At 44.4% G+C, this 112,351-nt stretch carries 123 protein-coding genes and 2 riboswitches (2 of these 125 cut by a window edge); of the genes, 81 read left to right on the top strand and 42 right to left on the bottom strand.

Features of this window, described 5'->3' with window-relative positions; all coding sequences use genetic code 11:
• Together AC3WJJ_RS16790 and AC3WJJ_RS16785 are read right to left on the bottom strand one after the other, a co-directional pair.
• Positions 1-853, bottom strand: partial view of a bifunctional diguanylate cyclase/phosphohydrolase gene (locus AC3WJJ_RS16790; RefSeq protein ID WP_492542445.1) — the 5' portion only. It extends 1,001 nt beyond the left edge of the window; only the first 853 of its 1,854 coding nucleotides appear in the window; its start codon is at positions 851-853; its stop codon lies off the left edge, out of view.
• Positions 854-1,113: 260 nt separating this feature from the next.
• Positions 1,114-1,716: a DUF5317 domain-containing protein gene (locus AC3WJJ_RS16785; protein ID WP_492542443.1), complete on the bottom strand. Its 603-nt coding sequence runs from the start codon at positions 1,714-1,716 to the stop codon at positions 1,114-1,116.
• A 488-nt stretch (positions 1,717-2,204) separates the two neighbouring features.
• Here AC3WJJ_RS16785 and copZ point away from each other — a divergent pair, with 488 nt between their 5' ends.
• Complete coding sequence (copZ, locus tag AC3WJJ_RS16780; RefSeq protein WP_492542441.1) at positions 2,205-2,405, top strand: copper chaperone CopZ; 201 nt, start codon at positions 2,205-2,207, stop codon at positions 2,403-2,405.
• A 159-nt stretch (positions 2,406-2,564) separates the two neighbouring features.
• Positions 2,565-3,284, top strand: a complete 720-nt coding sequence (gene nfsA, locus AC3WJJ_RS16775; RefSeq protein ID WP_492543069.1) for an oxygen-insensitive NADPH nitroreductase — start codon at positions 2,565-2,567, stop codon at positions 3,282-3,284.
• Between the two features lie 88 nt (positions 3,285-3,372).
• On the opposite strand, the gene AC3WJJ_RS16770 is transcribed toward nfsA, so the two are convergent.
• Positions 3,373-3,525: a hypothetical protein gene (locus AC3WJJ_RS16770; protein WP_492542439.1), complete on the bottom strand. Its 153-nt coding sequence runs from the start codon at positions 3,523-3,525 to the stop codon at positions 3,373-3,375.
• 237 nt (positions 3,526-3,762) lie between these two features.
• On the opposite strand from AC3WJJ_RS16770, the gene AC3WJJ_RS16765 reads away from it, so the two are divergent.
• On the top strand, positions 3,763-4,533 hold the full coding sequence (locus AC3WJJ_RS16765) for an exodeoxyribonuclease III (RefSeq protein WP_492543067.1): 771 nt from the start codon (positions 3,763-3,765) through the stop codon (positions 4,531-4,533).
• A gap of 84 nt (positions 4,534-4,617) precedes the next feature.
• Here the strand turns inward: AC3WJJ_RS16765 and AC3WJJ_RS16760 are convergent, their stop codons facing one another.
• The 6 genes from AC3WJJ_RS16760 to AC3WJJ_RS16735 form a co-directional block, all read right to left on the bottom strand.
• Entirely contained in the window at positions 4,618-5,430 is an 813-nt protein-coding gene (locus AC3WJJ_RS16760; RefSeq protein WP_492542438.1) for a TatD family hydrolase, read from the bottom strand.
• Complete coding sequence (locus AC3WJJ_RS16755; protein WP_492542437.1) at positions 5,427-6,257, bottom strand: ABC transporter ATP-binding protein; 831 nt, start codon at positions 6,255-6,257, stop codon at positions 5,427-5,429. The genes AC3WJJ_RS16760 and AC3WJJ_RS16755 overlap by 4 nt, the downstream gene beginning before the upstream one ends.
• A 31-nt stretch (positions 6,258-6,288) precedes the next feature.
• Positions 6,289-7,050, bottom strand: a complete 762-nt coding sequence (locus AC3WJJ_RS16750) for an ABC transporter permease (RefSeq protein ID WP_492542435.1) — start codon at positions 7,048-7,050, stop codon at positions 6,289-6,291.
• Positions 7,047-7,340 (bottom strand): MTH1187 family thiamine-binding protein, encoded by a 294-nt coding sequence (locus tag AC3WJJ_RS16745; RefSeq protein WP_422659549.1) that lies wholly within the window; start codon positions 7,338-7,340, stop codon positions 7,047-7,049. The genes AC3WJJ_RS16750 and AC3WJJ_RS16745 overlap by 4 nt, the downstream gene beginning before the upstream one ends.
• A gap of 63 nt (positions 7,341-7,403) precedes the next feature.
• On the bottom strand, positions 7,404-8,432 hold the full coding sequence (locus AC3WJJ_RS16740) for an ABC transporter substrate-binding protein (RefSeq protein WP_492542433.1): 1,029 nt from the start codon (positions 8,430-8,432) through the stop codon (positions 7,404-7,406).
• 367 nt (positions 8,433-8,799) lie between these two features.
• Positions 8,800-9,183 (bottom strand): VOC family protein, encoded by a 384-nt coding sequence (locus tag AC3WJJ_RS16735; protein WP_492542431.1) that lies wholly within the window; start codon positions 9,181-9,183, stop codon positions 8,800-8,802.
• Between the two features lie 217 nt (positions 9,184-9,400).
• Here AC3WJJ_RS16735 and AC3WJJ_RS16730 point away from each other — a divergent pair, with 217 nt between their 5' ends.
• From AC3WJJ_RS16730 to AC3WJJ_RS16720, 3 genes are all read left to right on the top strand, one after another.
• On the top strand, positions 9,401-9,817 hold the full coding sequence (locus AC3WJJ_RS16730; protein ID WP_492542429.1) for a pyridoxamine 5'-phosphate oxidase family protein: 417 nt from the start codon (positions 9,401-9,403) through the stop codon (positions 9,815-9,817).
• Positions 9,818-10,054: 237 nt separating this feature from the next.
• The gene (locus tag AC3WJJ_RS16725) at positions 10,055-11,569 is read left to right on the top strand and encodes a diguanylate cyclase domain-containing protein (protein ID WP_492542427.1); all 1,515 of its coding nucleotides are present in this window, start codon (positions 10,055-10,057) and stop codon (positions 11,567-11,569) included.
• Positions 11,570-11,649: 80 nt separating this feature from the next.
• Positions 11,650-12,699, top strand: coding sequence for an EAL domain-containing protein (locus tag AC3WJJ_RS16720; RefSeq protein WP_492542425.1), 1,050 nt, complete (start codon positions 11,650-11,652; stop codon positions 12,697-12,699).
• 93 nt (positions 12,700-12,792) lie between these two features.
• Here AC3WJJ_RS16720 and AC3WJJ_RS16715 read toward each other — a convergent pair whose 3' ends face one another.
• The 3 genes from AC3WJJ_RS16715 to AC3WJJ_RS16705 form a co-directional block, all read right to left on the bottom strand.
• Positions 12,793-13,578 carry an endonuclease/exonuclease/phosphatase family protein gene (locus tag AC3WJJ_RS16715; protein WP_492542423.1) on the bottom strand — a complete coding sequence of 262 codons (786 nt, stop codon included), beginning with the start codon at positions 13,576-13,578 and terminating at the stop codon, positions 12,793-12,795.
• Positions 13,579-13,871: 293 nt separating this feature from the next.
• The gene (locus AC3WJJ_RS16710; protein WP_492542422.1) at positions 13,872-15,626 is read right to left on the bottom strand and encodes an alpha-glycosidase; all 1,755 of its coding nucleotides are present in this window, start codon (positions 15,624-15,626) and stop codon (positions 13,872-13,874) included.
• 160 nt (positions 15,627-15,786) lie between these two features.
• Positions 15,787-17,433 carry a CoA-disulfide reductase gene (locus AC3WJJ_RS16705; RefSeq protein WP_492542420.1) on the bottom strand — a complete coding sequence of 549 codons (1,647 nt, stop codon included), beginning with the start codon at positions 17,431-17,433 and terminating at the stop codon, positions 15,787-15,789.
• 262 nt (positions 17,434-17,695) lie between these two features.
• Here AC3WJJ_RS16705 and AC3WJJ_RS16700 point away from each other — a divergent pair, with 262 nt between their 5' ends.
• The 10 genes from AC3WJJ_RS16700 to AC3WJJ_RS16655 all read left to right on the top strand — a co-directional run bounded on the left by AC3WJJ_RS16700 (position 17,696) and on the right by AC3WJJ_RS16655 (position 23,650).
• On the top strand, positions 17,696-17,956 hold the full coding sequence (locus AC3WJJ_RS16700) for a metal-sensitive transcriptional regulator (RefSeq protein WP_422661354.1): 261 nt from the start codon (positions 17,696-17,698) through the stop codon (positions 17,954-17,956).
• 111 nt (positions 17,957-18,067) lie between these two features.
• A complete protein-coding gene (locus tag AC3WJJ_RS16695) occupies positions 18,068-18,295 on the top strand; it encodes a sulfurtransferase TusA family protein (protein ID WP_492543064.1) in 228 nt (75 codons plus the stop codon).
• A gap of 67 nt (positions 18,296-18,362) precedes the next feature.
• The gene (locus tag AC3WJJ_RS16690) at positions 18,363-18,848 is read left to right on the top strand and encodes a DsrE/DsrF/DrsH-like family protein (RefSeq protein WP_422659558.1); all 486 of its coding nucleotides are present in this window, start codon (positions 18,363-18,365) and stop codon (positions 18,846-18,848) included.
• Between the two features lie 42 nt (positions 18,849-18,890).
• The gene (locus AC3WJJ_RS16685; protein WP_492542418.1) at positions 18,891-19,259 is read left to right on the top strand and encodes a rhodanese-like domain-containing protein; all 369 of its coding nucleotides are present in this window, start codon (positions 18,891-18,893) and stop codon (positions 19,257-19,259) included.
• A gap of 21 nt (positions 19,260-19,280) precedes the next feature.
• Entirely contained in the window at positions 19,281-19,577 is a 297-nt protein-coding gene (locus AC3WJJ_RS16680) for a rhodanese-like domain-containing protein (RefSeq protein WP_492542416.1), read from the top strand.
• 109 nt (positions 19,578-19,686) lie between these two features.
• Positions 19,687-20,259, top strand: a complete 573-nt coding sequence (locus AC3WJJ_RS16675) for a sulfurtransferase TusA family protein (RefSeq protein WP_492542414.1) — start codon at positions 19,687-19,689, stop codon at positions 20,257-20,259.
• A gap of 76 nt (positions 20,260-20,335) precedes the next feature.
• Complete coding sequence (locus AC3WJJ_RS16670; RefSeq protein WP_492542412.1) at positions 20,336-21,463, top strand: MBL fold metallo-hydrolase; 1,128 nt, start codon at positions 20,336-20,338, stop codon at positions 21,461-21,463.
• 34 nt (positions 21,464-21,497) lie between these two features.
• Positions 21,498-21,725 carry a sulfurtransferase TusA family protein gene (locus AC3WJJ_RS16665; protein WP_492542410.1) on the top strand — a complete coding sequence of 76 codons (228 nt, stop codon included), beginning with the start codon at positions 21,498-21,500 and terminating at the stop codon, positions 21,723-21,725.
• Between the two features lie 81 nt (positions 21,726-21,806).
• The gene (locus tag AC3WJJ_RS16660) at positions 21,807-22,583 is read left to right on the top strand and encodes a sulfite exporter TauE/SafE family protein (protein WP_492543062.1); all 777 of its coding nucleotides are present in this window, start codon (positions 21,807-21,809) and stop codon (positions 22,581-22,583) included.
• 50 nt (positions 22,584-22,633) lie between these two features.
• Entirely contained in the window at positions 22,634-23,650 is a 1,017-nt protein-coding gene (locus AC3WJJ_RS16655) for an NADP-dependent oxidoreductase (RefSeq protein ID WP_492542409.1), read from the top strand.
• A gap of 97 nt (positions 23,651-23,747) precedes the next feature.
• On the opposite strand, the gene AC3WJJ_RS16650 is transcribed toward AC3WJJ_RS16655, so the two are convergent.
• Together AC3WJJ_RS16650 and AC3WJJ_RS16645 are read right to left on the bottom strand one after the other, a co-directional pair.
• On the bottom strand, positions 23,748-24,245 hold the full coding sequence (locus AC3WJJ_RS16650) for a CcdC family protein (RefSeq protein WP_422659565.1): 498 nt from the start codon (positions 24,243-24,245) through the stop codon (positions 23,748-23,750).
• 144 nt (positions 24,246-24,389) lie between these two features.
• Positions 24,390-25,100 (bottom strand): MBL fold metallo-hydrolase, encoded by a 711-nt coding sequence (locus AC3WJJ_RS16645; protein ID WP_492542406.1) that lies wholly within the window; start codon positions 25,098-25,100, stop codon positions 24,390-24,392.
• A 607-nt stretch (positions 25,101-25,707) separates the two neighbouring features.
• On the opposite strand from AC3WJJ_RS16645, the gene AC3WJJ_RS16640 reads away from it, so the two are divergent.
• Complete coding sequence (locus AC3WJJ_RS16640) at positions 25,708-26,238, top strand: sigma-70 family RNA polymerase sigma factor (RefSeq protein WP_492542404.1); 531 nt, start codon at positions 25,708-25,710, stop codon at positions 26,236-26,238.
• On the top strand, positions 26,231-27,955 hold the full coding sequence (locus AC3WJJ_RS16635) for a DUF4179 domain-containing protein (RefSeq protein ID WP_492542402.1): 1,725 nt from the start codon (positions 26,231-26,233) through the stop codon (positions 27,953-27,955). The genes AC3WJJ_RS16640 and AC3WJJ_RS16635 overlap by 8 nt, the downstream gene beginning before the upstream one ends.
• Positions 27,956-28,027: 72 nt before the next feature.
• Here the strand turns inward: AC3WJJ_RS16635 and AC3WJJ_RS16630 are convergent, their stop codons facing one another.
• From AC3WJJ_RS16630 to AC3WJJ_RS16620, 3 genes are all read right to left on the bottom strand, one after another.
• Positions 28,028-28,432 carry a hypothetical protein gene (locus tag AC3WJJ_RS16630; RefSeq protein ID WP_492543061.1) on the bottom strand — a complete coding sequence of 135 codons (405 nt, stop codon included), beginning with the start codon at positions 28,430-28,432 and terminating at the stop codon, positions 28,028-28,030.
• An 85-nt stretch (positions 28,433-28,517) separates the two neighbouring features.
• Positions 28,518-29,144, bottom strand: coding sequence for a helix-turn-helix transcriptional regulator (locus AC3WJJ_RS16625; RefSeq protein WP_492542400.1), 627 nt, complete (start codon positions 29,142-29,144; stop codon positions 28,518-28,520).
• Between the two features lie 230 nt (positions 29,145-29,374).
• Positions 29,375-30,541, bottom strand: a complete 1,167-nt coding sequence (locus AC3WJJ_RS16620; protein WP_492542398.1) for a copper amine oxidase N-terminal domain-containing protein — start codon at positions 30,539-30,541, stop codon at positions 29,375-29,377.
• Between the two features lie 255 nt (positions 30,542-30,796).
• Between AC3WJJ_RS16620 and AC3WJJ_RS16615 the strand changes: the two genes are divergently transcribed.
• Positions 30,797-31,840: a lactonase family protein gene (locus tag AC3WJJ_RS16615; protein WP_492543059.1), complete on the top strand. Its 1,044-nt coding sequence runs from the start codon at positions 30,797-30,799 to the stop codon at positions 31,838-31,840.
• A 99-nt stretch (positions 31,841-31,939) separates the two neighbouring features.
• Here AC3WJJ_RS16615 and AC3WJJ_RS16610 read toward each other — a convergent pair whose 3' ends face one another.
• Positions 31,940-32,602 (bottom strand): cell wall hydrolase, encoded by a 663-nt coding sequence (locus tag AC3WJJ_RS16610; protein WP_492542396.1) that lies wholly within the window; start codon positions 32,600-32,602, stop codon positions 31,940-31,942.
• Between the two features lie 171 nt (positions 32,603-32,773).
• Between AC3WJJ_RS16610 and AC3WJJ_RS16605 the strand changes: the two genes are divergently transcribed.
• The 8 genes from AC3WJJ_RS16605 to AC3WJJ_RS16570 all read left to right on the top strand — a co-directional run bounded on the left by AC3WJJ_RS16605 (position 32,774) and on the right by AC3WJJ_RS16570 (position 39,578).
• Entirely contained in the window at positions 32,774-33,472 is a 699-nt protein-coding gene (locus AC3WJJ_RS16605) for a response regulator transcription factor (protein WP_492542394.1), read from the top strand.
• A 1-nt stretch (position 33,473) separates the two neighbouring features.
• Positions 33,474-34,412, top strand: coding sequence for a sensor histidine kinase (locus tag AC3WJJ_RS16600; RefSeq protein ID WP_492542392.1), 939 nt, complete (start codon positions 33,474-33,476; stop codon positions 34,410-34,412).
• 103 nt (positions 34,413-34,515) lie between these two features.
• On the top strand, positions 34,516-35,439 hold the full coding sequence (locus tag AC3WJJ_RS16595) for an ABC transporter ATP-binding protein (protein WP_492542390.1): 924 nt from the start codon (positions 34,516-34,518) through the stop codon (positions 35,437-35,439).
• A complete protein-coding gene (locus tag AC3WJJ_RS16590; RefSeq protein ID WP_492542388.1) occupies positions 35,432-36,121 on the top strand; it encodes an ABC transporter permease in 690 nt (229 codons plus the stop codon). The genes AC3WJJ_RS16595 and AC3WJJ_RS16590 overlap by 8 nt, the downstream gene beginning before the upstream one ends.
• A gap of 224 nt (positions 36,122-36,345) precedes the next feature.
• Positions 36,346-37,422 (top strand): sulfate ABC transporter substrate-binding protein, encoded by a 1,077-nt coding sequence (locus AC3WJJ_RS16585; protein WP_492542386.1) that lies wholly within the window; start codon positions 36,346-36,348, stop codon positions 37,420-37,422.
• Positions 37,423-37,461: 39 nt separating this feature from the next.
• Positions 37,462-38,304 carry a sulfate ABC transporter permease subunit CysT gene (cysT, locus tag AC3WJJ_RS16580; protein ID WP_492542384.1) on the top strand — a complete coding sequence of 281 codons (843 nt, stop codon included), beginning with the start codon at positions 37,462-37,464 and terminating at the stop codon, positions 38,302-38,304.
• A gap of 49 nt (positions 38,305-38,353) precedes the next feature.
• Complete coding sequence (cysW, locus tag AC3WJJ_RS16575; protein WP_492543057.1) at positions 38,354-39,196, top strand: sulfate ABC transporter permease subunit CysW; 843 nt, start codon at positions 38,354-38,356, stop codon at positions 39,194-39,196.
• A gap of 148 nt (positions 39,197-39,344) precedes the next feature.
• Complete coding sequence (locus tag AC3WJJ_RS16570; RefSeq protein ID WP_422659578.1) at positions 39,345-39,578, top strand: YezD family protein; 234 nt, start codon at positions 39,345-39,347, stop codon at positions 39,576-39,578.
• Between the two features lie 69 nt (positions 39,579-39,647).
• Here the strand turns inward: AC3WJJ_RS16570 and AC3WJJ_RS16565 are convergent, their stop codons facing one another.
• From AC3WJJ_RS16565 to AC3WJJ_RS16550, 4 genes are all read right to left on the bottom strand, one after another.
• Positions 39,648-40,166, bottom strand: a complete 519-nt coding sequence (locus tag AC3WJJ_RS16565) for a DUF4188 domain-containing protein (protein WP_492542382.1) — start codon at positions 40,164-40,166, stop codon at positions 39,648-39,650.
• A 15-nt stretch (positions 40,167-40,181) separates the two neighbouring features.
• Positions 40,182-40,814 (bottom strand): TetR/AcrR family transcriptional regulator, encoded by a 633-nt coding sequence (locus AC3WJJ_RS16560; RefSeq protein ID WP_492542380.1) that lies wholly within the window; start codon positions 40,812-40,814, stop codon positions 40,182-40,184.
• Positions 40,815-40,997: 183 nt separating this feature from the next.
• On the bottom strand, positions 40,998-41,936 hold the full coding sequence (locus tag AC3WJJ_RS16555) for a hypothetical protein (RefSeq protein WP_492542378.1): 939 nt from the start codon (positions 41,934-41,936) through the stop codon (positions 40,998-41,000).
• Between the two features lie 464 nt (positions 41,937-42,400).
• Entirely contained in the window at positions 42,401-43,300 is a 900-nt protein-coding gene (locus AC3WJJ_RS16550; RefSeq protein WP_492542376.1) for a hypothetical protein, read from the bottom strand.
• Positions 43,301-43,651: 351 nt separating this feature from the next.
• Between AC3WJJ_RS16550 and AC3WJJ_RS16545 the strand changes: the two genes are divergently transcribed.
• Positions 43,652-44,284, top strand: coding sequence for an NAD(P)-dependent oxidoreductase (locus AC3WJJ_RS16545; RefSeq protein WP_492542374.1), 633 nt, complete (start codon positions 43,652-43,654; stop codon positions 44,282-44,284).
• A gap of 116 nt (positions 44,285-44,400) precedes the next feature.
• On the opposite strand, the gene AC3WJJ_RS16540 is transcribed toward AC3WJJ_RS16545, so the two are convergent.
• Positions 44,401-44,859 carry a hypothetical protein gene (locus AC3WJJ_RS16540; protein WP_492542373.1) on the bottom strand — a complete coding sequence of 153 codons (459 nt, stop codon included), beginning with the start codon at positions 44,857-44,859 and terminating at the stop codon, positions 44,401-44,403.
• A gap of 319 nt (positions 44,860-45,178) precedes the next feature.
• Between AC3WJJ_RS16540 and AC3WJJ_RS16535 the strand changes: the two genes are divergently transcribed.
• The 11 genes from AC3WJJ_RS16535 to AC3WJJ_RS16485 all read left to right on the top strand — a co-directional run bounded on the left by AC3WJJ_RS16535 (position 45,179) and on the right by AC3WJJ_RS16485 (position 53,399).
• Positions 45,179-45,379, top strand: coding sequence for a hypothetical protein (locus AC3WJJ_RS16535; protein ID WP_492542371.1), 201 nt, complete (start codon positions 45,179-45,181; stop codon positions 45,377-45,379).
• 8 nt (positions 45,380-45,387) lie between these two features.
• Positions 45,388-45,666, top strand: a complete 279-nt coding sequence (locus AC3WJJ_RS16530; RefSeq protein ID WP_492542369.1) for a hypothetical protein — start codon at positions 45,388-45,390, stop codon at positions 45,664-45,666.
• Between the two features lie 110 nt (positions 45,667-45,776).
• Positions 45,777-46,604, top strand: coding sequence for a VanW family protein (locus AC3WJJ_RS16525; protein ID WP_492542368.1), 828 nt, complete (start codon positions 45,777-45,779; stop codon positions 46,602-46,604).
• Positions 46,605-46,622: 18 nt separating this feature from the next.
• The gene (locus AC3WJJ_RS16520) at positions 46,623-47,099 is read left to right on the top strand and encodes a hypothetical protein (protein ID WP_492542366.1); all 477 of its coding nucleotides are present in this window, start codon (positions 46,623-46,625) and stop codon (positions 47,097-47,099) included.
• Positions 47,100-47,323: 224 nt separating this feature from the next.
• Positions 47,324-47,878, top strand: a complete 555-nt coding sequence (gene ssuE, locus AC3WJJ_RS16515; RefSeq protein WP_422659589.1) for an NADPH-dependent FMN reductase — start codon at positions 47,324-47,326, stop codon at positions 47,876-47,878.
• Positions 47,879-47,918: 40 nt separating this feature from the next.
• Positions 47,919-48,512 carry a P-loop nucleotide/nucleoside kinase family protein gene (locus tag AC3WJJ_RS16510; RefSeq protein ID WP_492542365.1) on the top strand — a complete coding sequence of 198 codons (594 nt, stop codon included), beginning with the start codon at positions 47,919-47,921 and terminating at the stop codon, positions 48,510-48,512.
• Positions 48,513-48,675: 163 nt separating this feature from the next.
• Positions 48,676-49,413: an AAA family ATPase gene (locus AC3WJJ_RS16505; protein ID WP_492542363.1), complete on the top strand. Its 738-nt coding sequence runs from the start codon at positions 48,676-48,678 to the stop codon at positions 49,411-49,413.
• 207 nt (positions 49,414-49,620) lie between these two features.
• The gene (locus tag AC3WJJ_RS16500; protein ID WP_492542361.1) at positions 49,621-50,076 is read left to right on the top strand and encodes a MarR family winged helix-turn-helix transcriptional regulator; all 456 of its coding nucleotides are present in this window, start codon (positions 49,621-49,623) and stop codon (positions 50,074-50,076) included.
• A 116-nt stretch (positions 50,077-50,192) separates the two neighbouring features.
• Positions 50,193-51,608 (top strand): MDR family MFS transporter, encoded by a 1,416-nt coding sequence (locus AC3WJJ_RS16495; protein WP_492542359.1) that lies wholly within the window; start codon positions 50,193-50,195, stop codon positions 51,606-51,608.
• A gap of 235 nt (positions 51,609-51,843) precedes the next feature.
• Positions 51,844-52,470, top strand: a complete 627-nt coding sequence (locus AC3WJJ_RS16490; RefSeq protein WP_492542357.1) for a hypothetical protein — start codon at positions 51,844-51,846, stop codon at positions 52,468-52,470.
• Between the two features lie 128 nt (positions 52,471-52,598).
• The gene (locus tag AC3WJJ_RS16485; protein ID WP_492542355.1) at positions 52,599-53,399 is read left to right on the top strand and encodes a DUF817 domain-containing protein; all 801 of its coding nucleotides are present in this window, start codon (positions 52,599-52,601) and stop codon (positions 53,397-53,399) included.
• A 71-nt stretch (positions 53,400-53,470) separates the two neighbouring features.
• Here AC3WJJ_RS16485 and AC3WJJ_RS16480 read toward each other — a convergent pair whose 3' ends face one another.
• Together AC3WJJ_RS16480 and AC3WJJ_RS16475 are read right to left on the bottom strand one after the other, a co-directional pair.
• Positions 53,471-54,502, bottom strand: a complete 1,032-nt coding sequence (locus AC3WJJ_RS16480; protein WP_492542354.1) for a ribonucleotide-diphosphate reductase subunit beta — start codon at positions 54,500-54,502, stop codon at positions 53,471-53,473.
• 1,006 nt (positions 54,503-55,508) lie between these two features.
• Positions 55,509-57,842, bottom strand: a complete 2,334-nt coding sequence (locus AC3WJJ_RS16475) for a ribonucleoside-diphosphate reductase subunit alpha (protein ID WP_492542353.1) — start codon at positions 57,840-57,842, stop codon at positions 55,509-55,511.
• Between the two features lie 194 nt (positions 57,843-58,036).
• Positions 58,037-58,265, bottom strand: a riboswitch (cobalamin riboswitch).
• Between the two features lie 299 nt (positions 58,266-58,564).
• On the opposite strand from AC3WJJ_RS16475, the gene AC3WJJ_RS16470 reads away from it, so the two are divergent.
• A complete protein-coding gene (locus AC3WJJ_RS16470) occupies positions 58,565-58,870 on the top strand; it encodes an MTH1187 family thiamine-binding protein (RefSeq protein ID WP_492542351.1) in 306 nt (101 codons plus the stop codon).
• Positions 58,871-59,402: 532 nt separating this feature from the next.
• On the opposite strand, the gene AC3WJJ_RS16465 is transcribed toward AC3WJJ_RS16470, so the two are convergent.
• Positions 59,403-59,654 (bottom strand): YuzF family protein, encoded by a 252-nt coding sequence (locus AC3WJJ_RS16465; protein WP_492542349.1) that lies wholly within the window; start codon positions 59,652-59,654, stop codon positions 59,403-59,405.
• A gap of 208 nt (positions 59,655-59,862) precedes the next feature.
• Between AC3WJJ_RS16465 and AC3WJJ_RS16460 the strand changes: the two genes are divergently transcribed.
• The 3 genes from AC3WJJ_RS16460 to AC3WJJ_RS16450 all read left to right on the top strand — a co-directional run bounded on the left by AC3WJJ_RS16460 (position 59,863) and on the right by AC3WJJ_RS16450 (position 61,021).
• The gene (locus AC3WJJ_RS16460) at positions 59,863-60,126 is read left to right on the top strand and encodes a phage holin family protein (RefSeq protein WP_492543055.1); all 264 of its coding nucleotides are present in this window, start codon (positions 59,863-59,865) and stop codon (positions 60,124-60,126) included.
• Between the two features lie 81 nt (positions 60,127-60,207).
• On the top strand, positions 60,208-60,759 hold the full coding sequence (locus tag AC3WJJ_RS16455; RefSeq protein WP_492542347.1) for a glutathione peroxidase: 552 nt from the start codon (positions 60,208-60,210) through the stop codon (positions 60,757-60,759).
• Positions 60,760-60,910: 151 nt separating this feature from the next.
• Positions 60,911-61,021, top strand: coding sequence for a YjcZ family sporulation protein (locus tag AC3WJJ_RS16450; protein ID WP_422659600.1), 111 nt, complete (start codon positions 60,911-60,913; stop codon positions 61,019-61,021).
• A 53-nt stretch (positions 61,022-61,074) separates the two neighbouring features.
• On the opposite strand, the gene AC3WJJ_RS16445 is transcribed toward AC3WJJ_RS16450, so the two are convergent.
• Positions 61,075-61,452, bottom strand: coding sequence for a winged helix-turn-helix transcriptional regulator (locus AC3WJJ_RS16445; RefSeq protein WP_492542345.1), 378 nt, complete (start codon positions 61,450-61,452; stop codon positions 61,075-61,077).
• Between the two features lie 143 nt (positions 61,453-61,595).
• On the opposite strand from AC3WJJ_RS16445, the gene AC3WJJ_RS16440 reads away from it, so the two are divergent.
• Positions 61,596-62,810: an MFS transporter gene (locus tag AC3WJJ_RS16440; RefSeq protein WP_492542343.1), complete on the top strand. Its 1,215-nt coding sequence runs from the start codon at positions 61,596-61,598 to the stop codon at positions 62,808-62,810.
• A gap of 32 nt (positions 62,811-62,842) precedes the next feature.
• Positions 62,843-63,685, top strand: coding sequence for an aldo/keto reductase (locus tag AC3WJJ_RS16435; RefSeq protein WP_492542341.1), 843 nt, complete (start codon positions 62,843-62,845; stop codon positions 63,683-63,685).
• Positions 63,686-63,766: 81 nt separating this feature from the next.
• Here AC3WJJ_RS16435 and AC3WJJ_RS16430 read toward each other — a convergent pair whose 3' ends face one another.
• Positions 63,767-64,231, bottom strand: a complete 465-nt coding sequence (locus AC3WJJ_RS16430) for a GreA/GreB family elongation factor (RefSeq protein ID WP_492542340.1) — start codon at positions 64,229-64,231, stop codon at positions 63,767-63,769.
• 114 nt (positions 64,232-64,345) lie between these two features.
• Positions 64,346-64,492: a hypothetical protein gene (locus AC3WJJ_RS16425; RefSeq protein ID WP_422659605.1), complete on the bottom strand. Its 147-nt coding sequence runs from the start codon at positions 64,490-64,492 to the stop codon at positions 64,346-64,348.
• Between the two features lie 842 nt (positions 64,493-65,334).
• Between AC3WJJ_RS16425 and AC3WJJ_RS16420 the strand changes: the two genes are divergently transcribed.
• Positions 65,335-66,831 carry an HD domain-containing phosphohydrolase gene (locus tag AC3WJJ_RS16420; protein ID WP_492542337.1) on the top strand — a complete coding sequence of 499 codons (1,497 nt, stop codon included), beginning with the start codon at positions 65,335-65,337 and terminating at the stop codon, positions 66,829-66,831.
• Between the two features lie 121 nt (positions 66,832-66,952).
• On the opposite strand, the gene AC3WJJ_RS16415 is transcribed toward AC3WJJ_RS16420, so the two are convergent.
• Entirely contained in the window at positions 66,953-68,038 is a 1,086-nt protein-coding gene (locus tag AC3WJJ_RS16415) for an FAD:protein FMN transferase (RefSeq protein WP_492542335.1), read from the bottom strand.
• Between the two features lie 239 nt (positions 68,039-68,277).
• On the opposite strand from AC3WJJ_RS16415, the gene AC3WJJ_RS16410 reads away from it, so the two are divergent.
• Genes AC3WJJ_RS16410 through AC3WJJ_RS16390 form a run of 5 tightly spaced genes read left to right on the top strand, consistent with a single transcriptional unit; the run spans position 68,278 to position 71,789 of the window.
• Entirely contained in the window at positions 68,278-68,676 is a 399-nt protein-coding gene (locus AC3WJJ_RS16410) for a NusG domain II-containing protein (RefSeq protein WP_492542333.1), read from the top strand.
• Positions 68,651-69,205, top strand: coding sequence for a Gx transporter family protein (locus AC3WJJ_RS16405; RefSeq protein WP_422659609.1), 555 nt, complete (start codon positions 68,651-68,653; stop codon positions 69,203-69,205). Before AC3WJJ_RS16410 ends, AC3WJJ_RS16405 begins: the two co-directional genes overlap by 26 nt.
• Before the next feature lie 34 nt (positions 69,206-69,239).
• The gene (locus AC3WJJ_RS16400; RefSeq protein WP_492542331.1) at positions 69,240-70,133 is read left to right on the top strand and encodes an ATP-binding cassette domain-containing protein; all 894 of its coding nucleotides are present in this window, start codon (positions 69,240-69,242) and stop codon (positions 70,131-70,133) included.
• The gene (locus tag AC3WJJ_RS16395) at positions 70,118-71,005 is read left to right on the top strand and encodes an energy-coupling factor transporter ATPase (protein WP_492542329.1); all 888 of its coding nucleotides are present in this window, start codon (positions 70,118-70,120) and stop codon (positions 71,003-71,005) included. The genes AC3WJJ_RS16400 and AC3WJJ_RS16395 overlap by 16 nt, the downstream gene beginning before the upstream one ends.
• Positions 70,998-71,789 carry an energy-coupling factor transporter transmembrane component T family protein gene (locus AC3WJJ_RS16390; RefSeq protein ID WP_492542327.1) on the top strand — a complete coding sequence of 264 codons (792 nt, stop codon included), beginning with the start codon at positions 70,998-71,000 and terminating at the stop codon, positions 71,787-71,789. Before AC3WJJ_RS16395 ends, AC3WJJ_RS16390 begins: the two co-directional genes overlap by 8 nt.
• 133 nt (positions 71,790-71,922) lie before the next feature.
• Here AC3WJJ_RS16390 and AC3WJJ_RS16385 read toward each other — a convergent pair whose 3' ends face one another.
• From AC3WJJ_RS16385 to AC3WJJ_RS16370, 4 genes are all read right to left on the bottom strand, one after another.
• Positions 71,923-72,897: a polyprenyl synthetase family protein gene (locus AC3WJJ_RS16385; protein WP_492542325.1), complete on the bottom strand. Its 975-nt coding sequence runs from the start codon at positions 72,895-72,897 to the stop codon at positions 71,923-71,925.
• A 16-nt stretch (positions 72,898-72,913) separates the two neighbouring features.
• Positions 72,914-73,360 (bottom strand): hypothetical protein, encoded by a 447-nt coding sequence (locus AC3WJJ_RS16380; RefSeq protein ID WP_422659614.1) that lies wholly within the window; start codon positions 73,358-73,360, stop codon positions 72,914-72,916.
• A 122-nt stretch (positions 73,361-73,482) separates the two neighbouring features.
• Positions 73,483-75,360 (bottom strand): FAD-dependent oxidoreductase, encoded by a 1,878-nt coding sequence (locus AC3WJJ_RS16375; protein WP_492542323.1) that lies wholly within the window; start codon positions 75,358-75,360, stop codon positions 73,483-73,485.
• Positions 75,361-75,451: 91 nt separating this feature from the next.
• Entirely contained in the window at positions 75,452-76,336 is an 885-nt protein-coding gene (locus tag AC3WJJ_RS16370; protein ID WP_492542321.1) for an FMN-binding protein, read from the bottom strand.
• 398 nt (positions 76,337-76,734) lie between these two features.
• On the opposite strand from AC3WJJ_RS16370, the gene AC3WJJ_RS16365 reads away from it, so the two are divergent.
• The 5 genes from AC3WJJ_RS16365 to AC3WJJ_RS16345 all read left to right on the top strand — a co-directional run bounded on the left by AC3WJJ_RS16365 (position 76,735) and on the right by AC3WJJ_RS16345 (position 79,843).
• Positions 76,735-76,938, top strand: coding sequence for a CsbD family protein (locus tag AC3WJJ_RS16365; protein WP_422659617.1), 204 nt, complete (start codon positions 76,735-76,737; stop codon positions 76,936-76,938).
• A 51-nt stretch (positions 76,939-76,989) separates the two neighbouring features.
• A complete protein-coding gene (locus AC3WJJ_RS16360; RefSeq protein WP_492542319.1) occupies positions 76,990-77,262 on the top strand; it encodes a hypothetical protein in 273 nt (90 codons plus the stop codon).
• Positions 77,263-77,463: 201 nt separating this feature from the next.
• Positions 77,464-78,705, top strand: coding sequence for an MFS transporter (locus AC3WJJ_RS16355; protein WP_492542317.1), 1,242 nt, complete (start codon positions 77,464-77,466; stop codon positions 78,703-78,705).
• 39 nt (positions 78,706-78,744) lie between these two features.
• On the top strand, positions 78,745-79,407 hold the full coding sequence (locus AC3WJJ_RS16350; RefSeq protein WP_492542315.1) for an oxidoreductase: 663 nt from the start codon (positions 78,745-78,747) through the stop codon (positions 79,405-79,407).
• A gap of 55 nt (positions 79,408-79,462) precedes the next feature.
• Entirely contained in the window at positions 79,463-79,843 is a 381-nt protein-coding gene (locus tag AC3WJJ_RS16345) for a RidA family protein (RefSeq protein ID WP_422659621.1), read from the top strand.
• Positions 79,844-79,921: 78 nt separating this feature from the next.
• On the opposite strand, the gene AC3WJJ_RS16340 is transcribed toward AC3WJJ_RS16345, so the two are convergent.
• The 3 genes from AC3WJJ_RS16340 to AC3WJJ_RS16330 form a co-directional block, all read right to left on the bottom strand.
• Complete coding sequence (locus tag AC3WJJ_RS16340; RefSeq protein ID WP_492542313.1) at positions 79,922-80,680, bottom strand: TspO-related membrane protein; 759 nt, start codon at positions 80,678-80,680, stop codon at positions 79,922-79,924.
• 124 nt (positions 80,681-80,804) lie between these two features.
• Positions 80,805-82,421, bottom strand: coding sequence for a response regulator transcription factor (locus tag AC3WJJ_RS16335; RefSeq protein ID WP_492542311.1), 1,617 nt, complete (start codon positions 82,419-82,421; stop codon positions 80,805-80,807).
• A 6-nt stretch (positions 82,422-82,427) separates the two neighbouring features.
• Positions 82,428-84,200 carry a cache domain-containing sensor histidine kinase gene (locus tag AC3WJJ_RS16330; protein WP_492542309.1) on the bottom strand — a complete coding sequence of 591 codons (1,773 nt, stop codon included), beginning with the start codon at positions 84,198-84,200 and terminating at the stop codon, positions 82,428-82,430.
• Between the two features lie 148 nt (positions 84,201-84,348).
• Here AC3WJJ_RS16330 and AC3WJJ_RS16325 point away from each other — a divergent pair, with 148 nt between their 5' ends.
• The 3 genes from AC3WJJ_RS16325 (at position 84,349) to AC3WJJ_RS16315 (ending at position 87,494) form a co-directional block, all read left to right on the top strand.
• Positions 84,349-85,230, top strand: coding sequence for a carbohydrate ABC transporter permease (locus tag AC3WJJ_RS16325; protein WP_492542308.1), 882 nt, complete (start codon positions 84,349-84,351; stop codon positions 85,228-85,230).
• A complete protein-coding gene (locus AC3WJJ_RS16320) occupies positions 85,230-86,066 on the top strand; it encodes a carbohydrate ABC transporter permease (protein WP_492542306.1) in 837 nt (278 codons plus the stop codon). The genes AC3WJJ_RS16325 and AC3WJJ_RS16320 overlap by 1 nt, the downstream gene beginning before the upstream one ends.
• Before the next feature lie 144 nt (positions 86,067-86,210).
• On the top strand, positions 86,211-87,494 hold the full coding sequence (locus AC3WJJ_RS16315) for an ABC transporter substrate-binding protein (protein ID WP_492542304.1): 1,284 nt from the start codon (positions 86,211-86,213) through the stop codon (positions 87,492-87,494).
• A gap of 118 nt (positions 87,495-87,612) precedes the next feature.
• On the opposite strand, the gene AC3WJJ_RS16310 is transcribed toward AC3WJJ_RS16315, so the two are convergent.
• Positions 87,613-87,819: a PLDc N-terminal domain-containing protein gene (locus tag AC3WJJ_RS16310; RefSeq protein ID WP_422659628.1), complete on the bottom strand. Its 207-nt coding sequence runs from the start codon at positions 87,817-87,819 to the stop codon at positions 87,613-87,615.
• Positions 87,820-88,011: 192 nt separating this feature from the next.
• On the opposite strand from AC3WJJ_RS16310, the gene AC3WJJ_RS16305 reads away from it, so the two are divergent.
• The 3 genes from AC3WJJ_RS16305 (at position 88,012) to AC3WJJ_RS16295 (ending at position 93,014) form a co-directional block, all read left to right on the top strand.
• Positions 88,012-91,191 (top strand): DEAD/DEAH box helicase, encoded by a 3,180-nt coding sequence (locus AC3WJJ_RS16305; protein ID WP_492542302.1) that lies wholly within the window; start codon positions 88,012-88,014, stop codon positions 91,189-91,191.
• A gap of 70 nt (positions 91,192-91,261) precedes the next feature.
• Positions 91,262-91,981: a hypothetical protein gene (locus AC3WJJ_RS16300; RefSeq protein ID WP_492542300.1), complete on the top strand. Its 720-nt coding sequence runs from the start codon at positions 91,262-91,264 to the stop codon at positions 91,979-91,981.
• Between the two features lie 181 nt (positions 91,982-92,162).
• Positions 92,163-93,014 (top strand): M15 family metallopeptidase, encoded by an 852-nt coding sequence (locus tag AC3WJJ_RS16295; protein WP_492542298.1) that lies wholly within the window; start codon positions 92,163-92,165, stop codon positions 93,012-93,014.
• A gap of 85 nt (positions 93,015-93,099) precedes the next feature.
• On the opposite strand, the gene AC3WJJ_RS16290 is transcribed toward AC3WJJ_RS16295, so the two are convergent.
• Positions 93,100-93,465, bottom strand: coding sequence for a hypothetical protein (locus tag AC3WJJ_RS16290; protein WP_422659632.1), 366 nt, complete (start codon positions 93,463-93,465; stop codon positions 93,100-93,102).
• Positions 93,466-93,846: 381 nt separating this feature from the next.
• On the opposite strand from AC3WJJ_RS16290, the gene AC3WJJ_RS16285 reads away from it, so the two are divergent.
• The 6 genes from AC3WJJ_RS16285 (at position 93,847) to AC3WJJ_RS16260 (ending at position 99,630) form a co-directional block, all read left to right on the top strand.
• On the top strand, positions 93,847-94,659 hold the full coding sequence (locus AC3WJJ_RS16285) for a zinc ribbon domain-containing protein (protein ID WP_492542296.1): 813 nt from the start codon (positions 93,847-93,849) through the stop codon (positions 94,657-94,659).
• Between the two features lie 87 nt (positions 94,660-94,746).
• Positions 94,747-95,577, top strand: a complete 831-nt coding sequence (locus AC3WJJ_RS16280; protein ID WP_492542294.1) for a TrmB family transcriptional regulator — start codon at positions 94,747-94,749, stop codon at positions 95,575-95,577.
• Between the two features lie 235 nt (positions 95,578-95,812).
• Positions 95,813-96,115 (top strand): hypothetical protein, encoded by a 303-nt coding sequence (locus tag AC3WJJ_RS16275; protein ID WP_492542293.1) that lies wholly within the window; start codon positions 95,813-95,815, stop codon positions 96,113-96,115.
• A 67-nt stretch (positions 96,116-96,182) separates the two neighbouring features.
• Positions 96,183-97,283: a metallophosphoesterase gene (locus AC3WJJ_RS16270; protein ID WP_492542292.1), complete on the top strand. Its 1,101-nt coding sequence runs from the start codon at positions 96,183-96,185 to the stop codon at positions 97,281-97,283.
• 102 nt (positions 97,284-97,385) lie between these two features.
• A riboswitch (purine riboswitch) is annotated at positions 97,386-97,485 on the top strand.
• Between the two features lie 177 nt (positions 97,486-97,662).
• The gene (locus tag AC3WJJ_RS16265) at positions 97,663-98,232 is read left to right on the top strand and encodes a xanthine phosphoribosyltransferase (protein WP_379248496.1); all 570 of its coding nucleotides are present in this window, start codon (positions 97,663-97,665) and stop codon (positions 98,230-98,232) included.
• A gap of 36 nt (positions 98,233-98,268) precedes the next feature.
• Positions 98,269-99,630 (top strand): nucleobase:cation symporter-2 family protein, encoded by a 1,362-nt coding sequence (locus AC3WJJ_RS16260; protein WP_492542290.1) that lies wholly within the window; start codon positions 98,269-98,271, stop codon positions 99,628-99,630.
• Positions 99,631-99,651: 21 nt separating this feature from the next.
• Here the strand turns inward: AC3WJJ_RS16260 and AC3WJJ_RS16255 are convergent, their stop codons facing one another.
• The 3 genes from AC3WJJ_RS16255 to AC3WJJ_RS16245 all read right to left on the bottom strand — a co-directional run bounded on the left by AC3WJJ_RS16255 (position 99,652) and on the right by AC3WJJ_RS16245 (position 101,578).
• Positions 99,652-99,990, bottom strand: coding sequence for a DUF4870 domain-containing protein (locus tag AC3WJJ_RS16255; protein WP_422659638.1), 339 nt, complete (start codon positions 99,988-99,990; stop codon positions 99,652-99,654).
• A gap of 208 nt (positions 99,991-100,198) precedes the next feature.
• A complete protein-coding gene (locus AC3WJJ_RS16250) occupies positions 100,199-100,477 on the bottom strand; it encodes a transposase (RefSeq protein WP_492542288.1) in 279 nt (92 codons plus the stop codon).
• Between the two features lie 81 nt (positions 100,478-100,558).
• Complete coding sequence (locus AC3WJJ_RS16245) at positions 100,559-101,578, bottom strand: serine hydrolase domain-containing protein (RefSeq protein ID WP_492542286.1); 1,020 nt, start codon at positions 101,576-101,578, stop codon at positions 100,559-100,561.
• A 327-nt stretch (positions 101,579-101,905) separates the two neighbouring features.
• Here AC3WJJ_RS16245 and AC3WJJ_RS16240 point away from each other — a divergent pair, with 327 nt between their 5' ends.
• From AC3WJJ_RS16240 to AC3WJJ_RS16180, 13 genes are all read left to right on the top strand, one after another.
• Entirely contained in the window at positions 101,906-102,094 is a 189-nt protein-coding gene (locus AC3WJJ_RS16240; protein WP_379248501.1) for a hypothetical protein, read from the top strand.
• A 199-nt stretch (positions 102,095-102,293) separates the two neighbouring features.
• On the top strand, positions 102,294-103,043 hold the full coding sequence (map, locus tag AC3WJJ_RS16235) for a type I methionyl aminopeptidase (protein WP_492542284.1): 750 nt from the start codon (positions 102,294-102,296) through the stop codon (positions 103,041-103,043).
• Positions 103,044-103,407: 364 nt separating this feature from the next.
• On the top strand, positions 103,408-104,460 hold the full coding sequence (gene coxB / locus AC3WJJ_RS16230; RefSeq protein ID WP_492542283.1) for a cytochrome c oxidase subunit II: 1,053 nt from the start codon (positions 103,408-103,410) through the stop codon (positions 104,458-104,460).
• A gap of 83 nt (positions 104,461-104,543) precedes the next feature.
• Positions 104,544-106,391 carry a cytochrome c oxidase subunit I gene (ctaD, locus tag AC3WJJ_RS16225; RefSeq protein ID WP_422661363.1) on the top strand — a complete coding sequence of 616 codons (1,848 nt, stop codon included), beginning with the start codon at positions 104,544-104,546 and terminating at the stop codon, positions 106,389-106,391.
• Positions 106,388-107,014 (top strand): cytochrome (ubi)quinol oxidase subunit III, encoded by a 627-nt coding sequence (locus AC3WJJ_RS16220; RefSeq protein WP_422659643.1) that lies wholly within the window; start codon positions 106,388-106,390, stop codon positions 107,012-107,014. Before ctaD ends, AC3WJJ_RS16220 begins: the two co-directional genes overlap by 4 nt.
• A 3-nt stretch (positions 107,015-107,017) precedes the next feature.
• Positions 107,018-107,341 (top strand): cytochrome C oxidase subunit IV family protein, encoded by a 324-nt coding sequence (locus AC3WJJ_RS16215; protein WP_492542280.1) that lies wholly within the window; start codon positions 107,018-107,020, stop codon positions 107,339-107,341.
• A gap of 196 nt (positions 107,342-107,537) precedes the next feature.
• The gene (gene ctaG, locus AC3WJJ_RS16210) at positions 107,538-108,446 is read left to right on the top strand and encodes a cytochrome c oxidase assembly factor CtaG (protein ID WP_492542278.1); all 909 of its coding nucleotides are present in this window, start codon (positions 107,538-107,540) and stop codon (positions 108,444-108,446) included.
• An 18-nt stretch (positions 108,447-108,464) separates the two neighbouring features.
• Positions 108,465-108,929 (top strand): DUF420 domain-containing protein, encoded by a 465-nt coding sequence (locus AC3WJJ_RS16205; RefSeq protein WP_422659646.1) that lies wholly within the window; start codon positions 108,465-108,467, stop codon positions 108,927-108,929.
• Between the two features lie 201 nt (positions 108,930-109,130).
• Entirely contained in the window at positions 109,131-109,856 is a 726-nt protein-coding gene (locus AC3WJJ_RS16200; RefSeq protein ID WP_492542275.1) for a hypothetical protein, read from the top strand.
• A 61-nt stretch (positions 109,857-109,917) separates the two neighbouring features.
• Complete coding sequence (locus AC3WJJ_RS16195) at positions 109,918-110,325, top strand: GntR family transcriptional regulator (RefSeq protein ID WP_492542273.1); 408 nt, start codon at positions 109,918-109,920, stop codon at positions 110,323-110,325.
• A complete protein-coding gene (locus AC3WJJ_RS16190) occupies positions 110,325-111,227 on the top strand; it encodes an ABC transporter ATP-binding protein (protein ID WP_492542271.1) in 903 nt (300 codons plus the stop codon). Before AC3WJJ_RS16195 ends, AC3WJJ_RS16190 begins: the two co-directional genes overlap by 1 nt.
• Before the next feature lie 18 nt (positions 111,228-111,245).
• Entirely contained in the window at positions 111,246-112,148 is a 903-nt protein-coding gene (locus tag AC3WJJ_RS16185; RefSeq protein WP_422659650.1) for an ABC transporter ATP-binding protein, read from the top strand.
• A protein-coding gene (locus tag AC3WJJ_RS16180) for an ABC transporter permease (RefSeq protein WP_492542268.1) crosses the window boundary here: on the top strand, positions 112,141-112,351 show its 5' portion. The gene runs 1,082 nt beyond the window's last position; the window shows 211 of its 1,293 coding nt (coding positions 1-211); its start codon is at positions 112,141-112,143; the stop codon falls past the right edge of the window. Before AC3WJJ_RS16185 ends, AC3WJJ_RS16180 begins: the two co-directional genes overlap by 8 nt.

Genomic DNA, 112,351 nt, shown 5'->3' with positions numbered 1-112,351 from the left:
AGTCGTCGATATCGATCATAGCTAGTGAGAGAGCAGTTCCCGAAGTTTTTGATTTCTTCATTTCGGCATCGAGTAAGTTCTCGAAATAGCTGTGATTGAATAAGCCGGTTCGCTGATCTTTAATCGCTTTCTCCTGAATTTCGTTGTACATGGTAAACAGTTGCTTAAATGAGTAGGAGAGCATGGTGCTGAGACCTATAAATAAAGCTAGTCCAAAAATTCCGTTATACATGATTAAAATAGATAGAACCAAAGAAAGAATGAGCGTGCTGAGATAAACGAGTAAAGTATCTTTAAGAAAGCCATTAAGTATCTCGATGAGAGATCCTTTATATAATAAGTAGTAATAGAAACCAACTAGTCCTACATTGATCGCAAAATATACGGTTAGTGTAATGATGTAAGCTAAGATATTCTCATTTTCAATAGGTCCTTCATGGCCACCTAGAGTTTCAAAAATGAAAGCAGAGCCTGTGATCATCATGGAATAAATGGAGAAGTTTACAAGATGTTTCCACCAGGAAACTCGTCTTTCATATACTGCTGAGATAATAGAGCTGAGCAGTAGAATAGATAAAGTGAAAGAGGTACCATAGACAAACAGAGAAGCTAAATATACGGATGAATCCATAGATTGCTTATTGCCTTCAGGAGGTAGCTGAAACGTATAATATTCAAGTAATAAGCAAGCTCCGAGCATAGCATAAATCCATATCCAATCCATCATTGAATAATTAACAAAATCCCAATGATGGTTATACAAAAACACAGAGACGCCCACTAAGGTGATAAAAATAGCGAGTAGATGGCTCGATTTAAGCTTGCTAATATGAGAGAAACTGAGTTTTGACATAGACACTACTTCTCCTTGGCATACATTGATGATGTCTCCATATTTTATGATATAAACCTTGGCAATACAATGTGATAAATAAAAAAACAGGCTGATATCAGCCTGTCTTTTGCATTATTATCCAATCTTGTAACCGGAAGTCAAAGCAACTACGACCGAAGCTACGATAATAGCGTTAATAACAATACGGGAATACTTGATTTTATCTGTTTTTTTCATGTTTAATCCCCTCCTTTCGAGAAATCGTGAACTCGAATATATTATGAATTTTGAGGTTCACCAAGATTAGAGCGTTTAGCATCAGATGGATTTTTGCTAGGTGTCATTAAATGAACGATGTACAAGAAGATGCCAAAATTCATCACAATATCTCCAATGCTAATCGCTTGCGTTCTGGGATATGGAGGAGATAACGGAATGATATCACCTAGAAAAGGCAGTTTGGTTGAAGCATCCATCAAGAAGTGTTTTGAGATTACGGCACTGCTCTTGAGCATGTCCACATAATAGGGATCAAGCACAGATGCAGCTTGAAGTGAAACTGGCATTCGACCTCCATTTGCAGCCATGACTAAGAAGTTAAGGAATACTCCGAGTAGAACGAGGGTAAACCCTTTTTGATTACGGTTCATCCACAGAAAGATCATTCCGATAATATAGATGAGTATAAATGCATAATTACTTGCAGATGCAAGTGCCTGATTGTTATCTTGGAAACGGAAAATAGCGAATTGGATGATTAGTAGTAGTGGGAAGATAAGGCCGCCTTTTAGTTTAATCTGGCTGAACTTCAATAGCCCGTTACGGATACCACCTCGAAGAAATCCAACAATCAATCCTATGATAATACCGTCAAAAACCATTGAGTTTCCTTCTTTCGTGTAACTATGTTTGGTGTAATGGATCATATGTATAATTCTCACAAATTTAATTCATCGACTAAAAAGTAATCATTTGTGAAATAAGGAATTTTATTGGTCTATCTCGACATTTATAGATTATTATACCAGCGAAAAAAGCGAGATAACATCTTTTTTTATAAGATAAGAGATAAATATTTTTAAATATGTCTTAACATATCAAAAAATGGTTTGGGCACACTATATATAGTAGAAAAAAAACATATTGCGCCTAACAATGCAGCGAAGTGTGTTTATTAATCACTTTACATAGCCATGGGGGGTATAGTATAATGAGTGCAGTGATTAATGAAAGTAGCTACAGGGTACTAACCGTAGAAGAAGGAATTTCCCTTCATTTACGTAATGGATCACATCACTAAGGTTAAACTTAGTGAGTGGATGTAGATAACCCGGTGAAACATCGGTAAATGAGCTAAGGAGGAATTACGATGAAAGAAATTACACTGAACGTTGAAGGCATGTCATGCAACCATTGTGTTAACTCGGTAGAAGGCGCGCTGAAAGAAGCGGGTATGAGCGGCAAAGTAAATCTGGCGGCAAACACCGTGACGGTGGAATATGACGAAACTAAGGTAACTGTGGATCAGATTAAGGAAACAATCGAAGAACAAGGATACGATGTCGTATAATTGAATCATTCATATCGACACCCGTCAGGCTTATAAGAGTCTTACGGGTTTCTTGTTGTATAATGGATAAATGAAGGTGTAAGGGGAATAAGTATATAAACGAAACTAGGAGTGATGATCCAAGTGAATGAAAATAAGAATGAAACGATATCTTTACTTATGAATCATCGGTCGATTCGTAAATATACCAATCAGCAGGTTACAGAAGAACAACTAAATACGATTATTGAGGCAGGACAGATGGCTTCCACCTCAAGTAACGTTCAGGCATATAGTGTTATCGCCGTCAGTGACCCGAATCAGAAGCGGGCATTATCGGCTCTTGCGGGCAATCAGGCATATATTGAAGAATGCTCGGTGTTTCTCGTATGGTGCGCAGATTTATATCGTCTAACACAAGTAAGTAAGGTGCATATGGAAGAACAGCCATCTTATGTGGATTCGACTGAGAATTTCATCGTGGCAACCGTTGATGCCGCGCTGGCTGCGCAAAATGCAGCCATAGCTGCCGAATCGATGGGACTAGGAATTGTCTATATCGGAGGCGTACGTAATCAAATTGCTGAATTTGCAGAACAGCTGAAATTGCCGGATCTCGTGTATCCACTGTTCGGTATGTGTGTCGGATATCCTGATCAGGAGCCAGGTATTCGCCCACGTTTGCCACGAAGCGGCGTCCTACACAAGGGAACCTACAACGTAGAGCAGACGCTAGAGGCGGCTGCTAACTACGACAAGGTATATACTGAATACATGCGTGCACGAAGCGGCGATAAGCCAGCTGCAGCTTGGTCGCAATTTATGTCTAAACGTTTAGCAGAACCAGTTCGACTTCATATGAAGGATTTCTTGCAGGGCAAGGGATTTATGAAGCGTTAGAAGCATAGTTGAATGAGTAGGGATTGTTTCCTCATAACAACAGCACATCCAAATGGATGTGCTGTTATTCGTTACACGCTCTTCCGGGTTATTCCTCGTCTCTGCAATGCTCTTCAGCATTCTCGACGGCAGAAGTGAATTCCTCTTCGTTATGGGAGGCCAGCTTGTCTCCGTATTGATCAAGCCGATCTGGGCTGCTGGATGGTCCGTCGTTCTTCGGTTTGTTGTTTCTTCCTGTCATGTGTGGAACCTCCTTGGAATGCAAAATTATGTCCAGGCTTATCGTTTTAGCAGCAGTATTCCTGCCAACGGTTAGGTTGTTCCGGTGCTTGGCTTAATATTCATATACAGGAATGACCGATGCATGAGCGATTGTTTGCCTTGGGAAACGCGTGTTAATATAGTAGACTTGTAGGATCATAGAAGTAGGATCATAGAACATCGATTCATGGATATAGATTGGAATGGGGGGAAGACATTGAAGCTGGTATCTTGGAATGTTAACGGCTTACGAGCTTGTGTCACAAAAGGATTCATGGATTATTTTAAACAGGCAGATGCTGATATATTTTGTGTTCAAGAAACAAAGCTCCAAGAAGGGCAGATTGAACTGGATCTAGGCTCCGAATACCATCAGTATTGGAACTATGCGATCAAGAAGGGCTATTCCGGTACAGCTGTATTCACTAGAATCGCTCCACTGTCAGTTTGGTACGGGATTGAGGAGAACAGCGAGCCCGAGGGCCGGACAATCACCCTGGAATTTGAAGATTTTTATCTAGTGAATGTGTATACGCCGAATGCGAAGCGCGATCTTAGCCGACTGGATTATAGACTGGAGTGGGAGGAGCGGTTTCGCAATTATTTGCAAAAGCTGGACAAACTTAAACCTGTAGTGGTCACTGGGGACCTTAATGTCGCTCATGCTGAGATCGATTTGAAGAATCCAAAATCCAACATGGGCAACTCCGGTTTTACACTCGAAGAGCGTGGTAAGATGACAGACTTGCTGGCAGCCGGATTTATAGATACCTTCCGTCACTTGTATCCGGACCGCACAGACGTCTACAGTTGGTGGTCGTATATGGCAAAGGTGAGAGAGCGAAACATCGGGTGGCGTATCGATTATTTCCTCATGTCATCACGTCTGGAAGAGAAGCTCGTTGATGCGGCAATCGATTGCCATGTGATGGGTAGTGATCATTGCCCGATTTCGCTGACATTAAGAGATATTCCTATAGTGAACTAATTAAAAATAGACGTTCAAAAGCGCCCCTCTATAATCTGTAGGAGGGACGCTTTTTTTCTGTATAATGATTGCATTTCACTATAATTAATGCGTACTCAAACCATAAAATCTCCGAGCATTATCGTACAACATCTGCCGAGCCTTTCTCAGTTCTATCCCCTGAATATCAGCCCAAGCTGCCGCAACATCTGCTGTCATGCGGGGATGTGTGACTCGACCTTCAAAAGGACCTTCGAATGGCCAGGGCCCATCGGTTTCTGTCATGACCTGAGTTATCGGATACTTTTGTGCAAGAGCACGAATCTCGGGTTCATATAGAATATCCGGGGTAAAGGAGATGAAGTATCCTGCATTCGCCATTCGGCTGGTCGTTTCAGGTGAACCCTTGAACCAATGGAAGTGTGCGGACGTTACACCGTGCTTCTCCAATAAGTCACAGGCGATATCGGCGTCTTCGTAAACAGCATGTAATATGATTGGCTTGTGATGTTTTTTGGCGAACATAATAAACTGCTCTAGCAAATCCTCGTAAGGACGATTGTTCCACACTTCACCGGCACCTAACGCCTCAAGTCTAGAGTAGTAGGGGAGTCCGACCTCACCCACGGCAATCATGTCATTCAGATGGTCCTCCATGAAAGAGAACAGAGTCTGAATTTCATCTATAGATGGAGCAGGCTGTTCGGGATGGAAGCCGAACGCAGGCTGTACAAGTTCATGATATCGGCGAGCTAGCTCTAGGTTTCGATGGGAAGACTCCAAATTCATGGATACAGATATGACCGTCTCTAAACCGCTTTTTTGCAAATCCTTGAGTATAGTAAGCTGCTGATCTTCAGGATACGTATCCAGATGGACATGGGTATCGATTAAGGAAGAAAGGTCATCGTATGTCATTTCTTTAGTTCCTCCCGCATCATCACCGAAATCGCACCTTTCATCTCAAGAAAGGCTGGATCAGATAGAATTTCTTCACGCCTTGGCCTAGGAAAAGGAATGTCGATTTTTTGCAATACCTGTGCAGGACGGCTCGACAATACATACACCGTATCGGATAGAAGCAGTGCTTCCTCAATATGATGCGTAATCATCAGGACAGAGCGGCGGTTTTCTTCCCATATATCAAGAAGCCAGTGCTGCATATCGCTGCGTGTCAGTGCATCTAGCGCACTGAACGGCTCATCCAGACACATGACTTCATGCGGGCTCATCATCGCTCGAAGGAATGCAGTTCGTTGCTGCATCCCCCCAGATAGCGTATGGGGATAAGCTTGCTCGAACTCGGAAAGACCGGCCCGCTCAATCCAGCGCCGAGCCTCTTGGATCGCGTTCTCCTTATCCATACCCGCCAGCTCCCTAGGGAGAAGAACATTGTCTAGGACAGTTCGCCATGGGAAGAGGGCAGGCTGCTGAGGCATATAGGCAATGCGACCTTTTTGCCCCGTTACATCTGCGCCATTCATCCAGATGGTGCCGGCTTCAGGGGCAGTTAGTCCGCCAATAATATGAAATAACGTACTCTTTCCGCTGCCTGACGGTCCGATGATGGAGACGAATTGTCCAGGCTGAACAGCGAGTGAAAGACCGTCCAGCACCTGAATCTCCTGCTTGCGTTCACGGAAAGTTTTATAGATACTACGCGCTTCCAGAGCTGGAGGAGCGGACGATGAATTCAATTGGCCTTGATGATTTATAGGATGTTCAGGGTTCTGTACGGTTGTCATCCAGAACACCTCCCTTGTTGTAAATAGACTGTTATTTATCCTGCTGTGGACTCCAGCGAATCAGTCGTCTCTCCAGCAAAGTAATGAGTGCAACCATAAGTAAACTTAATAGGACAATAATAAAAATAGCGACAAATACTCGGTCTGTACGATAAGCGGATTTTTGCAGGAGCATGAAATAGCCGATGCCCTTTTCAGAGCCGATCCATTCTCCAATCACGGCACCCATGACAGAATACGTTGCTGCAATCCTTACACCGGAGAAGATGGAAGGGAGGGCGTGAGGAAGCTCCAGTTTACTGAAGGTTTGCCACTTGCTAGCTCCTGCCATCTGCATATAGTTGAGCATGGTCCGATCAGTCCTTGCTAGACCATCCATGGCAGCGACGGCGACGGGAAAGAAGCAGACAAGTGTAATGACAATGACTTTGGGCAGAATTCCAAATCCGAACCAGATCATTAGAAGAGGGGCCAGCGCAATGGTGGGCACATTTTGACTGATGACCAGAAGCGGGTAGAGAGCGGTTTTTAGCCATGGGATTAAATGTAGTGTCAGCGCAATGACAAGTCCTACCGTTGTTCCAATTACGAATCCGATCATCGTCAGCTGAAGTGTGGCGACCGTATGTCCAAGTAATCCTTCGGCACTGGCGACCGCTTCTTTCGCAATGTTCGAAGGTGGTGGCAGAATCCATTCTTCGATATGAAACCAGGATACAGCCAGCTGCCAGCCTATCAAAAAGAGAAGAACCGCCACAATGGGCGGCCATAGACGACTCCACCAGCTTGTCATGGACGGTATTTCTCAGTCAGCTTGTCCATGCTGATTCCAGTGGGGTATTGCGCTATTTTCACTTGGGATATCACACCTGGGCAGCCAGCTTTAAAGAGCGCCTCATGCATGTCATTCACTATCTTGAGCAGATCGGGCAATTCTCCTTCTAGTGTGGTCTCCAGTGCATTTACCTGATATTTGACGCCCGACTCCTGAATGACCCGGATGGCTTCATCGACATAAGGAATGGTGTCCCGGCCATCAGGTGTCTTCGGAATAACTTGAATACTGAGTAGTGTGCTTGCCATGATTGGTTTCATCCTTTCATATTTCAAGTCAAATGACTTCAGATTTCATAGATATCGCTTCGCTTACGGACGCTCTGGCAAAAACTCATTCGTAAACGCACTGTTCACCTCGAGTTCTTTATCTAGCAGTTTACGTTCAAACATCCAATCAGCATAGCCTTTCCAGACGCTTTCTTTCTGTTCTCCCCAGCGTGCAGCATCATCCTGATAACGTGGGCTCAGCCATTTCTGGCTTTCTAGCACCAGCTCTTTATCCAGTTCTGGCACAGCCTTGGAGAGAAGGGCCGCAGCTTCCTCAGGTTGCTTAATAGCGTAGTCATAACCTTTGGCTGTGGCCCGCATGAATGCTTTAACGAGTTCAGGGTCCTCTTTGATCATCTTCTCATTCGTGACGAGTACAGGTGTATAGTAATCCAGTGCTTCCGAGTAATCCTTAACATAGATCATATCAAGGTCGTCGCCACGAAGCTTAGCTTCAATCCCAGTCCATGCGTAGAAGATCCATGCAAAATCGATGTCTCGTTTCACGGCTGTGAAATAATCGGCATCGCCCATATTGATTATTTTTACCTTACTAACGTCTGCGTTATCCTGCTCCATAATGGACTTCATCACGGCTTCTTCAACAGGAGAACCCCATCCTCCGTAAGCTTTACCTTCAAAGTCAGCTGCTTTCTTAATATTGCGGTCCACTGGAGCTGCAAATCCGGATGTATTGTGCTGAATCACAGCAGCGATGGATACGAGTGGCACACCTTGCGTCCGAGCAAGAGTAACACCTTCCTGATAGCTGACACCAAAATCGGCTTTACCTGAAGCAACCAGGGCATCGCTGCCCCCAGCGCCAGGCTGTACAATCTTGACATCCAGGCCTTCCTCTTCATAATATCCAAGGTCTCTGGCTGCGAACAACCCAGTATGGTTCGTATTAGCTGACCAATCGAGCATCAGCTGAACCTCACGAAGTTCTTTGGGCTTATCCGTTCCTTTAGATTCCTCGTTGTTCGGTTTCTCCTGACTTCCGCATCCGGCGGTCATAAGTAGTACAGCACAGATCATGATCAAGGCCATCCATTTCCTATTTCTCACCATTTCTCTCTCCTTCTGAACAGTAGCTTCATGAAGTATAAAGGCAGCGGCCATCCTTACGTGACAGCAATACCTCATTCACCCTAATCGTATAAAAAAAACGTCCCGAATCTTCGGGACGTATGACGAGCGCAAAAAGTTGTTAGCGTATATAATACGCTTCATCCACATTCCTACGCTGGCATTACCCAGATCAGGTATAACGGTCAGTATCTTTAAGGGATACAATCTCAGCCGGCCAATTCCAGCACCCCGGTTCTATGAAGTTGTTCGATATAATTTAACCGAGCATTTTACATCATGCAACATGCTCAACTACGTGTATTATAGTCTTGGTTTGAAAATATGTCCAGAGAAGTAAGCGTAGCGATTAGCGCTGGAAGAACTCAATATTTTCCCCTTCAGGGCCATGGATAAAAAAGTAACGGTGTCCATTTGGCAGCGTAACAATTTCTTCATCTAGATATGGAAGATCTAACGCTTTAACCCTTTCATATTCTTCCTCAATATTGTCAGTGCTTATGGCAAAATGATGCACTGTCCCTTCGGCAGGAAGGGAGTTGCTGTATCCTTGTACAAGCTCAACCTCCGTTTCATCTTGGCCGTGGAAACCTAGAAAGGCTAGCTCAATGACACCATTCGTATGTGTCAATCGTCCTTTGAGTTCCAGACCGACAACTTCCGTATAAAAGGCAAGTGTCTTCTCCATATCCCGCACTACAATCCCTACATGATCCAGTCTTCTACGTGTCATTTACCAAGCACCCCTTATATATGAAAGTTAACAAAATTAACAGCATCATAGCATGTATTACTTAGCTGTCAAGTAGGGTTGGCATAGGGTTATTCTGAAGTACCTCTCCTGAGGGATACACGATGAGCCATTTCTTTTTTGCTCTGAAAAAGGTTCAGATTTGGTGAGGCGGGTACACTATGAATACAACCTATAGAACTAGAGAGGAGCAGGAGAAATGGATAAATCACAACTGGAGCAAAAAATCACAAAAGCACTGGATGCGAACAAATTCTGCACGTTTGCTACAATTGAAGGAGACAAGCCAAAAGCAAGATATATGGCTTTGTTTCATGAGGGTCTAAGTCTTCACTTGGCTACAGACCGCAAGACGCATAAAGTTGAGGAACTTGAGAATAATCCCCATGTATTCCTGCTTGCTGGATTTGAGGCTGGCGGAACGAAAGAGGTTCTCGAAATTCAAGGAATGGCATCCATCACCAAGAATGACGAACTTCGTCAAAAAGTATGGAACGATGACTTTAAGGAATGGCTTGAAGGTCCGGACGATCCGGATTATGTGGTGCTCGATATCGAACCATATCGAATTGAATATACTGCGCCAGGTCAGCAACGAGAAGTATGGGAGAAATAGAATTGGAGTAAACTTACGAAGATCCGGAATCTAACGTATCCGGATCTTTTTTTTGTATATTATAGTCAAATAAGGGGTAAGTTCTTCCATGGATAGGCTCATTTCTTCCACTTTCCCGTTCTCATCTTTACTTCATGATGGGTAGAAAGTATCATTGGATTTGATAGGGATTATAATCCAATAGACCTAAAATTTACATCATGTTATGACAAGCCAACCTTTTCAGGGGGAACGCTTATGAAATGGATTCAAGAGATTAGAACACCGCTTCAACTGGCTGTGTTATATCTATTTATTCAATGGATATTTATCATTTGTTTACCATCTGCTGTCACGATTCACACTCTATTTGTGATTATTGCTCCATTAATCGCTTCTTGCTATCTAGCACGAGTTGCCTCGAGGCACCAAGGTCCGCTAAGGGTGTTTTGGTTGCTAATTATGCTAGCTTTAATCTGTGAAGGTTTTGCTCAGTTCACATGGGCGCTACCGTTATGGATCCGTGGTGAAGGATATGGATTTAATGTTGCTGAGTTGTTGTGGATTTCAGAAGCAGTACTCTATACCGCTGGACTCGTGTATTTATTTCGACATGAACAAGGGGTGCTTAGAGGTCTACGATTCTTGTTCGATATTATGATTATATTCATCGTATTGATGTCAATAAGTTGGGAATACATATTGAAGCCATGGCTTTTGGATGACCGCTATACAGGTGATGGCTCGATGCTATGGATGGATCTAGCCTATCCCGTGTTTGGTATGATCCTGATATTTTTTACGATAGTTCTCTATTCTAATGCCAAGCAAGTTCGGCGTGAGGTTGCGGCGTTCCTCTGTCTAGGAGGAGGAGCTTTTGTGCTGGGGAACCTGATTTATCTAGTGAACGTTGATTTAATGGGACAAGCTTCGAGCACTTATCTGAATCTGTTCTGGACTTCAGCCGTGTTCCTTATCAGCTTCGCAGGTTCTCATTCCATACCAAGACTATGGACTGCCAGGCCATTTAAGGAGAGAATATCGGCAACGAGGGCTTTTTTTGTGAAATACCTGCTTCCTTACGTGGTGCTTGTAAGCTTGCTTATCTTAACCTTTGACCGATTCGGTGGATGGGGTGGATTGTTTACAGGTCTGTCGCTTAGTATCCTGCTTATCATCGTGCGACAAGTCCTTATTCAACTGGAGAATGATCGTCTGCTGGAGCGCCTGCACGACAGTCTAAGACACAGTGAGTATTTGGCGCATCATGATGACCTTACCGGCTTGTATAATCGCCGTTATTTCAATGCTCGACTAATTGAGGGAATCGCGGATGCGGATCGTCATGGGAATAAGCTAGGGCTGCTCTATATGGATCTGAATCAATTCAAATTGATTAACGACAGTTACGGACATCGTGCTGGTGACATGCTTATTCAGATGGTGGCCGAGAGACTAGGCTCACTGAACAGTGAGCGGCTAGTTTCCTCTCGTCTGGGTGGGGATGAATTCACTGTTATTGTTTATCCTCCGGTGGATGATAAAGAACTGATGGAGTTGGCCGATCGTATAAGTGACTTGCTTAGTAGACCATACAAGCTGGATGAGTATGAAATACATACGGGATCAAGCATTGGGCTTGCCATTTATCCCGATCATGCTGCAAATGATCAAGAACTTATTGGACGAGCGGATGCTGCGATGTATACTGCAAAAGAAAATGGATTAGGATGGCAGTTTTATACGGAATCTCTACAGTCACCTCACTCATAAAATTGTTAAAAAACTACAAAGGTTTGTGGTTCAAATGCCGATAAGTAGTATAGGGAGTGAGCTTGCTGAGGAGGACAAATATGTCGTGCTATAACTGCATCGCTATAGAACCAATTGAGGACAACGGAAAGATATTTATCCGACCGACAAGTCCTGAATTAAACTTGATATTTATTGAAAACGGATACGCTGTAGAGAAGATGGAAAATAGTTGCGCTATTCAATACAGAGATCGTGAGGCTATGCTCTCCTTGCTGAAGCTGTTACAAGGACTTCCCTTATTCATTCGAGAGAAGTTGAAGTTTTGTGTAAAGGGAGAAAATGAATCCGGTTATCAGCAACACTGGACTCCTCTTGACCAATTTGAAGAACGTATGAAGCGCTATGATGTGGTCAACATTATTCTGGAGAAACAATTCACAAGTTATATGCAGCCGATTGTGGACCACACAGAAACGATTGTAGCTTATGAGTTCTTGCTGAGGTCAAGGGAGTCGGGCGTTCCATTTCAGCCTAATATACTGTTTGAAACAGCACGTTCAACCGGTCTACACTCTTTTCTAGACCGTGCAGCAAGAATATCTGCGATTGAGACAAGTGCGGTATGGTTACCCAAGGGTGTGAAGCGATTCGTGAATTTTCTTCCCTCCTCGATATATAAACCAGAGTTCTGCCTCAGTCATACCTTCGAGACGATTGAACGGTTATCACTCGAACCTAAGGACTTTGTGTTCGAGGTTGTTGAAACAGAACGGGTTGATGATGTCAGGCATCTGCAGTCGATCTTCGATGTATACCGGCGTAACGGAATATCCGTAGCCTTGGATGATGTAGGAGCAGGGTATTCGACACTTGAACAGATGATTCGATTGAAGCCTGATTACGTTAAGATTGACCGAGGCCTCATTGATCATTGTGATGAGAGTTTAGAAATGCAGCAAAAGTTGACGAAAATAACAGATATCGCTCATAGCTTTGGCGCCAAAGTGTTGGCTGAGGGTATAGAGCGGTGGGAAGAATACGAATTCTGCCGAGGGATTGGTATGGAGCTGGCTCAAGGATATTTATTCGGAAAGCCTGCAGAAAGGCCACCAGTGGACCATGAGAATGAGGGCTGTATAACGATTTAGAAATGGCGAATGGTTGAGCATCAAATAGTAGAGCGTACCAAGGATTATCCTGGTACGCTCTATTTATTTTAGATGAAGGTTGCAAGGAGTGTGTTATGAGGAGGTTGTAAGTTTCAAATTGACCGAGACGGCATAGTGATCTGAAGGATAGGCCCCTTCAAGTTGATCACGGTAAACCTGAGTTTCGATCATTTGAATATCGGATGTTGTGAAGATATAGTCAATTGGCTCACCCTCGGTATCTCCTTTGAAATCATGGAAGGTACAGCCCACCGGCTCATGGAGAAGGGAGTATGCACTGTTCAAATGCTGTTCGAGGAGCTCAATTTCCGGTTGATCTGGAGAAGCATTTAAGTCACCCATTAGAATGACCGGAATTTGTTCTTTATCGCGTAGTTGTCTCATGTGATCCAGGATCAGCTTCGCACTTTGTTGTCTTGCAACAACTCCCATGTGATCAAAATGTGTGTTCATGACATAGAAGCGCTGACCTGCATTCTCTTTACTCTGAAAGAGCCCCCATGTGCATATACGAGGAAGTGAGCTGTCCCAGCTTATGCTTCCAGGTACTTCAGGTGATTCAGATAGCCAGAATTGTCCCTGTTCTATTAGAGTTACTGTGTCATGTCTGTAAAAGATTGCACAGAACTCATCGTAATCGCTTTCAACACCTGTACGACCAGCACCAAATCTTCGGTAGGCAGGCAAGGCCTCATCCAGATTTGTCAGCATCTCAATTGTTCCTTCCTGTGTACCAACTATATCAGGTGTGGCCTCTGCAATGACAGCTGCTGCAAGATGTTTACGATGAGGCCAGGCATTGCTTCCGTCGCTCGATACATTTACGCGCAAGTTGAATGTCATCGTGGTGATACTCATGTCTACTCATCCTATTCTTTTCTGTAATGGGTTCATCATCTACCTTTCAATGATATCATCACCCAAAAGATTGTACGACTGCAAGATTGGTGTACCGAGAATTAACTTGAATCATGCTACATGATCTCATTAAACAAGGGCTATTCCACGCTGCACGCGTCGAATGGCCCTTGTTTAACGGAGTAAATTAAAATGCTTTATATATTGAATATGTAATGCTCTAAATTATTCATAGGGTCTGATTATTCATACCGTAATAGATGTACTCATTAGTTCCATCAGGCTTACGCTACTTACGATAGAGAAGCCTTGAGCACGGTGAATCCGTAAGCCGGTAGCTTCACGGTCAGCTGGCCTTTATGAGATTGAATGGATTCACCATCGTTCCAGAGATTCATCCACTTCTGGTCATGGACAGGAATGATGACAGACTGGGTGAATTTATCGTTGTTGATAATCACCAAGATGGATTCATGATTATCCTCACGCAGATAAGCGAGCTTTCCTCCCTGGTTCTCAGCTATAAGGAATTGGAACGTACCTGTGCGCAGAACGGTATGATCTTTCCGCAGTTTGATCAGCTTCTGGTAGAAAGAGAATAGGTCCTTATCCTGCTTGTTCTCATCCCATTGCATACATTTGCGGCACCCTGGGTCTGGTCCACCATCCATACCGATCTCGTCTCCGTAATAGATACATGGTGTACCGAAGTATGTGAACTGAAATAGGGCAGCAAGCTTCATCAGACGCTTATCGCCATGTGCGAGTGTAAGGAGGCGAGCTGTGTCATGACTATCCAGCAGGTTAAAGGCAACTTCACTGGCTTGATGGGGATAACCGGCTAGTTGCTTGCCTAGCATGAAGGAGAATTTCTCAGCATCAACCGTGCGTTTAACGAAGAAATCAAGGACGGCATAGGTGAATGGATAGTTCATAACGGCATCGAATTGGTCGCCTTCTAGCCAGATGGAAGACTCATGCCACACCTCACCTAGAATATAAGCATCCGGGTTGGCTTTCTTCACGACCTTACGGAATTCTCGCCAGAATTCATGTCCCACTTCGTTCGCTACATCGAGACGCCAGCCGTCGATTCCGGTTTCTTTGATCCAATACTCGGCTGATCTTAGTAAGTATTCTTTCACTTCAGGATGATGCGTGTTCAGCTTCGGCATCAGCGGCTCGAATGAGAAGGTGTCATAAGTCGGGATACCGTCCACAACTTCCAGAGGTAGGGAGCGGATATAGAACCAATCTTTGAATCGGGACTGAGCGCCATTTTTTTGTACATCGACAAAAGGAGCGAAGGTTCTTCCTGAGTGGTTGAATACCGCATCCATGAGGACGCGTATTCCGCGTTCATGGCATAGCTTGACGAGTTTTTTGAGCGTATCTTTATCACCGAATTGTGGATCGATCTGCATATAATCCTCGGTATCGTACTTATGATTGGTCGTTGCAGTGAATAAAGGGGTGAAATAGATGGCATTGATGCCGAGCTCCGTCAGATAATCCAGATGATCTATGACGCCTTGAAGATCTCCGCCGAAGAAGTTGGTGGGTGTTGGGTCGGCACTTCCCCAGGGGAGGGCGCCATCTGGGTCATTACTTGGATCACCATTGGCGAAGCGCTCAGGGAAAATCTGATAAAAGACTGCGTCCTTTACCCAATCTGGTGTTGTAAACACATCTGCTGGATTGATGAATGGAAATTCAAATAGCCGATCGGGGTTTGCAGGAGGTTTGCTCAGAAAATCATATTCTGTCATCCAGCGCTTCTCCTGACCCTGCTGCAATAGGAATCCATATTTAAGTCTGCGGTAGGGCGGCTTCACTTCACACGTAAAGTAATCAAATAGCTCATCAGAGGCCAGCTTTGACATTGGTATATATTCGATGGTTTGGTCCCATAAATATTTATCACCTGTTAAAGCGTATACCTCGGTCAGGTCATTTTTTTTCGCACGAATTCGAAGATGGATCGTCTGGTTGTCAAAAGCATAAGACCAGTTTTTCCCTGGACGATGATAGATTGCTTCTAGGAACATAAAGAAGTCCTCCTTAGAAAAATAAAAAAGATACACCCAGGACTAAGTATAGCCGAGGATGTACCTTTTAAAAGATAACATTGCCTTTAAATTGTAAATTTAATGAAAATATATCATGACTTATTGTAAGACACAAGCGATGAATCCCCTGTGATTCGTGTTAGCGTTGAACGAAAGCGTATGTCTTCCAGCCCCCATCTAGATTCTTCACTTGGAATCCGTTCTCAGCAAGGATTCGGGAAGCGAGATAACCCCGAAGTCCAACTTGACAGCTAACATAGAGGGTCTCATCTTTTGGAAGCTCATGCATACGGTCCCGTAGATCGTTCAGGGGAATATTGATGGAGCCCTGGATGAATCCAGCGTTCCTCTCAGCAGGTTCACGAACATCAATCAGTGTAGCACCAGCTTTCACCAGATCATCGATTTCATGCCATTGGACCGTGTCAACCTGCCCATCCATAATATTGGACGCTACATATCCAGCGTAATTGACCGGATCTTTGGCCGAAGAGTAAGGTGGAGCGTACGAAAGTTCAATCTCCGTTAAGTCCTGTACATCTAGATTTCCCTTTATCGCCGTCGCAATAATATCCATTCGCTTGTCCACACCATCTTTACCCACAGCTTGCGCTCCATAAATTTGTCCATTGTCCGGATTGAACAATAGTTTCAGAGCAATAGGATACGCCCCAGGGTAATATCCGGCGTGGGAAGCGGGATGAATATGAATCGCCTGATAAGGCAGACCGAGCTGCTTGAGCTTCTTCTCGTTGCTGCCGGTAGCCGCCACGGTTAAATCAAATACCTTAGCAATCGAAGTTCCGAGCGTTCCTTTGTAAGGTACGTTCTTCCCGTAAATATGGTCAGCTACCAAGCGGCCCTGGCGGTTTGCTGGTCCAGCTAGTGGAATCATCGCAGGGCTCTGGTGTATATAATCCATAGTCTGAACGGCATCTCCGATTGCATATATGCTCTCATCACTGGTCTGCATATATTCATTAACGATAATTCCTCCGCGTTCACCAATATCTAGCCCTGCGTCTACAGCAAGTCCATTCTCAGGTCGGACACCGATGGATAGGATGATCATGTCAGTAGATACCTTCTTACCACTGGATAGCTCGATTGTTTTTCCTTGGTTGGAGAGAGCTTTGACACCATCTTCAAGAATCAGAGTAACTCCTTTTTCCTTCAGATGAGTATGAACGATAGATGCCATTTCATAATCGAGAGGCGCCATTACTTGATTGGCCATTTCAATAAGGGTGACCTTAACTCCACGATCCGCCAAATTCTCGGCCATTTCGAGTCCTATAAATCCACCACCGACCACAACCGCTTCGGCAGGTTTACGCTGGTCTATATATTGCTTAATCTGATCGGTATCTGGAATATTGCGTAAAGTGAAGACGTCCTTGGCTTCATCCAGACCTGGAATATTCGGAACAATGGGCTTAGCTCCAGGAGATAAAATAAGTTGATCGTAACTCTCTGTATAGACTTCTCCAGTAGATAAGTTTTTAATCGAGACGGTTTTGTCTTCGCGATGAATAGATATCACTTCACTGAGATTACGGATATCCAGCTTAAATCGTTTGCCCATTCCTTCAACGGTCTGTACCATTAGCTTGCTGCGATCTTGAATTGTTTCTCCAATATAGTAAGGAAGACCGCAGTTGGCAAACGAAATATATTCACCACGCTCAACCAATACAATGGTTGAGGTTTCATCTAATCGACGTAATCTTGCGGCGGCCGAAGCTCCACCTGCAACTCCGCCCACAATAACAATTTTCTTACTCATGATGTATCCCTCCAACGTTTTATTTAATACCCTTGGGGGTATAATAACATATGCACGACTAAAAAAATGTGACAAATATTTGATTGCATATATACGCTTCATATTATAATAGCTGTCGTTCGAATCGAGGAAGGATTTGAACAAGCGACATAATATAGACTTGACTAAATACCCTAAGGGGTATATATTATGGACAGGTGATATATAATTGCAATAAAGGGTATGACAATATATAAGCGGAAGGATAGGAGGAACAAACATGATGGATTACAATGATCAGATGAAGAACCGTGTTAAGCGTATTGAAGGACAGCTTCGTGGTATTTTGAAGATGATGGAAGAGCAGAAGGATTGTAAGGAAGTGATCACCCAGCTATCCGCAGCACGAACTGCCATTGATCGGACGATTGGGGTTGTTGTCAGCTCAAACCTTGTAGAATGTGTACGTACTGCAGAAGAGAACGGCCATAATACGGAAGAACTTGTGCTTGAAGCGGTGAACCTGTTAGTGAAGAGCCGTTAGTCTTTGGAAGGGTTGACACCCCTTTCTGTATCCTTTAATATACCCGTATGGGTATATAGATAAAAGTGACTAACCATATTGATATTTAATTTGAGGAGGAATTATAAGATGATGAACGCCGATAAAGTACTTGATGCTAAGGGATTAGCTTGTCCTATGCCGATCGTGAAGACGAAGAAGGAAATGAAAGATATGGAGGCAGGTCAGGTATTGGAAATTCACAGCACGGATCAAGGTGCGAAGAACGATCTGGCAGCTTGGGCGAAATCAAGTGGCAACGAACTTGTCGAGCATACGGAAGACAATGGTGTGCTGAAGTTCTGGATTAAGAAGGGATAATATATTTTTTTACACTATAATATACCCCTCGGGGTAATTAGGGATATAATAAGGAGGATATAAATACGTGTCTGATACGAAAAAAACAACAATTGTGCTGTTTAGTGGTGACTACGATAAAGCTATGGCGGCTTACATTATCGCTAATGGTGCAGCGGCATACGATCATGAGGTCACTATTTTTCATACATTCTGGGGACTGAACGCCCTTCGTAAAGATGAAGATGTCATGGTTCCGGTGAAGAAGGGATTCATGGAGAAGATGTTCGGTAAGATGATGCCAAGAGGCGCTGATAAAATGGGTCTTTCGAATATGAACTTTGCTGGTATGGGGCCTAAAATGATTAAAGATGTGATGAAGAAGCATAACGCCGTTCCTCTTCCACAATTAATTGAAATGGCTCAAGAGCAAGACATAAAGCTGGTGGCATGTACGATGACGATGGATTTGCTTGGACTTCAAAAAGAGGAATTGCTGGATAGCATTGAGTATGCGGGTGTTGCAGCTTATCTAGCGGATGCCCAAGATGGCAATGTAAACTTGTTTATCTAATGAACAGAGGGCAAAGCCCTGTGTAAGGAGAGGGATTCGAACTTGGATTATCTCAATATGATTTTAATCGCGCTTATCGTATTATTTTTACTAAAACGCATCCTCCCAGCCAAAGGAATCCGTCAGATCAGTACGTCTGAGCTGCGTCATGAATTACAAGATCATCATAAGCAGTTCATTGATGTGCGTACACCGGGTGAATATGCCGGCAACCATATCCGCGGGTTCAAAAACATTCCGCTTCAGCAGCTATCCCAGAAGACGGGAGAACTGTCTAAAGACCGCGAGGTTGTTGTCATTTGTCAGAGCGGAATGCGCAGCAACAATGCAAGCAAACTGCTGAAGAAAGCAGGATTTGAGAGAGTGACGAATGTTAGAGGCGGCATGAGCGCCTGGTCATCAAAATCATAGATTAATGGAGGTACTAGGATCATGAAAGAGATCACACCGAAGGAAGTAGAACAACGGCTAAATGAAGGTAAAAGTCTGGATATCATTGATGTGCGTGAAACCGAAGAGGTAGAAGCAGGTAAGATCCCAGGTGCGATTAACATTCCACTTGGACTCGTAGAATTCCGTAAGCAGGATTTGGATAAGTCTAAGGAATATATTATGGTATGTCGTTCTGGTGGAAGAAGTGGTCGTGCTACAGAATATTTAGAGAGCCAAGGCTATAATGTCATTAACATGGCCGGTGGTATGTTGGCATGGGAAGGTAAGACTGAGTAGTAACAGATGTAGTAACAATTAGAAAAACAGCTTGATCGGTGCGTTCAGCACCATTTTTTTCGAAAAATAATATACCCCCGGTGGTATAAAAACAGGAGGTACTTATCATATGAATTCGATTCAATCGAACGTTATGTTGGACGCCAAGGGATTAGCTTGCCCGATGCCCATCGTAAGAACCAAGAAAGCAATGAAGGATATGGATGCAGGTCAGGTTCTAGAAGTACAAGCAACGGATAGAGGCTCAAAAGCAGACATGAAGGCATGGGCAGAAAGTGCAGGTCATCAATATCTTGGTACGGTTGAAGAAGGAGATGTGCTGAAACATTATTTGCGCAAGTCCTCTGATGAAGCAAAAGAGACGCATTCCTTTCCTCACGTGGCAGATAACGCACAGTTAGAGCAGAAGCTTCAGTCGGGAGAGCACGTGGTTGTGCTAGACGTCCGTGAACCTGCGGAATACGCCTTTACGCATATCCCAATTGCGATTTCGATTCCATTAGGTGAGCTGGAAAGCCGTCTCGGGGAACTGAACCAACAAGACGAAATTTATGTGGTATGCCGAACTGGAACGCGGAGTGATCTGGCTGCTCAGAAGCTGGCATCTAATGGATTTGACCGCATCTTTAACGTTGTGCCCGGCATGAGTCGTTGGAGCGGCCCCGTAGTCGATATGAATTAACGATAGAACGATGACCCTTAAGCAGTGAACCCATGAAATGAAATAATATCGAGCAAACATTAAGGAGGAATATATAATGGCAGTCATTGAAATGCAAGCGAAAGAAGTTGCGGAGAAGGCAATCTCTAAAGAGAAGATGTTCATTCTGGACGTTCGGAATACAACGGATTTTGAAGATTGGAAAATCGAAGGTACCAATTTCGAATATTTGAACATCCCCTATTTTGATCTGATTGATGGCGTGGAAGAGATTTTGGATCAGATTCCGGCGAATCAAGAGGTACTGGTTGTATGTGCTAAGGAAGGATCATCTATTATGGTGGCTGAGATGCTATCTGAGCAAGGACGTACCGTGGGGTATCTGAAGGGCGGTATGAAGGCTTGGAGTGAGCACCTTGTTCCCGTCAAGGTCGGTGATCTGAAGGATGGCGGTGAGTTGTATCAGTTCGTACGGATCGGTAAAGGATGCCTTTCCTACATGGCTGTTTCCAATGGAGAAGCGGCGGTATTTGATGCAACACGTATGACAGACACTTATATTGACTTTGCCAAAAGTGTAAATGCTGAGATCAAGCATGTGTTTGATACACATCTACATGCGGACCATATATCCGGAGGACGCTCAATTGCAGAGAAGACAAATGCAACTTACTGGCTTCCACCAAAAGATGCTGGAGAAGTGGTATTCAAGTATCAGCCGTTAGAGGATGGAGACGAAGTGATGATTGGAAGCACTAAGATCAGCATTGAGGCACTATACTCTCCGGGGCACACGATCGGCTCGACTTCATTTGTTATCGACGACCATTATCTACTGACAGGTGATATTTTGTTTATCGATTCGATCGGTAGACCCGATTTGGCTGGACTGGCTGATGACTGGGTTGGGGATTTGCGTGAAACGCTTTATTCCCGTTATAAAGATCTCTCGAATGAACTGCTTGTCCTACCAGCTCACTTTATGATCATGGAAGAGCTGAATGACGATGGTACCGTGGCGAAGAAACTGGGTGAGCTGTATGCATCCAATCATGGACTTAACATTGCCGATGAGGAAGAATTCCGTAACATGGTTACGAAGAACCTTCCGCCGCAGCCGAACGCTTATCAGGAAATTCGTCAAACGAACATGGGAAAAATCAATCCGGACGATGAGAAACAACGTGAAATGGAAATTGGACCGAACCGCTGTGCGGTTCGATAACAGACAAACATAAAATAGAGGAGGATTTATGAATATGGAATCTGCAAAAGTATTAGACGCTACAGGTCTAGCATGCCCAATGCCGATTGTTAGAACAAAAAAGGCCATGGTGGAGCTTGAGTCAGGTCAAGTGCTTGAGATTCATACAACGGATATTGGATTCAAGAACGATCTTTCTTCTTGGGCCGCAGCCGGTGGACATGATCTTGTGAAGCATGATACAGAGGGCAGCATACTGAAATTTTGGGTTAAAAAAGGCTGATATTTAAGGGAACCGAAGCGGTTCCCTTTTCTAAACTGAAAAATTGAAATTCTTATGTAGAAGGAGGTTGAAAAGATGGATATGAGCTTTGCATATATAATTACCATCTTCTTAATTGGATTTATTGGCTCTTATATTTCTGGGATGGTTGGTATCGGAGGTTCTATCATTAAATATCCGATGCTGCTCTATATCCCACCGCTATTTGGACTGGCGGCATTTTCCGCACATGAGGTGTCAGGTATAAGTGCCGTTCAGGTATTATTTGCAACGATCGGCGGCGTGTGGGCATATCGAAAAGGTGGATATCTGAATAAGACGCTTATCATCTATATGGGGGCTGCTATTTTGATCGGTAGCTTTATTGGAGGATTCGGCTCCAAGTCGATGAGTGAGGATGGTATTAATATCATCTATGGTATTCTGGCTTTGACTGCTGCCATCATGATGTTCATTCCGAAAAAAGGTGTGGACGACATTCCCATGGATCAAGTCAAATTTAATAAGTGGCTCGCAGCCGCACTAGCCTTAATCGTTGGGATCGGTGCAGGTATCGTAGGTGCAGCTGGAGCGTTTCTGCTTGTGCCAATCATGCTAGTCGTGCTAAAAATTCCGACGAGAATGACCATTGCGTCCTCACTTGCTATCACATTTATATCTTCAATCGGTTCTACGGTTGGGAAGGTTACGACGGGTCAGGTCGATTATTTCCCAGCATTGATTATGGTTATCGCCAGCCTCATTGCATCGCCGCTTGGCGCTTCCGCGGGTAAAAAGATGAATACCAAGGTACTGCAGATTATATTGGCGGTGTTGATTTTGGCGACGGCGATCAAGATATGGCTCGATATTTTGTAAGGGGCAAGAATGGTTAATAGTATAGAAGTACTTGAAGGAGGTTAACCATCATGTCCATCAATGAAAAGATTCTATTAGCTAACCGACCGCAAGGTATGCCAGATCAAAGTACTTTTTCGATGCAGGAGGAGCCTTTACCTGTACCACAAGCTGGGGAGGCCCTTGTCCGCACGTTGTATCTATCCGTTGATCCTTATATTAGAGGAAGACTAAGTGAGACGAAGAGCTATGCTGAGCCTTACCAAGTTGGCGAAGTTATCAAGAGTGGTGCCATAGGACAGGTTATGGAATCGACAGATCCGAAGTATCAACCCGGAGATATTGTGGTTGGGACCTGGGGATGGCAGCGTTATGCAGCAGTCGATACATCTACGCTTCGATCTGTTGATCCGGGGATGGCTCCAATAACAACAGCACTTGGCGTTCTTGGTATGACTGGACTAACTGCCTATTTCGGACTGCTTGATATTGGTCAGCCGAAGGAAGGTGAGACCGTTGTGGTGTCTGGTGCAGCAGGTGCTGTCGGAATGGTTGTGGGGCAGATTGCTAAACTTAAAGGGGCTAGAGTCGTAGGGATAGCGGGTTCGGATGAGAAGAACACGTATCTGAAGGAACAACTCGGATTTGATGCGACAGTTAATTATCGTACCGAACGGGATCTGAAGACAGCACTTGAGAAGGTATGCCCGAATGGGGTGGATGTGTACTTCGATAATGTGGGCGGAGAAGTATCCGATGCGGTATTATTACGGATTAACAAGAATGCCCGAATTCCAATCTGCGGTCAGATTGCGTTATATAATCTGGAGAAGCCGGATCAAAGTCCACGGATTCAGAGTCTACTGCTTACGAATACGGCTTTAATGAAGGGGTTCCTTGTTGGTGACTATTCAAAGGGATTTCCAACAGCTATGGCTGATTTGGCGCAGTGGGTATCTGAAGGCAAGATTCAATATGCCGAGAATATAGTAGAGGGCTTTGAGCATACCATCGAAGCCTTTCTAGGGTTGTTTGCTGGAGATAATCTGGGGAAACAACTTGTGCATGTGAGTGATGTAACGAAATAGAATGCGTTAATAGCATGTTTATATAAAAAGAAAGCCGCCCACGACCGTGGACGGCTTTTTTTTGCCGCGCGAATTACAAGGAAAAAACTCAGTAATCTTACGTTACACTACCCGGTGCAGGATACGTAATCTCCTTGTATTGGCGGTACATTGCCAGGCGCCAATGGGTGATCATACCGTATGCAAGGAGGAAGAACAGCGCTGCTGTCTGAGGAATGGAGATGAACTCCTCGATATATCCATGAAGAAGTAGACGCACAGCCAACAGTCCGAGCAGAATATACACAAAGCTACGAGAGCGTTTGATGAAGACTTGGTCATCTCTTTTCTCGAATTTGGTACCACGAATTAATGGATACGAGAAGATGAACCATCCAACTAGAAATGAAAGGAGTCCCCATAAGATAGGAATTCGCACATCAGGCTCGATAAACATCAGAAATCCAGTGGTCATACCGAGCGGTGGGATAATGATTTTCTTAACAGTGACAGGACGATTGCTTGCTTTCATACGAATGAAGATAACCGCTAGCGCCATGACCAACATACCGATCGTGGTGCCTATTTGAAGAATTGGGGAATTCAGATCAACCACAATTCAAGACCTCTTTCCATTATAAATGTCACATACCTATGTATAGATGATTATAGCACATAACATGAAGGGAAGAGGAGAGTGCTTATCTTCAATGCATAGACTTTTTTGGAGGCTTGACGTTGATATATGGGTGAGCTGGATCTAACCACTGAATGCAGCTTCCGCTTGCATGATGGCTTTATTCATCGCCTGGGAAGGATTCTTTATCATGGAGCCGTGTCCACACCCAAGTAGGGAGGGCTTAAGCGCGGCAAGTTTTTTTGCACTCTGCAGGGCACTCTCCTTATGCCATGTGGCCATAGCAGGGAAGGGGAATAGCAGCCGGATCACACCGGATACAGCGAGTCCTGCACGGGTCTGCCAAGCATCCCCAGCGATAAGAACACCGCTTCGCGTATCGAGGTAAGACATATGGCCTGGTGTGTGGCCCGGTGTAAAGATAGCCTGAAGGGAACCAATCATATCTCCATCTTCAAGTAAACGGCCGGGACGAGTTGAAATACCTTTCGGTATGCTACCACGGATGGGCGTCTTTGGTTCACCAGCTTCAAGTGTATTATTGCCAGTGAGCAAAATGGAGTCTCGACGCGAGATGATCACTTCAGCTTCGGGAATCGATTGTTTTAGGCTGTCGAGGGAGCCGACATGATCTTCGTGAGCATGTGTAAGCAATATCCGTTTGATAGGCTTACCCGCAGAGGCGGCCGCTTCCAAAATCCCTTTTTTACAAAATGACATACCGGTATCAATTAAAGTAAACCCGTCGTTCTCTTCTACAAGATAGACATTGATCGGAAATAACCGCGGTAGAAATGCTAACTGTGTTACTTTATCTTCAATCGTAATTTTCATTCAAATCCCCACTCCCAGAACTAAGATTATTAAAAATATAACTAATGTCATTAGTTTTAACAAGAGTCGTTTTTAGTTTTTTTGTTTTGAAATTAGAATAAAAAATGTTTAAAAAGCAGAAATATTAATATATTTACCAAATTTTGAGTGCAATTTTGTTATGTTTGAGTTACCATAAAGTCATGGATACGGAAAAAAATGTAGATTTATGAACCAACGACACAGAAGAAAGTGAGGCTGTGCTAATGGATCTGTACAAGCGTATTGTTATATTCTTGCTTATGTATACCGTTTCTTTATACTTACTATTCATAGCGAGTCAGCATACACCTTATCTGCTTCCCGTCATATGGTTTGCGGCCTTGATCTTGCTTGTATGCGGCGTTTGTTATATCTTTCATCATTATGTATTTCGTCCTAGGAGAAAGAGAAGTCGATAATTGTAAATGATATATTGGAAATTCTACTGTCCACATGGGGACAGTTTTTTTGTGTTTATCCCTTCGTGGATATCGATTTATAAAATAATAAAACGTTATGCTATTGAAGTCAGTCTAATGTTACAGATCGAAATAATAAGGGGTAGTAGCAAGGGGGAAAGCTCGACATGGAAGATCGAGAGCTGGCACAAGCCGCCTGTAGAGGGGATGAAGCCGCATTTCATGCCTTAATTACAAGGCAGAGGAGACGGTTGTACGGCATAGCTTATAGTTATTTGCATAATGAGAATGATGCGCTTGAGGCTGTTCAGGAGACCGTGTGCCGGGCGTGGAGTAAATGTGGGCGACTCCGGAATCCGGAGTTGTTCGTTACCTGGATCATTCGAATATTAATCAACTGCTGTGTCGATGAGCAGAAGCGAAAGAAGCGTGTTATTCCTTATGAGGAGATCCAACAGAGACATGCGAAAACCGGCGAGATGGTGAATGACAGCAAGTTAGACTTAGAGCGAGCCTTGAATCGGATGAAACCTAAATATCGACATGTACTAATTCTGAAATACTATCAGGATATGACGGTAGCGGAAATTGCCAAGGTGCTTGAATGTCCGGAAGGAACCGTGAAGACAAGACTCTATCAGGGATTAAAGCTGCTGAGGCAAAAAATCGAGCCAGGGGGTGCAGCAATCCATGTATGAAAAAGAAGAACAAATGCTGAAAAGTTACTTTCAAGATGCTGAGGCGTGTCACCCGGATGTGTCAGATGAGAAACTAGAAGCCGCAGTTCAGGAAGGGATTCGTAGAGGGAAACAGCTCAAGCGATCCCGCATCCGGTACAAGGGGGTGAGCCTTCTTGCGGGTGCTTTAGTCGCAGTCTTCCTGCTGATGTGGGGCGGATCACTACAGCAGACGGGTCAAGTCGAACAAATGGCTGCAGGGCCGTATCCGTCGTTACAAGGGCATAGCTTTGAAGAAGATAAGATATTGAACACCGCTAATACACAAGGGCTGATTCAGCCCGTTGGAAAGTCTGTAAGCCAGGGAGATTACACGGTAACAGTGGATGGTGTCTTAATTGGATCACATCAGTTACGGGTGTTCTACACGTTAGAGAATCACTCAGACAAGAAAGTAATTGTAAGGAACACCACTCTTGAAGATACAGATGGATTGTTTCCGATTTCTTATAGTTCAAGCACGCAAGGAGGCAATGAATTTGACCCAGGGATACATCGTCTTCAAGTCGATTTCTCATTTAGTAAGGAAGAACAGTTAAAGATGTTTATGAATCTTATTTTTACTGTAGCCCCAGCTTCTGCGAATGCTCGTTATGGGCATGAGGCAGAGGGAGAAGAGAAGCTGAAAGTGAGAATAACGCTGGATCTCGATACCTATCAGAATTATATTCGGACGGTACCTTTAGATGAGGTCTTTGAGATTGAAGGACAGAAGATGAAGCTGCAAAAGGTTGTATTTTCTCCGACAGGTATTGTCCTAAAGACGAGAATTGACCCCGAGAATACAATGAAAGTATCCGGTCTGTGGGAAGGCTATTTAGATTCAGTGACGGACGGGAAGTCCACAAAGTTAATGAGCCCCTTGAGCATGGGCCCAGATGAGAACGGAGAACAAACCTACTTCTTTGAGGGTACCATATTAGAAGCGCCGTATTCACTCACTTTAAAGGCTAGTGGTCTTCATGCCGTCGATCCTGCCAAGCTGAAAGTGGTGGTGGATACCAATCAGGGGGTTGTGCTCAGCGCTCCGGATGACAATCTAAAGTTCGGCTCATTTACGAAAGAAAAAGGAGTGCATACCTTAACGCTTGATTTTGACGAGACCAGTGAACGATATTTCGGTAGTGTAAATGTTTCTGATACATTTATCGACGGGGATGGGAAGAAGCATGAGCTTAGTGAGTCGGCAGAGGGAGTCCGATCTACGAGTACGTCAACGGAGAACGGAGGGCGTAAATCAACCGAGTATCTGTACCTGAAACCAGAGGATTATCCTCAGCCGCTCACGTTTACACTTAGCAGCTACCCAGGTGTTATTGAGAAGAACATTGAGGTGCCTATTATCGTTCAAGGACAGGATGTTAAGTACTGGAGGTCAGCTGTCTTAGACGAAATTCCGAAGCCGGAAGGTGCCAAGGAAGCAGGAGTTGTCGCATCCGGTAATCCGAATATTCGAATGGGCCTTCAATATGATCTTAAGAATATTGGAGGCGAACAGGGGCTTTATACACCTACAGCATATTTTCAGCAAGTAGAAGCTGACGGATGGGTGGAGATGGAAGACAAGCGAATGGGTCATGTTCATTTTTTTGAGAAAGATGATGCCGTTGTAGCTATTGAAGTCCGTCAGGATGATATTGTTATCTATGAAATGGAAGAGGGGAAGAATTCTCTCTAACCATAACGAAAAGGAACGATCCTTAATAAGGACCGTTCCTTTTTCTCGTTGTTATCTTGACCGAAGCGAACGTTATTTTCGAAATTCCGTAGGAGAGCTCCCTTGCGGGCCTTTGGCATCGAGTAGCTCGATGATGGCTTTCGGAACACCGTTCAGAAGTAGCCACTGACGTAGCGTTTCAATGGCGCGGATATGTCCGTGACCTTCGTCTTTCCAGGTGAGGAGTTCAACGACTTTGATGATAAGGGCCATTAATTCCGTGTTGTCTTGTTCTGTTTTCTCAGCACGAACCTTCTGGTAGACGGCTTCCTTTTCCCAATCAATTAAAATTTCCTCTCCGATGGTTGGTTTCATGAGTGTGTATCCGTAATCGCAGCTTGGACAGCGAATGCTCTTAAGTTGCTCTTCTTCAAACGTTACTTCAATATTCTCTTGGCATTGATGACAAGGGAATTTGACTTGGATGACCGAATTCATGTCTATCACAGGATTGCCTCCTTGAAAGTGCAAGTTAGTAGGTATTTAATTCTTACCCATAACTTGATCAAGGGACCCATGTTTCTTATTCCGTAATTACATAAACACAACGACAACCTCCACTTGCGAGGCATTCGGTTCGTTCAACCTTCGCTTGAAGCAGAGATGAGAATAGCTCCAGTTCACAACTGCAAGCCTTGTTATATCGATTGGCAATTTGGGAGATGGGGCAGTTATGTTCTTTAATCACATATTTGCCTTCTTCGGTTTGTTCACACTCCGCCATGTACCCATTGTCATTCTGAATATCTGTCAGGGTTTGTACCCGGTCAGCTAACGGTTTGCCTGCAACTCCCGATTCATAGCGTTGCAGTAACTTGTCACGCCTGCGCTCAAACAGACGAGCAACCATACCTTCGCCGGCTTCTTCTGCTAGTTCATCTAGCAGATCCAGTGTTAGCGTGGAATACTTGTTCGGAAACAGCGATTCTGCATGTGGTGAAAGACGGTACAGGGCTAGTGGTCGACCCATCGGTTGACGAATCAGCTCGGTTTCAATGACGCCTTCTTTCTCAAGACTACCCAGATGGCGTCGAACAGCCATTTCAGTGACGAGAAGTGCAGATGCGATCGATTTGGTGCTGAGTGGTCCTTTCGTCTTTAGCATATGAAGAATAGTATCCCGGGTGGACAGATCCTGTGTGTGTTCCATCTTGATCACCACCTGATTATATTGATGAGAAGTTCCTTATGAGAATTATTATCGCTTATCCGTGGGGACCTGTCTACCCGAGAGGAGATGTATATATCCGGCTGAAGATGCAATTCGTGAAGATGATATCTGTCTATGGGAAAAAATATGTCTGGGGTTGCTTCTGAAATGACAACACCCCGTCCTTCACGGTATGCCTTGAAGGACGGGGTGTAAGAGATGGCTAGAGATTACTCGGTAACATCGAGTACATCGTAAATGAGCCATTGATTATTTTTCTTTTGTAACCAGTACAGGTTGGATGAATGATAGCTATCACCATCAAAATGATTGGTTTCTTCCACAGAAATGATGGCATCGTTATCTTGGAAGTAGACGATGCGAGAAGAATCTGCATTTAACTTGAAATCTATTTCATCGAGCAAACCTGCATCAATAAGTGCTTCCATAACTTCGAAATAAGGAGAGTTAGGAAAGAGCGCTGAATAGAAAAGCTCGATATTCTTGTCATTCAGCCCTTTATAATGGGTATCCATCGTATTCATGAGTAACTCTTTTGTGGTCTCAGGTACTTCCGGTTTGGCTTCGAGAAGACCATCTGAAATGTGGTACTCTAGGTCAAACATATCATTGTCATATTCTTTCCATTTGCCAGAAGCGTCTTTTTTCAGGATCACATCGAGATATACGGTAAAGTCCCACATGAATGGTCCACCTGTGCGCTGGTAGTTCTTCTCAACTGTAGCGTGTACAGATGATCCTGCAACCATAACGTCATAGACGGACGCGGAAACCTTGTGTTGGTAAGCGGCTTGTTCTTTATAGTTGTTCTCATAATCCTTATATGATGGTGATTTCGGATGAATAGCTGTCATCGCTTGTTTATAATCGCCTTTTGTCTCCGCGGCAGCCTGATCTTTATAAAGCTTCTTCACTTCAAGGCCGATTTGGTTCGTGATTGTCTTGCGATCGATCTTAATGGTGCGAGCTTTGGCATCCCATTTAACAGGGAGTCCTGTAGACTCTGCCACGAAGCGAAGGGGTACAAGTGTGTTTCCGGACTGTGTATAAGGGGCAATCGCCAGCTTTATTTTCTGTCCGTTTACATAAGCGATGGTTGATCCAAGCTTCATTTGTAGCTTTTGGTCAGCGAAGGTACCGGTAACCTGTTTTGTTGTGTTATTCCAGTTGACGGTATACCCAAGGGCCTGGAACAAAGGGCGGAACTGAACGAAAGTAACACCGTTCTTAATAACGGGTGCTGCTTGAAATTTGATTTCTTTACCGTCTAAGAATACACGGATTTGGGCTGGTGCTTTCGCAGGAGCCGCTTGAACGGCACTGGTGAATACGAACAGCATAGCGAATACTAGTAGTCCAATTCTTCTCTTTATCATAACTGCTAACTCCTTCATGTTGAGTAAAATAGAGGTATTAAGTCCAGCGGTAATCATACCTGACAAACCAAAGACCAGCAATACCTTTCGAAACATGTAAATATTGGATTATAATAGGGTTCGTCATAGAAACGATATTTTTGTGAAATAAACGCAGGAGGGGGTCAATGGAAGGCTGTGCGGGTTAATACAAAGTAATGAAAGCAATCACTGTTATCTTTTTTATAAAATAAAGGAGTGTGGCCGATTGTGACGATGCAATATTTCTATATAGGAACCTATGGTTCCGCTGATAGCAAAGGAATATATTTGGGTGCCTTAAATCCAGAAAACGGTGAGCTGAAACTTCTGGATGGAACTGCGGGAATTGAGAATGCGACCTATTTGGATTTTGATGAGCTTCATGGGGTATTGTACGCTGTCAGTGAGGCAGGGGCTAGTGAAGTGGTTGCGTATAGTGCAGATCCAGAGACAAGTAAATTAACTGAGGTCAGCCGCACATCGACAGATTCTTCAGGAACCTGCCACGTATCTCGCTCGCGAGATGGTAAGCATTTGTTCACGACGGGATACAGTGATGCACGTATTACCGTGCTTTCGCTTGAAAATGATGGTGCCGTGGGAGAGATTACTTCTATTATCCAGCACAGTGGACGAGGCCTAATTGATGATCGTCAGTCTGAGGCGCATCCACACTCTATCTTCCAAGATCCACAACATAAATATGTAATCGTTAGTGATCTGGGGATGGACGAGGTTATTCTGTATCGCCTTGAGGACGGTAAGCTTGTCACCCATAGGGAGATCACTCTGCCACCGGGGGCTGGTCCACGTATGATTGCATTCCATCCGTCAGGGCAATGGGTGTACGGGGTGAATGAGCTGAATAGCACAGTGACGGTCTATGCTTATGATGCAACATTTGGAGACTTAAAGATGCTTCAGCATATTTCCACTCTTCCGGACGATGTGGTTATGGATAATAACACAGGATCTCATCTTCTGGTGACGCCGTGCGGACGTTTCCTGTATGCATCCAACCGTGGTCACGACAGCATTGTTCAGTATGAGATTGATACGGATACAGGAATGCTGCGTGCTGTGAATTGGGTTTCTTCCGGGGGAAAAACACCGCGCCACTTTAATCTACTTCCGGGTGGTTATCTGGTAACTTCCAATCAAGATAATGGCCTCATTGCAAGTTATAAGATCGATAAGAATACAGGCCATCTGGACGCAACCGGATATACAATCGAAGTTCCGCATCCAGTATGTATTTGTCCAGTAGAGAAGGCGTAATTGCCTGTAAAGAAAAAAGAAAAGAACCAGGCCGCTCAAGGGTTGATCATCCTTGGGCGGCCTGGTTTTTGTGGTTTAAAGACTTTTTCATCAAAATAATTACCTAGCAAATATATGATTCCCGATCTTTACCGTACGGGGGCGTGACAACATCCATTTACTGGATGTGATTTTCGGATTAAAGTAGTAGAGAGCTTTCTTGGACGGATCGACACCACGAACGGCATCGAGAGCCGCTTTATAAGCGGTCTGACTCGGTTTCAGGTTAAATTGTCCGTCCGTTACTACGGTGAACGCGTTCTTCTGATAGATAACGCCCTTCATCGTATTCGGAAACTGACTGGATTTGAATCGGTTCATAAGGACCGCGCCAATAGCTACCTGTCCTTGATAACTTTCTCCACGGGCTTCACCGTAAATAACTTTAGACATCATATCGACTTCATATTTACTCATTGAAACTTTCTTGAGGGCTCTCCATGTGGCAAGACTAGTCTTGCCATCGGGATACATCCCATTTTTCTTCTGATAAGCGATAACTGCCGATTTCGTACCCGGTCCATAATGTCCATCGATCGTACCACTGTACAATTTAAGCGTCCGTAGACGATATTGAAGGTCCCATACATCTTTATTGGAATCACCGTATTTGACGGCTTTCTGAGCCTCAGCTGTGTGAGACATGCCCATAGTTGTGTTCACTAGCAAGAGAACAATAAGGATCGAAAGTACTTTCCATTTTTGTTGTGCGATTGTAATCATCTCCTTCCGGTAGAATTATAAGGATGGAGGAAGTATGGTACAACCGCCACAAACTGGTAATCCGCCGCAGGCCGCACGGTGTTTGGGACCGCGCCGATTCAATTTTTCTTCGAGGTAAGCACACTTGCATAGTGGAATCAACTGTAATTATACATAGGAGGTAAATGCTGTATGAATGCTACTATACTGCTTGTTGAAGATGATCTTTCCATTGGAGAGATGGTTGTGAGTTACTTAACTGGTGAGGGTTTCAAGCTTATACATGCACATGATGGGGAAGAAGCGCTGAAGATGTTCAGCAGACAGACATACGATTTGATTCTGCTGGATCTTATGCTTCCGAAGTTAAATGGTATGGACTTCCTGCGTCAGATCAGAGCGAAGAGTCATGTCCCTATTCTTATTCTGTCCGCAAAGGGTGGAGAGGCAGACAAGGCAATTGGACTTGGGTTCGGAGCAGATGATTACATCGCAAAGCCGTTTTCGATGATCGAACTTTCAGCAAGGGTGAAAGCCGCGATTAGGCGTGCTACACACTATGTAGATCCATTTCCGCAGTCCGAGTCTCGTGTGATTATAGTGAACGAGTTATCCATGAACATGGATAATCTTACGGTGAGCAAGAAGGGCGTAGAGATTAAATTGACTGCGAAGGAACTGCAGATTTTACAGCTTTTTTTGACGCATCCGAACAAGGTATTCACGAAACAGCAAATATTCAATTCGGTATGGAATGACGATTATTACGGTGATGAAAATGTCATTAATGTTCATATGAGCCGGCTGCGAGAGAAGATTGAAGATCAACCTTCTGCACCTCAATATATTAAAACATTGTGGGGAATTGGCTACAGGCTGGGGGAATTCTAACATGGGCCCCACACTACTGCTCCTGGGTATGATCGTAATCCTCGGGTCTCTGAATGTATACCAGTACATAGCCCGAAAGAATACAGCAACTCATCTGGAATATATCACCGCGAAGCTGGAGACCGTGATGAATTCCAACCGAGAAGAACAAGTGCTGCTCGTAACACAGGATTCGGATATGCGTGAACTGCTAAATACGATCAATCGGCTACTTGAACTGAAGCGCCAGTATGCGTTGGAGTTTACCCGGGCTGAACTTGCGATGCGCAGAATGCTGGCCAATATTTCACATGACTTAAAAACACCTCTTACGGTAGTCCTTGGTTACATAGAGATGATAGCCAGTCATCCGAATATGGACCCTGAGCAGCAGAAGCATTTACTTCAAAAGGTTCACGCTAAAGCTGTAGAAATTGTGGATCTAATCAACCGTTTCTTTGATCTGGCTAAGCTGGAATCGGGTGACCAAAATATCCCGCTGACGAGAGTGGATATGAATGAGGTGTGTCGCCACAGCATTCTAATGTTTTATGATCTGCTGGAGTCGAGCGGACTTATAGCAGCTATTGATATTCCAGATCATCAGATCTATGCCAGAGCCAATGAGGAGGCGCTAGGCCGGGTGTTTGACAATCTTCTCTCCAATGCAGTTCGCTATGGAGGGGATGGGGATAAGATCGGCATGACCCTACGCTGTGATGAGAACGATGTATACGTGGATGTATGGGATCAGGGCAAGGGGATTAGTGAGCGGGATCAGCGGCTTGTTTTTGAACGAATGTACACGCTTGAGGATTCGAGAAATCAATCGTTTCAAGGCAGCGGACTTGGGCTGACGATAACCAAAAGACTTGTGGAACAGATGGACGGAGAGATTATTGTGCGGAGCAAACCATTTAAATCGACCATATTTACCATAAAACTGTCCAGACTAGCTTGAACAGATACATACTTAAGAGATTCGTAAGAATTGCGCAATAAATATGATAAAGCTTATAGCTAGAATGTAGTTAAGAAGCAAGTAATGAGGAGGAGCGTAAGCTATGAGTTATATCGTTAGCACTCGGCATGTCACGAAAGTGTTCAAGGGTAAAGAGGTTGTATCTGATGTCAGCATGAACATTCCTGAAGGGCAAATCTATGGGTTTCTTGGACCGAACGGCGCGGGTAAAACAACTTTTATGAAAATGCTGCTTAATCTGGTGAAGCCGACAAGTGGTGAAATTGAGTTGTTCGGAGAACGTCTGACTCCCTCCTCGGTTGAATTATTTAAGCGGATTGGCAGCATTATTGAATATCCAATTTTCTATGATAAATTAACGGCGAAGGACAATCTAGAGCTGCACTGTGAATACATGGGGCTATATAATCCCAAAGCAATTAGCGATGCACTGGAGTTGGTGAAGCTTACTTCAGTCGATGGTAAGGCAGTTGGAGAGTTCTCGCTTGGTATGAAGCAAAGACTCGGTATGGCAAGAGCAATCGTGACAAAACCCGAACTGCTCATTCTAGATGAACCCATTAATGGCCTTGATCCAGCAGGAATTAAGGATTTCAGAGATTTGTTTCAAATGCTCAGCCAGGAATATCGCATGACTTTATTTATCTCCAGCCATCTACTTAGTGAAATTGAACAGGTCGCTGATACGATCGGCATCATTCAGAATGGTATTCTAAAAGAGGAAGTTTCGATGAATGACCTCAAGAATCGTAGTTCAGATTATATCGAAATTGTTACCCCGGACTGCCGGAAAGCTGTATTTATCCTTGAAAATAATCTGAAGATTAAGAACTTTAAGGTGATCGGGGATCACACCATTCGGATTTACCAAGCTGGTATTTCGCAGCCGGAGATATCCAAGGCACTCATTCTGAATGATATAGCAATTGAGTCTATTCACCAAAAACGTACGTCGCTTGAAGAATATTTTATCGATCAGACGGGTGGAGGGGAAAAATATGCTTAAGTTGATGAAGTTAGAACTGAAAAAGCACAAGATGGGATGGTACTTGAGGGGCGCATTGATCGCAAATCTTTGTGTCATCGTGATTACGACGATTCTTCCGTATATTGATCAGGAGCTTGAATCGGCTTTTAGTTCATTTGATGAAGTGTTTACGGCGATGAGCATATTGGTAAGAGTGATATTTGTTATTTTCGCTGCGGTTCTGATCGGTAAACTCATTATTAACGAGTACAATAATAAGACGATTTCAGTTCTGTTTACGTATCCGGTGCCACGAAAGAAGTTGATTACGGCTAAAATTTTGCTGATCATGGGGATTACTCTTTTTACGCTTCTGATATCAAATATCTTGGTCATTTTCGCCTTTCTTGTTCTGAACTCCATGCTTCATATATTACCAGGCGCTCCTTCGAAGGATCTGCTCCTTCACCAAGGATTTGATATATTGATTCAAGGATTGTCTGCAGTCGGAATCAGTATGGTGCCTTTGTATTTCGGGATGCGTAAAAAATCAGTCTCCACCACAATTGTATCTGCGATCATTCTCATCTCGCTCATAAGTTCCAATAATGGAGATTTCTCCATCAGTTCTTTTATCGCGGTTCCAATCACAATCGGATTGATTGGATTGTTTATTGCTTATATGTCCTTTAGAAATGTGGAGCATGTGGATGTTGGATAATTTTATAAAAAACGTTTGACAGGTTGCTATGAAGTCATTACAATAACCTATAACATACTAAACAGGTAGGAATTATAAAGATTGTTCTCACCGTATGAACGGAGGAACACCCGAAAGATGAAGCAGATACGGCTCAGGGGCCGATTTGACCTCATTCTCCGGGTTTCCTCCGTTCTTTTTTTGTATTCCATGTTTAGTAAAGAAGAGTAGGGGAGTGATTCCATATGAAAAATGTATTGAAACGAGGAGTCTTGATCGGTTTAGCGGTAATGATGACGGCGGCCTTGGCAGCTTGCGGAACAGACAAAACAGACACTCCCGCATCCGCAAAAGATAACGAGAAGACAGACGGCACGGAACCTAAAAGTATCGAACTCTTAAATGTATCCTATGATCCGACACGAGAATTGTACGAGAACTATAATAAAGCATTTGCAGCATATTGGGAGAAGGAGAAGGGACAAAAGGTTACATTCCAGCAGTCCCATGGCGGGTCCGGTAAACAAAGTCGCTCGGTCATCGACGGCTTGGAAGCTGATGTGGTCACATTAGCGCTTGGATACGATATTGATGCGATCCGTCAAGCGGGGTTAATTGAGCAGGGCTGGGAAAGCAAATTCGAGCACAATAGTGCACCGTACACTTCGACCATTGTATTTCTGGTACGCAAAGGTAACCCGAAAGGTATTAAGGATTGGCCGGATCTAATTAAGGAGGGCGTGGAAGTAATTACACCGAATCCGAAAACATCCGGAGGCGCTCGTTGGAATTATCTTGCCGCTTGGGGATACGCATTAAAGGCCAATAACAATGATGAAGCGAAAGCTGAAGCTTTTGTGAAAGAGTTATTTACGCATGTACCTGTACTGGATAGTGGAGCCCGCGGAGCAACAACAACTTTCGTGGAGCGTCAGATTGGTGATGTGCTGCTAGCTTGGGAGAATGAAGCGTACTTGTCGATCAACGAGCTCGGTCCAGATAAATTTGAGATTGTGAATCCCTCGGTAAGCATTCTGGCAGAACCCCCGGTAGCTGTGGTGGATAAGATTGCTGATAAGCACGGTACACGTGAGGTGGCTGAAGCCTATCTGAAATATTTGTACAGTGAAGAAGGGCAGGAGATTGCCGCGGAGAATTACTATCGTCCTACGCTCGCAAAGGTAAAGGATAAATTCAAAGATCAGTTCCCTGCGATTGAACTGTTTACACTGAAGGATATATTCGGAACTTGGGAAGAGACGCAAGCGAAACATTTTAACGATGGGGGCATTTTCGATAAGATTTACGTGCCCGGCAGCTGATCAGCCAAGCAGGCTGAAGGCAGGAAAGGATGAGGAATGATGGCTTTACTACGTACCCGGAGCAAAGGACAGCGTCAAGTGCTACCCGGTTTTGGAATTGGGATGGGATTCACTGTGTTCTATATGAGTCTAGTCGTGCTCGTCCCTCTCTCGGCGCTACTTCTTAACCATACGGGGCTTACCTGGAGCAAGTTCTGGGACATTGCGACTGATCCGCGTGTGCTCGCTTCCTATAGGGTTAGCTTAGGGACCGCCGCACTAGCCGCATTGATCGATACCTTCCTTGGCTTGCTGCTGGCTTGGGTGCTCGTCAGGTATGAGTTCCCCGGCAAGCAGCTCTGGGATGCCCTCATTGATCTTCCGTTTGCGCTTCCGACTGCCGTTGCAGGAGTGGCACTAACTGCGATCTATTCAGCGAATGGTTGGATCGGGTCCTTATTAGAGCCAATTGGTATCAAGGTGGCCTTCACACCACTTGGCATTACACTCGCCCTGATGTTCATTGGTATTCCGTTTGTCGTAAGGACGGTTCAGCCTGTGCTGCAGGATGCAGAGCGGGATGCAGAAGAAGCAGCGGCAACGCTCGGGGCAGGACGATGGCGAACGTTCCGTATAGTAATCTTTCCCGCACTGGTTCCACCACTGTTAACTGGATTTGCACTAGCATTTGCACGTGGTATTGGAGAATATGGTTCCGTTGTATTCATCTCCGGCAATATGCCCATGAAGACTGAGATCGCCCCACTGCTCATTATGTCGAAGCTCGAACAGTTTGATTATGCTGGAGCAACGGCTGTTGCGCTATTACTGCTACTTATCTCTTTCCTGATGTTACTGGGGATTAATCTACTGCAACACTGGACGCGGAAGACCACTCGTTAAACAGGAGACGAAGGAGGAATCTAAGATGACAGCAACCATACCGCAGGGGATGGGAGGAATACGTGGTGGAGCTTCTTCTTCTCCAGCGACAGCAGAAAAACCTTGGTTAAAATGGACGCTAATCAGTGTTGCAGGGATAGTGATGTTATGGCTGATTGTGTTGCCACTCTTGGTTGTACTTACTGAAGCACTGAAGAAAGGGGTGGATGTTTATATCGCGGCTTTGTCCGATCCTGACGCTCTCTCAGCGCTGCGCCTTACGCTGCTCGTGGCTGCGATTACCGTTCCGCTAAATACCTTATTCGGTGTTATTGCAGCTTGGAGTATGACAAAATTCAGCTTTCGGGGAAAAGGTCTGCTCATTACACTTATCGATCTGCCCTTTGCTGTTTCTCCAGTGATTGGTGGGTTGGTCTTCGTTCTGGTCTTTGGCCGGCAAGGATGGCTTGGCCCCTGGCTTGCTGATCATGATATTAAGATTATATTTGCACTGCCTGGTATTGTATTAGCGACTCTATTTATCACCTTTCCTTTCGTTGCGAAAGAATTGATCCCACTAATGGAAGAACAGGGGACGAAAGAGGAAGAAGCGGCAGTTACCCTTGGTGCGGGAGGCTGGCAAATATTTTGGAGAGTCACACTTCCGAATATTAAATGGGGCCTGTTGTACGGTGTGATCTTATGTAACGCAAGAGCGATGGGAGAGTTCGGTGCTGTCTCGGTTGTATCCGGACATATCAGGGGACAGACGAATACACTGCCGCTGCATGTTGAGATTCTGTACAATGAGTATCAATTCTCAGCCTCTTTTGCCGTAGCTTCGCTCTTGTTGCTTCTGGCTCTGATTACATTGCTACTCAAAAATTGGTTTACACGAAAAAGTGCCCATTGACAGCTGTTTCCAGACCATGCTAAGTTTAATTCATACTAATTGGGTTGGAAAACAATGTTATTTAAAAAGACCGACTGTTTTCGGATGGAACGTCTAATTATAAGCATTTATATCAAGGGCATAGCCCCCGGTAAAGGAGGCGGTATCCATGGCGAAACCTTTAAAAGTAGATGAGGAGTGGCTGGAACGCATTGCAAGCCTACTAGACGACATGGAGTTCGGTTCACTGCATATCGTAGTGCATGAGGGACAAATCGTCCAGATGGAACGGACGGAGCGCAAGCGATTTGGAAATACATCCTCTGGCGCCGTGCCGTTAGAGAAGCCCGGTCATCGTACAACCAGACAATCAACGCCCTCACCTCGTTCGGGGATAAAGTAGTACAGAACATGTTAAAAGGACTTCCAGAGCTTATCCTCTGGAAGTCCTTTTAACATAATGAGCTATTATTCATCCACGCTGTGCTGGATTAGATGGTGTAGGTACTGCTGGGGAATTGTCCCGACCAAGCCTGCGACTTGCTGTTTCTTTTCTTCCGGTTGCTGGAACATGACGCCCTGCCTTAGCGAGTCCGTAAATGGGCATATTGTTGTAGACCGATTCATGCTGTCCTTGCTGCACGAGATACGTTTCATGATAAATACCAACAGAGCCGTCCGTTCCGATGCTGCGATTGAAGTTTCTCCAAGCTTTCAGGTGCTTGTCTCCATGTCTTGCGTAGTGTTCCAATTCCTCAAAGGATCTCCAATATTGAATGAGGCTTGCCCCGCGCCACGATAAATGCACACTTCCGTTAAGAAAACCAAGATCTCGGTTCATGTACAGTTCACGAATCATGGGGCCCATAGCAAGAAAGACAGGAAGCCATTTATGAATAGCCCATACACGGTTCACTCGCATTCCAATAATAAACACAACAAATGATTCGTCCATCTCTGCTGTATAACGGCCAGGCACGACTTTACCCAAATCTATTCCTCCTTATCATTTAACTTCAATGAATCTAAGCTGGGTCTCATAAAAGCTGAGGATGTCCTCTGATGCATACAATTGGGAGGTAAGAAAAGCACCATAGAATACAGTAAACAGAAACTGAATAGCCTCCGGAATGGAAATTCCATCTTTCAGCGTCCCATCCTGCTGGGCTTCGAATATACATTGTTCGAATAGGGCGAACATGTTTGGAGATTCCGATCCTATCTGCTCATGACCGGGGAATAGGAGCTGAATTTCAGCATGACTTAGCGTCGGCATTTCTGGGTGCATCTTCATCTCTGCCAAGAATGAGATCAGACTGGGCATAATTCCGGGTTTTTCTCTTGCTTGATCCGCAACACTGACCAGTAGATGCCGGACAGCGTCGAAACCGCGCAGGCTCTGCTCCTTGATGTCAATGATTTTGCCTGTTAGCCAGACACGCATGTAGTACAGCAGCAGATCCTCTTTTTTGCGGAACATATTAAAAAAAGTAACTCGTGAAACCTCTGCCATCCGGCATATGTCCTCCAGCATGACATCACGGAATACGCGATCTTCGATCAGGGACATGGAAGCTTCATACAGAGCTATCTTGGTCTTCGCTTTCTTAAGTTCCCTTAAAGGGATTGGGGGTATCATCATGAGGGTCTCCTTATACGAGCTGCTTACAATTAAATTTAACTCATGTAAATAAATTAACACGAGTTAATAATTTTGTCGATATGGGAATTAGAATACCACTCTTGTTGGTGAATACCCCCATAATAAAAAACGCCCTGCGGGCCATAAATTGACCACAGGGCGAAGCTAATCATTTGTTTGTTAAGATCGATTTCTACCACCTGAACTACTGTCACGAGGAGGCAGCGGATCAGGATAGGACGATGAGCCGTTCTCAGTGATGGCATGTTCTTCGGTGCTACGTGCCGATTGCTGTGTATACATCTTCAGCAGCTCGGGGTTACCCGCATAAGGACGTTCTTTTCTCGAACGTGTGGAGGTAAACCAGAAGCCTGTAAGATAAAGTAGTGCCTGCACAGCGAGCACGTAAGGGGATGCCTGAGCCCAGAATAGGTTGAAGAGTGCAGCTGCAGCGATCAGAAGATGGAGTCCATAAAAGATAACACCGAGGGAACGGCGTTTGGAGTCCATCAGTAGCCGATAAAAGGATACTGTGGCAATCATACAAGTAAGCCATAGAGTCCATACATGGAGATTTCCCCATGCGTCAGGGCTCCGAAGTTCAGAGATTAGATGAAAGGTCCAGAGTATAGCAGCGGAGAAAGATATGCCGGGTACAGCTGGTTTTAGTAGCATCCAAAGGCCAGTTCCCCAGCCCGGGTTCTCAATTCGTCGAAGAAGCTCACTGCGTTCTTTCACGAGGAGATTCATCTCTCGTTCTAATGTCTTACTTAGGTGTGGCAAACGGGAATCGTCTCGTTCATGAAGATAAGTATCAATCTGCTTCAACAGATCAATGGTAAGGCGATCTGCGGCTTTACATTCTTGCAAGAGGCTCACAAGATGCTCATCAGATATGTTGTCATCTTCAGAGCGATCAACAACGGCGGTAAGAGGCCCAGCTAACTGTGTGTAGAGTGTCAATGACTGGCGTATACGTTCAAGCGTCTCCATTCGGGCCGCTTGAAGACGTGCAGCACAGTATATGTATAAGCCCAGGAATACGGCTGCTGCAAGCATCACCGCTAGCAGTCCTTCCATCGAGCCGAAAAATGTATCTATCCATTCAGCAAGGGACAAGCCGATCCCTCCTTCTATATTCTACTTTCACTATTGCACAAGAAAGGTCGGATTTCAAGACAAGCCACTCTAAAGAATCGTATTCACTTGTCTATTAGGGAAGAAGGATATATCCAATTTGGCACCTTTCGATTTCGTATCCGTAATCCAAAGATTTTCCTGAGGTAAACAAATTTAGCTGGGGTCAAAATATAAAGAGCAGAATATACTGAAAATATATACAGGGTTTCAGATTTTTGGCGGGTTGGAAAGCTTACTTTTACATGTGGAGGGATACGCATGAATACAGAGGTACAGATTGAAAAGGGCCCCTTAAAACGTGCCAAACTGACCATCGGCTACGTTCTGCTGTTTCTTTTGGCTGCTTGAAATGATGCAGCACACCATGATTGGAGTTATGCGGAGGATGGACGAACAAGAATAAAGGCTGCCGGTTTCCGGCAGCCTTTTAATGTATGAATTAATTACGGGGTAATGGTGCGACCCGACATCTCTTTCCATGATCTGTAATCATGAATGGCTATACCATTATAGGATGGAGTCTTGCCTGCTAGTACATCGACAAGCTTGAGTTGTTCATTCATGAATGCTGTGCCCTCTTCATAGAAGGTAATGAATGCACCTTCATTGCTAGCTTTCGTTTCAACTGCAATGATGGCTTTCTTACCGAGCTCAGTCGCTTCTGTCATTTCTGGCAGAGCTAAGTTGTGAATAGAAGTGGCCTGATCGCGATAAGCCATAATGACGACGGCATCTACCTTGGACAAGATCCAACGGCTCATGCTCATGGAATTGTCCGGTAGGTTGTGTGTATGAAGCCAGAACGGAATATCGGCTGTAATTGGAAGATTCAACTCTTTGGCACCTGCAACAAGGAAGGAGATACTGCCCTGCCATTGTTTCATAAGACCAGAACGGTTACTGTTCCATTCTCCAAGCACATGTGGCTCAACATCAATATGGATACCCTTAAATCGCTCCGATGGAGCAGCAGAAGCCTGATAGTCTTTAATCCAATCAATAAAGGTTACCAAACGGTTGCGCTCAGAATCAAGTGCCCACTTGGGCGATCCGCCAAGAATATGAACTTCGATCTGTCTGGCTGTTGCTTGGCGAATGAAGCTTTTATAGTATTCTGGACGCACATCTTGATTCATCTGTAGGTAGATTGTAGTAACACCATTGGCAGTTGCAAATGACAAAATGTCCGCAGCAGAGTCTTTTATCATAGGGGTATCCCAAAACCAGGTTGCTTTCTGTTTTGGCTGGGCCTGAGCATTACTAGAAGGTGTGTTTAAGCCTCCTAATAGCAGTAGACAACAAGCAAGCACAAGGCAGAGACGGTGTTTGGTTTGTTTTTTCATGGGGGTCAAGCTCTCCTTACAACATATTTTGATAAAACGAGACAGGAGGGACTAAACTACATATTATTCATTGTTATTCGACTTACATGAGCGAAAAAAGTCGCGTGGCGTAAGTCATGATTGTGAAAAAAAAGTTTCGCAATTATGCATGTCTATATATACTATCGGAGAGACTATTGCCGTTTTGTATAGTTCTATGGTTGTTTTACGGATAGAAATATGAATTGTGAAAGTTTGAAGAATGTTTTTTACGGATAAGTAATTAGGAAGAAGGGTATTTAGACTCCCTAGTACCGGGATTGCCAGAAATACGATAGCATAGTCATCACAGGAGAAAGGGGCACTAATGATATGAATATCGCAGTAGTTGGAGCAGCAGGAATGATTGGAAAGCGAATTGCAGAAGAAGCTTTACGGAGGGGGCATCAAGTTACGGCAGTTGTTCGAAATCCGGACAAGCTTAGTGAGTATAAAGAGAAGATGAACATTGTTTGTGCAAATGCAGTAGACCCGTCCTCGATTGCCGAAGCGGTTAAAGGGCATGATGCAGTCATCAGCGCTTACGGGCCGAAATTTGGGGAAGAAGAGGAACTCCTTGAAGCAGCTCGAGCTTTAATTGAGGGGGTACGCCGTGGTGGTGTTAAGCGTCTTCTCATTGTTGGGGGCGCAGGCAGTCTGATTACAGACAGTGGGGATGCATTGATGGATACACCAGAGTTCCCAGAAGAACTACGGACTTTGGCGAAGGCACATGCGGATGCTTACGGTATTTATCAAGAAAGTGACCTTGAATGGTCTTATTTGAGTCCAGCTGCCATTATTGAACCTGGTCGGAGAAGTGGGCAGTTTCGCATTGGAATCGATCGGTTGGTTACGGATGAGAGTGGATCAAGCCGTATTTCCGTAGAGGATTATGCGGTTGCCATGCTTGACGAGCTAGATGACCCGCAGTTTATAGGGACTCGGTTTACGGTAGCCTACTAATCAATAAAGCTTCTTGATAATGGTTGATTTTTAATGGTAATGATAAGAACGCTGCCTATATAGACGAAATCGACTGATAACGTCTGTAGGCAGCGTTCTTTGTTATAAGAGATCAATTATATAATAGTCCAGCAGAGTAGCGGGATTACAAGGGCGAATAGAGGTGTTGTCAGCGACTGACTAGTAAAGATCTGCTTACCCCAGAAGTACATAAGAAGTAGGAGCGCTCCGGCCCCCCCGCGTATCCAGATGTTATCTGTATCACCTCCAGTAAATAACGCAAAGAACATAACTCCTGCTGCAACGGAAAAGGCAGCTTGTTTCATGCGGCTTAATGAGGGGAGAAGGGCAAGTATGGCATCGGCAGCAAGAGAGGCAATTAGTCCATAACCGTATACCCAGTGTTCAAGTGGAATTGAGACGCCGAGGATGGACTCAGGCCGGCTGGCACCAGATGGCCAGAACCAAGATAAGATAGTCAGCAGTAACAGAATAGCACCAGCACTGGCTAGCTTATTTAGTGCATAAAATCCCATATCTCTGCGACCCGTCAAGCGATTGTTACCGGAGTTCATCATGCTAACCTCCATAAGGTTGTATTATTCTTTGTAGGTATTGCTTACCTGACATTCTGCGTTATATTAATAGATTCTTTCTGACAGTATGCTAATTGTTTCAGTTCTGTGAAATTGTCCTCATATGGAGGACTTGAATGGCTAATATAGCTGTGGATACATTCTCAGATCACAAGGGATGTGTTAAAATGAAAGCGTAATCAAAGTGAGTTTAGTATTTCAAAACCTGTGGCTAAAGATCTTGCCGTAACCCTGAAATAGAAGGGAAGATAACTCCTCGGCAGGGCAGAAGCTGCCGGTTATTCCAGGAGGCGAGAGCGTGATGTTTGAAGGTTTCTCGGACATGCAAAATGTAATTAGTCGCATGCACACACACACGGATTTTGATCAAGAAAGTGAGTACTATCGCTTAGAATTTGGTTGCGAACGGTTTAAGCATTTCTCCGGTACCGAGGTAGACGATCATCGAATCCGCGTGAAGGAGGAGCCATTTTTTCGGTTGAAATGGTGGAAGCATTAATTGTTCTTATGTTAAGGAACAGTAAGAATATGAATCTGTTAAGCCCGGAGAACTCCGGGCTTTTTTATGCTGTTTCACGTTACAAATTGATAAACAGTATTGGTGATGTTCCGAATCCTCAAAGGGCTCATATTTTGGTGGGCGTGTCCTTGTATGGTGGACGAAATGCAGCTCGCTCATTGGTGTGTCCGTACCAAATATCGAGCATCACTCTCCTCCTTGGAATCCATTCTATATTTATTGGGCTGCTTTATCTCTATGCAGCTGCCCAGAAGGAAGTGCGGTAAAGATATGAATTTCGAATAAAGAGGTGGTTTATTTCTCGAAATCACCTACCGGATTGGATGTATATGGTAATATATCCCTGGGTAGACGTTTTAAATGAAGGGGGACAGACATGAAGCCAGTGAAACGGTCGAAACTTCGTCTGTGGGCGGGTAAGCGATATTTTATGTACCGTCGTTATTTGGAATGGATGATGAGTCGGAAGACTTTTGCCGAGCAGACAGAGCAGTCTCCGTTGAAATATCTAATATTTACGCATAATACACCGCTCTATCGTCAATTGAAAGATGTGGATGTCTGGTATCACCGAAACAAGATAGTGAATCTACAAATTGCAGTACAGCAGCTAGATGGGCTCTTAATTCGTCCTGGAGAGACGATGTCCTATTGGAGAACTATTGGACGCCCAACACGGAGAAAGGGTTATGTGGATGGGATGGTCCTGTTTTATGGTGGGTTTAAAGCAGGGCTTGGGGGTGGATTATGTCAGTTGTCGAATCTCATCTATTGGATGACACTACATAGCTCATTAAAGGTTACAGAAAGACATCGTCACAGCTATGATGTGTTTCCAGATGCTAATCGAACACAGCCGTTCGGTAGCGGAGCAACCTGTGCGTATAACTATCTGGATCTTCAGATCTTTAATCCGACGAATGAAGTGTATCAATTAAGGCTTAAGGTAACAGATCAACAATTGGTTGGAGAATGGCGTTCCAGTGGCAGTCAGCTATATCACTATGAGGTATATGAGAAGGACCACCGCTTTACTCAAGAAGTCTGGGGCGGATATGCCAGGCATAATATCATTGGCCGTAGAGCATTTGCGCTAGATGGGGATCTTGTCGCAGATGAGGTCATTACAGAGAATCATGCACTCATGATGTACTCTCCATTGTTAACGGAGGCAAGTTCGCCTGTGATTGTTGAACATATTTGAGGCAAAAAGAGGTGTAGAATGACACAAAGACAGCTGATCTTTTTATGGAGTTTCTTCCTTTCACTCTTGTCCATTTACGCCACGCTACGACTTCAGTATAGCTGGCTTATTACCTTAGAAAATTCAGGCCCGCGAACTTCTAGGGGATTTAGCTTAGACCTAATTCGTCCTGTAGCTAATCCTGCAATTTTCTTATTGGTTCAGCCTATGGTTCTGTTTATATTGCATAGTGGACTACATTGGCTAATCTATCGTCATCGGGTTGATCATTCTGAGGAACAAGGGATGTCACTTCTTCTGCTTCTGCCTAGACGAGACTCACTTCGAATGAATGGTATTAGAGTACTGCTATATGTATTACTTGCTGGACTATTTATGTTTACTCGTTACATTAATGGGACAATACCTTCAACGATTATCGGGCTATTGCTCGTTATTCAGTATGGATGGTGGGTTCTAGAGTGGGAGAAAGGCGCACGGTGTAAGGCTTCCTAGCATTGACAAAAGCGGAGACGGATTGATAACATGTTACTAAATCAGATGAATTCACTATGAATTTGTCTAAATAGGTTACGACCGGACCACCGGAGGACTTTACAGTAATCTTGTGAAGTCTTTTTTTCTGGATAGCGGCGAAAAAAGCCCGTCCTAAAGAAGAACAACAATAGGACTGAACGCCAACAAGGCGACATGATAATGAACCTATAGGGGGGATAATAATGGCTAAAGCCGTCATTATTAACGGTAGTCCGACAGTCGGATCTCGACTGACTGCCATTATGGATTTTGCAGAACAACGTCTAAGAGATGCTGATTTCGAGGTAACGAGAATCGATGTGGGCCAGCTGCCACCAGAGGATTTGATTCACACGAAGTTTGAGAGTGAACATATCGTAAAGGCGAATGGACTCGTTGCAGAAGCTGATGCGGTTATTATCGCAAGCCCAGTATATAAGGCTTCGTACACGGGTGTGCTTAAGACATTTTTAGATCTTATCCCTGAAAAGGGGCTAGCGGGAAAAATCATTCTGCCACTATTCATCGGCGGAAGCTTAGCACACTTATTGTCCATCGACTATTCACTTAAACCGGTGCTGTCATCCATCGGTGCTCGTCATATTCTAGGCGGTGTATATGCGGTTGATGCACAGGTAGCTCGTACAGAAGATGGCGGCTTCGATATGGCAGACGTACTTTCGGATCGTTTGAATTCTGCTGTGGAAGAATTAGTAGAAGAAGCATGTCTAAGAATCAACAGCACAAGCAAAGCTTGAAGTAAGCAGTAAATCAGAAGTTTCAAGATGGAGGTATGATATGCAAAAGCTAGTTTTTTTTGTTGGTGTGGCCGGAACGGGTAAAACAACGGTTGCGAAGAAACTTGCAGTCCGCATTCCTGCGGCATTTCTAGATCGTGATACCGTTGGTGGACGATTTGTTGAGAAGTTCTTGGAAGCAAATGGCCTGGACCCGAATGATCGGGATTCCGCATTTTATAAGGAAAATCTTCGTGATCTAGAGTATGATACAACGAAAGATATTTGTATTGAGAACCTGAATGCAGGACAGAACGTATTTATGATCTCCCCGTTTACGGCTGAGCTGAAAAACCGGGAGTGGATTGAAGAAGTTATTTCAGCAGCAGGTCTGACTAAGGCTGAAGTTGATGTGAAGGTTATTGTAGTTACGCTTCAGGATATGGATTTACAAAAGGAGCGTATTATTGACAGACAGACCGAGCGCGATCAATGGAAGCTGGATCATTGGGATGACTTTAAGAAGCGTGTGGATTTTGTTCCTGAAGTCAACTGGGATATCCCGCAAACTTCGATTAAGGTGTTCGACAACAGTGGAACACTAACGGATGAGAAGGTTGAAGATCTTTATCAATTCTTATTGAATGAGAAATAAATAGCGATGAATATATAATAGAAGCGGCGGATTCCTGAAGAGTATGAGGGGGTCCGCCGTTTTTCGCTTATGGGATATCTGTTATATTGGAATGGATTAGAACCAATACCACCGTGCTAAAAGGCGGGCAAGAAGGAGGGCGGAAAAGATCGATACTTCCACCTTGAATGCTTATTTAAGAGCCGTAACTTTGCTTAGAGATCGAATACCTTCATTTGATCAATATCCATTTAACTTGCCAGCGGTAGCGATGCTTGATGAACTGAAATTCCATCCGAAGGTAACGTATATCGTTGGGGAGAATGGGATGGGAAAATCGACATTGTTAGAAGGAATTGCAGCTGCTCTAGGTTTTAATCCAGAAGGAGGGACGCTGAATTTCTCATTTGCTACGGAAGAGACACACTCGGATCTGTACCGATATATTCGAGCGGTAAGAGGTGTACGTAAGCCAAGAGACGGATTCTTCTTCCGTGCGGAAAGTTATTATAACGTGGCCTCTGAGATTGATGCATTGGAGCGTGAGCACCCCGGGCTGTATCAATCCTATGGGGGGAAGTCACTGCATCAACAATCACACGGGGAGTCTTTCTTTGCTACCTTTTTACACCGGTTCAGTGGGAATGGGTTGTATATAATGGATGAGCCTGAAGCGGCGCTGTCTCCATTCCGACAGATGGCGCTGCTGACCCGGATTCATGATCTTGTCCAAGACAACTCACAATTCATTATCTCTACTCATTCGCCTATTCTGATGGCTTATCCAGATGCCCGGATTTTGAGACTACATGAAGAGGGGATTGATGAATGTAGTCTTGAAGAGACCGACCACTTTATGATTATGAAGGAGTTCGTCAATAACCGCGAGATGATGCTGCGAGAGTTGCTGGCGGATGATTAGAATAGAGTGTAAATCATACAAGCTTTCACTGATGCCGGATTAGTGAAAGCTTTTTTTTATTAAAAAAATATGTTATTCATTTCATATTATAGTACAGTTATTCGAACTACTTATGGTATAAATAATGAAAATATAATGAAAAATAATGAAAATTCCATTTACAAGTTTGAATATTTGAATTAAAATTGAATAGTAACTTGGAGGTGAATGATTCTGAAACACAGTCATGATACGAGTGTGGAGATGTTAATGGACGTGTACCGCGAGTTATCAGATAAGATGACAAAACACCGTGTGGTCTCGTTTCTCAAATATCTTAGGAACAACGATTTGAACCTGAATCAGTACTCGATTTTGAGTTTTATAGATCAGCAGGGGCCATGTCTTCCTCTCCAATTTGCAGAGCATCTCGAACTTAAAGCGGCTACGATTACATATTTGGTGGACTCACTTGAGCAGAGAGGGCTAGTTCGTCGGACGCCCAATCCTCGGGATGGTCGCAGCCATTATGTTCATTATACGGATGCTGGACGGGAGCTTGTACAAGGCGCACGAAGTGAAGGCGATGAGAGCATTATGGAATCCTTTAAGCAGCTTGATCAGGATGAAGCTGATATGCTCTACATTATGCTGAATTTACTGCGTCGTAAGTTATTTACTTGAAATGAATCCAGTTGATGAGGGTCCCACCTTAAGCTCGCTACATGAAAGAGCGCTGAGGTGGGTTCTATGTTTTATACACATCGATTGACAATCTGATTTATGTTTGGAGGCAGCTTGTGAAAACACAAAAACAATCATCTTTTTGGCTCATCATGAGCGCAATCTTCTTCGGTAATTTTCTGGCTGTATTAAGTATCACAACCATTAATGTCACCTTTCCCGTAGTGATGCATACATTCGGTGCAGAACTTAGCACGGTGCAGTGGCTAATGGCAGGTTATTTGCTCGCTACAGGGATTGTTGCCCCGGTTGTTGGTTATATGGGCGATCAGCTAAGTTATAAACGGTTGTTTATTATTTCGCTAATCGGCTTTATTCTATTCTCAGCCCTGTGTGCTACCGCATGGAATATTGAATCACTGATTACATTCCGAATTATTCAAGGGATATTTGGCGGAATGATCATTCCGATTACGATGACGATCATTTATCAAGTGTTTGATCGTGAGCGTCAGGCCTACGCAATGGGACTCTGGAGTCTAGCGTCCATGCTGGCGCCTGTAATCGGACCTACTCTTGGGGGCTGGATGGTTCAGTATTTTGGCTACAAGTCCATATTTATTCTGAATGTCCCCATTGGAATTTTGTCTATTTTTATTGTGGCTAAATTCATTCCATACTACAAATTGAGTGAGAAAAAGTCTTTTGATACGCTCGGATTTCTATCTGTTGTGATCAGTAGTTCATTCCTTCTGTTGTCCGTTAGTCACGGCAGTGAATGGGGATGGGGTTCATGGAAGACGGTATCGCTGCTTGCGATAGGTGTTTTGTTACTTAGCTTCTTTATCGTATGGGAGTTAAAAACAGCAACGCCACTCCTTCAACTGAGAGTATTCCGTTTTCCACGGTTTCGCTATAGCTTGATCTTAAACTGCATTGTGACCGTTTCGATGTATACGGGAACGCTTCTCGTTCCGCTCTACTTGCAAACAGTACTTATGTTGTCACCGATGGAGACAGGACTTATCATGCTGCCAGGGGCGCTTGTTATGGCTGCAGCGTCACCGATCATTGGTAAGTTCTATAACCGTATTGGTCCATTCAAATTGGTGCTAGCAGGCATCCTGATCATCGTGGCAGGTTCTGCAGCATTTAGCAATATTACGGCAGCTACCTCGATCTACACGATCGCAGGTCTCCAGCTCGTTCGTTGCCTCGGCATAGCGCTATGTAACATGCCGCTTACGAATGCAGCGATGAGTGCGGTCTCCAGTGAATATTCGGGGCATGCTTCGTCGATTACGAACTGGGCACGTCAGGGACTGGCGTCTTTATCCATCGGCATATTCAGCGCATTGATTGTATCAAGAACATCACATTATGTGGGTGAAGGCGTTATGAATCAACCGATTGCGATGACGATGGGCATCGACGATGTATTCCTGGTCGGTACCGGCATTGCGGCTGTAGCAGTTCCCTTAACATTTTTATTGCGGAAAAAAGGAAAAACGGCAGTGGATCTAGCTGTGTAAGAATGGGGAGTATGCTAATCCATTATCATTGAATACGGTGGTCGACATTTAATATGAAGGATGAGTTATGGAGAGGGGAACCTTTTCAGGCTCATCCTTTTTTGTGAATAATGATTGATGTATCTACTGAGATTATGAAGTTGATATATATTTATATATGAGTATGAAATCGGCTAAATCCCCGAGTGGTGTACACTCTATATTTGCGGTAAAGTCTTCCAATAGGAGGGGTGTTATGCGTATTTTGGCCTGTATGTTTATCATATTGTTAATTTTAACGGGATGTGAATCAGAATCAGATGGGCCCGTCATGAAAAGTAAGGATGGACCTACAAAAATCACACAGAAACCAGTTGATCTATTCAAGGGTGAAGGAGCAAAGTTCAAGTTATTTCTAGGTGATATGTCTGGTGCTTTTAAGTTGCGATATGAAGGGGATAGGCCCCATGCAAGCTTGGACATCGATCTATGGAAGGAGGGTAAGAAGGTAGGTTCAGTCGGATCTATAAGGGATTTGTTCTTTGAATCGGTAGACGGGAAGACAGAGGGTGAAATAGAAGTCATCGTGTCTTTGGATGCCATTTCTATTGATGGCCAGGCTGATGATTTGAAGATAAAAGTTAGCATCCAAAATGAATCGGGCGCAAGTCTCTCTACGTTAACGACTCCATGGGATCAAGCTTTGACCGCACGAGGCGTGATTCAAAATCAAGAACCGAAGACATTCACTACTGAAGAATCTATACATTTATGGGGAATGCAATCAACGAGCAATCAAAAAATTCAAAACTTGGATTTCTCACCTGAATCGTTAAGCCGTATTGAGCAGGCTATTATTTTTACGCTGCGATTTGAAGATTGATTTTAAATTCTAGTGGGCCCTATACTAGTCCCTATTTCATTACAAACTCGTTACGGTGATGTCATTAATATCCGTTATGATTGTGGTACGCTTGGAGCTTCTGAATAGATAGTTAGTAGGAGGTATATATGACATTCATCCGTAAACTATGGGCGTTCGGCATACAGCAGGCGCTGTCGTGTATTTTTCCAGTGATCATCTTCGCTACACTTGCGCTGACCAAATATATAGAAGTTCCAGGACTAGCGCGTTATGACCTGATTCTGATCATCTGCCTGCTCGCTCAGATCGGCATGGTAGTTTTTAAGTTGGAGACATGGGATGAACTTAAGGTTATCTGCGTGTTCCATGTGATTGGGCTTATGCTGGAGCTGTATAAGGTGCATATGGGGTCTTGGTCATATCCGGAGGAAGGTTGGAGTAAAGTTGGGGGAGTGCCACTATATAGCGGCTTCATGTATGCGAGCGTTGCCAGTTATATTTGTCAGGCATGGCGCCGGATGAACCTGCGGATAACGGGGTGGCCATTACCGATTCTGACTGTATTAATAAGTGCTGCTATTTATGCTAACTTCTTTACGCATCACTATATATGGGATTTTCGTTGGGTGCTGACTGCACTGCTCTTTATTGTATTTCTCAGAACGGTTGTGCAATTTGATGTGCAAGGTACCACCTATCGGATGCCGCTAACGTTGTCTTTCTTGTTAATCGGATTCTTTATCTGGATTGCAGAGAATATTTCAACGTTTCTGGGTGCTTGGACATATCCGGGACAGGAGAAAACATGGAGTTTGGTACATATCGGGAAGATAAGCTCATGGTTTCTGCTGGTTGTGATCAGTGTGATTATTGTGGCACAGCTGAAGCATCTAAAGATGGAGATAGGTGGGAGGAGGAAGGAAGCACCGAAAGGAACGGTATTGTAATTTCATAGATCAAAAAACCTCCGTACCCTTTCCAAAAAGGAAGAATACGGAGGTTTTTTGATGTGTTTATATTATAGATCGTCGAATCCGTTGTCGTCGCCGACTTTACCGTAGTTACGGGACTTCGCTTCGAAGAAGTCTGTCTTGGTTGCGTTCAAAGCTTCGTCGGAGAAAGGCTTAATCCAAGGCATGCAGTTTACATCTACGCCTTCATAAGCTTTTTCCATGCCCATCATTTTCAGACGACGGTTCGCAATGTACTTAATGTAATCGGACAGCTCGTTCAGGTCAATGCCGCGAACGTTGCTGAGTGTGTAGTGAGCCCAGTTTGTTTCGAGCTCAACAGCACGGTCGATTGTGCGGTACAAGTAGTCCATGTTCTCTTTGGAGTTCAGTTCAGGGAAATCAACAAGTAGCTGCTTGAACACTTCAGCGAAGAAGTAGCAGTGTTGATTCTCATCACGCTGAATGTAAGAGATCATCTGGCTTGTCGCCATCATCTTCTGGTCACGTGCCAGGTTGTAGAAGAAGGCGAATGTGCTGTAGAAGAAAATCCCTTCGAGAATCAGGTCAGCAACCATAGATTCGAAGAAAGTCTGTGGTGATGGATTATCACGGAAAGACTGATAAATATCTGCGATGAAACGGTTGCGATCTAGAAGAACCGGATCATGCTTCCAGTATTCAAAAATCTCTTTTTGTTCTTGCTCCGATACGATCGAAGAGAGAACGTAGGAGTAAGATTGGTTGTGGACAACTTCCTGTTGACCGATGATTGCCGAGATCGCTTCAAGGGAAGAATCGGTGAAGTAGCGTTTTACATCCCCAACGAACATCGTCTGCATGGAATCAAGCACAGCTAGCAAGGAAATGTTAATTTTGAATGTGCGCTGTTCTTCCGGATCAAGGCGTGGGAACTGTGATGCATCTTTGGACATTGGAATCTCATCAGCGATCCAGTGGTTCAAGAGTAGCACTTTGTATAGTTTGTACATGTGCGGCATACGGATGTCGTTCCAGTTCAGAATACCTGAACATTCACCTTCGATGATACGAGTGGATTGGTTAGGGGCTTCCGTATTAAATATTTTTTGCATTTGCATGCTTAATCTCTCCTTGGAGGCCGGATATCTGGGACGGAAATCCCCTCTACAGCCGCTGTTGTTATCCCTTTGCTTGGGATTTGTATTCATAGAGGTCGCAAAGGGATAACAAAGGCAGACGTAAACTCTTCCGATGGGATATCCTTAGCCGATGTAGTCTTTAAATGATTTAGTTAGTATATTCAATTGCTGGTTTGCGGATCGCCCGCTTACAGCAGAAGGATGGACGAAGTAACATAAACAACTCACAGGTTATGCACTAACCCACAGCGTATCCCGTAGGGAGAGCGCTCTGAGCAGGTATGAAAGGTATAGAAGCACAGAGTAACTCACAAGTTATGCACTAAAATAGCGCAAATCCCAAAGGGAGGGCGTTCTTAGCAGTTAGTAACTCTAAAGAACGCCTAATTCACAGGTTATGCACTAAACTCACAGCGATTCCCGAAGGGAGAGCGCTCCAAGCAGGTAGTAGAGGTAAAAAAGCGCAAAATTAACTCACAAGTTAAACACAAACGTGGAGCAAATCCCGAAGGGAGAGCGTTCCTAGCAGTTAGCAACACTAAAGAGCGCCCATGTAACTCACAAGTTACGCACAAACGTGGAGCAAATCCCGAAGGGAGAGCGTTCCTAGCAGTTAATAACTCTAAAGAACGCCCATGTAACTCACAAGTTACACACAAATGTGGAGCAAATCCCGAAGGGAGAGCGTTCCTAGCAGTTAATAACTCTAAAGAACGCCCATGTAACTCACAAGTTACGCACAAACGTGGAGCAAATCCCAAAGGGAGAGCGTTCCTAGCAGTTAGTAACACTAAAGAACGCCCGTGTAACTCATTATCTTCGCTCTAAAGTAGAGCGTTCCCGAAGGGGAGTAAGCGCTCCTTACACCAGCAAGCCGTACCTCAACCCAAATCACTCCTTAATCGAAGCTCTATTTCCGGGTGTCCAGAGGGCAGAGCCCTTGGGGCCCTCCCTTGGAAGGGAGGGTTTGGGAGGGATCGAAAAATCAGCTAGCACATGACTCACATTCTTCAATCGTAAGCGCACGGCTACGTACATAGTAAGTCGATTTCAAGCCGGCTTTCCAAGCATGAAGGTGAAGTTCCAGGAACTCAGAAGCCTTGATGTCCGGACGAACGTACAGGTTGAAGCTTTGCGCTTGGTCAACGTGACGCTGACGAGCGGCTGCCATTTTGATGGACCAGTTCTGATCGATCAAGAAGGCTGTTTTGTAATACCAGATCGTCTTTTCGGATAGGTCCGGAGCTGGGTTAGCAATCTTGTAAGTTGTTTTCTCTTCATAAGAAAGAAGTTCGTACAGTGGATCAATACTTGCCGTAGAGCCAGCGATGATGGAAGTCGATCCGTTTGGTGCGATCGCGAAGAGCCATGCGTTACGAACACCATTCTGCTGCACTTCTTGCTGCAGTTCACGCCACTGTTCTGTTGTTACATATTTGCCTTCATGCTCACCATCGGTGTAACCACGGAACGTGAAGTATTCACCGTTCTCCCAGTCAGAACCTTTGAATTTCGGATAATGACCTTTTTCTTTGGCCAGTTCCATACTGGATTTAACGAGCAGGTAGTTGATTTTTTCATACAGACTATCGTTATAGGCAACCGCCTCATCAGATTCCCAGCGAATACCTTCAAGAGCCAGCAAGTGATGCAGACCGAAGGTTCCGAGACCGACTGCGCGGTATTGGCTGTTCGTGTATTGTGCTTGCAGTACTTCGATATTATTGATGTCGATAACATTGTCGAGCATACGCACCTGAATGGGTACGAGACGTTCGAGCACACCCGCTGGAACTGCACGAGCCAAGTGAATGGAGTTCAGGTTGCAGACAACAAAATCACCAGGAACTTTGGAGATGACGATGCGAGTCTGTCCATCCTTGGTTACAAGCTCTTCTTGTTCCACAACGGTAGCCGATTGGTTCTGCATAATTTCAGTACACAGGTTAGATGAGTAAACCATACCGTGTGCGGAGTTCGGGTTAGCGCGGTTAACCGTGTCACGATAGAACATGTACGGTGTACCGGTTTCTAGCTGGGATTTCATAATACGTTTCATAATGTCGATGGCTTGAACCGTAATACGGGAAAGCTGTGGATTCGCTACAGCCTCTGCATATTTTTCACGGAATTTGCCTTCGCCAAGTTTCTCGTCATAGAAGTCTTCTAGACCGAGCGGACGACCGTTCTCGTCTTTCCAACCCATTACTTTCTTCACTTCGTGCGGGCAGAAGAGACTCCACTCATCACGAGCTTCAACAGCTTCCATGAACATATCAGGTAGACATACGCCGTGGAACACGTCATGTGCTCTCATACGCTCGTCACCATTGTTCAGCTTCAGATCTAGGAAGGCAAGGATGTCTTTATGGAATACATCCAGATAAACGGCAATTGCACCTTTACGTGTACCAAGCTGGTCTACGCTAACAGCGGTGTTGTTCAGCTGACGAATCCAAGGGATAACGCCGGAGCTTGTGTTCTTGTGTCCACGAATGTCTGAACCACGGGCACGAACCTTTCCAAGGTAAACGCCGATGCCGCCACCCATTTTGCTGAGACGAGCTACGTCCGTGTTGGAATCGAAGATGCCTTCAAGTGAGTCATCCACGGTATCGATGAAGCAGCTGGACAGCTGACCTGCTACCTTCTTGCCGGCGTTGGACATGGTTGGCGTTGCTGCGGTCATATAGATATTACTCATTGCCCAGTATGCTTCTTTAACAAGATCCATACGTTTCTCTGCAGGCTCTTTGTGCATGAGGTACATGGCAATAATCATATAACGCTCTTGCGGAAGCTCCATCACACGACCATCAAAATCAGTAGCAAGATAACGCTCAGCGAGTGTCAACAGTCCGATATAGTCAAACAGTAAGTCACGGGTATAATCAATTGTTTCTGCGAGTTCTTCAATTTGTGCTTTGGTATAGCATTCCAGAAGCTCTTCACGGTAGATACCTTTTTGCACCAGCTCAGTAATGAGAGGATATAGGTTACCGTATGGCTCGTCCGGATAAGCTTTGTAACGACGATGGTTAGCCGCTTTTTTATATAAGGATGTCAAAAGCGAACGAGCCGCTGCGAACTTCCAGTTCGGTTCTTCTTTAGTAACAAGCTCGAGTGCCGACATGGTGAACGCATTGCTGATCTCCTCACCAGTTACTTGTTCGCCACGGAGTTTAGAATTCACACCGCGAAGCAGTTGCTCCTTATTCAGCATGTCTAGTTCATTCAAAATCCGATCGGCATATACAGAGAGGCGATTTGGATCAAAAGCTAATTGACGGTTGTTCGGTTTAACTACGATTTGGGGCATGGGTAAATCCTCGCTTTCTTAGGGGGAAATGGGAAAAAGAACATTAAAAAAACATTTTCCAAACCTTAGGAAGGCTGAAAATGTTCGTATGCGCTGTGGGTGAAGTGTGCATAGTAGCTTGAGCCGCCGTTTTAGGGCTCGCTGATATGTACAGACGCAGTAAGAGAACACTTTCCTAATTTCCCGTAGGATAGGTGCTTTACTGTATACAGGCAGGTCTCCTGACTTGGGGTATAGAGTTCGGCGCCTTCCCAAAGGTCTAACGCAGCCTTCAGTGGCTTAAAGCCGAAGTCATCTCAGAAACGCAAAAAATGCGATCTAAAACCCTTTACAGTGGCGGGACCGTGATGGATTTGCACCATGCTTCCCTATTAAGTGTGACAACTCTATGAAGTGTCAAACACCTGCATACACTATATTTGGTTGATGTTTATTAAATTTAACCCAATATATTGTGCTTGTAAACTCTTTTCTTAAAAATAGACGCAAGGTGAATTATAGCAAATGAGGAGGGAAATCGCCAATCTGCAATCCGCCAAAAGAGGGTGAGATTTCGCACATTTTGACGAATTACGACCTTTTCTAAGGAGATACACGCTTTATGAGTCATTGCGTTTGAGAGCATTATTTGAACGAGAATCGGTTCATATGAGAATTTGAAATGATGTCCTAGACTGGTACAATAATGTTATGTAAAAGCCTATATTAGGAGGTTATCGTCCATGGCCATTGCTGAAGTAACTGTCATTCCGATTGGAACGGCTACAACAAGCCTAAGTATGTATGTTGCAGAGATGCAGAGGGTGCTGCAGAAGCAGGAGAGAATCTCATATGAATTGACGTCAATGAGTACAATTATCGAAGGTGAATTGAGCGATGTATGGCAGGCTATTGCCGCGCTTCATGAAGCGCCATTCTTATCCGGTGCCAAACGTGTATCCACAGCTGTCAAAATCGACGATCGCCGGGATCAAGCTTCATCAAGCAAACAAAAGCTTCAATCTGTTCAAGACAAGCTGGGTGGTTAACAAGGAGAGTATATGTTTTAGCTCAACTCTTTTCGGTAACCTAGCTATAAAGGGATAATTAGCGCAGCTCTCTGATATGGGGGTTGCGCTATTTTGCTATTGTTGAATTGACATAATTAAGGTGCATTCACTCCTTGCTGCTTTTAAAAACCTAATACTGGAGGATATAACCTAAAGGTATTTTGTGTGTTTATATATTAAGCCTATTAAAAATACCATCGCCATGAATTACTGTAATACTGGTGGGTGGTACGTAATATACACATATTAAGTCTAAAAAGTGGCAGGGAGCTGAATATCATTTCTATCGAATTAGCAACCATTACAGCAGTATCTATTATTGTGATATCTAGTACCTACCCGTTCTTATACTGGAGAAAAACAGGGAGTAATCGGTATCTTAGCGCAGGGTATAAACTCGTTTTTCTCATACTATTTATGTTGTTATCTGCATTTATACTTCATTTAATAGTCTAAAAAAAAGGATAAAATGATCAAAAAGAGCTGCGGATCTGCAGCTCTTTTATATTTATTATTCAGGCATAATCCATACAATCTCAGCGATACGAACGAAGAATTTTCTACCTCTAGTTTCGATAATGACATGATCTGGTTTTACGCCAGCAACGCATCCTTCCACGCTTCCGCGTGTCGTTTCAATAACAACACGTTTTCCCATAACCGATTGTAAGGTTTCTACAACACATGGATCGACAGGATATACAACAAGTGGTTGTGACATTTGATGTGCTTGGTGATGGTGGTGCATTGGGTGTTGATGCATTTGATAATGATTCAATGAGTTCACTCCCATATTTAAGTTATACCCTAAGGTATGCTTCTGCCTATAAAGTGTGCTGGGCAGGGGGCTAATCAGTACTAATCTTATTTTCGAGATAATATGCTAATGAACAAGCTATTCTTAAAAACTTTCATAGAATGAAGTAGAAAGGCAGCATCATTAAGTTCATAACAGAAAGGTCGTGGGCGAAATGGAATGGAACATGATTTTTGAAATGATTGATCCGAAGTTGTTAATGGTCGTAGCGGCTTGTTGGGTTATTGGTTATATTCTGAAACTTACCCCGAAAGTGCCTAATTGGAGCATCGTGTATATTGTAGTTGTGTTCGCTGTACTTTCTGCTATAGGTATCATGGGCTGGGGGGTTGAGGCGATTATTCAAGGAATTCTGACGGGGGCTTTCGCTGTATTCGGCCATCAGGCTATGAAACAGATGAGAGACAGGGACAAGTGAATAAGGTTATTGTGTAAAGCGAGACTCCTTTGACCGATATAGTCTAAGTAAACCATTTGAGAATTCAAAGGAGAAACAGGTATGAACGTATTTGATTTTACCGGGACCTTAATGAGTGGAAGAGAAGTTTCGCTTGAGGAATATAAAGGGAAAGTCATTCTGATTGTGAACACAGCAAGCCAATGCGGATTCACTTTCCAATATGCCGATTTACAGCGGCTATATGATCGGTACAAAGAGAAGGGATTTGTAATTTTAGGATTCCCGTGTAATCAGTTTGCAGAACAGGAACCAGGTACGAATGAAGAAGTAAATACCTTTTGTATGATTAACTATGGTGTTTCCTTTCCGATGTTTCAGAAAGTTGAAGTGCGTGGGGAGAATGCTCATCCTTTGTTTAAATTCTTATCTGCATCCAAACCATTCGAAGGCTTCAATCCGTTTCATTCTGTAGCCAAATTACTAACAGCCATGTTAAATGAGAAATACCCGGATTATCTGCCTGGAGATTCAATTAAATGGAACTTTACGAAGTTCTTGATCAGTGCAGAGGGAGAAGTGATCAAAAGGTTTGAGGCGACTACAGACCCATTAGATATGGAGCAAGATATTGAGATGCTGCTGCAATCTTAATCAGAAAGTTTAATGACAAGTCTTAGGACTTGTCTTTTTTAATACAGATCACTGACGCATGATTTGGGCGTCATGATTGCCGAAACGCCCTGACCATTTGACTCCAGCGACATAAGATATGGTGTGGTTAAAAACAAAGGAGGAATGAATCATGGGTGAAGTTGTTGGAGGATACGGCGTAGGTGGCGGATACGGTAGCGGAGTTGGAGCAATCCTCGTATTGTTTATCCTGCTTGTAATCATCACAAGTGCATTTATCTAATAAGGTATAGTAGTTTAAAAACCCCTGACAGCTAAGCTGTCAGGGGTTTTTTATCAGCTCATAGAGGTATCGTTATTCAGTATGTTATCCTCCAACACAGCAGATTTATCGCCGTACTGTTTGATAATATGACCTTCGCCCCAATTACATAAAGAATCGAGTATGGATTTAAGACTCCATCCATATTCGCTAAGCTCATATTCCACTTTTGGAGGTACTTGATTGTATACGATTCGATTCACGATCCCGTCATGCTCAAGCTCTCTGAGCTGCTGCGTTAACATTTTCTGAGTGATTGCGGGCATGAGTCGTCTCAGATCACTCGTCCGTTTTTTTCCATGGGTTAGATGGCATAAAATAACGCATTTCCATTTACCTCCGATCACCTCAAGTGTAGCTTCAACGGAAATATTGTATTTTTTCTGTGTCACCGGATCAACTGCCTCCATATCTTTTTATCGTTATAGGTACTTTTTAGTGCCTATAGCACTTAAAAGTACGTACTGTTCATTTATATTCACAAGATAGATAATAACATCACCCGGCCGGTGAATACCATACAGGAGTGGAAAAGATGTCGCAGGACAAAAAGCGAAGTGTGATGGCACTCATTGCACTTGCCATAAGCGCTTTTGCAATTGGAACAACAGAATTTATTAGTGTGGGACTTCTCCCTATGATTGCTGAGGACTTAAATATATCGATTACCTTATCCGGGTTAACCGTTACTTTATATGCTCTAGGCGTTACATTTGGAGCGCCTATATTAACATCGTTAACAACAGGGGTTTCACGTAAAACGCTGCTGATGTGGATTATGCTTGTCTTTATCGCAGGCAACAGCCTTGCTGCACTTTCGAGCGGTATTGTCATGCTGCTTACAGCCCGTGTTATTTCAGCACTTTCCCATGGTATATTCATGTCTATTGGATCGACCATCGCAGCGTCACTCGTACCGGAGAATCGCAAAGCCAGCGCGATTGCAACGATGTTCTCCGGACTCACAATCGCAACAGTAACAGGCGTCCCATTGGGAACCTATATAGGGCAGCAAATCGGTTGGCGAGCTGCTTTTATATCGATTGTCATTATTGGTCTTATTGCTTTGATCGCGAATATGGTATTGGTTCCATCGCATTTAGGTAGAGGCAGTAAAATCTCTTTTCTTGATCAGGTTAAACTAATTACCAATAAGCAGCTGCTCACCGCGCTCATTATTACCGCACTCGGATACGGAGGAACCTTTGCTGTGTTCACTTATTTATCCCCTTTGCTTCATGAGATAACCGGATTTAAGGAGACATCGGTCGCTTTTATTCTTCTGCTCTATGGTGTTGCTATCGCAATTGGTAATATCATCGGAGGGAAGCTCGCTAATCGAAATCCGCTCTCAGCCTTATTTTATATGTTTGCTATACAGGCTGTTATTCTCTTTATTCTGGCTCTCACGGCACCGTATAAAGTAGCAGGGTTAATAACCGTCCTAGCTATGGGGCTACTGGCCTTTATGAATGTGGCCGGGCTTCAGGTTTATGTAGTTACGCTGGCGGAACGCTATGTACCCAAAGCAGTGGATATCGCATCCGCTCTTAACATCTCTGCTTTTAATGCAGGGATAGCAATAGGGGCATATCTAGGTGGAATCGTTACGGCTCGTATCGGCTTGATTCATACAACATGGATTGGTGCTCTCATGGTGCTGGGGGCTGTTGTTTTAACGGCATGGAGTCGTGTTCAGGAAAGACAAGCTCACAACACTAGCACTGCAGGAACAATTCAGCATTCGTAAAATTATTAACTAACTTTCAGGAGGTCATAATGATGACACACAATTTACAAAGCAAAAGCACCCTAAACAACGGTATTGAAATGCCATGGATGGGACTCGGGGTATTTAAGGTGGAAGAAGGAGTAGAACTAGTTGAGGCAATTAAGTCTGCCGTGAAACATGGATATCGAAGTATTGATACGGCTGCGATCTATGGCAACGAGCGTAGTGTCGGGCAAGGCATCCGTGAAGCGCTGGCTGAGAACCAGCTTACAAGAGAAGAGCTATTCATCACATCCAAGGTATGGAATGCAGATCTCGGATATGAATCTACACTTAATGCTTATAAGACAAGCTTGGATAAGCTGGGTCTAGATTATTTGGATTTATACCTCATTCACTGGCCTGTGGCAGGTAAGTATAAAGAAGCTTGGAGAGCCCTGGAGACGTTATATAAAGAGGGGAAAGTCAAAGCTATTGGAGTGAGTAACTTTCAAATGCATCATCTCGAAGATCTATTACAAGATGCTGAAATTATACCCGTTATCAACCAAGTTGAATTTCATCCGTTCCTGACCCAGAAAGATTTACTAAGCTATACAAAAGAACAGAACATTCAGCTTGAAGCTTGGTCACCCTTAATGCAAGGTCAGCTTCTGGATAATGAAGTGCTGAAAGGTATTGCTGATGCACATAATAAATCTATCGCTCAAGTAATATTGCGTTGGGATTTGCAGCACGGTGTAATCACCATTCCAAAATCTACGAAAGAACATCGGATTATTGAAAATGCATCAGTATTCGACTTTGAACTAACCCTAGAAGAGATGAAGAAAATTGATGCATTGAATCAGGATCACCGTGTTGGTCCAGACCCAGACAACTTTGATTTTTGATTTCGCACAAAAAGGGACGGTCCATCTAGGACCGTCCCTTATTATTAAGATAACCTACTATTGTAGTGTGTTATTTGATGTTCAATCAGATGGTGAAGCCATTTGGATATCCACTACATTCACTTCCGCAATCCGGCCTGGTGTCACAATAGTCACTTGGCTTCCTTTAGTAGCCATAAGTAGCTGGAACCCCAGTGGAGAAACGATCGACATGCAGTGACTGCTCGGATCCGAATCCTCCGGCATACATAGTGTGTAGGAGATAACCTGTCTAGTATCAACATATTGTAGTGTAACTGTGCTCCCTAGAAAAACGAAATCAGGACAAGGAACATCCTCACCAGTTGTATGGCTATTCAGGTGCTGCTCCAGCTTGAACATATAACGTTCAATGAAAGCTCGGGTGTTTTTACGTTCCCGTTTAATCCGAACATCTTCGGTAGGGGGGAGATATTGATCGAGAAAGAGCTTGAGCTGTTCGTCAAAAAATGATAACTGGGAAACGAGTGTTTCTCTAATGTTGATCTTCTGCAAATTCAAATTCATCGTCAATCTCCTTTACTCGTACTATGGTTCATCGTAGATTGAGATATAGCAAAAACGAAATATGATGCTTTTACCAATCCATTTCATCAATGATCCTCCCTGATGTACAAATGTTCACTTCAAGGTTCCGAACATGGTCTTCAGGATAATCTCGACAATTATAAATATTAGAATTGCGGTTGAGATGCAGGATACCGCAAATATGAAGATGCCTGCCCGATCTTTAGGTTTCTTTCCTTGTTCGGTTTTAGGAATAATCATATAAACATCCTCCGTATTCATAATCTTAATGGAAGGAACGTCTACAGTGATATACCGATAGCCTCAACCTCCTATTTAGCAGCCCGGACAAGAAATGTTACATTTAATGTAAAAATATTAGCGATAAACATGAAGGCATTTCGTTTGTGGTGTACAAACGAAATGCCTTCATTGTGGCTGCCGGATCTATGGCTCCATTATGCCACAAAGGCAGGGAATCGACAACATAAATGGCATGATATGTATGTTAAAGGGTGGTGTAACATTTAATTACTTTTTTGATCCATCTAAATCATGTAAATATAGACGTACCCTGCAGAATGTATTCTGCAGGGTACTTAATAATTCTGGCGTTCAAGCGCCTATATATTTAACCCCTGACGGCCTAATAAGGCACTACCAGTCGGTTCCTTGTGATTGAAGTTTAATATCGGGAACATTACTTCCAATACAACAAAAGCCCTGCCTCTCTTTCGTCCTTGCGGCTCCGAAGACCGCTCCAGTGTGAATCAGAAAACCAACATCTTTAAACTCTTACTTTTGGGTTAGAAAATAGGAATTTTTCTCAACTTCATGTGAGAATAGAAATTCTTGATGCGAGGAACTTACGGGGTTAAATATCAACTTACATTCAAATATCTTAACATATAGAATGAGAAAAAACAAGGGATATTATTTTATACGAGTAATATGCAACAAAATCGCTTGATTTTTTTGTCGATTCCAACGATATTCAATATACAGGTAAATTATACCTAATTTATATCTATTGGTTGCGATCTACCCTACAGCTGTGATTATACCGGCATAATACTATTAATTGCGACGAAAGTAGGCATTTTATGGAACTTTATAAGTCCTTCTTAAAACAGCTTATCCGTAATTATTTGATTGGTTCTTTAATTGCTGTACTTGTGGTGGGTGGTGTGCTGCTGATTACCACCTTTGAGGTTTCTTATATTGAAGGAATACGCCTGTTAATGATTATGGGTATTTCGTTTCTGATCATGGTTGTCGCAGAGATGTGTGTATTTATGAGGCATCTTCGTTTGATTAAGGAGGCGTTAACTCAACCGAGTACGGATCTGGGATCCTTGGAAGCGGCCTATCTTCAAGCACATCTTATGCCGCGGCGGGCTGTTTACCGGATTTATGGGCCACATTTATTAGGATTGTCTGTACCGGCCATACTTATGACGATTTGGATGTTGAACCATGGATTGTTGAGTATTCCTTCATTTTATATTTGGTTAGCATCCCTTGGGGCTGTATTGATTGCCAGCTGTCATGCAATGATCGAGTTTTTCTTAACCGTGGCAGCCATTCGGCCAGTGGTGAAAGAGCTAAGAAGACAGGCATTGTCTCGATATGGAGTCGATTTTTCGCTTGAAGGACATGTGTTCACTGCGATTCGCACGAAATTTTTGCTTAGTACGATGCTCATTGGAACGTTTCCATTATTTCTGTTCAGTCTGGCGGCCCAGATTAGGCTGGAGAAATTTGATGAGATCGTATCTCAGGAGTACTGGGGTTGGGCTGGAGTTATTCTATTGATTGGTGTAGCTTTTGCCTATATAGGGGCGCTGCTCCTGACACAGGATGTAAATCGTCCCATCCGTCAGATGTACCGAGCTATGAACGAAGTGAAGGAAGGTAACCTCATTCAGACTTCTAATCTGTATTCAGATGAATTCTCCACTTTAGTTGCTGGTTTCAACATGATGGTTCGTGGTCTGCAGGTGCGTGAGGATCGTAATCGGAAACTGCTCGACAGTTACTTTGCTGCGCTGGCTGCTGCACTGGATGCAAGAGACCCCTACACAGCGGGGCACAGCTTTCGTGTTGCCGAGTATTCGGTGCTTCTTGGAAAGTTAGCCGGGCTATGTGAGGAAGATATTGATCTGCTGCATAAGACCGCACTGCTTCATGACATCGGAAAAATCGGAGTGAGGGATAATGTATTACTAAAAGAAGGACGTTTAACGGAAGAAGAATTTACACAAGTGAAATCACATCCGGAGCAAGGAGAGAATATTTTGCGCCAGATTGAACCAGCAGATGCTATGGCACCTTACCTAGAGGGTGTACGTTCCCATCATGAGCGCTACGATGGTCGCGGCTATCCTGACGGGTTAAAGGGAAGAGAAATACCACTCTATGGACGCATTATAGCGGTTGCGGATGCTTATGATGCGATGACATCCGATCGCCCTTATCGGAGTGGTATGAGGGCGTCTGAAGCGCTGAACATTCTAGAAGAGGGCCGAGGAACGCAGTGGGATCCCGATTTTGCAGGTATGTTCGTGAATTATATGAGGGCTACTAAGGAGAGCGCTTAAGAAGCTTAACAGCGATGTGCTCTGCTCTAGATCCTCATAATTGTCAGAACCATACGACAGTATATAACTATAATAACAGGGCACCCCTTCTTAATTAGAAGAGATGCCCTGTTATTTTTAATTACTTCATGAGCTTATATTGGTCATTTGTCATTTCCAGTACTTTATCCATACCGGAGGTGATGTATACTTTCTTGTCCTTCGTAATAAACAGAGCCTCCACATGATCTAACTGTTCGGCAAATTCAAGACCACGATCAAGTCCCATAGAGAAGATGGAGGTAGACAACGCATCAGCATCAACCGATTTTTCTGTGAGGATGGTGACACTGCTTAAGTTATTATCAACAGGATAACCCGTCTCCGAGTCTAAGATATGGTGATAATATTTGCCGTCTTCCTCGAAGAAACGTTCATACACTCCTGAGGTAACAATCGTCTGGTTCTCAACTTTCAGATTGCCAATAGGGATACCGCGTGTAAGGTCTGGGTCTTGAATACCGATGGTCCATTTACGACCGCCAGGCTTCTGACCAAGAGCAAGAACGTTCCCGCCAAGATCAATGATGGCGCTATGGAAGTCGTTGTCTGTCAAATATTTAGCAATAACATCTGCGGAGTAACCCTTGGCGATACCACCGAGATCTAGTATCATTCCTTTTTGCTTCAGATATACTTCACGCTTATCAGGATTGAGCTCGATCAGATCATACTGGCTTAGTGGAATCAGTTCATTAATTTCGGCTTGATCAGGCACATGCGCACCTTCATTACCTATATTCCATAAGGAGACCAGAGGTCCGATTGCAAGATTGAAACGGCCATCTGTCATCTTGGAATAATCATAAGCTTTTTGGATGACACTAAAAGTCTCCTCAGACACCTGAACAGGTTTGATACCAGCATTACTATTGATCTTAAAGAGCTCACTAGTATTATTAGTACGACTCATTTCAGCGTCAATCTTGTGTAGAAGCTCCTCGATTTCATTGAAATGCTGATCTGTGATTCGGCTATCATAAACCTTCACCTGAACGATGGTGTCAAATATATAGTATGACTTCTTTATGGGATCTTTAATTTCCGTCTGTTTACTAGTGGTCTTATCATTCGAATTTATGGAATTAGGGCCGGCGTTTGAACATCCCCCAACAATTAACAGGGCGGATAGGAGCAGAAGCAACGGAGATAGCTTGTTTTTTTTCACATCAATTCCTCATTTCCACCTGGTTTCGACTGGATTATAGCAGAGCCGACTGACGCGGGGATGTGAGACTTCTCATATTTTATTTAAAATTTTGATTAAAATTTTGGATTTGGTGATGATTTTGTGAAATCATTCTCAAACGTGCAAAAATGGTTGTTTCCTACATTGAAGGATTGCCGGAGAGTGAGTATAATGAGGACGTCTAAGATTTATATAATCAAAAAATAAGGAAGATGCCTATGAAACGCGGTGACATGGTGCTGATTTCAGTTCTACTGGTAGCAGCCCTTATATTTCTTGTTCCGAGATGGTTAGGTGGAAGTGAAAGTGAAAAAAATCACAATATTCCATTGACGGCAACAATTACGGTAGACGGCCAATTGTATAAGACAGTGGAGTTAACGGAAGAAGAACAGATCATTGAGATCAAGACGGATCATGGACTGAATATTCTAAAAGTACATGATTATGGCATCGAAATGATCGAGGCAGATTGTCCAGATAAAGTGTGTTTAAGCTTTGGCTTTGTTGATAAGAAGAACCAGAGCATTGTTTGCTTGCCGCATAAAGTATTAGTTGAGTTGGAAGGTACTTCGGGAGGAGTGGATCAGGATGAAACCGACGCCGTTGTCAATTAGTGATTCAGCATTAATGCTAAAAAAGACAGTCATCATCGCCATATTTGCGGCTGTAGCTGTTGTCCTCAGTATCGTGGAATCGCTGATTCCCGTGAACCTGTCGGTACCCGGTGCCAAGCTTGGACTTGCCAATATTATGGTGCTGACCTGCTTGTATTTCCTTCGTGGAAGAGATGCAATCACATTAATTGTGTTGAAGACCGTACTAACTGCAATGATTTTCGGAACCTTTTCCAGTTTCTTGTTTAGTTTGTTTGGTGCAGTTTTCAGTTTTGTAGTGATGTATGGACTTCTTAAGATAAGTGGAAAGAGATTGAGTCTGATCGGAATCAGTATCGCAGGTGGTGTAGCACATAATATTGGCCAATTGACGGCAGCTTCGATTATTTTCAAGACTTCTTCCATATTCTATTACTTACCGGCACTGCTGTTAACCGGTATCGTGACAGGTATTCTGATCGGGATCTCGGTAAGATATTTGGTGCCGTCTCTGTCGAAGTTATCTTTATTTGCTGGATTTACAGATTAATATACGTAGAACGAGAAGAAGAGGGGGAGCTTGCGTGGATAAACCTGAACTTCATAGTCAAGATCATATGGAAGTTAACAAGTATGAGCGTGATAGTACCCCTCAAGCTCTAGCTGTATTAACACTTCAAGATGTTAGTTTCTCGTATGACGGAGAGTCGGAGAATATCCGCTCGGTTAGTTTAACGGTAACGAAAGGGCAGTGGGTGAGCATTGCCGGGAGCAATGGGAGTGGTAAATCAACACTGTCCCGGCTGTTTAATGGTCTTTTGTTTCCGGATGATGGGTTAGTTGAAACAGGTGGACTAAAGCTTATACCTGAGCATTTGAGCGCCATACGTCGTAAGGTAGGTATGGTGTTTCAGAACCCAGATAATCAATTTGTAGGCAGTACGGTAGAAGAGGATATCGCCTTCGGACTTGAGGGCTTGTGTATGTCTCGCTCAACTATGAGAGAGAGAATTGATCGCTATGCAGAGAAGTTTGGTGTCAGTCACCTGCTTGGCAAGCATCCTTCGGAGTTGTCTGGCGGTCAGAAACAGCGAGTAGCGCTCACCTCCGTGCTAGCGATGGAGCCAGAGATTCTGGTGCTTGACGAAGCTTCCTCCATGCTGGATGAACAGGCCAGAGGAGACTTAATTCGAATCCTGAAATCGATGTATGAGGAAAGAAGATATACGATTTTGTCGATCACACATGATGCGGATGAGATTATGGCTTCGGAGAGAGTGCTTGCGATGCGAGAAGGCGAAGTTATTGCTGATGTATCCCCTAGAGAATTGTTTGCGAACAAGGAACTGATGGCACTGTGCAATTTAGAGGCCCCATTCTCACACAAGCTAGCGCAGGAGCTGGAGGCACGTGGAGTGCACGTAGGGCGATCTAGTCATGAACAGGAGCTGATGGATTTCTTATGGTCATTCAATTAGATCAAGTATCTTTCGATTATGATGCTCGAAGTCCTTGGGCGAGTGCGGCTCTTCGTGATATTCATCTTGATGTAGAATCAGGCGAGTTTATTGGCGTAGCTGGAACGACCGGATCTGGGAAATCAACGATGCTCCAACTCTTTAACGGCATTATTAAGCCGACTGCAGGCACGGTATCTGTGCTGGATGTTACGATTCGAGCAGGAGAGAAGTCCCCGAAACTGCGTGAACTGCGGCGGCGAGTTGGATTGGTTTTTCAGTTTCCTGAGCAGCAGATGTTCGAAGATACGGTTGAGAAGGATATGTGTTTTGGACCGATGAACTTTGGCGCAACGGAAGATGAAGCGAAGCAACTTGCTTTGAAGGCTTTTGGCAAAATGGGTCTTGATCCTGCGTTATTGCAGCGGAGTCCGTTTCAGCTAAGCGGTGGGCAGATGCGTAAGGTGGCTATAGCATCTGTACTTGCAATGGAGCCCGATATTCTCGTCCTGGATGAACCAACTGCTACGCTGGACCCGGTTAGCAGGAAAGAGCTTATACAGCTACTGGAGACGTTGTGCAAGGAAGAAGGAAAGACGATCATCATGGTTACACATCGTATGGATGAACTGCTGGAAGCCGCAGATCGCTGGGTTATCCTTCACGCTGGGCAGTGTGTCTTTGATGGTAATGTTCGTAAGCTAGCTGGCCAGCTGGACCTCATGGAGCAGTATGGCATGGCTGTGCCGCTTCCACTTCGCTACTGGAGCATTCTGGCTAAGCGATTTGATCTTGAGCATGAAGAGCCATGTATTACCGCTGCGTCTTTAGCAGAACGGATTGTGGCTCTTAGGAGTTCAGACATGAGGGAAGTGAGGGAGGATCATGCGTGAGAAGTTATTAATCGGAAGAAGCATTGATACAGGCTCGTGGATTCATGCGCTGGATCCACGAGCTAAACTTGTATCTATGCTTCTATACGTTGTAGTGATTGTTCTTGTATCCTCATGGCCTGATATGCTTATGACGGTCATTTTTTCCATCCTGGTGATGTGGAGTACACGAATTTCGTATAGATACTACATTAAAGCAATGAAACCGCTACGCTTCCTAATGATATTTATATTTATTGTTCAGCTTCTAACCGTTAAGAGCGGGGATATCTGGTTCCGTATTGGTTCATTAACGCTATATAAAGAAGGATTGGAATTGGGGCTACTCAGCGTGCTGCGTATGGCTCTTCTAGTATCATTTACAGCCATCCTTACCTTTACGACAACGCCAGGCAAGCTCAATTTGGGATTAGAGGGTGTTCTAAAGCCGTTAAAGCATATCGGGCTGCATCCAGAACGTTTAAGTCTCATGATTAGTATTGCACTTCGGTTTATCCCGACAATTCTCGATGAAACGTACAAAATCTTAAAGGCTCAAGCCTCCCGTGGAGCAGATCTGAAGGAACTGCCTTGGAAGGATAAAGCTAAGATGCTGGTTTCCTTGCTCGTGCCTGTAACGGTCAGTGCCTTCCGCAGGGCGCAGGATCTCATTCATTCGATGGAGTCCAGAGGTTTTGTTATAAACGAACCGCGTACCAGCCTCTACAAGCTCACATGGGCATTTCAAGATACCTGTTATCTACTATTGTTCATTCTGTTAGGTGCTGTTGTTCTACTCGTATAATCTGCTCGCTCTCCTTCGGATATCCCAGAAAGAAGGGAGCGAAATCTCGCAATCTTGCCTCAGTTTTAAAAAAAGGTGTCTGAGCAGCCGCTGTATAGGCTTCTCAGACACCTTTTATTTGGATTGTTTTAGATTAAGCTGCGGTGAAATATTGAAGAAGGACGCCCAGATCTTGATATGCAGGAAAACGGGATAACTGCTGAATGATAGCTTCTGCACGCTCTAGAAACGAGTGACTGAACTGAGCTGTCTTCTCAAGCGCTCCACTTCGCCGTATGGCTTCGAGAGCCTGCTGAATGTCAGCCTCAGAAGAATCCGGGCCAATGGAGCGTATCATTTCGGATAAAGCGGGATCTTGTAAAGCATACATGACAGGAAGGGTCACCTGACCGTGCCGGAGATCGCTTCCGGCTGGCTTGCCAAGTGTCTCGGCATCTTTTGTGAAGTCCATCAGGTCATCCTGAATTTGAAAATGAAGACCTAGGCATTCGCCAAATTCATATAACAGGTCTGCCGTCTGTGTGTCACAGCCCGAGGAGAGGGCACCGGTCCGCAGACACGTGGCCATCAACTGGGCGGTTTTATTACGAGATTTCTCCACGTATTGTTCCAGTGTTTGATCGTAATCAAAAGCATGAGACATTTGTTGATATTCTCCGATGCACAGCTGTGTGCTAGCAAGTGAAGATAAATCATGAACGTATCGTTCCTGATCGGAGGAATACTGCGAGAGCAGCTCAACAATACGTAGTGACATATAATTGCCGATGTGAACCGCCTGACTTACACCTGTCTTCAAATGCATGGCCGGCTTTCCCCGGCGCAGATCCGATCGATCAATTACATCATCATGAATGAGGGAAGCGGCATGTATGAATTCAGCTGCTGCTGCAAGCTGCCATTGTTTGCGCCCAAGCGGCTTCGGTCCGAAGCGAGCACCCACGAGCACCATAATTGGGCGAAGACGTTTACCGCCAGAGCGGATCAAGTCCAGCACGCTTTTGGCTACAATAGATGAACGGGGGAGATCGGGATCAAATTTTACAATGTTCTCGATTTCCCGGTTTACCCGGTTAATATCTATGCTCAGTGCTTCGTGCAGTTTCATCTCGGATTCCTCCCCGCTACATGGCTCTACCTGCCTGCTTGTGCTTAAATTCTCCACACAGAAATGTCTCGAATTGTTTCGTTAGATCTTCATCTACGAAGCGTCCTTCAGCTAAAGCGATCTGCTGCCGTTTGAGTACAGGAGACAGATAACACACAAGATCGGTCTCGCGGTACTTGATGGCTAACTGTAGATAGAAACTATATAGATAGTCACCATCCAATATATGTTTGGTCAGTTCGGGATCACTGAAGGAACAGTTGCGATGACGCTCCTGTGCCATGTAGAGCAAGCTGTAGAGGGCCATTAGAACCGTCTGCCGCTCAGGCTCCAACTGATGAGGATCCAGCACGTCAGCCATCCGGTTCATATCACGACAAGGAACATCGAGAATGATTCCGGCGATTGGGGACCATTCTTCTTGCAGTAGACGGAAGGTATCGTTCATCAGTCGAGAATTCATAAAAGCCCACTCCTTCGAAGACGTTTTGCGGATCAAAGTCCTTAAATAATTCTGTAGTTACAACGGAAGTCATATGCAATATGACATGCACATGACTTCCGTCTTATCATCAATATCGTTTCCTAATCAGTATACAAGTACCATCTTTTCACCAGAGGAACGTTCTTCCAATGTTTTTTGAGCCAAGGTAATACGTAGTAGTCAAGACCAAATGTGCTTCCTGCTCCGCCAATTGTTGCAATACCAGCAGTTACGAACCATAACATTTCATAAGGAGCCATACCGGATGTCCAGATCATAACACCCATTGCGATGGTACCAATGGAAGCTACGGCTGTGAACAGACCAGCGATAAGCATTAGACCGAACACGATCTCAGCTGCAACCATGCCGATTTGGAATACAGAAGCAAGACCTGTGTAACCGCCATCTGCTGTATAGAAGAACATATCCATAAATCCACTTACCATGTCACTGATGAATCCAGGTACCGGCAAGGCTTCAACAGCATCCTTGGCAGTCGATACTGCAGAAGCAGCAGTTTGTGCATCTACAGTTTGAGTAACAGCTTCCACTGCTTGGCTGGCTGCAGTTGTTCCATCTGCTGTTGGAGCAGGAGGGATTAAGAAAATGCGGTTCGGATCATCGATAATTTTAAGCAACTTCTCCCAGCCTTCTGTCAGCCACATAACCCCAAGATAAATACGAAGTGGAACGAGCCAGAAATTCGGGGAACGCTTCGAGAAATGTCCTCCGACAAAGCTTCTACGGTTATTAACATGGAAGAACTCATGCATCATATAAGTCCATACTTTATTGAATCCAGCAACGGTAAACAGGTAGAACATATTAATGAAGTGTTTGGACAGCATCGCCATGAATCCGGTCAGCATGAACATTTTATTCGGCAGTCCTACATTTGCGACACCGTAGCGGCTACCAATGCAGACCATAGTTCCGTGGAACGCTGGTTTATAAGATTTCTTGGTTCCGCCTGTAATATCTGCGTGCAAGTTGTGTGCGATGAGTGGAGCCGCATGCTCAGCGTTCTCAACCATTTGCGGTACAGGGCGAGTCTCACCTTCAGGGATGAAGAAAATGTTATCGCCTACGATGTACACATTTTCATGATCAACACTTTGCAGCTTGTCGTTGGTTACGATACGCTTACGACCTTGTTGTTCAAGATCCAGGTTTCCGACAAGATCGGAACCTTCGACACCAGCAGTCCAGACAATCGTACTTGCAATGATTTCTTTGCCTTCTCCAAGAATGACGCGGTCTTCACCGACACCAGTGATTTTAGCTCCGGTGATGATCTCAACACCCATTTTTTGAAGACGTTTCTCAGATTTAGCAATCAGCTTATCTGGCAGGATTGGCAAGATTTTTGGTGCCATATCAGCAACAACGAGTCGAACTTCCGATTTATCGATATAAAATTCTTTGCACAGCTCATCGCGGAACTCAGCCATTTCGCCGATAAGTTCGACACCCGTAAAACCAGCACCTACAACAACGAAGGAGAGTTTGGACTTGCGTACTGCAGGGTCCAGCTCTTTAGCTGCTTCACGGAAGCTGTGACGAATTTGTTCTTTCAAGCGAACAGCATCTTCAAAGGACCAGAGGGTAAATGCATTTTCCTCTGCACCTGGGATGCCAAAGAAGGTTGGCTTACATCCAGTACCAATGACCAGGTAGTCATATTCATAAACAGCTGTTTCTGAAGTCAATTTCTTACCATCGAAGTCGATGTTATTGATTTCATCCAGTACGACATTTACATTTTGCCCTGCAAATATCTTTTTAAGATCAATCTTTACCGAATCCTCTGGTGTCCGGTTACATGCTACTTCATGAAGTTCAGTCAGCAGAGTATGATATGGATTGCGATCGATCAGTGTAATCTGAACATCTTTACTCTTTTTAAACTTTTTAGCCAGCTTTTTCGCTGTTAGAACGCCGCCATAACCGCCGCCTAATAAAACAATCCTTTTCACAATCGTCACCTCATTAGTTACAGTGTGTTATAAAGGGCAGAAGCGGGAGCTAACTCCCGATCTTCTGCATGTAGTCTATTCTTTCAAACGATTATTTAGCTCCTTCAAGTGCCTTTTCAGCCAGTTTGAAGTATTCTTGAACACCGATGGAAACACCACTAATTCCATCCGTTTTACCTTCGTCGTTGAAGCTTACGCTACCTACACCTTGGTTCTCAAGGAAGAATTGCTGTGCTTTTTGAACTTGTTCGTGCCATTCAGCTTGAGCACCGCCTTTTTCCTTCATGCCATATTTACCTTCTTTGGAGAAGTCTTGTTTGTCTTCACCTGCTGCGTTAACGCCGCTAAAGTAAGCTGCAACAACTTTACCGTTAACAACGGTCAGATCAACGGTTGATTTCCAGCCGCTGTTTGCATCCATCTCACCTTCAGCGTGATAGGCACCATCTTTGTATGGACCAGCTTCGGTTGGGCCAGCCTGCAGTGCTTTTTGAGCAAGTTCTGCGAACTCGTCTACGCTGATGGAAACACCGCTGATTGCGTCAGTTTTACCTTCATCGTTCACCGTAATGGCTTTAGGATCTTGCTTCTCGATCAGGAACTGCTCTGCTTTCTCAGCTTGCTCATGCCATTCAGCTTGAGCGCCGCCTGCCTTCATGCCATACTCACCGGATTCAGATACAGTTTTCTTATCAGGTCCGGCTTTAATATTCGTAGCGTTCCAATCCACGTCAGTGATTTTTCCGCCTTCTACTTTAAGGGTTACATTGGACTGCCAACCCGATTTCTCATTCATTTCACCTTGTGCGAAGTAAGTTCCGTCTTTGTATTCTCCTACTTTTACATCACCAGCAGGTGCTTCCGTCTGAGGCTTGTTTGTATCGTTCGCTTCGGGAGCTTTGTCTCCTCCACAACCTGCGAGTAGACCGCCAAGGATCAGTGTGCCGGACAAAATGATGGACAATTTCTTTTTCATACAGATGACCTCCACTATTTATTTAATATTTTGGTGAAAAATATGGTATTAAAATGTTGAAACATTTTAACAACGTAAGATATTCCCGGAATACGGCGCTAGACATAGTACCTTATTCCGTTCTAACGTGATAAGACATATGCGGCTTTTTACCCGGTAAAAGCTTGGAAAGGTGAGTCGCTATGACTACCATTCGATGGAATCTTAGCATATAAAAAAAGACTTTAATGTGAAAATAATCACTAATTATTTAAAACCTGAGTTTTTAATTAAAATTTAATTATTTTTAGGCGATATCAGGCTCGAATTACTGAAATGAAAGGCTATTTAGGATTCAGATGGGGGCCACTCGGGTAATCCCAAAATATAGAGAATGACGAATAGAGGAGTGAATGGGAATGGATAACAACGTATTCAAAGGGAAATGGAATCAACTCAAAGGTGAGGCTAAGAAGCAGTGGGGCAAATTGACCGATGATGACCTTGATGTGGTTGCAGGTGAAAAGGATAAGCTGGTAGGCAAGCTTCAAGAACGTTATGGACATTCCAAAGATGCGGCAGAGCGCGAATATACAGATTGGAGTGCCCGTTTTCGTGACTAGAAGGCACTAGATCATCAGGCAATTTGATTCCATCAAAGGAGAGGACTTGTCATGTATGGTACCAAGGTTGTGACTGGCAAGATAATCGAAATTCGTGATGATACGGTAGTCACCTTACATGGCGACACCGTCAGTACTTATCACCTGAGGTATTATAAGATGATAAGTGAAGAGCCTCTTCTGTTGATGGAAAGTGAATGTGCCGAATTAAAAGTGGGGCTCACATCGGATACAGCAGTCCATTCTAGCGGGTGGTTTCAGAGCGAGTGGAAGCCGCTTGTGTCTAGGTTGTCAGCTTTGATGAAACGTGTGAATCGCGCTTAGAGCAAGGAAAAAACGGATGCCGCTTTTAATAAGCAGCGTCCGTTTTTTTGTATTACTGGAAACCGATGTAAGCGGGTACATACAATATTTTCTGTACCTTATTGACAGTGGAAGATGCAGGTGTAGAATGGGGTCAAAGAGAGTTTAATCAGCCATTATAAGACATCAAAGGAGTGTATCCCCATCAAGGCTGTAAGAGTTATGCACAGACCGCATCGGGTGGTTTCCAGTCAGAGAAAACACTTGTTAACAGCTACTTGGGAAGGTGTTCCGGCCGTCATCTATCAGACGTTGCTGGGAGGACCGTTCTTAACAGGCTATTTGCTGTATTTGGGTGCTGAATCAAGAGAAGTTGGGTTTGTGCTTGCCGTTACGACGTTTTTTAATGTTATTCAGATCTTGGCAGCTTATTTGATTCAACGGTTACAGTACAGGAAGAAATCAATGATTGTGTTTACCATCTTAAACCGATTAATGTGGGGTGCAACGGGAGTTATACCATTTGTCTTTCAAGAGAAATGGTGGATTCCTACGTTTTTGGTTATGTACATGGGTGCTTTTATTACAGGTACAGTATCAGGGATACTCTGGACTTCGATCATAAGTGACATGGTTCCAGCTAAGATTCGGGGGCGCTATTTTGGCATTCGGAATACGATATTGAATGCTTTAGGCGCGCTCGTTCTGTTTGTTGGTGGGGTGATTCTAGATCGTTATCCGGGTGGTATGGGATTTCTAATCTTGTTCATTATTGCTTGGATTGCTATCGCGGCGAATTTAACATTATTCTTCTTTTACCCGGATCCACCATTTGAACGTTCGAAAGAACGAAGATTTTGGCCGATGGTACGAAAGCCACTCTCGGACCAGCCATTTATTAAATCTACACTATTTCTGGGAGCATGGTTGTTTTTACAGACGCTTGTCGTCCCACTATATTCTTATGCTATGCTAGATGTACTCCATATCTCTTATTCCGTTATGTCGATTATGACTGTAGTTCAGACTGCAATCATGATGGTGGGATTCTATGTGTGGGGGAACTTGAACGCACGTTTCAGCAATCGGACATTGTTATATTGGACGCTTCCTTTGATTGCCATGTCTTGTTTGTCCTGGGGCCTCATATCTATTCTACCGATCATTCCGGTCCTCGTGCTATCTCACATCCTTTTAGGTGCTGGAGTCGGAGGATTCAATCAGTTAGCGTTTAACTTTATGATTGGAGATACACCGAAGGGCGAGCGACCGATGTTCATTGCCATGTATTCAGCAATCACAGGGCTAGCATCATTCTTAGGTCCTATGATTGGTGGGCAAGTATTCAAATGGATGGAGGGTACCCCGGCATGGATTCAGCAGTACGGATTTCAGACCATTGTTGGCGTAATCATGCTGCTAACGGCTTTTACGCTCGGACGTAAAGTACTTCAAGCGGCGTAGGGACTATTACTTATAGTAGAGGAAAAAGGGGGGGCTTCCATGGGGATGACATCACTCGTTATGGGAGCGACGGGACTTGTCGGACGTCAGGTGACCCTGGAGCTGCTGAATCGTGATCACATCAGCGAGGTGCGGCTCCTGGTTAGACGTCCGTTAGACATCGTCCATCCCAAAGTGACAGTAATTGAGACAGATTGGGACAAGCTGGATCAATATGAAGAAGCTTTTGAGGGTGTGCATAGTGTATTCAGCGCTCTAGGAACAACGATTAAGAAAGCCGGCTCACAACAACAGTTTCGCAAAGTTGATCTTGACTATGTGCTTGCTGGAGCCAGACTGGCCAAGCAGGCACAGGTACGTCAATTTCTCGCTGTGAGCAGTATGGGCGCTGATCCGAAGTCTAAAGTTTTTTATAGTCAGGTTAAGGGAGAGATGGAGGAGGCTTTATGTTCCCTTCAGTTTCCGGGACTCCATCTGTTTCGTCCATCACTCTTACTTGGAGGCCGGGCTGAAAGACGGCTTGGAGAAGATTTGGCTTCTGTGCTCATGACGAAGCTGGACTTCATATTTAAGGGGCGCCTTGCCTCGTACCGTGCTATACCGGCTTCCAAGGTTGCGAAAGCTATGGTTAACATTTCGATGACCAATACAAGAGGAAATCATGTATATCCGAACGATGTTATTCATGTACTGGGCGAATGATTGCAGATCATTTATGATGGAATAAGAAATATGGTTTAAGAAAGGGGAATTACATATGACGAAGAATATTATATCGACTACGAAGGCTCCTGGAGCGATTGGACCTTATAGCCAAGGTGTTGAAGTTAACGGGATGGTCTACACATCTGGTCAACTCGGTTTAAATCCAGAGACAGGAGAGTTCGGAGAAGGCGTTGCTGAACAGACAAGATACTCGCTAAACAATGTAAAGGCAATTCTGGAGGCTGCTGGAACCACATTGGATCAGGTAATTAAGACAACGGTATTCCTGAAGGACATGAATGATTTTGCTGCGATGAACGAAGTGTATGGTAGCTTCTTCGCTGAGCCGTACCCAGCGCGAAGTGCTGTTGAGGTGGCTCGTCTTCCTAAGGATGGTCTTGTGGAAATTGAGGTTATTGCAGTTAAGAAATAGTTTTCTCTAAATAGGTAAGGGAGCTGTTCCACTACGCGACTAGAATGCCTGATCGTGTGGTGACAGCTCCCTTTTGTTTTAGTTTCGCGCTTTATTTCGAGTGAAGAATAACCATATGGAATAAATGAATAAGACAGCAGCCAGAATAAAGGCAGTGAGCAGAATACGATCCACATCCTTATGTTCAACGGCAATGGCGATATATGCCCAGACGAATACTAAAGGTAGGATGCTGTCACGGCTAGGATAACTGATCAAAAAGGCTATAACTGCGCCAATACATAGTAAGGTAATACTCCAGCCAAGCTCCGTAAGCCCTAACGGGGACCATCCATTTTTATGAATAACGATTCCCACATTGACTAGAAATGCGGCACAGATCCAACCTAGATAAATACTGAAGGGGAGTTTTACAAGCAGCTTTTCTCCTGTTGTAGGATATGCAATATGGCGCGTTTTTCGGTATATGATACCCACTGAAATGACAAGCAGCAGCATCGCGATTACGGACCACTCGATATAAAGGTAATGCCATAGGAAAAGCCATGTCATGTTGAATACGCAACTTAGAATAAACCATATGCCGATATGACGAATTGAATCGCGCGTCCCTGTGTCTCTGCGTATTTGGTAGATAACAAATCCACCCAGCAGTAGATAAATTAAAGACCAAATGATAAAAGCATAGCCTGCAGGAGTCATATAAATATAATACTGATCCGATATTTCTTTGGTACTACGACCGCCGAGTGGAAGCGCATTGGACAGGATATTGACGGTAATAACCGCAGCATAGGCTAGAGCGTTCCACCATCGAAACGGATTGGTTCGGTACATGAAAACTCCTCCTTATAAGGTATTGGATGATTTTATGATGGATATTTTCAAGGTATTCACGATTCATTCACTATACTGAATATACCCAAATTCATTGAAATCAAGCCTTAACTTAAAACGAAGGTTACACGGATTGTTCTTTTCGGTAATCATTGGGTGTCTGGCCTTCAAGCTTCTTGAAGACTTTGCTGAAATACTTCTCGTCTTGATACCCAACCATCTCAGCGATTTGAACCATTCTTAAATGAGGGTTGAGAAGCAGTAATTTTGCCTTATCTATGCGTATTCTTCCAAGAAAATCGGATAATGTGACGCCAAATTCCTGTCTGAATTTACGAGAAATATATTCCCTGCTTAAAAAGAAACGTGATGCAATATCCTGCAAAGAAATCTCCTCATGATACGAATTCTCCAGGTAACGCGCTATGTCATGGATAATGTGATTTTCCTTCGAATGCATTGGAGTCATCATTCTTGATGCTGCATGAATACGCCCTGTAATTTGCGTCTTCCATCGGTCCCAAGAGAGCATCCCCTGTTCATCGAATGGCAGGGGAGAAGGGAGGTCTTGAGATATTTCATCATCTTCTACAGGTGTCTGATCCCCGGTTTCTTCTGGCTCAGTCCATGCATGTTGTAGCCAATCCAGCTCCGCATTCCAGCGGTTAAGATGTTCGGGGGAGACTGCCCCTTGCTTCTGTACTTCAACTATCCATTGATTGACAGCAGATTCAATCTGTTCTTTATGACCACTTAGGGCAGCTAGTCGGAATTTCTCTTCGAAGGAACCCATTCTTAAGTTCCTAGCACCACTGCTCTCTACACAACGTCCACTGTGGATACGGGAATCGTTAATTAGCAAATTACGGCACCAGAGTGCTTGTTCCGCCTCTTGGTATGCCTTCGGCAGATGCTCAGGGAAATCTGTTGTGCTTGCTATCCCAAAGTGGACATAACGCCGAAGCGTGGAATAAATGCCATTGTTTATCTCGTTAAGAATTGTTGATAAGAAATTGGTGTCACCCCAGTAGAGAATGATAATGATTCCTGGTTTATCCATATGGCGGAAGGCCGTTCCTGTATCCTTTAGCATCTCATTACAAATATTGACCAGCGTGAAGGCAAGTAGGTCACGCCGGTTTCGAAACTTAGAAAGAAGATCTATGTCGAAATGGATATCACTAATGACTGCTACAGAACAGGTAGTAATATGGGCTGGAAGCGGTATTCGATCTTTGAGCTGTTCCATTCGCGAATCCTTATTTCCTTGTCCCTGAATCAGGTCAGTCCAAAGACGCTCTATATACAGTGGCTTCATCTGATTCATTTCGATCTTTTGAATCGTATGAAGGTGGCGTTTCTCTTCGTCACGGTACCAAGATGTTGCTGCTTTTTTGAGCGCTTCGTTTAAGGCAACGGGGTTGACAGGTTTCAGTATATAATCCATCCCTCCATGGAGGATCGTATGTCGAACGTATTCAAAGTCATCATACCCACTGACGACAATCACTTTGATCTCTGGCATATAGGCATGAATCCAGGTTAAGAGCTCGGTCCCATCCTTTCGGGGCATACGCATGTCGGTTAATACAATCTGGGGAGTGTGCTCTTGGATCAATCCTATAGCTTCTTCACCATCAGCAGCTTCTAGAATTTCCGTAATTCCGAGCTCATCCCAATGTGCTAACAATCGAATAGCGTCTCTGACGTGTTTCTCATCATCTACAAGTAATGTTTTCATCTGCAGTTACACTCCCCTTACGTTTATTTCTAAGGTGACAGCAACACCTTGGGGCTCCACATTCTCGACGGAGAGCAGAGCGGTATTATCGGAGTATAAATTAAGCCGCATCAACACATTGTTCAGTCCAATGGAATACCCGGTATCTGCTTCCTCATTCCTGGAGGCATGAAGAAGCATGTCCTGAAGCTTAGTCAATTCTTCAATATCAATCGAAGCTCCGTTATTCTCTATCCGGATGCGGAGACGACCATCTTCGCTCACATTTGTTGAAACAGTTAGTCTTCCACGCCCTGCTCGATTATCCATTCCATGTTTGAAATAATTCTCAGCAATAGGTTGCAGAACCATTTTAGGAACTGGCGACCCGAGGCTTTCCGGATCGATATCCCATACCACCTCAAGCTGATCACCAAAACGCTCTTTCTGGAGCTCAAGATAGAGCTCAAGATGATTAAGTTCATCTCGAAGTGTAACCATTGCCTCACTGTTCCGCATGTTATAGCGCATGATGTCGGCGAGAGAGGACAGAAGTGAATAAATTCGAGGTACGTTATGCTGAAGGGCTAACGTGCCAATCGACTGCAATGAATTATATAGGAAGTGAGGGTCGATCTGTGCCTGAAGCGCTTTTAACTGGTTCGTCTTGTTTGCAATTTCAAGCTTGTATTCTCGAAGAATTAGGTTATTGATGGTGTCCATCATCTGGCGGAAGCGCCGGGCTAATGCTCCGATCTCATCCGGGCTTTTTACATCGATTTCGATGTCCAGCCGGCCAGTTTGCACCTGATTCATGTAACTCGCAAGTTGTTTAATGGGTTTTGTAATACGAATTGAAATCCATAGTGTCCCGAAAATGACAGTTAGAAGTGCTAATGCCGCAATAATGACATTGATGCTTGTCAGCTCCGTAGAATTTTTATACAAAGACTGGTGCGGAATTTGTTTCACCAAAGTCCAGGGGGCAAATGGCACATCGAGCTTTTCGTATATACTCATCGCCTTACTGCCATCATAATAGCCCCTCTCCTTAGAAGAAATTTCATTCATCAGCATTTTGTCGTTCAGTGTTGTTCCAATTTCATCTGGTTGTCCGCTGTATATTACAACACCCTTGTTATCGATCAAATACAACTGCTCCTCACCCTCAGCGTAGAGCTGCTCGCAAATTTCGTTAATGCTATCTAATTTTACATCGATCGCGAGTAATGCCTGCTGATCTTTGGAGGGGATATTCGTGATTGAACGATAAAATGTAAACACATTCTCATTAGACAAATCAGCCGGTCTTGGCGTGAAACCGTAACTGTGACTTAGATGTACAGGCTCAATAGCGGTATCACCCGTTCCGAAGTCCTCCAATCGGCGGTATGACTCTGAGCGATATTCCCGGCGGGGGACACCGTTCGTAACTTGGGTAGATTGATAGGACAGATTGTTATGAAGGTATACCTGATAAATATCCCGATTCGTGATCAAGATGGTTTGAAGCATGGTATAAATTTCAGCAACTACTCGGTAGTTATCCGGACTAAGTGCCAGATTACGAAGAAAATGAGGATCAGAGTATACGGAAAGAGAAGCGCGATTAATATTATTTAAATAGTTGGACAAGTTCGTTTTCCCTTGGTAGATAAGCCTCTCGTTTTCATTCACGGTCTGCTCCTTCACGGATTCCCGGGTATGAAACAAGGTGATGACAAGTGACAGCAGCAAGGGGATGGTTGTGACGGCAAGCATGAATTGAATAAGCCTTGTACGAATACTACGCATTTTCATAAGGTCACCTCAGTGTTTCAACTTGGAACAGATCAAAAAGGTCAATATATTACTCCTAATGGTTCATGATCCTCAGTGTTTTACAGCTCTAGACTACAGGATAATGGTATTACATATTAACCAAAGTATAGAAAAGGGGGAGATCAGAATGCAACGGAAGAAAGCTTCAAGGTGGATACAACAACTCGTTTTCGTGGGACCCTCCACCATTTTTTTCGTTCTTATCATGATCGTTCCATTCCTGCTGGGCTTGTATTATTCATTTACCAACTGGAACGGGGTATCGGATCAGGTCAAGTGGGTCGGCTTGGACAACTTTATAACGATTTTTACGAATGATCCTAAATTCAGAGATGCCTTTGGATTTACGACTCGATTTACCGTGCTTGGGGTCATCTTTACGAATTTGCTCGGTTTTTTCTTAGCTTATTTACTGACAAAGCCTTTGAAGACCCGAAATGTGCTCAGAACGATCTTCTTTATGCCGAATGTGATCGGCGGTTTATTACTTGGATTCATATGGCAGTTCATTTTTGTGAAAGGGTTTACAGCAATCGGCAACCTGACCGACATTTCCTTCTTTACACTACCTTGGCTGGGTACAAAAGGAACGGCCTTCTGGGCCATCGTCATTGTATTTGTATGGCAAACTGCTGGTTATTTGATGGTGATCTATATTTCGTCACTTAATAACGTACCCAAAGATATTCTGGAAGCGGCGGAAATTGATGGTGCAAGTCGTGCTCAGGTGCTTCGGACTATCATTCTACCCCTTGTTATGCCAGCTGTCACGGTCTGTATGTTTCTGGCCATCTCTTGGTCATTCAAAATGTTTGACCTGAACCTCTCCCTTACCAAGGGAGGACCATTTGGCTCTACGGAATCGGTTGCAATGAATATTTATAACGAGGCTTTCACGAATAGCCGTCTGGGCCTTGGAACTGCTAAAGCGGTCATCTTCTTTATTGTTGTTGCTGTTATTACAAGTCTGCAGGTTCGATTCACGAAGAGTAAGGAGGTAGAAGCCTAATGGATACGATCAAAAAATACAAGGCTACTACGCTCATTACAGAAATGATCATGATTGTTATCGCGCTATTGTTTCTGGTTCCATTCTACTTTCTATTTGTAAATTCGGTTAAGACCTTCGGTAATCTGCTTACCGACTCAGCCGGCTTACCCGTAACCTTGGAGTGGAGCAACTACTCCCGTGCCTGGACGATTACGAAGTTTCCATCTGCACTTGTGAATTCGCTCATCGTTACGGTAGTGAGTAATCTATTGCTTGCTCTGTTTAGCGCCATGACCGCCTATCAGATGGTACGGAGGAATACCCGGTTTAACAGACTGCTCTTCGCGATGTTTGTGGCAGCGATGGTCATTCCATTCCAATCGATCATGATACCGCTTGTTAAAGTAACTTCAACACTTGGGCTTGGTAACAGCTTGTTCGGCCTTATTGTGTGTTATTTGGGATTTGGAGTGCCGCTGAGTGTATTTCTGTTTCATGGATTTACGAAATCAATTCCGCTGGAGATTGAAGAGGCGGCAACGGTTGACGGCTCAAGTCCTTATGGGGTATTCTTCCGAGTTGTATTTCCGCTGATGAAGCCGATGTTCGTTACGGTCATCATTCTGAACACATTGTGGATTTGGAATGACTATCTACTTCCATCCCTCATTCTGACCTCAGCGGAGCTACGGACGATTCCGATCGCGACATTTGCCTTCTTCGGACAGTATACGAAGCAGTGGGATCTCGCCTTGCCTGCCCTTGTGCTTGGTATTACACCAGTCATTATATTCTTCTTGGCTATGCAGAAATATATCATTGAGGGTATTACGGCAGGGGCAGTTAAAGGATAGGGGATAAATAGTGGTCAATTCCTTCTCCCTCTTTTATCAATATTGTCTCTGATGTTTAGGAGAAGGGTTTTCTATACTGAAGAAGTAAGCGAAATGATCATTCATATTAGATACGGCTATAAACAAAAAAGGGAGGATTCACTGATGAAGAAATACAGTAAATTTGCACTGGTTATGTTGCTTGCCTTTTCAACACTTTTGGCGGGTTGTGGATCAAAGGACGAAGGTAAGGAAACAGCTGGTGATCAGAATGGAACCAAGACATTAAAAATATTCCAGTTCAAGGTTGAAATTGCGGAAGCGATGAGTAGAATGAAGGCTGATTATGAGAAGGAACACCCAGGTGTTAAGCTGGATATTCAGACTGTAGGTGGTGGTTCCGACTACGGCGCTGCACTGAAGGCACAATTCGCTTCTGGTGAGGAGCCGGATATCTTTAATGTCGGTGGTTACAGAGATCTAGATACATGGCTTGAGAAGCTTGAGGATCTATCTGATCAACCATGGGTTGGAGATGTCGTAGATGTAGCTAAGGAACCTATGACAAAAGACGGGAAGTTGTATGGTCAACCCATGGCTATTGAAGGATACGGATTCATTTATAACAAGGATCTATTCGCGAAAGCGGGAATTACAGAGCTTCCAAAAACCATATCAGAACTGGAAGCAGCGGCTCAAAAGCTACAAGAAGCAGGTATCACACCATTTGTAAATGGTTATCAGGAAACCTGGATTCTGGCTAACCACTTGCTAAATATCGGCTTTGCACATCAGCCGGACCCGAATGCGTTTGTGAAAGGTCTGAATGAAGGTACTGAGAAAATAGTAGGCAATCCTGTATTCGACGAGTGGATTAAACTGTTTGAACTTACTACGAAATATGGTCAGAAGAATCCACTGACAACCGATTACAACACTGAAATTACAACCTTTGCTAGCGGAGAAGCAGCGATGACTCAGAACGGGAACTGGACGCAAGTACAGATTGATGGTATCAACCCTGATCTGAACATTGGATTACTACCAATGCCGATTAACGACAATGCGGAGCAAAATGATAAACTTCCGGTAGGTGTACCTAATAACTGGGTGGTGAACAAGAATTCCAAGATGAAGGAAGAAGCTAAAGAATTCTTGAACTGGCTAGTCACCTCGGAGACGGGTAAGAAATATATCACAGAAGACTTTAAGTTTATTCCTGCCTTTAAATCCATTAAAGCCAATACGGAGCTGTTGGGTGATCTGGGAACCGATGTGATGAACTATAGCCAAGAGGGTAAGGCGCTAAGCTGGGAGTTCAATAAATTCCCTGACGGGGGTATGAATGAGTTTGGCAGTCAAATGCAGGGGTATGTAGCAGGTAATGTAGATAAAACGCAATTGTTCGAGGTCTTGGAACAATCATGGGCAAGTCTGAAAGCGAAGTAAGAACCATCACTACTTGGATAGAAGCATAAATAAGAGGTGTCTTAGCTTACCGTTAAACGGAAGCGGACACCTCTTCTTGTTATTATAATGGGAGGTTGACTGATATAGATGAATCCTGTTAATTATTTCGTATCAGAAGATAAACAATGAGGCCTACAACCGGGAAGAATAGAAGCCCTAAAACGATGAGTAAAGCATACTCAGAACTTCTTCCCCTGGCTTGTGCATCACGATAGCCCCAGACGCAGATCGCAATGTGAAGTCCAAAGAGCAGTAACGGAATTAATAAACCGAAAATTCCTATAATACCAACAGCGGTACCCATATCCTAAATCCCTCCCCGTACAAAATGTTATAATAGATATTTACGAAGAGAAAACCAAAAAGTGTCATAAATATAAGGAATTATCCAAACAAGGCGATTGTTTATTTTAATTGGATATTGTTTTGAAATTAGTCCGCTTTCGTATAAGATAATAATAATATCTGTAAAGCAGGAAAAAGACAGGAGACAACGATGAATCAACCGCTGTATGGCGTATGGCTAGGAGACGCATTTTTTTGTTTTTCCGGTGAAGTATCGGAACCCAGAGTAGACGCATGGAGCAGAATCATAAGGAAGTTGCAGCTGGAAGACGGAAGTCGTCCTTTTGCACATGCTGCACTTCGATTGGCAGAAATGAGATATCCTGTCCAATCGGCAGTGGTCAAGAATGTGAGGCGCAACGAGCGCAAAACCCTCGGAGGTCGAACGATGGAAGGTTTAGCTCTCACTCCAGGGGATGCGTTCAATATGCTGTTGTCTCTAGATGCTGATCTGTATCAGAGTCAGGGTCTAGTACTGGGAGAAGAAATGGAATACTGGGTAACAGCAGCTAAATTTGCGCTTGAACTACAGCTTCGAGGGAGAATTTCGCCGGGAACGGCCGAGGTTCCTACGGCTGGACGCCGACGTAGTGCATCCATGCATGTAATCAAGGCTGTATGGAAGCCGCAGCTAATCGGTGAAGATGCTGAACGCTTTCTTCAGTTAGCCGGGAATATACCTCCCATATGCATTGGAGTTCCCGCTGCACTTGCTGGAAGCGAACCAGCTACAAGGGAAGAGGCAGGAGCTATTGTACTTTACTCTTTCCTCTGCTCAATCATAGATGCTGAAGCGAGAGAAGCCGTTAGGGCAATTGAAGGAAAGCTCTCTTCGTACTTGCGAGATTACCGCCGTGGGCGTTCGCCGCTCACAGAGCTTTGGTGGAATAGTCTGCTTACCGTAAGCCGTGAGATTGCGGTACAGGGAGCTGCGGAAGAAGTTCATGAATTGGTTCAAGAAGTTGAGGTTGCTGGGCATACGGCCCTACCTTATACGGAGGGCGAAGATTTGCCGCCTGAGAACGGGAGTATTCGGTTAGGCCTTCGTCTGGAGCCTCCGCTTACAGACGGGCAAAAGGACTGGCGTTTATCTTTTTGGGCTGGAAGCCGTGAAGATGAAGGGATGTTGCTGCCCGCTCGCAGTATATGGAGCAGCCGAGAGAAGGATATGTTGGTTCGAGGACGTATTTATGCATCGGTCCAAGAACAGCTGTTGAACGCTATTGGAGAAGCCGCTGAACATTCAGCAGAGCTGTCTGAGGGATTGTCTGGCCCTGCACCGGAAGGCGTGATACTGCCGCTTGAGAAGCTCTCTTCCTTCATGAGGGAATCTGTTCCGAGACTCACACGCGCCAATGTTACGGTTCAGATGCCATCCAAGTGGAGCCGGGAGGGCCGTCGCCGAGTAGGGCTATCATTAAAAATGATGCAGGAATCCTCTTCAAGGGTTGGTGTAGACCATCAGCTGCCCGTTCTCGGCATGGAGCATCTTGTGTCTTTTGAGGTATCCGCAGCTGTAGGTGGGCAGCAGCTCACGAAGGAAGAATTAACGGCGTTGGCAGAAGCCAATATGCCTTATATAGAGTTTCGAGGCGAATGGATTGAAGTGGACCTGAAAGAGATTAATCAGGTTCTAAAGTTTATGAGGAAGCATGAGAAGGGTGAAATGGAACTGTCAGAGTGGATGCATCTGACGGCAGAAATGGATGGAGAGCGCATGTGGAAGGGGCTCTTTATCGAGGAAGTGGAAACGACAGGCTTGCTGTCAGCGCTGCTCGATGGAGAAGGAGAGCGCCGTTTGCCTACTCGTTCGATTCCTTCATCGCTTCACGGTCAGTTAAGACCATATCAAGAGCGAGGTTATCAGTGGCTTAGTGTGATGCGTGATTTAGGTTTTGGCGTGTGTCTTGCTGACGATATGGGTCTTGGTAAGACGATTCAGGTTATTACATGCCTGCTAGACCGGAGAAGGGAAGAACAGCAACTAGAGAAGGATGAGAATGAGGATAAACCGCGGGAGCAGCTCTCTGAACGTGAAACGGCTCTTATGCGCAGCGGCGGTCCTGTATTGATCGTCTGCCCTACTTCACTGCTCGGAAACTGGCAACGTGAAATTCAGAGATTCGCACCAGATCTGTCACTATACATTCATCACGGTGTACGGCGTCTGCGAGGTGAATCGTTCCAGCTAGAAGCGCTTCAATATCATATTATACTCACCACCTATCATTTGGCTGGGCGTGATGGCGGGGATCTATCGGCTATAAGTTGGTCTAGTGTGGTTCTAGATGAAGCTCAGTATATTAAAAATTATCGTACGAAACAGGCGCAAAGTGTGATGAAGCTGTCCGCACCACATCGAATCGCTATGACTGGTACGCCGGTTGAGAATCGACTCGCTGAGTTATGGTCGATCTTCCATTTCCTTAATCCGGGTTACTTAGGTTCGTTCAATGCCTTCCGGCAACGCTATGCGCTAGGGGAAGGTCAGGAGGAGAGATTGCAGGAGCTGCACAGACTGGTATCGCCATTCATGCTGCGCAGACTTAAGAGTGATCCGGATATCCGTAAGGATCTGCCTGAGAAGCTGGAGATGAAGTCTTACTGCCCACTTACAGAGGTGCAAGGGGCTATGTATCAAGCGGTAGTCGACGAAATGATGGGACAGCTTGAGAATCGCTCGGGTATGGCGCGCAAAGGCTTGGTGCTGTCCTCACTGACGAAGCTCAAGCAGATTTGTGACCATCCACAGCTGCTGCGGGGAGAGGACAACCGTTCAACCAAAATGGAATCCTCGGGTAAAATGCAGCGACTACTTGAAATTCTCGACAGTATTGCGGATGTGGAAGAGTCCGCGTTGATCTTCACACAGTATGTGGGGATGGGTGAGATGCTCGTGAAGTTCTTAGCGAAGCGATATGGCAAGGAACCTGCATTTCTTCACGGTGGAGTGCCGAAGAAAGAGCGTGATGAGATGGTCCGTGCTTTTCAGGAAGGGGAAGGTACAAGCTTCTTCGTGCTTTCATTGAAAGCAGGAGGAGTCGGCCTGAATTTGACACGTGCCAACCATGTGCTGCACTATGACCGCTGGTGGAATCCGGCGGTAGAGAACCAAGCCACTGACCGAGTGTTCCGAATTGGACAGAACAAAAATGTACAAGTGCATAAGTTGATCAGCCAAGGAACACTTGAGGAGCGGATTGACGAGTTGATCGAGCAGAAGAAAGCACTGTCCGAGCAAGTGGTGGGGTCCGGTGAGACGTGGCTGACTGAAATGTCAGATGGTGAACTGCGCCAATTGATCGAACTCCAAGGACAGGATTGGATGTGACAAGCGAAGCTGCTCTCTATATAAGTTTCATGCGAGATAAAGTTTGCGGGAAGGAAGGGTGGATGCTGCGATGGTGACGCCGGAGGATCAGGAGAAGATAAAGCTGGAGTTTAGACCCGGATTGCTAAGCGGAACGATAGTAGGTGATCCGTCTGCTGAAGTCAGTATTCCTTGCAAAATGCTGACTCTGGAAGCCAAGGAAGGCTTGCTTCGCCGCCTTACCAGCGACCCGCAGGCGCTCTATGGCCTGCTGCAAGGTCGTCCAGCCCCATGGCTGGACGAATATGTCCCTTCATCCTTACTGGATGAAGGATCGGCCGCGCGCTGCACCTGCGGGCGCGCAGCCTGCGAGCATGCCGCAGCCGCGCTGGAGGCTAGCGTTCTGCGGCTTGCGGCGGAGCCGCTCCAGCGGCTGGCGCTGCTGGGCCTGCCGCGGGAAGAGCTGCTGGCCCGCGTCTTTGACGCTTGGGCCAAGGCAGCCCCGCCAGCGACAAGCGGCTCCGCCGGGGAAGCGGCCGCCCGGCCGAAAGAGAAGGCCGCACCCGGCCCTTCTCTGGGCGAATGGCTGGCCGAGGCAACGGCCGAGGGCCGGCTCCATCGCCCTGGGCCGCTCATGCAAGAGGTGGAGCTTAGGCTAGCGCCGCCGCCTCCACCGGATCAGCTTGTGCCGGCAGGGGACTGGGCCGGCCTGCTACCTCAGGTACGCGGCGCATCTAAGGCGCTCGGGCTGGTTGTTCGCCAGACAGCGAACACTGCAGAGCGCCGCCGCCGCGCGCTGAAGAAGCCTTGAATGCTAATCGATATGAAGCAGATAGAAAACGAGTGAATAGCCGAAAAAACGATGTGTCTGACGCATCATAGGGCTTTTTGCCAAAAAGCTGTCATTTTCTGTCGTTATTCGATTTGTCCCTCCAAAAAGGAATAAGGTACAATGGACATCTAAGAGATATAGGACGAAAGGGAGACGGATAATGAGCAGATTTAGAGGGAAAAGAGCACGGCAGACAAGCCTGATGATATCTTCCCTAATGCTTGCGGGAGCACTTTTGGCCGGCTGCCAATCCGAAGGATCAGGAGCGGCTGAAGGACAGGAGTTGCAGGCACAGGCTGGAGGACAACAGGGCGGTACACTACCTGGGGCATCGGATAACGATGGACAAGCTGACCCTGTAATGGCGAAGCGCAGTGAGAATTCCCTTCAAGCTACAGCTCGTGAAGAGAATGGTAAGCAGATCGTGACGAATGCGGAGTCGGTTACGGTGATCGTCAACAAGCAGCGAAGCTTGCCAGACGGGTACGAGCCGACAGACTTGGTGGAACCGAATGTTCCATTCTCATTTAATGAACCACATGAGAAGCGGAATATGCGGAAGGAAGCAGCCGAAGCGCTGGAGAAACTGTTCGCTGCTGCGGATTCGGAAGGCATTGAGCTAAGAGCCGTATCAGGTTACCGGTCCTTTGCAAGGCAGAAATCGGTTTATGACAATCACGTGGCTACTAAAGGTGAAGCTGAAGCCTCCCGTATTAGTGCGGTTCCAGGCACGAGTGAGCATCAGACCGGCCTTACGATTGATGTCTCTAGTCCGAGCGCAGGTAATGCATTAGATCAGTCCTTTGGTCAGACAACAGAGGGCATATGGCTTGCAAATAATGCTCCGAAGTATGGTTTTATCATTCGTTATCCAGAGGGACAGGAAGGCATTACGGGATATGTCTATGAACCATGGCATATTCGCTACGTTGGTGAAGACCTAGCTCCGGATATTGCCGACAGTGGCCTAACGCTTGAGGAATACTTCGATGAAGAGAATATTAAATTGTAAGTGTAGGCATATACAACATAAAACCCGAAGCCAGAAAGGCTCCGGGTTTTGTTCTGTGTGCAGTGCTGTCTTGCAATAGGCTTCGTTATTTATTCAGTGGTGAATCTTCATAGCCTGGATCATCATAACCGGTGTCTTCCATTTTGGAGATAATATTCATGCTATCAATTAATTTCTTGGTCTTCTCGTCTCCATATTGGTAGAGATAGGTGTACAACTCGATGGTGCGATCATCGAATTCTTCGGCTGCATCATCATGATCAGCAGATTTAAAGGGAACAAAAGTACGCTTAAACGCGTATTTATCACTTTGGCTCACTTCATCCATTAGATCTCGCAGTTTGGTGAGCTGCTCATCATTCATACGTACGACAAATTCATTGGAATCATTGGGGACGTCCTGAATCAAGTTATGGGCTACGGAAACATAATAGATTTTCTGGTCGTTCATCATTAGAATCCCTCCGTGTCCCGGATTGCCCAAAAGGCTCCCGGTGTTAATTTTTATATAAGAAAGTATACGCATTCATGTATACTTGGCTTATATTTTAATAGAATCGATCTCTATTCTTCCTTTTCGAAGAAGCGGATTGATTTCAGAGTAGCATTTAAACTATGTTTACACGGTCATGGTAGGCATGAAACAAGAGCCTATTCTGGCAAGGCCTTCCTTTTTCCATCAAGCTAGTAAATTTGGTATGATAGAGTCACCTTATTGGTTAAATAGAAGTGGGAAGTTTAGGCATGGAGTTAACTGCATCAACATAGTGTTGTGACAATGAGATTATATAACCCGGAAATATTGGCATAGAGAAATGAGGAGGAGACACGTATGAATATTTTGCAGAAGTTGAAAGACGGAGCCAACAAAGCAACGGAAAAAGCTCAGAATGTTGTAGAGATCAATAAATTGAACAGCCAAATTTCAGATATTGAGCAGAGGAAAAGCTCCTACTATTTAGAAATGGGTAAGGTGTTTTACGAAGGATATCGTTCTAAAGATATGTCTATAGCTGAGAAGGAAATGGTGGACCTTGCTAAATCATGTGATAGTCTGCAGGAGCAGATTGATGAATTACGTAACCGGATAGCCATATTGAAAAATGAACGGATTTGTCAGTGCGGCCGTACGGTTGCGCTCGATGCGATCTTCTGCCCTTACTGTGGTAACAAGCTTGCGGATCTGACGGTTAGACCTGAAGCACGGACGGAGCCGAAGGAGCCTAAAGCAGAGCGTGACATCTTCTTCTCTGAGGAAAGTGTAACTTCAGAAGTAGATGATACTCCATATGTTTACCGTCCAGAGCTTGAGAAGCATGAAGCTGAAGTCGATATAGATATGGATAAGGATATGGACATTGATACGGAAGAACAACCGTATTATGAGGTGGAGGACGAGGAAGCTCGCCGTTACGAGGTGGAAGAGCGAGAGCGGGAGCGCAGGCATCTGGAAGAACTAGAGCGTGAACGAGAGCGCCAATTGGAGCTTGATCGACGTATTCGTTTCTGGCAGGAGAACAATCAGACTCAGGATAACCTGCCTAAAGATGGAGAGGTTCGAGAGACAGTGAAATGTCAAATCTGCAGTGCAGATTTGCCGAAGGGCTCCAAATGGTGTCCAAGGTGTGGGGCAGAACAGATCTAAATAGCTTCAGAGGTAAAGCCATAGTGCGCGAGGATTGTGGAACAAGCGAACGATGGTTCGTTCAGGCAGCTTTGGGAGGACAGGAGAATGGAACAGTTATTGAATCATTTGCGCAACTTGGGATTTACGGAAATTGAGTCGAAAATAATGATCGATCTTGCCGAGCATGGCCCAGCTGGGGGATATGAGGTTGCGAAGCGCTTGGGAGCATCTCGTTCCAATGTGTATGCAGCAATGCAGCGGTTGGAGCGTCAGGGCGCACTGCAACGTGGTGAAGGGGAACCGGTACGCTACAGTACGCTGAAGCCGGAAGAATTAACGCGGATGATCTCTGGTAGAGTCGAAGCATCTCTTGCCTATGTGGAGAAAAGCTTACCTCGACCAGAGGGCCATGCTGCCCCTTTTCATAGCGTAGAAGGCGACAAGGAAGTACTGGAGCTGGTTGCTCGGAAGCTGGCTCAGGCTGAGAATGAAATTGTCGTTGATGTGTGGCGTGAAGAGGCAACATTGCTGCGCGAGGAGCTAAAAGCGGCAGAGAACCGCGGGGTTCGGGTGCTATGGGCTTGTGATGGTCCAGATAATGGTCTATCCCGAACGCTAGCTTGGAGTGGTTGGAAGGGAATTGAAGAGCGGAAGCATGGCGGACGCAAATTTTCTTTTGTTATTGATCGAGAATGGTGCATGCTCGGTATGCGCGGAGGAGAAATGGAGACACAGGCTGTAGTTACTGCACATCCTGTGATGGCAGAGCTGCTCTTGCACCATTTTTCACAGGAGATGGTTCTGTTCGAGTTAGAGCAAGATATGGGGCGTGAACTTGAAGACACCTATGGTCCCCATTACGGTCGTATTCAGAGTAAATACATCGCTTCTGACACGGAAAACGTAGATGAAGTAACGAGAGATGAATCAGAATAAGAACCAGTTGCTTGCAATTATGCTTTTTTCGAGGGAAATGGTTAACTTTATCATTTCTTCAAGCAAGTAATTTGAATACACTGGATATACTATCTAGGGATGCGCCGGGAGTCGATCCCGGCTTTTGCCGTTATTTGAAGAGATAATTCTAATATACATACTCTGGCCATAGTGATCACTTCTGATCGCAAGGACAGACCGGCCTATCAAGCTGAGGGAAAGGGGAGACTTTAAAATGGAATGTATCGTTCGTTTTACGGTGGTGTATAAAGAGGGGCCCAAGAAGCTGAGGGGGCTGATCTTCGTAGATGAAGGCAAACTGCCAGATAAGAATCAAGTGCTTGAGATGTTTCATGATATGGAATATAAAGTGGTCCCGGATGAGAATGAAGAGCTCGTGTACAGACCAGCAGATCCGAAAGCTGCGTATCAATATATTCGGGTGAACGAACTGGATATCGGTCAGGATAAATACACGGAGGACCGAAATTTGAAATCAATTGTAGGTAATCTGCTCCCGAAGCGACCCGGCTTATAATTGATGATCTTTTAGCTGTGCTATAAATATCCTCTTGCTATAATGGTTGTAATGGAAGGGGATAGCGATGTTTATTGTTGTGGGAATTCTAATGTTATTGATCTATGGGTTGCTTGTCTATTATATAGGTCAGACGCTCTGGAAGTGGATGAGCCCTAAGTCATCCAAGTTTTTCAAAGTCCTATATTTTGTTGTGCTGACGGTTGTAGCAACGTCCTTTATTACGGGCCGTTTTCTTGGTAATTTAACCGTGTTAAATATCATTGGATCCTACTGGATGGCCGTATTCTATGTACTGATCATACTTCTCCCGATCATGCATGTCGGCTTATGGCTGATACGCTTGACTGCCTTTCGCGGGCGCAATATGGAGAAAATTGCAGGGTACGTAGCTATACTTGTGATGGTTCTAGTGATCGGGTACGGTTCATTTAACGCCTACAGTCCGACAGTTCGGTCGTATGATATCCAAATCGCAAAGAAGGCTGGATCATTAGACGAGCTGAATATCGTGATGGCTTCCGATATGCATTTTGGATTGCTTTCGGGAAAAGCTCATGCAGAGCGAATGGTACAAGAGATCAATGCCCTGAAACCGGATATGGTTTTGTTTCCTGGTGATATTATCGATGATGACCTGGATGCCTACTTGCATCAAGGAATCGATAAGATTCTGGCGGGTGTTACAGCGCCATATGGTGTATACGGTTCTCTAGGGAATCATGATCGTTTCGAAGGGGAGATCACAGAACTGATTGATGTTCTTGAGCGTAGTGGAATGACTATTCTTTATGATGAAACATTAGCTATAGATGATCTCACTTTGGTAGGAAGACGGGATAAACAGGACAAGAACAGAGCAGAGTTATCCTCCATCATGCAAGACACAGATCTGCAGAAACCGGTTATTCTTCTCGATCATCAGCCTAATGCGCTAGGAGAAGCTGAGCAGCAGGGAGTGGACCTTGTGGTTTCTGGACACACGCATCGTGGACAAGTATTCCCCGCGCATTTAATTACTCAAGCGATGTTTGAAAACGATTGGGGCTATTTGCAAAAAGGTCAGCTGCATTCGATCGTTTCGTCAGGCTATGGATTCTGGGGCCCTCCGATTCGTCTTGGCTCTCGTTCCGAGATCGTACAGATTAAAGTGAAATTCGGACCGTAATCAAGGAAGTCCTATTTTAATTCAGGAAACATAAACTTCCTGAAATTTTCACTTTATTTTTTCATTCATAATAAGGTATACTTCATTCATTCACGAAATGTAAATTTCATAGTGTACGTTTCTCGTATATGTGCAGGAATTGGCCAGCATGTTTCTACCCAATCACCGGAATGATTGGACTACGGGATGACAATAAGCAGATTTGTTCGGGTCATAGACAATGATGAGGACATAATCTTGGTTCGTTGTTCAAGCCCATTTGTTCCATATACCGGTTCGGTAGAGGGACAGGTGGGTTTTTTGAAATGTAAGAATGTGTCATTTCAATTGTACATTATGGTGATTAAAGCAAACTTACAAAACATAGAGGAGGGGCATCATGCAATTGCTGCAGAACAAAGTCCGGGAGGAAGGAATCGTACTGAGTGGACAGGTCTTGAAGGTAGACTCATTCCTGAACCATCAGATGGATCCGGTGCTAATGAAAGAAGTGGGTCGTGAATTTGCACGCCTGTTTCAAGAGGAGAAGATTACTAGGGTGTTGACGATTGAATCGTCAGGTATTGCTCCTGGTATTATGACGGCACTAGAGTTGGAGGTCCCAATGATCTTTGCTCGGAAGCAGAAATCGCTAACCCTTCGTGAAGATATTTATGTGGAAAAGGTATACTCTTTTACGAAGCAGGAGAGTAACGATATAACCGTATCTAAGAAATTCATTCATCCAGGTGACCGTGTACTTATTATCGATGACTTCCTTGCTAATGGTGAGGCTGCATTTGGACTGGCTCGGATTGTCGAGCAGGCTGGTGCAGAAGTAGCGGGTATCGGTATCGTGATTGAAAAAGCATTCCAACCAGGCGGACGGTTGCTGGCAGAAGCGGGCTACCGTGTCGAATCGCTAGTACGTATCGCTGCATTGGACAACGGCGAAGTTACGTTCGCGTAATGTATAAATCCATTATTCAGGAGGCTTTCAAATTCCATGGAAGAACAGAAGTTGTCCAAGCAGGAACCCATTTTTGATAAGCGTCGTCACCCTGTAAAAACATTATCGCTAGGTATTCAGCATGTTCTAGCAATGTATGCAGGCGCTATTATCGTACCGATGATTGTTGGTAAAGCTCTTAGTTTGACCACTGAGCAGTTAACTTATCTGATTGCCATCGACCTGCTCGCTTGTGGGCTTGCAACATTGCTTCAGGTGTTTGGTAACAAGTATTTCGGTATTGGACTTCCAGTTATGCTTGGTTGTGCATTTCAAGCTGTGGGACCGATGATTATTATTGGCTTGGAACATGGGATGTCTGTTATTTACGGTTCCATAATCGCTTCGGGTTTATTCGTGGTTCTGTTCTCAGGATTATTCGGTAAACTGATAGCTGTATTCCCGCCGGTTGTGACCGGCTCAGTAGTCACGATTATCGGATTGACACTCATTCCAGTCGCACTGACGGATCTTGGTGGCGGACAAGGTAGCGAAAATTTTGGTAGTCCACTTAATTTATCATTGGGATTTGGAGTTCTACTCTTTATCATACTTATGAATCGCTTCTCCAAAGGATTTCTGAGATCCATCTCGGTATTGGTTGGTCTCATTCTTGGAACGTTGGCAGCTGCAATGTTTGGTGGACTGGATATGACTCCACTTCATGAAGCAGGCTGGTTCCGTGCTCCACAGCCATTTTACTTTGGAACACCGGAATTTAAGCTGGTTCCCATTCTGACCATGATTCTGGTGGCGATTGTTAGTGTCGCTGAATCTACAGGCGTATTTATGGCTCTTGGTAAAATTGTTGATAAAGATATTACTTCGAAAGATTTATCTCGCGGTTATCGCGCGGAAGGGCTTGCTATCGTAATCGGTGGTATTTTCAACTCCTTCCCATACACAACTTACTCACAGAACGTAGGCCTGATTCAGATGAGCCGTGTAAAGACACGTGATGTTATTGTCGTAGCGGGTAGCTTCCTGATCCTGATCGGATTCCTACCTAAAGTTGCGGCATTGACGCAGCTTGTGCCAGCTTCGGTATTAGGCGGGGCTATGGTTGCTCTGTTCGGAATGGTTGTTTCCTCAGGTATTCGTATGCTGGGAGATCAAGTTGATCTGAACCGTCATGAGAACCTGTTCATCATCGCCTGTTCCGTAGGTATGGGTCTTGGTGTAACAACGGTGCCGGATCTGTTCGCGAAGCTTCCGGATTGGATTCGTATTCTTGCGGATAATGGTATTGTTGCCGGTAGTTTAACAGCGATTGTTCTTAACCTGATGTTCAATGGATTAAAACCTAATAAGGCTGGTTCTCGTCATACGGATGAGACAGCAGAAGGGCATGCCGCATAAGCGGATGCCCTTTTTTTGTGACTACATCTTTGCAATTTGCTTCTCGGCAAAGTGACCAATCCAAGGGAGTTTGAACCATCTACCTTGAATAGCGTGAAACATAAGCAGCAGCCATAGAAGCACACTGATTAAGCCGAGGAGAGCTGATGCTAGCAGACCGATGATGGGCACAGCACCTGATAACACATGGGCCAAGGCTAGAATGCCGAAGGTCAGCAAAGATTGGAGTGCATGGAACATCACGTACCGGCTTCTTTTTTCCAGTGCAAGAAAGAGGATTCCACCGACCATCGGGAAGAGATAACACAGGGTTGCAGCAAGGTTCTCAGGGATTCCTGTGGACGATTTAAAGGGAGACATAACAACCAACTCCTTGTCTTAAGGCAAGCTACTATACCATATGAGCGACTTGGACAAAGTATGATGGATAAGAGCAATAAAGATGGTGTATATCGTTATGATTTTTTCGAAAAAAGCAAAAAAAAGCAGATCCTAAGCACCTGTTAAGATGCTTAAATCTGCATAATGATTGAGATTTTTTTCAGAACTACACTACATTTGAAGATGATTACTCAGGATGGGGATCGCTTGTGTATTTAGGTGTAAGTTTCTGCTGTTTACCATGACCGGTCTCTTTGACGATCAGCCTTTCGTCGGTACGGCCGTCATGGTGATTCTCAAATTCCAATTCGGTTAGGCGCCACTCTGTTGCACCAAGGATAGGGTCAGCAGGAAAAGATTCTCCTCGTTTAAGACGTTCCTCACGTCCCCATTCATTCGTGTAAACACCGTCAACTTCAACTTCCTCCCGTGAAATAGGAGGCATTTCATTATATTTATCAGACATAGCGGTACTCCTCTCAGGCTGTGTATTATGATCCTATGTTTAACGTATCCAGAACGTAAGGGGAATATCCTGCTGTCTTGTTTATGCTTTTATGGCTTTCAAAATAAACTGCTCTAACAGCATCCGTGGATTTTTCCAACGGCTTACATGGCTATCTTGGGTGAAGACAATAACGGTATCCAGTGCCGGAAACAAGTAGATCTGTTGACCGCCATGACCATGCGCCAGAGCGAAACACTGTCCATCCATTTTTCCAGTCCACCACTGAAATCCATAATCACCGAAAGCGGGGTAGCCATTAATCTGGGGAGCAAGCGCTTCTTTGAGCCATTCCTTAGGGATCACTTGCTTCTCATTCCATTTGCCTTCATGTAGACAACATTGACCGAACTTCGCCATATCCCGTGAGGTAAGATATAAACCGATATGTCCCATGCTGTGTCCCTCAGGGCTTGGAGTCCAAGCGTAATGATTGATGTCTAAGGGCATGAATAGTTGTTCTTTTGCATAAGTGAGGGCATCCATCCCTGTGGCTTCGCTTAGTGCGACGGACAGAAGGTGGGAATCCGTGCTTCTATATTGAAAAGTCCCCATTTCTGCTTCCATAATCGGAAGTGCTAAGGCATAGGAAGCCCATTTTCGATTTCGGTGAAAACGATGAATCAGTGGCTCTCCAAGCTTTTTTCCAGTCTGCCATGCGAATCCGGAAGTCATTGTAAGCAGATGACGGAACGTTATACGTTCAAGCAGAGGATGAGTGCGGCGCGTTGCATAATTCTTGAGTAGTGGGAGAACAGGAGTATCGATAGACGGCAATTTACTTTGATGGACAGCCATACCAAAAAGGGTGGAGATAAAGCTTTTAGTGGCAGATCGAAGATCATTAAGCGTACCCGCATGATGATTCCCGTAATATTTTTCTTGAATGAGTTTACCGCCTCGGGTGATAAGGAAGCTGAACATTTTGGGATAGCTGCGAGTAATGGTCTGATGTGCTTTATCAAGAAGTTCTGAATTACAGCCTTGCTCATTCGGCTCTGCAGTAGGAAAGGCAGGGATGATGGCAGTAGGTGTTGTGAGCACGGGTACAGGTTGTTCCATATGCTGTGTCTCCTTTTTGTTTAGCATAGACGGGCATACATACATAGGTATCTTAACCAAAAAACCTGTCACACTCGGCTGGTACAAATTTATTTCGCCCAAAAAAACATTTTTTGGGAAAGATGAAACAAACGATGGAATATGATACAATAGATTAATGATTCAAATACATGCCTTTGTGGTATGTAAGTGTCAGATGCATTGGTAAGTTGCTGAATATCAACCTATCACCGCTAGAACTGCAGTCAGCACAATTTAACAGGGTAGATCTTTTTCGGCATTCTCTTAAACGGAGTTATCATTTTCCACGTTTTGGGAGGGATCATCATGGCAACGAAAGGTCACAATGAAGTTAAAGAAAGTCTGCGGGAAATGACACGTATTTTCCGGCCTAAAGATCCGAAAAAATTTGTAAAGGAGTATGTCCGGAAGTATCATATTATGGGAGGATATGAAGAAGAGCTTACTCTTGTTGTAGAGAATGAGCTGGGAAGACTTAATTCTTCCGTATCATAAGACAACTTCAACCCGCATAAGAGAAACCATTTGCATGCTTTTCATAACTTGAATTCTTCATAAGATTAACTACTTTAAACCGTTTTTGGGGCAATCGCCTTGATAAACGGTTTTTTTGCGTCTACTCACACATATATTGTTAGCGATCCCCTTTGCTAATGCGAGAACGGGAATATGCAGCAGAAGGAGTGTGAGGGAATTGAAGATCCGGATTAAGAGCAAGCAGGAAATTGAATATATGCGGAAAGCAGGTCGTATTCTGGCTGATTGTCATCGTGAAATATCAAGATGGATCAAGCCAGGTGTTACAACGCTGGATATTGATGCAAAGGTTGAAACGTATTTGAAGGAAGCAGGTGCCTCTCCGGAGCAAAAGGGTTACAAAGGATTTCCGTTTGCTACTTGTGCCTCCGTTAATGAAGTTGTGTGTCATGGATTTCCGAGTGATATTCCTTTACAGTCTGGTGATGTCGTTACCATCGACATTGTAGTGAATAAGGATGGATGGCTTGCCGATTCTGGTTGGACCTATGCGGTATCAGAGGTGAAACCGGATGTTGCACGCTTGATGGAGGAAGCTCAGACTGCTCTTAATAAAGGGATAAGTATGGCTAAGATAGGAAACACCTTGGGGGATATAGGATATGTAATTGAACAGCATGCTTTAGCCGGAGGTTACGGGCTTGTTAAGCCATTGGTTGGACACGGCATAGGCCAACATATTCACGAACCGCCTGATGTACCTAGTTATGGTGTTCGAGGAAAGGGGCGTAAGCTAATGGAGGGGATGGTGATTACAATAGAGCCTGTGCTTACACTTGGACCATCCGGAGCGGTCTTCTGGGAGGATGACGGATGGACTATTTCATCAGCAGATGGTAGTGTAGGGGTTCAGTTCGAGCATACAATTGCGATCACCCGGGAAGGACCTTATATCCTAACAGAATAAAGAGAGAGGGCACGTCCCTCTCTTAATTATTATATGAATAAAAGTTTCAAAACAGGCATTCAGTCCATATATATACATAATGTTATGCTTGCTGGAAATTGTCGATGTCAAGATTAGAGGAGGGGGGCAAGTTATGAAAGAAAACTATGAAAACGGTTGCAAAATCAGATACAGCGCGACTTTGACAACTTTTCGAACAATTTGTGAACTCCCTGTGAATGATTGACAAAAGATGACCTTAAACTTATATTTAATAGGTGATTGCATTAATTGACAGGATTATTTCATCCGTGATACTGCAGGTAGATTACCGCTGTTTGCGCCGGATGGTAATCTACGAAAATCGGAAAAGTGGGGTAGATCAATGATGAAACGGTGGCAAACTGTAAAGCGTCTCCTTCCTTTGTTGGCCGTGTTTTCTTTGCTCTTGTCCGGCTGCGGCCGTGAGGACTTGTCGGTATTGAGACCACAAGGTCCGGTAGCTGAGGGGCAATTGGATTTAATCAAGCTTTCGATTTCGATTATGGTGGTTGTAGTCATTGTAGTATTCGCCATAGCGACGTACGTGCTGATTAAATTCCGCAGAAAACCAGGACAACAAGAGGTTCCGGAGCAAGTAGAGGGAAGCTTCAAGTTAGAGATCATTTGGACAGCGATTCCACTTGTCCTAGTTCTCATACTTGCAATTCCTACGATTCAAAAGGTTTTTGCTTATGGTGAGAATGATTGGAACGACAAAGATGCATTACAGGTTAAAGTTACATCTCATCAATTTTGGTGGGAGTTTGAGTATCCACAATACGATAACTTGAAGACAGCTCAAGAGCTGCTCATCCCTGTGGATAAGAAGATTGCTTTGCAGTTGAAGACAGCTGATGTGCTTCACTCCTTCTGGGTTCCTTCCCTTGCGGGTAAAATGGACACCAACACGGAAGGTAGCGTCAATAACATGACGATTAGCACACCAAATGCGGGTACATATATCGGGAAGTGTGCCGAGTTGTGCGGAACATCTCACGGCTTCATGGAATTCCGCGTGAAAGCGGTTGACCAGGCTTCATTTGACAAGTGGATTGAAGCTAACAGAGCGCCAGCCATACTTCCAGAGGACACACAGCTTGCTGAGAAGTTCAAGACCAACTGTCTCTCTTGCCACGCTGTGGGAGATCAAGGCGGATTCTCCGGTCCTAATCTAACAGGTATAGGATCGCGTGAAACTGTAGCGAGTATCTTGCTGAATGATACGAACGGTGCAAAAGGCTCGAAGCCGGTAAAAGACAATCTTGTGGAATGGCTGTCCGATCCAGAGGCTGTTAAACCAGGCAACCTGATGCCTGCTCCTAAAGATCTCGGATTCAGTGATGAAGAGATTGAGCAGATTGCCGATTACTTGGCCAATTATAAATTGGAGTATTAATACAGCAAGAACTTTTAAAGGGGGTACCAATCTTGGCTCATGCTCATGCTCATAGCCATAGCGTCAAGCGCTACTCAGGGTTGATGGACTGGCTAACGACCGTTGACCACAAAAAAATCGGGGTATTATACCTGCTCGCGGGTGGTTTGTTCTTCGGTATCGGTGGTATTGAAGCGATTCTAATTCGTATGCAGCTGATCAAACCGATGAACGATTTCGTATCCGCGCAAGTGTTCAACGAATTGATTACGATGCACGGAACGACAATGATCTTCCTAGGCGTTATGCCGATTATCTTCGCACTAATGAATGCAGTTCTTCCGTTACAGATCGGTGCACGTGACGTCGCGTTTCCGTTTCTTAACTCGCTCGGATTTTGGACGTTTTTATTCGGCGGAGTCTTACTGAACCTAAGCTGGATTATGGGTGGAGCCCCAGATGCGGGTTGGACGTCATACACGCCATTATCGAGTAGTGATTACAGTACAACTCACGGTGTTGACTTCTATACCATAGGCTTGCAGATTGCAGGTCTGGGTACATTGATTGGTGGTATTAACTTTCTGGTAACGATCATTACGATGCGTGCTCCAGGAATGTCATTCATGAGAATGCCAATGTTCACATGGGCTTCATTTATTACTTCTGCAATGATCTTGTTCGCTTTCCCAGCGGTTACGGTTGGTTTGGTTCTCCTGAGCTTCGACCGAATTATTGGGGCTAATTTCTTTGATGTAGCAGCGGGGGGAAGTCCCGTACTTTGGCAGCATATATTCTGGATCTTTGGTCACCCTGAAGTATATATCCTGATCTTGCCTGCTTTCGGTATCATTTCTGAAGTTATTCCAACGTTCTCTCGTAAACGGTTGTTTGGATATAGCTCCATGGTGTTTGCAACGATCTTGATTGCCTTCTTGGGCTTCATGGTTTGGGCTCACCACATGTTTACAACAGGACTTGGTCCGGTTGCCAATGCGCTATTCTCCATTGCAACAATGTTGATTGCGGTACCAACAGGTATCAAGATTTTTAACTGGCTATTCACCATGTGGGGCGGACAAATTCGTTTCACCAGTGCAAACTTGTTTGCAATCGGCTTTATCCCGACATTTGTAATGGGCGGCGTAACTGGAATCATGCTAGCTTCAGCACCAGCTGACTTCCAGTTCCACGATACGTATTTTGTTGTAGCTCACTTCCACTATGTAATTGTAGGTGGTCTGGTATTTGGACTATTCTCCGGATTACATTACTGGTGGCCTAAAATGTTCGGTACTTTGCTTAATGAAACGATTGGTAAATGGACGTTCTGGACCTTTGCTATCGGTTTCCATATGACGTTCTTTGTACAGCATTTCCTTGGTTTGCTTGGAATGCAGCGTCGTATTGTCACCTACCTTCCGAACCAGGATCTCGATTTGATGAACTTCATCAGTACAATCGGTGCTTTCCTGATGGGAGTCGGTGTTCTGTTATTCTTGTATAACATTGCTATTACATCACGTAAGCCGAAAGATGCTCCGGCTGATCCTTGGGAAGATGGTCGTACTTTGGAATGGAGTATTCCTTCTCCACCACCAGAGTATAACTTTAAACAGATTCCTCTTGTACGTGGTCTGGATGCTTTCTGGAAAGAGAAGATGGCAGGTAACAAAGAGATGACTCCGGCTGAGCCGCTTGGTCCGATCCACATGCCTTCGCCAACAATCTTGCCATTTGTTATGGGTCTTGGTCTTTTCATTGCAGGACTCGGATTTATGTTCAGTGACGAAAAGTTCACGAACTCATTCATGAGTTTTATCTTCAATAATTATCTTGTTCTGATTATCGGTCTTGTGATAACGTTCGGCGCAATGCTTGTACGTTCTCTGTTTGATGATCCAGGCTATCACATTGATCCTGAAGAACTGGAAGAGGAGGGAAAAGCATGACATCCGCACACGCAGAACATGTAAACGGAGAACTTCCTCACGAGCCGGAAAAAGCGACCTTGGAAGGCCGTAATAAAGTGCTCGGCTTCTGGCTCTTCCTTGGTGGAGAAGCTGTTCTCTTTGGTACATTGTTCGCAACGTTCCTAGCATTACGGAACCAGACGAATGAAGGACCAACAGCTAATGAATTGTTCTCACTTCCGCTTACTGGGGTGGCGACATTCATCCTACTATTAAGTAGTTTGACCAGTGTATTCGCTATCCAAGCAATGCACCGTCACAATGTGAAGTCTCTAAAGATCTGGCTTGCTGTTACCGTTGCTCTCGGTCTTGCATTCTTAGGTATTGAGATTTATGAGTTCTATGAGTATGTAGTTCATAAGAATTTCGGAATGACAACAAGTGCGTTTTCATCAGCGTTCTTTACGCTGGTCGGCTTCCACGGTGCTCACGTAGCTTTCGGGGTAGTATGGATTGGATTATTGATCGGTCAGCTATTTACTAAAGGCCTTACGGTTGTTACAGCACCGAAGATTTATGTGTCTGCTATCTACTGGCACTTTATCGACGTAGTGTGGGTGTTCATTTTCTCAGTAGTATACCTACTTGGAAAGGTGGGCTAAAGAATGACTGCAGATCAACAGCAATCAGAAATTCATGGGGTTAAGCATCGTCATCGTCATGAAGGACCACAGAAACATGTTATCGTATTTATCTTCTCTATTGTGTTGACAGCGATCGCCTTTGCGATGGTTGCTGCCGGTGGGATAAACCCAGTCTTTACGGTAATACTTCTTTTGGTGATGGCCGTACTGCAGGTGTTTGTACAGATGGGGTATTGGATGCACTTGAAAGATAAAGGTCATCTCATGCCGATCCTGTTTATGGTTGGCGGATTCTTCGTCGCTAGTACAGCTATTGTCATGGCATTGTATTGGGTTTGGTGGTAAAATAAGAAGAGGTGGGCTTTGCGCCACCTCTTTTTTTCGAAATATTAAATTGGCATGAGACTCAGAATCAGTGGGCTGATGCTTCCCTTAGAAACGGTTACCGTCTGCGATTTGGACGGACAAACCGTTTCTCTCTGTTAGAAGGCCCTTGTCACAATTTAGACAGAATTTCCACCCATTAGGGGAGGTTTTTGGCATGCTGGGTTTAGAATATTTTTCGTTTGCAGCAAAATGGAGTCCGCTGTTTCTTGCATTCATGTTAATCGTAACAGCAGGTTACTTCTTAATTACGGGTCCGCTTAGTAATCGGTTTAAGGGGAGTGAGCCTGTATCCGCTGGCAGAAAGACACTCTTTGTTTTTGGGATGTTAACGATGTATATGGCTCAGGGTGGTCCGATAAATCTATTGGGTCATACGATGTTCTCATTTCATATGGTGAGCATGGCGATGTCTTATTTAATGGCGACACCGCTATTGATCCTGGGCATTCCGGTATGGTTATGGCGTGAGATCGATCGGAAGAATCCGTTTAAGAAGCTTGCTTTTCTGACGCGTCCGATTGTGGCTGCAGTCGTATTTAACGGTCTATTTTCGTTCTACCATATCCCTGTTATCCATGACTTTGTCATGTTGAACTTTTGGGTTCACCGTCTGTACTATTTATTACTGTTTATTACATCGATCACAATGTGGTGGGCGATTATACAGCCAATCCCTGAGAAGGACAAGACTTCGGGCCTGATGAAGATGGGATTTATCTTCTTAAACATGGTTCTTCTGACTCCAGCATGTGCATTGATTATCTTCTCAAGTGAACCGATGTATGCAACATACAGTGATCCTAACACATGGGCTAAAGCAATGGGGTATTGTGTGCCAGGAGATCCCTCCATCTTGCTGGAACAGTTCGGTGGACCTTCCTTTTTTGGATATTTGGAGCCAGGGATTGACCAGCGAGTCGGCGGAATCATCATGAAGTTTTTCCAAGAGATCATCTTTGCATCTATGCTGGCTTATGTATTCTTCCATTGGTATAAGCGTGAAAATAAAGAGGATGATCCAATGCCAACGGAGATGCCAGTTAGTCGTATCAATCAAGTGTAATTTTTAAGGAGGATGTTCATGGATTTATTCTTTCTGTTTCCTACCATCAGCACCACATTTATCGTAATTAGTGCTGTGCTTGTAGCAATTGGATGGAGACTAATCATCAAAGGCAAGAGAGATGAGCACAAGAAGGTGATGATCTGGGCTGCCATTGCAGCGATTATCTTCTTTATCATTTACTCATCAAGAACAGTGTTCATTGGAAATACAGCGTGGGGTGGACCGGATAACTTGAAACCATATTATCAAGTATTCCTCATCTTTCATATTACGCTGGCTACGGTTGCTGCCGTATTTGGGATCACGACACTTGTTCTTGGATTCAAGGAGAAGTACTCGAAGCACCGTAAATGGGGACGTGTAACCGCGACGATCTGGTTCTTTACTGCGATTACAGGAGTTGCCGTATATACATTGCTATACCTATTGTACCCAGGCGGTCATACGCAGCCGGTATGGAAAGTTATATTTGGAATGTAGCATTAAAGGCTAGAGAACATAGGAGAGGCTGTTCCTTCTGTAGAGAATTCTACAGTTGGACGGCCTCCTTTTTTTATGCGCAAATTTGGAATAATTAGGGTTGACAACGATAAAACAGGACTATATACTGTGTATAAAGATATACACAGTAAGCACAGATAAGCACACCTATATACACACCGAATGAAAGGGTGAACCGTGTTGCAGACCGTCAGCCAAGCGATGAAGATCATATCTAAAGATTTAAGGAACGACAAACTGCAAATCGTGTGGACCATTATATTTATGCTTTATATGGCAACGGTATTAAGTTTTTTTGTGAACAGTATGTTTCAAGAGCCTGAGTTTGTAAATCCTTTTGCGGACTTTTTGATGCTTGTATTCATTCCAATGCTTGGATTCATCTTCTCACGTAGATCATTTAAGTACTTGACTGAAGATTCATACACACAGATGCTGTTCTATTATCGAAGTATTCCAGTTCCTACAGAAGCCGTTATTATGAGCAGAGCGCTTATGGGGATAGGTGCTTTTATCGTGAATGGAACTATTTTTTTCGGAGTTACTTACGCGATTGCATCTGATCTAAGGGCCAACATGAGTCTGGCGAGTTACGTGGCTTTTGGACTTACATGGATCGGTATTGGAATTTTGATTAATGGGTCTTATGTATACTTCGAATGTATGAAGAATGGAAAATCATATTTCTGGACTAACTTTTTATTTACGCTGGTGTTTGCAATTAGCATTCTAGGATTGTTTTTCATAGGCTTCCGATTTAGTCTGTTTAACTATCTAATAGACGTATCAGGTAAGTGGAAGCTTCTATCTCCCTATATGTGGGGGTCACTGATCATAGGTATTTTAGGATATGCACTGATGTGTCGTCTGACTTACAAGCGGATTAGGCTTAGAGATCTGTCATGATGAATGATTTAGGAATGCATTGCAAGTCCATGGAATATGTAGACAAGGTGAGGTGAAATAGGTGCGAATCCCGATTCAAATTAACGAGCACAGTGCTGAGCCCCTGTATCACCAGATTGAGACGCAATTAAGATCACTTATTATAAGCGGACAGATCGAGGAGGGGACACTCTTGCCATCGATAAGGGAGTTTGCCAGCGGACTGAATTGCAGTGTCATTACAGTACGTCGGGTATATCAGGATTTAGAAGGCGAAGGATTGCTGAGAACAAGACAAGGTACGGGTACATTTGTTGCCGGAGTAGGCGATCAGACGCGAGAAAGATTTAAGAGAGAAACGATTATCGAGGTTCTAGAAGCTGCTGTCGAAACGGGACTTTCCGTGCATTGCAGTGAGGAAGACTTGAAAGCCATATTTATGGAGATTGTACAGCGTAAATACCATAAGCAAAAAGGTGGTGAAACTTAGTGGAACCCCAATTGATTGAACTACGTAATGTCACAAAGCGGCGGCGTACAAAAAATATAGGTCCGATAGATCTTTCGATTCCAGAAGGATATATTGTTGCGCTAGTAGGACCGAACGGATCGGGAAAGAGTACAATCCTTAACATGTTAATTCAGACCGTACTCCCAGATGAAGGTGAGATTACTTGGTTTGGCGAAACCAATTCTAATGGCCTTTCGATAGATATCCGTCAACAGATCGGCTTCGTTCCAGAGCAGCTAAGTACCGAAGAGAAGTATATGACAGCCGAAGAAGCGGCGGGCTTCCGATCCAATTGGTATAACAGTTGGGATGGTTATTATTTTGATGAGCTATTATCCAAGTTTGAGGTACCGCGTAGTGTGAAGCTGCACAAGATGTCCAAGGGAGAACGACGAAAGTTCGAGATTGCTGCAGCTCTAGCTCCTAGGCCGAAGCTTCTACTCTTGGATGAACCGTCATCGGGCCTTGACCCTTTTGCATGGAAGTTAATGATCGATCAACTCCGAAACTGCATGAAAGACGGAAACACCACAATTGTATTGTCTACTCATGTTGTGGACGAAATCCGCAGGCTAGCTGATTTTATTGTCCTTATGCATCATGGGAAAATGCTCGGTATGGTAGAAAAGGATGGGCTGCTAGACAACTGGAAGGAATGCTGGGTAACGGGAGACTCCTTATTGGTAAGTGAACTGCCGGGCATCGTGAGTTTTAAGCAAGAATCAGCAACCACGGTATCTTTTGTCACAACCGAATGTTTGGAAGTGGAGAAGATACTACAATCTGCTGGAATACCATTTATACAGACACGTAGTTTGGAGTTAGATGAAGTTCTAGGCTTGTGGATCAACGGGAATAAACCTGCCGGCGTGCGGGATTAAGAGAGAGGAGATCATACAATGCAACGATTGAAATTAGAAAACGTGGTTAAGGTTTATGCTGACAAAACAGCAGTCAATCAGATTTCGCTTCAGGTGGAAGAGGGGGAAATATACGGTCTACTCGGAGCGAATGGCGCGGGGAAAACGACAACGATGCGTATGGTGCTCGGGCTGATCTACCCTGACGAAGGGACCATTCTATACAACGGACAGCAATATAGTAAAGATCTGCGCCGCATCATGGGATATCTTCCAGAGGAGCGTGGATTGTATCCAAAAGTAAAAGTAAGTGAACAAATTTCGTACTTGGCTCAATTGCGGGGGATGTCAGCTAAAGATGCAGATCAGAGTCTTCGTTACTGGCTTGAACGTTTTGAAGTACCGGAATATTACAATAAGAAAATCGAAGAGCTTTCCAAGGGGAACCAGCAGAAGATGGGCTTCATTGCGGCAGTTGTTCACAATCCAGAAATATTGATTCTTGATGAGGCGTTTAGTGGACTAGATCCCGTGAATGTGGAATTGCTGAAATCAACAGTGAAAGAGCTTCGTGACAAGGGTACTAGCATTCTGTTCTCGACACACCGGATGGAGCATGTTGAGGAGCTGTGCCAGAACATTACGATTTTGCATCGTTCTAATACGGTCGTAAAAGGTAGCCTGAAAGAAATCAAGTCCCGTTACCCGCGTGAGGAAGTTGTGCTAGGTACTTCTAATGAAGTAAATGGGCTGGAAAAACTGCCAGGTGTAACGGGAGTTAACCGCACAGAGGATGGCTATTCTGTTCGAATCAATGATGTGAATGCAGCACAAGCCATTCTTAATACAGCGATGTCACAAAGTGTAATCCACCGGTTTGAAGTGAAGGAACCAACGTTAAACCAAATATTCATTAAGGCGGTAGGTGAATCCAATGAATAGTATGTGGACTGTAATTCGATTTACATTTATGAATAAGGTAAGAACGAAGTCTTTTATTGTCTCGACGCTAATTTTTGCACTTCTTATTACCATCGGTATTAATATTCCATTCTTCATTCAATTGTTTAGTGGTGATAAAGCAGAGGGACCAACCAAGATTGGTCTTGTGTATGAACAACAACAAAATTTAGCCGAAGATTTAA

This window comes from Paenibacillus sp. FW507-14B1B (assembly GCF_058781425.1).
This window is presented reverse-complemented; position numbering and strand designations above follow the sequence as displayed.

Excerpts from the sequence above, each read along its gene's own strand:
- AC3WJJ_RS16635 (WP_492542402.1), top strand. The coding sequence starts at position 26,231 with ATGTATGAAAAAGAAGAACAAATGCTGAAAAGTTACTTTCAAGATGCT.
- AC3WJJ_RS16745 (WP_422659549.1), bottom strand. The coding sequence starts at position 7,340 with ATGGCAAGCACACTACTCAGTATTCAAGTTATTCCGAAGACACCTGAT.
- AC3WJJ_RS16630 (WP_492543061.1), bottom strand. The coding sequence starts at position 28,432 with ATGAATTCGGTCATCCAAGTCAAATTCCCTTGTCATCAATGCCAAGAG.
- AC3WJJ_RS16750 (WP_492542435.1), bottom strand. The coding sequence starts at position 7,050 with ATGACAAGCTGGTGGAGTCGTCTATGGCCGCCCATTGTGGCGGTTCTT.
- AC3WJJ_RS16590 (WP_492542388.1), top strand. The coding sequence starts at position 35,432 with ATGCTTAAGTTGATGAAGTTAGAACTGAAAAAGCACAAGATGGGATGG.
- AC3WJJ_RS16365 (WP_422659617.1), top strand. The coding sequence starts at position 76,735 with ATGGATAACAACGTATTCAAAGGGAAATGGAATCAACTCAAAGGTGAG.
- AC3WJJ_RS16695 (WP_492543064.1), top strand. The coding sequence starts at position 18,068 with ATGAACGCCGATAAAGTACTTGATGCTAAGGGATTAGCTTGTCCTATG.
- AC3WJJ_RS16510 (WP_492542365.1), top strand. The coding sequence starts at position 47,919 with ATGCAAAAGCTAGTTTTTTTTGTTGGTGTGGCCGGAACGGGTAAAACA.
- AC3WJJ_RS16315 (WP_492542304.1), top strand. The coding sequence starts at position 86,211 with ATGAAGAAATACAGTAAATTTGCACTGGTTATGTTGCTTGCCTTTTCA.
- AC3WJJ_RS16605 (WP_492542394.1), top strand. The coding sequence starts at position 32,774 with ATGAATGCTACTATACTGCTTGTTGAAGATGATCTTTCCATTGGAGAG.
- AC3WJJ_RS16385 (WP_492542325.1), bottom strand. The coding sequence starts at position 72,897 with ATGAAACTGCACGAAGCACTGAGCATAGATATTAACCGGGTAAACCGG.
- AC3WJJ_RS16310 (WP_422659628.1), bottom strand. The coding sequence starts at position 87,819 with ATGGGTACCGCTGTTGGTATTATAGGAATTTTCGGTTTATTAATTCCG.
- AC3WJJ_RS16470 (WP_492542351.1), top strand. The coding sequence starts at position 58,565 with ATGGCCATTGCTGAAGTAACTGTCATTCCGATTGGAACGGCTACAACA.
- AC3WJJ_RS16595 (WP_492542390.1), top strand. The coding sequence starts at position 34,516 with ATGAGTTATATCGTTAGCACTCGGCATGTCACGAAAGTGTTCAAGGGT.
- AC3WJJ_RS16255 (WP_422659638.1), bottom strand. The coding sequence starts at position 99,990 with ATGTCTCCCTTTAAATCGTCCACAGGAATCCCTGAGAACCTTGCTGCA.
- AC3WJJ_RS16390 (WP_492542327.1), top strand. The coding sequence starts at position 70,998 with ATGCGTGAGAAGTTATTAATCGGAAGAAGCATTGATACAGGCTCGTGG.
- AC3WJJ_RS16620 (WP_492542398.1), bottom strand. The coding sequence starts at position 30,541 with ATGATAAAGAGAAGAATTGGACTACTAGTATTCGCTATGCTGTTCGTA.
- AC3WJJ_RS16475 (WP_492542353.1), bottom strand. The coding sequence starts at position 57,842 with ATGCCCCAAATCGTAGTTAAACCGAACAACCGTCAATTAGCTTTTGAT.
- AC3WJJ_RS16260 (WP_492542290.1), top strand. The coding sequence starts at position 98,269 with ATGGAAGAACAGAAGTTGTCCAAGCAGGAACCCATTTTTGATAAGCGT.
- AC3WJJ_RS16530 (WP_492542369.1), top strand. The coding sequence starts at position 45,388 with ATGTTAAGGAACAGTAAGAATATGAATCTGTTAAGCCCGGAGAACTCC.
- AC3WJJ_RS16730 (WP_492542429.1), top strand. The coding sequence starts at position 9,401 with ATGGATAAATCACAACTGGAGCAAAAAATCACAAAAGCACTGGATGCG.
- AC3WJJ_RS16550 (WP_492542376.1), bottom strand. The coding sequence starts at position 43,300 with ATGAAAAAACAAACCAAACACCGTCTCTGCCTTGTGCTTGCTTGTTGT.
- AC3WJJ_RS16250 (WP_492542288.1), bottom strand. The coding sequence starts at position 100,477 with ATGTCTGATAAATATAATGAAATGCCTCCTATTTCACGGGAGGAAGTT.
- AC3WJJ_RS16660 (WP_492543062.1), top strand. The coding sequence starts at position 21,807 with ATGAGCTTTGCATATATAATTACCATCTTCTTAATTGGATTTATTGGC.
- AC3WJJ_RS16320 (WP_492542306.1), top strand. The coding sequence starts at position 85,230 with ATGGATACGATCAAAAAATACAAGGCTACTACGCTCATTACAGAAATG.
- AC3WJJ_RS16340 (WP_492542313.1), bottom strand. The coding sequence starts at position 80,680 with ATGTACCGAACCAATCCGTTTCGATGGTGGAACGCTCTAGCCTATGCT.
- AC3WJJ_RS16675 (WP_492542414.1), top strand. The coding sequence starts at position 19,687 with ATGAATTCGATTCAATCGAACGTTATGTTGGACGCCAAGGGATTAGCT.
- AC3WJJ_RS16560 (WP_492542380.1), bottom strand. The coding sequence starts at position 40,814 with ATGATACCCCCAATCCCTTTAAGGGAACTTAAGAAAGCGAAGACCAAG.
- AC3WJJ_RS16615 (WP_492543059.1), top strand. The coding sequence starts at position 30,797 with ATGCAATATTTCTATATAGGAACCTATGGTTCCGCTGATAGCAAAGGA.
- AC3WJJ_RS16220 (WP_422659643.1), top strand. The coding sequence starts at position 106,388 with ATGACATCCGCACACGCAGAACATGTAAACGGAGAACTTCCTCACGAG.
- AC3WJJ_RS16655 (WP_492542409.1), top strand. The coding sequence starts at position 22,634 with ATGTCCATCAATGAAAAGATTCTATTAGCTAACCGACCGCAAGGTATG.
- AC3WJJ_RS16435 (WP_492542341.1), top strand. The coding sequence starts at position 62,843 with ATGACACACAATTTACAAAGCAAAAGCACCCTAAACAACGGTATTGAA.
- AC3WJJ_RS16285 (WP_492542296.1), top strand. The coding sequence starts at position 93,847 with ATGAATATTTTGCAGAAGTTGAAAGACGGAGCCAACAAAGCAACGGAA.
- AC3WJJ_RS16715 (WP_492542423.1), bottom strand. The coding sequence starts at position 13,578 with ATGAGTATCACCACGATGACATTCAACTTGCGCGTAAATGTATCGAGC.
- AC3WJJ_RS16335 (WP_492542311.1), bottom strand. The coding sequence starts at position 82,421 with ATGAAAACATTACTTGTAGATGATGAGAAACACGTCAGAGACGCTATT.
- AC3WJJ_RS16425 (WP_422659605.1), bottom strand. The coding sequence starts at position 64,492 with ATGATTATTCCTAAAACCGAACAAGGAAAGAAACCTAAAGATCGGGCA.
- AC3WJJ_RS16420 (WP_492542337.1), top strand. The coding sequence starts at position 65,335 with ATGGAACTTTATAAGTCCTTCTTAAAACAGCTTATCCGTAATTATTTG.
- AC3WJJ_RS16680 (WP_492542416.1), top strand. The coding sequence starts at position 19,281 with ATGAAAGAGATCACACCGAAGGAAGTAGAACAACGGCTAAATGAAGGT.
- coxB (WP_492542283.1), top strand. The coding sequence starts at position 103,408 with ATGATGAAACGGTGGCAAACTGTAAAGCGTCTCCTTCCTTTGTTGGCC.
- AC3WJJ_RS16355 (WP_492542317.1), top strand. The coding sequence starts at position 77,464 with ATGCACAGACCGCATCGGGTGGTTTCCAGTCAGAGAAAACACTTGTTA.
- nfsA (WP_492543069.1), top strand. The coding sequence starts at position 2,565 with ATGAATCATCGGTCGATTCGTAAATATACCAATCAGCAGGTTACAGAA.
- AC3WJJ_RS16240 (WP_379248501.1), top strand. The coding sequence starts at position 101,906 with ATGGCAACGAAAGGTCACAATGAAGTTAAAGAAAGTCTGCGGGAAATG.
- ctaD (WP_422661363.1), top strand. The coding sequence starts at position 104,544 with ATGGACTGGCTAACGACCGTTGACCACAAAAAAATCGGGGTATTATAC.
- AC3WJJ_RS16490 (WP_492542357.1), top strand. The coding sequence starts at position 51,844 with ATGCGTATTTTGGCCTGTATGTTTATCATATTGTTAATTTTAACGGGA.
- ctaG (WP_492542278.1), top strand. The coding sequence starts at position 107,538 with ATGCTGGGTTTAGAATATTTTTCGTTTGCAGCAAAATGGAGTCCGCTG.
- AC3WJJ_RS16485 (WP_492542355.1), top strand. The coding sequence starts at position 52,599 with ATGACATTCATCCGTAAACTATGGGCGTTCGGCATACAGCAGGCGCTG.
- AC3WJJ_RS16380 (WP_422659614.1), bottom strand. The coding sequence starts at position 73,360 with ATGAATTCTCGACTGATGAACGATACCTTCCGTCTACTGCAAGAAGAA.
- AC3WJJ_RS16755 (WP_492542437.1), bottom strand. The coding sequence starts at position 6,257 with ATGACAACCGTACAGAACCCTGAACATCCTATAAATCATCAAGGCCAA.
- AC3WJJ_RS16370 (WP_492542321.1), bottom strand. The coding sequence starts at position 76,336 with ATGAAAAAGAAATTGTCCATCATTTTGTCCGGCACACTGATCCTTGGC.
- AC3WJJ_RS16480 (WP_492542354.1), bottom strand. The coding sequence starts at position 54,502 with ATGCAAATGCAAAAAATATTTAATACGGAAGCCCCTAACCAATCCACT.
- AC3WJJ_RS16640 (WP_492542404.1), top strand. The coding sequence starts at position 25,708 with ATGGAAGATCGAGAGCTGGCACAAGCCGCCTGTAGAGGGGATGAAGCC.
- AC3WJJ_RS16455 (WP_492542347.1), top strand. The coding sequence starts at position 60,208 with ATGAACGTATTTGATTTTACCGGGACCTTAATGAGTGGAAGAGAAGTT.
- AC3WJJ_RS16245 (WP_492542286.1), bottom strand. The coding sequence starts at position 101,578 with ATGGAACAACCTGTACCCGTGCTCACAACACCTACTGCCATCATCCCT.
- AC3WJJ_RS16570 (WP_422659578.1), top strand. The coding sequence starts at position 39,345 with ATGGCGAAACCTTTAAAAGTAGATGAGGAGTGGCTGGAACGCATTGCA.
- AC3WJJ_RS16625 (WP_492542400.1), bottom strand. The coding sequence starts at position 29,144 with ATGGAACACACACAGGATCTGTCCACCCGGGATACTATTCTTCATATG.
- AC3WJJ_RS16785 (WP_492542443.1), bottom strand. The coding sequence starts at position 1,716 with ATGGTTTTTGACGGTATTATCATAGGATTGATTGTTGGATTTCTTCGA.
- cysT (WP_492542384.1), top strand. The coding sequence starts at position 37,462 with ATGGCTTTACTACGTACCCGGAGCAAAGGACAGCGTCAAGTGCTACCC.
- AC3WJJ_RS16305 (WP_492542302.1), top strand. The coding sequence starts at position 88,012 with ATGAATCAACCGCTGTATGGCGTATGGCTAGGAGACGCATTTTTTTGT.
- AC3WJJ_RS16725 (WP_492542427.1), top strand. The coding sequence starts at position 10,055 with ATGAAATGGATTCAAGAGATTAGAACACCGCTTCAACTGGCTGTGTTA.
- copZ (WP_492542441.1), top strand. The coding sequence starts at position 2,205 with ATGAAAGAAATTACACTGAACGTTGAAGGCATGTCATGCAACCATTGT.
- AC3WJJ_RS16345 (WP_422659621.1), top strand. The coding sequence starts at position 79,463 with ATGACGAAGAATATTATATCGACTACGAAGGCTCCTGGAGCGATTGGA.
- AC3WJJ_RS16770 (WP_492542439.1), bottom strand. The coding sequence starts at position 3,525 with ATGACAGGAAGAAACAACAAACCGAAGAACGACGGACCATCCAGCAGC.
- AC3WJJ_RS16185 (WP_422659650.1), top strand. The coding sequence starts at position 111,246 with ATGCAACGATTGAAATTAGAAAACGTGGTTAAGGTTTATGCTGACAAA.
- AC3WJJ_RS16460 (WP_492543055.1), top strand. The coding sequence starts at position 59,863 with ATGGAATGGAACATGATTTTTGAAATGATTGATCCGAAGTTGTTAATG.
- AC3WJJ_RS16540 (WP_492542373.1), bottom strand. The coding sequence starts at position 44,859 with ATGAACTCCGGTAACAATCGCTTGACGGGTCGCAGAGATATGGGATTT.
- AC3WJJ_RS16300 (WP_492542300.1), top strand. The coding sequence starts at position 91,262 with ATGGTGACGCCGGAGGATCAGGAGAAGATAAAGCTGGAGTTTAGACCC.
- AC3WJJ_RS16280 (WP_492542294.1), top strand. The coding sequence starts at position 94,747 with ATGGAACAGTTATTGAATCATTTGCGCAACTTGGGATTTACGGAAATT.
- AC3WJJ_RS16610 (WP_492542396.1), bottom strand. The coding sequence starts at position 32,602 with ATGATTACAATCGCACAACAAAAATGGAAAGTACTTTCGATCCTTATT.
- AC3WJJ_RS16520 (WP_492542366.1), top strand. The coding sequence starts at position 46,623 with ATGACACAAAGACAGCTGATCTTTTTATGGAGTTTCTTCCTTTCACTC.
- AC3WJJ_RS16700 (WP_422661354.1), top strand. The coding sequence starts at position 17,696 with ATGGATTACAATGATCAGATGAAGAACCGTGTTAAGCGTATTGAAGGA.
- AC3WJJ_RS16205 (WP_422659646.1), top strand. The coding sequence starts at position 108,465 with ATGGATTTATTCTTTCTGTTTCCTACCATCAGCACCACATTTATCGTA.
- AC3WJJ_RS16290 (WP_422659632.1), bottom strand. The coding sequence starts at position 93,465 with ATGAACGACCAGAAAATCTATTATGTTTCCGTAGCCCATAACTTGATT.
- AC3WJJ_RS16440 (WP_492542343.1), top strand. The coding sequence starts at position 61,596 with ATGTCGCAGGACAAAAAGCGAAGTGTGATGGCACTCATTGCACTTGCC.
- AC3WJJ_RS16295 (WP_492542298.1), top strand. The coding sequence starts at position 92,163 with ATGAGCAGATTTAGAGGGAAAAGAGCACGGCAGACAAGCCTGATGATA.
- AC3WJJ_RS16465 (WP_492542349.1), bottom strand. The coding sequence starts at position 59,654 with ATGCATCAACACCCAATGCACCACCATCACCAAGCACATCAAATGTCA.
- AC3WJJ_RS16545 (WP_492542374.1), top strand. The coding sequence starts at position 43,652 with ATGAATATCGCAGTAGTTGGAGCAGCAGGAATGATTGGAAAGCGAATT.
- AC3WJJ_RS16430 (WP_492542340.1), bottom strand. The coding sequence starts at position 64,231 with ATGAATTTGAATTTGCAGAAGATCAACATTAGAGAAACACTCGTTTCC.
- AC3WJJ_RS16350 (WP_492542315.1), top strand. The coding sequence starts at position 78,745 with ATGGGGATGACATCACTCGTTATGGGAGCGACGGGACTTGTCGGACGT.
- AC3WJJ_RS16265 (WP_379248496.1), top strand. The coding sequence starts at position 97,663 with ATGCAATTGCTGCAGAACAAAGTCCGGGAGGAAGGAATCGTACTGAGT.
- AC3WJJ_RS16325 (WP_492542308.1), top strand. The coding sequence starts at position 84,349 with ATGCAACGGAAGAAAGCTTCAAGGTGGATACAACAACTCGTTTTCGTG.
- AC3WJJ_RS16720 (WP_492542425.1), top strand. The coding sequence starts at position 11,650 with ATGTCGTGCTATAACTGCATCGCTATAGAACCAATTGAGGACAACGGA.
- AC3WJJ_RS16760 (WP_492542438.1), bottom strand. The coding sequence starts at position 5,430 with ATGACATACGATGACCTTTCTTCCTTAATCGATACCCATGTCCATCTG.
- AC3WJJ_RS16275 (WP_492542293.1), top strand. The coding sequence starts at position 95,813 with ATGGAATGTATCGTTCGTTTTACGGTGGTGTATAAAGAGGGGCCCAAG.
- AC3WJJ_RS16410 (WP_492542333.1), top strand. The coding sequence starts at position 68,278 with ATGAAACGCGGTGACATGGTGCTGATTTCAGTTCTACTGGTAGCAGCC.
- AC3WJJ_RS16705 (WP_492542420.1), bottom strand. The coding sequence starts at position 17,433 with ATGAGTAAGAAAATTGTTATTGTGGGCGGAGTTGCAGGTGGAGCTTCG.
- cysW (WP_492543057.1), top strand. The coding sequence starts at position 38,354 with ATGGGAGGAATACGTGGTGGAGCTTCTTCTTCTCCAGCGACAGCAGAA.
- AC3WJJ_RS16735 (WP_492542431.1), bottom strand. The coding sequence starts at position 9,183 with ATGACACGTAGAAGACTGGATCATGTAGGGATTGTAGTGCGGGATATG.
- AC3WJJ_RS16405 (WP_422659609.1), top strand. The coding sequence starts at position 68,651 with ATGAAACCGACGCCGTTGTCAATTAGTGATTCAGCATTAATGCTAAAA.
- AC3WJJ_RS16710 (WP_492542422.1), bottom strand. The coding sequence starts at position 15,626 with ATGTTCCTAGAAGCAATCTATCATCGTCCAGGGAAAAACTGGTCTTAT.
- AC3WJJ_RS16395 (WP_492542329.1), top strand. The coding sequence starts at position 70,118 with ATGGTCATTCAATTAGATCAAGTATCTTTCGATTATGATGCTCGAAGT.
- AC3WJJ_RS16670 (WP_492542412.1), top strand. The coding sequence starts at position 20,336 with ATGGCAGTCATTGAAATGCAAGCGAAAGAAGTTGCGGAGAAGGCAATC.
- AC3WJJ_RS16450 (WP_422659600.1), top strand. The coding sequence starts at position 60,911 with ATGGGTGAAGTTGTTGGAGGATACGGCGTAGGTGGCGGATACGGTAGC.
- AC3WJJ_RS16525 (WP_492542368.1), top strand. The coding sequence starts at position 45,777 with ATGAAGCCAGTGAAACGGTCGAAACTTCGTCTGTGGGCGGGTAAGCGA.
- AC3WJJ_RS16330 (WP_492542309.1), bottom strand. The coding sequence starts at position 84,200 with ATGAAAATGCGTAGTATTCGTACAAGGCTTATTCAATTCATGCTTGCC.
- ssuE (WP_422659589.1), top strand. The coding sequence starts at position 47,324 with ATGGCTAAAGCCGTCATTATTAACGGTAGTCCGACAGTCGGATCTCGA.
- AC3WJJ_RS16585 (WP_492542386.1), top strand. The coding sequence starts at position 36,346 with ATGAAAAATGTATTGAAACGAGGAGTCTTGATCGGTTTAGCGGTAATG.
- AC3WJJ_RS16665 (WP_492542410.1), top strand. The coding sequence starts at position 21,498 with ATGGAATCTGCAAAAGTATTAGACGCTACAGGTCTAGCATGCCCAATG.
- AC3WJJ_RS16600 (WP_492542392.1), top strand. The coding sequence starts at position 33,474 with ATGGGCCCCACACTACTGCTCCTGGGTATGATCGTAATCCTCGGGTCT.
- AC3WJJ_RS16740 (WP_492542433.1), bottom strand. The coding sequence starts at position 8,432 with ATGGTGAGAAATAGGAAATGGATGGCCTTGATCATGATCTGTGCTGTA.
- AC3WJJ_RS16215 (WP_492542280.1), top strand. The coding sequence starts at position 107,018 with ATGACTGCAGATCAACAGCAATCAGAAATTCATGGGGTTAAGCATCGT.
- AC3WJJ_RS16500 (WP_492542361.1), top strand. The coding sequence starts at position 49,621 with ATGATTCTGAAACACAGTCATGATACGAGTGTGGAGATGTTAATGGAC.
- AC3WJJ_RS16360 (WP_492542319.1), top strand. The coding sequence starts at position 76,990 with ATGTATGGTACCAAGGTTGTGACTGGCAAGATAATCGAAATTCGTGAT.
- AC3WJJ_RS16270 (WP_492542292.1), top strand. The coding sequence starts at position 96,183 with ATGTTTATTGTTGTGGGAATTCTAATGTTATTGATCTATGGGTTGCTT.
- AC3WJJ_RS16645 (WP_492542406.1), bottom strand. The coding sequence starts at position 25,100 with ATGAAAATTACGATTGAAGATAAAGTAACACAGTTAGCATTTCTACCG.